Here is a 111,346-nt window from a genome sequence, read left to right as displayed (position 1 = left end):
CGGGTCTCTTCCCAAAAACCAATCGAGGCATTCAGCACGAGCACAATGAGAATGGCGGTCGAGTCGACCCAATCTTGCTGCAGCAGCGTAATCGTCGCGGCCACCAACAGGATCGCGATTAGCGGCGAACGAAACTGTCGCAATGCCACCACGATGGCGGGCGTTGGCTTGCGCACTTCCAACCGATTCGGCCCATACTCGGCGTGCCGTTCGGTGGCCTCGGCGGCGCTCAGTCCCTGCGCGCTCGTCTTCAGACGAACAAACGCCTCAGCAGAATCGAGCGCGTGCCACGGTTCCTCCGACACGCCTGTTGTCATAGCCCCACGCTACAACGGTGGCGTTGGTACGACTAGAGGTGTGCGTGCGAACGTGACACTGCGCTGATGGGCACCGCCCCAAAGACCCTTCCGTCCGCGACGTGCTGTTCGCGCTCTATCCAGACGATGCCATCCGTGCATGCATCGAGGCGCTCAGGTTCCAGAAAGTTGGTCCGAACGTGGGGTTCCGTCGCAGCGTGTTTCCGCCTGGCCTCTTCTGCTCTCCAAGCGGTGAGCCCGAAGAACTGGTCACATCTTTGGCAACCGCCACGGGATGGACTCTCGTCGTTGTGGCTATTGCCGCCGCTTTCATCGTCTCCACGTGGGTTGCGAGAAGGGCTGAGACCCGAGCATCCGTGATCGACTAGTCGCCTGTAGACAACCTCAGGCAACCCTCGCGCCCTGATCCCCGAGCGGCGTTGGCACTGATCGAGTGTGCCCCTGGAGGGATTCGAACCCCCAACCTGCTCCTTAGGACGGAGTTGCTCTTCCGTTGAGCTACAGAGGCTGGCGTTTCGAGTGTAGCCGAGACCCGCGCTGAGTTCCCTCCGCACGAGGCGCTGGCACTAGGAACCCGGCGGTGCCACACCATCGATCGCGGCTGGGAGCGGATACTGCAGCGGCTGGAGGTCGGGCGCTAGCCAGTGCGTGCGACCCTCAGCGATGCGCTCAGGAGAGTAGAAACGTTTGATGTCCACGTCATCTACCAGCACAATGAGGCCGAACCAGGCGCGAGTGAGCGTGACATGAAAAGCATCCGGCTTGCCCACCCGACCATGCTCGTGATGCCGACCACGAGACGTTCGAAGCCGTCGACAGCGCCATACATACGCGGCAGCAACCACGCCACGCGAACGTGACGTTCGTGCGAAAACGCAGCAGGCGCGATGGTGTTGTTTTCGAACGTTGCCATGAGTTCGTCGTCAGTCATGATCGATTACTCCACGGAGTCGTTCTTGCTGGTTTCAGGCTCACCAGCGCACAGTCAAGCCAAACAGCTACTGGCCTGGCGGGTAAAGGAACGACTCGACCTCGCTGGCCGGGATCGTGCGCTGGCCATAAGAGAGGGCCACGTAGTTGTATTCCTCAAGCAAAACTGAGCCATCGGCATTGACCTGCTTCACGTAGGCGACGTGGTTGTCCCAGCCGAACCACGCGACAGAACCGGCAACGGGAGTCGCACTCACGGTCCAACCGTGGGCCTGCCATGCAGACTGCCACTGGTAGGCATCGCCACCGTTTGGCGTGAGGTCAGCCCACGCCCAACGGAAGGGTGCAGCGAATGAACCGACATCGCGGTTCAAACGCCATGCCACAAAGTCAGTGCACTGGCGGTAGTAATAGTTCAATGGCGAAAGAGTGGAACCCGCCGTTGGCCACGGGTAGTCGTCACCCAGTGCTTGAGCGCCCGATGCAGCGTAGAGCGCGTTTGCAGACGCAATCGCGTCCTGCTGCTGAATCACTACCAAGTCTTCGGGCGACGTCGCCTCAAACTGATCGCGCGTGAGCTCGGGTAATTCCAGCTCGGCGCTGACGGTAACTGACTGCACGTTTGCCTGCGCTACATCTGCCACGGCAGAGACGGATGCAAGCGTGCCGTCTTCTGAAATCAGACCGCCTTGGCCGTAGGCCGGCAACCCGGCGACAGCGAAAAGGCCGCCGATGACAGCCATCGACGCTACTGCGCGAAGTGGGCTCTTGCGGACGCGCTTGGCCTTGACCTTGGCAACCTTCGCCGCACGAGGCGGTTCGGCATCCATGGGAACAGCACGATTGATTGGCGCGGCGGAAGCAGCCGTGTAAAGAACCGGCGCTTCCTCAAGAGCCACGGCAGCCGGAGCCACCGGAATATGCGGCGCAACTGCAGCAACTACCGGTGTGCCTGCAAGGGCAGCGTCGCGGGCGGCACGCGCCTCACGACGCGAAAGAAAGACAGGGGCCTCGCTCGAGGGTTCCGCAGAGGGCACACCGGAAACATCCGGGCCATCAGTCGAGATACGGGACAATCGGAAACCTTCACGTGGAGCGCATTCAAGGAAAACTAGGGAAATCCTTGAACACAAGAATAATCACAACAGCATAACAGTTATGCGGCCGGTGCCAAATATTCTTCCCAATCTGGGAGTGCCCTTTCAATCCCCCGCACAAGCCATGCGCTCGTGTGTGGGGGGCGTGGCTTGATGAGCAGTCGCCAATTCATCTCCGCGGGAGTGCGATCACTCTTCTTGTTGTTGCATCGCAAGCAGCACGCCACCAGGTTCTCCCACGAATCTTCACCACCACGCGAGCGAGGCATGATGTGGTCGATAGTGTTCGCTGAAGCCCCGCAATAGCCACAACGGTGACCGTCACGTCGCAGCACTCCACGGCGAGAAACCGGCAACCTGCGCGTCGATGGAATACGCACATAATTTCGCAGGATGATGACCGACGGTCGCTCCCACGATTCACTCGCGCTCCACACCGGATTATCCGGGTCGGCAGCGACAACCGTCGCTTTCTGATTCATCACGAGCACGACGGCTCGTTTGAAGGACACGACCGCGAGCGGCTCATAGCCAGCGTTCAGTACCAAAGTGCGCATTGTCATCCTCTCGAAAGAGCCTGCACGGCTTGCAGGCAATCGACTTCCCTGAAATTCAGCGAAAAGGAGGCAGAAACACAAAAAGGCACCGTCGAAAGACGATGCCTAGTGATTCAGCGCGCAAAAACTGCTGCGCACAGTACTGCTGTGTCGTATGCAAAAGTGGGCACGCGCATCCACGGTTTGGATGCTGCACCTACTCAACATGCGATTCTCCGGTTCATTCGTGAACTCCAAGGGCTATAGGCTAACCCAGTTTTTCGGGCTCCTTGCACGCGGGCGCGCCGAATTGATTGACGAGACGGTTACGCCTCGGTGAACGCCAGATTCGAAAAGTGAATCAGAACGCTACGCCCTCGGCTTCTCCACAAAGATATGCACGGCGACCTCGTTGGGCAGCTCGAGACCTTCGCCAAAACCCTCCACCGTGACCGCAACATACGAGTCTGCAGCGGCGAACGTGGCTGTCTTGCCAGGCATAACGCCAGCGCTAAACAGCTGCTGCAACAGTTCAGGTTCGAATTGCACGGGTTCACCCAGTCGACGGATGAGCCCGGTCACGGGGGTCGTTGTTTCTGCGACGAGGTCGACAATGTTCACCATCCCGTCGCTGAAGGATGCCGCGGCAACTCCACCCAACTCTTCCAAGCCAGGAATCGGGTTGCCATAGGGCGACTCAGTGGGGTGATCAAGGATCTCGATGAGCTTGCGCTCAACTTGCTCGCTCATCACGTGCTCCCACCGGCATGCTTCGTCGTGAACGAGCGCCCAATCGAGACCAATGACATCGGCGAGGAGTCGCTCAGCGAGGCGGTGCTTGCGCATCACATGCGTGGCGCGGCGCCGACCCTCCACCGTAAATTCGAGGTGGCGGTCGCCTTCGACGACGACAAGGCCGTCACGTTCCATGCGGCCGATGGTTTGCGAAACGGTCGGGCCAGAGTGGCCGAGCCGCTCAGAGATGCGGGCCCGCAACGGGACAATGTTCTCTTCTTCGAGATCAAGAATCGTGCGCAGGTACATCTCGGTGGTGTCAACGAGATCGGTCATGAAACCAGACTAGCCCGAACTGGCCAATAGAATTGGACGCATGCCGAGCCTGACGATCCCTACTGACCTCCTTCCCTCCGACGGACGATTCGGAGCTGGCCCTTCCAAAGTGCGCGCCGAACAGATCGAACATCTCGTTTCTGGCGCGCGAAACATTCTCGGCACTTCTCACCGCCAAGCCCCGGTTCGCGACCTCGTTGGCCGCGTACGTGCGGGCCTTGGAGAGCTTTTCCAGATTCCTGAGGGCTACGAAGTAGTACTCGGCAATGGAGGCTCCACCGCATTCTGGGATGCCGCAGCCTTCGCGCTCATCGAACGTCGCAGCGCTCACCTCTCCTTCGGAGAGTTCGGTTCCAAGTTCGCTAAAGCAGCCGCAGCACCTCATCTTGAATCGCCTCATGTCGTCACCGCCCCGGGCGGGTCGCTGGCTGAACTCGACGATATCGATGGCGCTGACGTCTTCGCTTACCCGCAAAACGAAACCTCCACCGGTGTAATGGCGCCGGTGCGTCGCTTCGATGACGAGAACGTGCTCACCGTCGTGGATGCCACCAGCGCAGCAGGCGGCGTGCAGTTCGACGCCAACCAGGCTGACGTCTACTACTTTGCACCGCAGAAGAACTTTGCATCCGATGGCGGCCTGTGGATCGCTCTCTTCTCCCCCGCAGCAATCGAGCGCGTCGAGCGCATCGCAGCATCGGGCCGCTACATCCCCGAGTTCTTGTCGCTCAAGAACGCAATCGACAACTCGCGCCTCAACCAAACGCTCAACACTCCCGCACTCAGCACCCTGCTGCTGCTCGAGAACCAGATCGACTGGATCAATGGCAACGGTGGGCTTGCGTGGGCGGATGCTCGCACCCGCGAATCCTCGTCGGTGCTCTACGACTGGGCTGCCGCCAGCGATGTCGCTACCCCGTTCGTCACCAACCCGGAGCACCGCTCGCAAGTCATCGCCACCATCGACTTCGATGACGCGATTGATGCCGCCGCGATCTCGAAGACGCTCCGTGCCAACGGAATCGTCGACACCGATCCGTACCGCAAACTGGGCCGCAACCAACTGCGCGTTGCCACCTTCGTTGCAATCGAGCCGGATGACATCCGCAAATTGGTGTCATCGATCGAGTACGTGATCACCAACAGCCACTAATCTGAAACCGTGCGTATCTGGCTGAAAGACTCGGAACGCCGGCCCGATCCTGAGCCGGTGCAGACCGACGACCGCAAAGCCATGCTCGTGGGCATGGTGTTGTGGATCATCGGTCTCGCACTGCTGCTGCTTTTTATCGAGCCGCTCAACGCATCCGGAAACCTGTGGTGGCTTTGGACGGCCGTTGCGGGGCTCGTGCTTGGCCTTATCGGCCTGATCTACACGCACGTACGGCGCGGAAAGCGCACTCGCTAGTCTTCTTCGTCCGAATCGTCGTCATCATCGTCATCATCGTCATCATCGTCATCTGAATCGTCGAGATCATCGTCGTCATCGAGTTCAGCGTCGTCTGAATCGTCGTCGTCGTCGTCGTCCTCGTCCTCGTCGTCATCATCGTCCGAGTCGTCGAGGTCATCGATGCTTACGCCCTCGTGGTCGCCGCCACGAAACGCGCCAGTGTCGAAATCATCATCGACATCGTCGTCGTCGTCGTCATCGTCATCCGATGCGTCGATATCGACACCGTCGAGGTCTCCTCCGTGCAATACGGACGAGCCGAATTCGTCGTCGCCCTCATCGTCATCGTCGTCGAGATCGTCGTCGTCGGAGGCTTCTTCTGCAGCGGCCTTTTCGGCATCCGCAGCTTCAGATGCAGCCTGCGCGGCCTTGTACTCGGCGAGACGTTCCGACCACGGCACCCAGTCAGGCGAGAGCAGTGCGCCCTCGGCCGGCATAAGTTCTGCTTCGAGAACCGTGGGTTCTTCGCCTTCAACGTGTGCGACGCTGACGGTCCAATTCCAGCCCGGATAGCCCGGCAGAGCCGAAGAGAAGAGAACCGAAACGGTGCCTTCGCTTTCGATCTGCTCACCGACGAGCGCACCAATCGACGCATCAGTGGTGATCTCGAGGAGTGCCCCTCGAGCAAGCTTTTCGTACTGGCTATTAGGCATCTAGTTCGTCCGCAACTTTACGTAGCATGGAGGCGATCTTGGCGCCGTGGGCTTTATCGGGGTAACGACCGCGCTTGAGACCAGAACCAATGCCGTCCATGAGCTTGACGAGATCTTCAATGATCACGGCCATGTCATCGGCAGGCTTGCGGTTAATCTTGGCCATGCTTGCAGGAGCATCCATGACGCGCACGGAGAGTGCCTGAGCGCCCTTCTTGCCGTCAGCGATGCCGAACTCGAGGCGTGTACCCGCTTTGATCCCAGTCGTGCCCGCTGGCAGCGCTGAGGCGTGCAAGAAGACCTCTTGGCCTTCATCACTCATGATGAAGCCAAAACCCTTCTCGTCGTCGTAAAACTTAACCTTGCCGGTAGGCATGGGCATGCTCCTTTGTATTCGTGACTCAAGCTTAGAACGTAAACGGGCGCGTATCCTTGTCAACGTGACAAATCACTCAACTGAACGTGACCTCCGCATCGAGCGTGTGCTCGCCTACCTGGTCGCCATCTCGATCGCACTCGCTGTGCTTAGCTTTGTCGCCGTAGTCGTTGCTACCGCAGTGGGCCAAACCGTATTCGATTACGGTGTGTGGCCCGCAGTGATCACTATGCCCTACTTTGCTTTGCCTTTGGGCGTCGTTTTCATCATCACCCTTGTCGTGTTGAATGGTCGCCGCCGCCAACGTGAATATAGGAATGGCCACAATTAGCGATGCGGCTCTTTTGCTCGCCGCTCAACTGCGGGCACTAGACGACGATCAACTTCTCGAGTTGTTGCGCTCACGCATTGTGCGCGGCAACTCCGTCAGCGACTTCTTTGATTTGGCGGATGCTCTGCAACAGTCCACTTCTGTTGAACGCGTGTTGCGAGATCTCGACCGCCCCACGCTCGCCACTCTTGCTGTGGTCGCTGACACTGCTTCTCTCACCGCGCAGGAAGTCGCCTCTGCCGTCGGGCCCTTCGGTGACGACGAGGTTGCCGTTCAGCGGCGGCTCGATCGACTCGTGAGTCTGGCGCTGCTCATCCACCGCGGCGGTCGCTACAGCGCCCCAGACGGCGTCACAGACCAGTTGGCCGGCTGGCCGTTCGATGGTTTGCCATCTACCGGCGAATTGCTCGACGCACCAGCGCCATCCACTCTCACGTCGGTCGAACCCTCGGAACGCGACAGCATCGATAGCATCGCCGCCGAGAACGCGTTCGCCACCACCAACGAGGTCACCGAACTCATCAACCAGCTGCGCTCCAGCCCCGTGCGCGATCTGGCTCGCGGTGGAGTCTCGCTCCCCGACTCAAAGCGGCTGGCGGCAGCCATGTCTGTGCCGCTCGACAAAATTGCCGGCCTGGTCGACATCGCCGAACGTGCCGGGCTCATTGCCACAACGAACGCCCAATGGATGCCAACCGCCGACGCCACCGAATGGATGTCGCGTGGTGCGGCCGAACGCTGGGTGCAGCTGGCTGAGGCGTGGCATCAGGGAATTCCTGATGACATCCGCACCATTTTGGCCGACCGCACGCAGAGCTTTTGGGGCAACGGCGTCGAAGACTACATGCGCTGGTTGTACCCCGCGGGGATCGATTCGGTGCTCGAAAAGGTGCGCCGGTATGCCCGGGATGCCAGCTTGCTTGGCGTCACCGCTAATCGTCTGCCGAGTAGCGCTGGCGTTGCACTGCTCACCAGCACCACGACGGAAGCAACAGCCGCCATGGCTGCGGTTTTTCCGAACGAAGTGCATCAGGTGTATGTGCAGCCCGACCTCAGCGTGATTTCGCCCGGCCCGTTGGCGCCGCAATTGGATGCCCGGTTGCGCGTGATCGCTGACGTTGAGACTCGCGCTCTGGCATCCACGTATCGGATCTCTCGATCGAGCCTGCACCATGCTATGACGCTCGGCGAGACCCTCGACGGCATTCGCAGCTTCCTGACCGAAATTTCCTTAACGGGCGTGCCGCAACCGGTCGAATACTTGTTGGCTGAGGCTGCGGCTCGTCATGGGCTTGTGCGGGTTGGCCAGGCTGGCGTGGCCGGTAGCTATGTGATTTCTCCCGACCCCGTTCTCTTGCAGTCGATCGCGGTTGACCCCAACTTTGGAGCATTCGGTTTATGCCTCGAAGGCGACCGTTTGGTCTCGCGTTTCGGTGTTGAGCAGCTCTTTTGGGCGCTCAGCGATGCCCGTTACCCGGTTGCCGCCGAGAACTCGGAGGGCACAATCTTGTCGCTGCGACGCGACCAAATCAGTGCTTCACACGTCGAAGAACCTCACGACGATGGCCCCGAGAAACTGCTGGCGAAGCTTCGCAGCGGTCAGGGCGGCGCTACCGGCGACGAAGATCAGGCGTGGTTGTCGCGACAGATTGAGGTCGCGATTCGCAACAAGCTGTTGCTCTTTGTCACGGTGAAAATGCCGGATGGGCATCTCGTGCAGTACACACTCGAACCTTCGAGCGTCGCCGCTGGGCGCATGCGCGGCCTCGACCGTGCGGCAGATATTGAGCGAACGTTGCCGCTGAAGAGCATCGTCGGGGTGGAAGCCACCAACGAACGCTAAGCATCCGGGCGTAGTCTAGGTCGGATGAACACAGCACCCGACGGACCTCTGATCGTGCAGTCTGACCGCACGGTTCTGCTTGAGGTCGCACACCCTTTGGCCGAAGACGCGCGCCATGATTTGGCCGTGTTTGCGGAGCTGGAGCGGGCTCCTGAGCACATTCACACCTACCGCATCACGCGCTTGGGGCTGTGGAATGCGCGCGCCGCTGGCCATGATGCTGCAGCGATGCTGGAGACACTGGAAAAGTATTCGAAGTTTCCCATCCCTCAAAGCGTCAGCGTCGATATCGCGGAGACAGTGGGCCGCTACGGCCGTCTTGTTATTGATCGCGATGATGACGGCGCCCTCACTCTCACCGCCACCGATCCCGCGGTGTTGCGCGAAATTACGCGCGCCAAGAAGGTCGCGAGCCTGCTGTTCGAGCGTCGCGGCGACCACACTTTTGTGGTTCAGCCGTGGGCCAGAGGGCAACTCAAGCAAGAGCTGCTCAAGCTCGGTTGGCCGGCAGAAGACAACGCCGGCTACACGCCAGGCACACCTCACGAGATTGCTCTGGATGCCTCGGGCTGGGGTTTGCGCGAGTACCAGCAGCACGCCATCGACAACTTCTTCGACCACGGTTCAGGCGTCGTCGTGCTGCCCTGTGGCGCCGGCAAGACCCTCGTGGGACTCGGCGCGATGGCGCAAAGCAACACCACAACCCTCATTTTGGTCACCAACACGGTTTCTGCCCGTCAGTGGCGAGCCGAAATCTTGAAACGAACCACCCTCACGGAAGAAGAAGTGGGTGAGTATTCGGGCCAGGTGAAAGAGATTTTGCCTGTCACGATCGCGACGTACCAAATCCTGACGGCGAAGCGTAAGGGCGAGTATGCCCATCTTGCATTGCTGGATGCTCTCGACTGGGGCCTTGTCATTTATGACGAAGTGCACTTGTTGCCTGCGCCCGTGTTCAAGCTCACCGCTGATCTGCAAGCGCGCCGTCGCCTCGGCCTCACCGCGACGCTTGTTCGCGAAGATGGGCGCGAGGGCGATGTGTTCTCCCTCATCGGCCCCAAGCGTTTCGATGCCCCGTGGAAAGAGATTGAGGCGCAGGGCTTCATCTCCCCCGCCAGTTGCTTCGAAGTGCGCGTTGACCTCCCCGAGAGCGAGCGGCTTGAGTATGCGGCATCCGCTGACGACGAACGTTACAGACTGGCCGCAACAGCACCCGCTAAAACTGACGTGGTGCGCGCGCTCGTGAAAAAGCACGCCGGCGAGCGCATTCTCGTTATCGGGCAATACCTCGACCAGATCGATGATCTGTCTGATCAGCTGAATGCTCCCAAGCTGACGGGTGCCACCTCTGTTCCGGAACGCGAGCGTCTGTATCAAGAGTTCCGCGACGGCATCACGAAGGTGCTCATCGTGTCGAAGGTTGCCAACTTCTCAGTCGACCTGCCCGAGGCAACCGTCGCCATCCAAGTCAGTGGCTCGTTTGGCTCACGCCAAGAAGAAGCTCAGCGACTTGGCCGTCTGCTGCGCCCCAAGGAGAGCGGGCTGCCCGCCAACTTCTACACGCTCGTGGCACGCGACACCGTCGACCAAGACTTCGCACAAAACCGCCAACGGTTCTTGGCCGAACAGGGCTACAGCTACACGATTTTGGATGCCGCAGACCTTACCGCTTAGGGCAGCTCTGGTTGCTCGCCGCCCATCATTACACCGCAGCGCCAGCACGGCGCCGGGAGCTCACCCTCAACGAGAGCACCGCATTGCTCGCAGACGCGCGGCAGCCAGCACGCGGCATCCCCCGCGACGGTGTCGGCTGAGTCATCCATCTCTCCAGTGTGCTCCCGGGTAACCCTGAAGTCGAGATGAACGGATGCGGCACCGCGCTCACCACCGAGAGCCACAACAGCGTCAACCGCACCGGCTACGGTGGAACCCGGCCACGGAACCCTAGGGAGTCCTTTCGATGCCACAGTCGCCATCGTCCACGTCATCGCAGTCGAGCCCATCGTGGCTGAGCTATCGGGAGTCGATCGGTGATCGGTCAGGCCTGTACCGTGCGCTGCTCGAGCATTGGACACCGACATCCGCCCTCAACGTGGGCAGCTATCTCGATCTCTCCCCGTCTTCGAGCATTCCCGCCGTCACCTATGTCGACACCGACCGCCGGGCCGCCGCGTTCTTCGCCGACGCCGAGCGGGTCCGGAGCGAATTGGAAGGCGCCACGTTGCCGGGAGCCGCAGCTGAGATCACTTTCCTCAAGGCCGATTTTCTGAAGCCGCTTGCGCTGCCCGACGCATCCTTCGACCTGATCATCGCCCTGTTCACCGGCCCCGCGTGGGATTCCTGCGCGCGGTATCTAGCGCCGCGCGGACTCTTCCTTGCCAACAGCAGCCACGGGGATGCGAGCCTTGCCGCGCTCGATCCTCGGCTGACTCTGGTGGGCGCGGTCCACCACCGCGACGGGCGCTACAGAATCGACAGTAGCGATCTCGATCGCTATCTGATTCCCACGAAACCAGAGCAGGCCACCGCCGAGCTCATTCATGCCAGCGGCCGAGGCATCGCGTACACCAGGCCTGCGTTCGCGTACCTCTTTCAGCTCACGGGGTAGGCGCGTTGTCTCAGACCGGTTCGCCCTCGAGGCGAGCACGACGCGTGATCATGAAGTCTTTCACCAGGCCGACTATCGAAAGGAGAACGAGAAAGGCGAAGCTCAAGGCCATCAGCCAGAGAGCACCGAATCCGACGCTCAGCGGCCACATTGGGGTGACCCCATTGACGCTCCACCACGTAATATCGTGCGACCGTGCGAGGCTCGAGAGAATCGTGATGGCGGCGAGCACGAGGGCTCCAACGCCAAACGCGATGAGTGTTCCTACGATCAATCTCTTCATCAGTTGATTCCCCTTCGCCTGATCCCGATACGGCCACCCTATGCTTAAAATTAACAAATACTCAATGAACTAATTGGTGAACAGCTTGCCGACACGCCCTGACCTATCAGGTCACGTTCAGGAAACACGCAGATACTGGGCACATGGCTGACGGACCGAAAATTCTCATTGTTGACGACGAACCAAACATTCGCGATCTGCTCACGACGAGCTTGCGCTTCGCGGGATTTGCGGTGCGCGCGGTAGGAAGCGGCGCCCAGACCATCTCGGCTGTTCTTGAAGAAGAACCCGACCTAATCATCCTCGACGTGATGTTGCCCGACATGAACGGTTTCGGAGTGACCAAGCGCCTCCGCGCATCCGGCTACACCTCCCCCATCTTGTTCCTCACGGCAAAAGATGACACTGAGGACAAGATCACCGGCCTCACCGTCGGTGGTGACGACTACGTCACGAAGCCCTTTAGCCTCGATGAGATTGTGGCCCGCATTAAGGCGATTCTTCGCCGCACGATGCAGGATGACGAAGAGACGATCATCCGCGCCGGCGACCTCACGATGGACCAGGACACCCACGAGGTATCTATCGGCAGCGAACAGATCGAACTCAGTCCGACTGAGTTCAAGCTGCTGCGATACCTCATGCTCAACCCCAACCGCGTGCTCTCGAAGGCTCAGATCCTCGATCACGTCTGGGAATACGACTTCAACGGCGACGCCGGCATCGTGGAGAGCTACATTTCCTACCTGCGCCGCAAGCTCGATCAGCACACCGAAGAGCCGATCATTCAGACCAAGCGTGGATTCGGCTACATGCTGAAGGCAGCAAAGCCGTAACCACCCGTGATGGCCAGCCAGACATGTAATTTCTCATGTTTAGCTGGCCATACTCGTTCCCGATTCCCAGCCACGCAAGGTACCGTTCACTATCATGCAGGAGAACATCCCAGATGCCTGGAGCCGCATTTCTTTGCGCACCAAGGTCACCGGAGTCACGGTGCTTCTGCTCACCATGGGCCTCCTCGTTGCGGGTGTTGGCACCGCCGCAGTATTGCGCGACTACTTGATCGAGCAAACTGACGACAAGATCACCGTGGCCGCCGACGGGCTCGATGGCCGCATCCAATACACGGGAACAACTAGCGACCCCCAGTGCAGTGTTTCTCTCCTGCCCAATGACCTCTATTTCGCGGTCCTCAACTACGACGGCAGCATGCGCTGCAATAGCCGAGAAGAGGATGCCTCGCGGCCTGTTCTCGACGGCCTCACCATCGCCGTTGCCAATTCTCAGACCGAGCCGTTCACTCTCCCGAGCACCGCTATTGGAGGGCAATGGCGGGTCATCGCCTACCCCGCGATCAGCACCATTGGCCCTGACTTCGTGACGGTCGTTATCGCTCGCGACCTGAGTGATTCCAACGCCATCGTTGCTCGTTACGCCGCCATCTTCTTGTTCTTTGGTCTCACTGTTGTCATTGTCGGTGGAGCGCTCACCCGCCTTTTGGTCACCTCGACGTTTGCGCCGCTCCGCGAAGTGGAAGCCACTGCAGCCCGCTTTGCCGACGGAGACTTCGACCAGCGGCTGTCTGTTGCTACCCCCAACACGGAAGTGGGGCGCCTCAATCGTTCCCTCAACTCCATGCTTGGTCGAATTGATCGCGCCTTCGCCGACCGTGCGCGCACGATCGACCAGATGCGCCGCTTCGTCGGTGACGCTAGCCACGAACTTCGCACCCCGCTCGTCACCGTGCGCGGTTATGCCGAGCTTTATCGCATGGGCGCCATTACCAAACCGGATGACGTTGCTCAGGCCATGGAGCGCATCGAAAAGGAAGCTATCCGTATGGGTGGTCTCGTTGAAGACCTGCTCGAGTTGGCGCGCATTGATGGCAGCAAGCCGGTGCAGTTCACCGAAGTCGATCTTTTGCCGTTGGCCAATGATGCAGCGATGGATGCCCGTGCCTCTACCGGCCGCGTCGTCACCGTGATCAACACCAACCCCCGCATCGAATCCGACGCCGTCGTCACGACTGAGACTTCAGCTGATGCCGACACAGATACCAAGGCGATCACTCTTCCCGAGAGCTCCCACCCCGATCCGAGCACGCCCTCGCGCGGTGTTGCTGCGCTCGCCACCGGCCCCATTGCCGCTGCCGGTGCCCGGCTTTCACGACTGGCATCCCGCAAGAAGTCGGCCGCCGTTGCCAAAGCAACCGCTCGCCTTACTCAGGCCATTGCGCCCGTGCCGAAAGACCTCAACGCCGTCGTCATGGCCGAAGAGAACAAGATTCGCCAGGTGCTCACCAACCTCGTCACGAACGCGCTGCGCTTCACGACTGATACTCCCGTCGAGATTGGCGTTGGCGTCGACCATGAGCGTCAATTGGCTGTACTCTCGGTCATCGACCACGGCGAGGGCATTCCCGAACAGATTCGCGCCAAGGTCTTCGAACGCTTCTGGCGTGCTGACAGCTCACGCAACCGCGACACCGGTGGCAGCGGTCTGGGGCTAGCAATCGTTGCGGCCATCGTCGCAGCCCACCACGGCACCGTGCAGGCGCTCGAGACGCCCGGAGGCGGCGCAACCTTCCGCGTTGAGCTTCCTCTCCTCCCCAGCGCTCCCAGCCCCTCAGAGGACACCGAAGAGGAATAGTCGCCGCAGCGACCGGATGTCAGAATCTACCGTCGAGGTATGACTCGATACCAAGTAGATAGCGAAGCCGTTCTCAGCGCCACCGGAGCGGTACAGAATTCCATCAGCCGCATCCAAGCCGAAGTTGCTGGCCTCCACGGTCAGCTCACGAACCTGCAGGGTTCGTGGACAGGGCAGGCGGCGACAGCCTTCTCCGCTGTCGTCACCGACTGGAAGGCAACTCAGCAGCGAGTAGAAGAGAACCTCGCTGCCATCAACACCGCGCTCAGCCAAGCAGGGCAGCAGTATGCGGAGATTGAAGCAGCAAATGCTCGCCTCTTCTCCCGCTAGCAGCACGCCTTCGCACGCTGACAGCACGCTCCGGCACGCTCCGGCACGCTCCGGGCAGACCTCGGCACACTGCGGGCGTTAGAGACTCCCCCACCCGCAGAAACTCGCGTTAACGACAGAATGGGCGCCTCCCGAAGGAGACGCCCATTCTGTGTAGTGCAGTGAAGCGGTGTAGAGCGGTGGGACTTAGAAGTCCATGCCACCCGACGGGTCACCCATGGGTGCCGGGTTCTTCTCAGGCTTGTCAGCAACGACGGCTTCGGTCGTCAAGAACAGACCGGCGATCGACGATGCGTTAAGCAGAGCCGAGCGAGTCACCTTTACCGGGTCATTGATTCCTGCAGCGAGCATGTCGACGTATTCGCCGGTAGCTGCGTTGAGGCCATGACCAATCGGGAGGTGACGAACCTTGTCAGCAACGACACCAGGCTCCATGCCTGCGTTGAGTGCGATCTGCTTGAGCGGTGCGTCGATAGCAACACGAACGATGTTCGCTCCGGTTGCTTCGTCGCCGACCAAGTCAGCCATTGCCTGGCTGTCGAAAGCGATCTTGCCAGCCTGAATCAGGGCCACGCCACCACCGGCGACGATTCCTTCTTCAACAGCTGCCTTGGCGTTGCGGACTGCGTCCTCGATGCGGTGCTTGCGCTCCTTGAGTTCAACCTCAGTTGCGGCACCAGCCTTGATGACTGCAACACCACCGGCGAGCTTGGCGAGACGCTCTTGGAGCTTCTCACGGTCGTAGTCGCTGTCAGTGTTGTCGATCTCGGCGCGGATCTGCTTGACGCGACCTGCGATCGCCTCTTCTTCACCAGCACCTTCGATGATCGTGGTCTCGTCCTTGGTGATAACGACCTTACGGGCGCGACCGAGGAGTTCGAGAGTTGCGTTCTCGAGCTTGAGTCCAACTTCTTCGGAGATGACCTGACCACCGGTGAGGATGGCGATGTCAGCGAGCTGAGCCTTGCGACGGTCTCCGAAGCCAGGAGCCTTGACAGCAACCGACTTGAAGATGCCACGGATCTTGTTCACAACGAGAGTTGCGAGGGCTTCTCCGTCAACGTCTTCAGCAATGATGAGCAGCTGCTTGCCACTCTGGATTACCTTGTCGACGATGGGGAGAAGATCCTTGATGTTCGAGATCTTGCCGTTGACGATAAGAACGTAGGGGTCCTCGAAGACCGCTTCTTGGCGCTCTTGGTCAGTGACGAAGTATGCCGACAGGAATCCCTTGTCGAAGCGCATACCCTCGGTGAGCTCAAGCTCGGTGCCGAACGTGTTCGACTCCTCAACGGTGACAACACCTTCCTTGCCGACCTTGTCGATCGCCTCAGCGATAAGTGCACCGATCTCGGGGTCTCCAGCAGAGATGGATGCAGTAGCTGCGATCTCTTCCTTGGTTTCGATCTCCTTGGCGCTCGCAATGAGTGCCTCGATGACCGAGTTGGTTGCCTTTTCGATACCGCGCTTGAGGCTGATGGGGTCTGCACCCGCAGCAACGTTGCGGAGGCCTTCGCGAACGAGAGCCTGAGCAAGAACAACAGAAGTGGTCGTACCGTCTCCGGCTACGTCATCCGTCTTCTTCGCTACCTCTTTGACGAGTTCGGCACCGATCTTTTCGAAAGGATCGTCGAGCTCGATTTCTTTGGCGATGGATACACCGTCGTTCGTGATGGTGGGAGCGCCCCACTTCTTCTCAAGAACAACGTTGCGACCACGTGGGCCGAGCGTGACCTTTACGGCGTCAGCGAGAATGTTCAGGCCGCGCTCAAGGCCGCGACGGGCCTCTTCGTTGAAAGCAATGATCTTTGCCATGTGTGTTTCTCGTCCCTCCCGGACGTCGTACAAGCGAATAAGTTGGCACTCGAACTACGCGAGTGCCAAGGTCAAAATTAGCACTCGACAGGGGTGAGTGCAAGACGGCGCAGCGTGCGGGCTTCCCTTTATTCTGTGGGCTCTTCTGTTGCTTCCACGGCGGGGGCGAGGTAGTCGGTTCCGATGACGACGGTGAGTTCTACGCCGGGGAAAATGTCATCTTCCACTAGGCGGATTTCGCCGCGGCCGATGGCAGCGACGAGGCCCGAGGCTACGTCTTCGTCGTCGGGGTTGCTGTAGTACACGTAGGTGTCTTCGATGTCACGCGAGGAGGCGGGCGCTGCACTGCCGGTGGGCCAGCCTGCTGCAGTGAGTTCGTCGAAGACGGTGGTTTGGAGTCCGCTTTCGGGGGTGCCGTTGAGCACGTCGATGGTTAGTGCGCGTTCGGGGTCGATTGTGGCGGGGTCGGTGACGGGCGCGACGGTTTCCGCGGGTTCGGGGTTGACGGCGGGTTCTTCGGGGGCAGCGAAGAAGGGGATGCCGAGGTCGTCATCGAGGTACTGGCTCAGGGCGAAGAGGCCGCCAAAGACGAGAACGCCGGTGGCGAGTAGCGCCCAGGCGAAGCCGATCCAGCCGCGGCCGCGTCGTTTGGGGCCGCGGTGGGCTCCAATGCGGTCTACGTCCTCGGGTAGTTCGTCGAATCGGTCTTTCGGGTAGCTCGCCATTGCTTAGTCTGTCAATTCTTCGTCGTGGTGGGGGCTGCGCACTGATCGGGTGCGCATCCGGTTGTCTCTGCTGCGGCGCAGTCGCGAGACCAACATGGGGTCATAGCGCACGGCTGCCGGTGAGTCGATTACCGCATTGAGCATTTGATAATAGCGCGCACTTGAGACATGAAACTGGGAGCTGATGGCCTCTTCTTTGGCGCCGACGTGGCGGGTCCATTCGCGCTCGAAGTCGAGGATATCGCTGTCACGTTCGGACAGGCCGGTGGCGGGGCACGACGCGGCTTCGTTTTCTGGCACGGCAATTCCCTCCACTGTGCTGGTAAGCCTAGGGTGTGCGGGCTGTGGCTCCCCCGAACGACTCGGCTTCGTGGACCAATTGGAGACAGTCGAGGTTAGGATTGCCTTAGTACCCGATATTTCTGATTGGTTGTCATGCGCACTCGACTGTTCACTGCTGCGGCGGTGTTGTCTGGCGTTGTGCTTGCAGCGAGCGGATGTTCGGCCGCCACCATTGCCGAAACGCCGGCTGTGACGGTTACAGCCGATTTGGCTTCTCCGCTGTCGGCGCTGACGGTGTTGGACGATGCGAAGGATTACAGCGGGCTGGTGCAGGCGGCTCTTCCCTCATCCGGAATTCTGGCTCCTGAGGAGGCGCCAGTGCAGTCGTTGCCGGTGACGGTCGTTTCGCACGATTTGGCCGGCGATGTGCCCGTCACAGTGTCATCGACGGACCGGGTGATTTCGATGGACATTTCGGGGTCGATCGCGGCGACGGTTGCTGGTCTGGGAATGCTGGATTCGCTGGTGGCGCGCGATATTTCGACGACGTTTGATGAGGCAGCCGATTTGCCGGTGATCACCTCTAACGCTCACACCGTCAACAGTGAGGCCATTTTGGCGTTGCGCCCTGATCTGGTGTTGACGGATGGCTCTATTGGTCCGATCGATGTGGTGTTGCAGTTGCGCGATGCGGGCATTCCGGTGGTGTTTGTGGACACGGATCCTTCTATTGAGGGCATTGCCGAGTTGGCCCGTCAGACGGCGGCCGCGCTGGGAGTTGCTGCCGCCGGTGATGCCTTGGCTGCAGAGCTGAGCGCCACAATTGAGGCGAAGATCGCTGAGATCGCTGACATCGTGCCCTCGGGCGACCGACTGCGCATGATGTTTCTCTACCTGCGGGGCACCTCGGGTATCTATTATTTGTTCGGCCAAGAGTCGGGCTCTGATGTGCTGATCGATGCTCTTGGTGGGGTGGATGTCGCAGCCGAGATCGGGCTCGAAGGTATGCGCCCGATGACCGATGAGGCCATGGTCGCGGCGAATCCTGATCTCATCCTGGTGATGACTGGGGGTCTCGACAGTGTTGGCGGCGTGAGTGGATTGCTCGAAGCTCGCCCCGCGGTCGCCCTCACGGAGGCTGGCAAAAACCAGCGGTTTGTCGAGATGGATGACGGCGAAATTTTGAGTTTCGGCCCGCGCACGGTCACGGTGCTTGATGCCCTCGCTCGGGCAATTTACGCGCCTACGTCAGGGTCGTAGAGCGGGCAGCTACATTGCTTCGGCGCGATTGCGCCGGCGGCGACGTCCAAGAACCAGCACGATGGCAATCGCTACGAGAATGGCGATGATGGCTCCGATGATGATCAGAGCGCTCAGAAGTGCCTGGTTGACATCCTGCGGTTGCGGCATGCAGTCAGGGGTCGCGCTAAAGGTGACGGTGATGGGGTCGAGCTCTTCGCCGGCGGGATAGGTGCCGAAGGCGTCGGAACCCGCTTCGGTGAGAACGACGGGCGCACTCTCGAGCAGCGCGGTGCCAGCGGCTACCGTGATGCTTGACACGTCGATCGTGGCGAACTCAACGTCGGTTTCGTCAACGGGAAGACCTTCTTGCGTCGTTCCGAAGACATCGAAGACGAGATTCGCTGTGGTGCTGCCGTCGAACACAATTTCTAGGCCGGTGAGGGTGGTGTCGAGGATGCCATCGTGGCCGGTGAGGCGCAGGCTTCCGTCGAATGCGAGAGTGCCGCTGCCCGCGTCGAGCTGGCCGGAGCCTGCCGTCCAACCGAAGTCGGGCGTTTCGTAGGTGGCGCCGTCGCTCACCGTCCACTCGCCGTTGGCGATGGTGCCGCTGATGTACGACCGCAGCGACTCTTTGAGGCCCCAGGTGATGGCGGCATCCGTTACGTCACACACAGTGCCGTCGGCGGCGATTATCGTCTCTGAAGTGTTGGTCGCGCCTGGCGAGTCGGTCGCGGCTGCCGTCTGGTCACCATTGACAGACAGCGGCTGCCGTTGCTCTGCGGCTCCGCTCGTCATCGGCGTGAGCGCAATGAGAACCGCGGTGAGAATGAGCGCGGCGGGGCCGAGCACGCAAACGTTGAGGCCGCGCACTAGCGACCTGCGCGGTACATGGACTGATGCATGATGGTGGCCTCTTCATACAGTTCACCAAAGGACTCGAATCCGAATTTGGCGTAGAGCGGCACGATGTAGTCCTGGGCGTGCAACATCATCCCTTCGCCGCCAAAATCTTCGACGATGCGCTTCATGATGATTCGGGCGAGGCCCTCGCCGCGGTGGTCGTCGCGCACGACAACGCGGCCGATGACGCGGTGACCGTCAAGGTATTCGGCGGTCTCGTTGAACAAAACGCGGATATAAGCCACGACATCGTCACCGTCTGCGAGCCAGTAGTGACGGGTGGCATCCTCTTGATCGCGGTCATCAAGTTCGGTTTCGTCGACTTTTTGCTCAACAAAAAATACGTCAGTGCGCAGTTTCATGATCGAGTAGAGCTCGGATGTTGTTAATTCGCCCCAAGACTTGGCGATCACGGAATCAATAGGCACATCCCCGAGTTTAATGTACTGAGCAGAGAAAGCTCACGAATAGAGGAGACCACATGACGTACAAGGTGACTAAGACTGACGAGCAATGGCGCGACGAGCTCGGAATCAAGTACTCAGTGCTGCGTGAAGCCGGCACCGACCGTCCGTGGTCTGGCGCCCTTCTCGATGAGAAGCGTGCGGGAACCTACCGTTGTGGCGCCTGCAGCGCCGAGCTGTTCACGAGCGACACCAAGTTTGACTCCGGTTCGGGATGGCCCAGCTTCTATGAAGCAATCAACCCGGATGCCGTTGAGCTTCGCGAAGATCGCTCACTGGGAATGGTGCGCACCGAGGTTGTCTGTGCAACCTGTGGCTCACACCTCGGGCATCTGTTCGATGATGCCCACCAGACTCCGACCGGTGACCGTTTCTGCTTGAACTCGAGCTCTCTGGAGTTTGACGAGCAGGACTAGTTCGACAGCAGCGTTTTAGGTGGTCGCTTGCCCGAGAGGGAGGCGATCACCACCGCGATGAGGGTGAGTGCCACGCCGATTATGGTGGTTGGTGCCACCCCATCGTTGTCTGTGGGCAAGAGAAGTTCGAGGGCGAGCGCTCCGAGCAACTGCCCCGCGATCGAACCGAGTGCGAAGAACAGCACTCCGGTGATGGGCACGAGCACCGCGGCAACGATGATGAAGATCACACCGATCGCTCCCCCGAGATACAGCGTCAGGTCGGTGGGGAACTCGTGCTGCCAGCCGCCGATGAAGCCAAACACGATTGCCGCGATGGCCAGCACCGAGGTGCCCGCAATGAAGTTGACGTAGGTCGCGGTGAGCGGCGAACGCGTCACATGCCGCACGTGACCGTTGATGGCTTGCTGCCATCCGATCCCGAAGCCTGCAATGAGCGGCAAGAAGACCAGCAGGAATGGCCCATCGAGGCGCAGATCGGACAGCCCCGAGAAAATGACCGCGCCCACAGCGAGGGCGGATGCCGCCACCCGCAGCGGAGTAACGGGGCGCTTCTGCAGACTGCCGATTCCCACCCGGTCGATGACCGCGGAACTGATCGTTTGACTCGCCACCACGGCGACCGTGAACAGCGCTACGCCGAGGGCTGTTGCTGCGAGCCCCTGAGTGAGCACGAAAAACGCGCCAAAGGTTCCGCCGGTGAGATACCACCAGGGCAAGCGTTTGCTTCTGACTTCGGTGCCCAGAGTACGGAATCCAGCGCGTGCGCTCGGCACAAAAGGAACGATCAGAGTAAGAATAACGAGCCCTGATCCGAACGAAATGAGCGCCGCGAGAGTCGAATCGTGAAGTTCTACCGCAAGCTCCCCATTGATGCGACTTTGGCCTGCAACAAGGGCTCCAGCGACGATTGCAGCAATGATTCCAGCGAGCGCGCGACGGCGACTGCGCGGGTTGGTTGGGAGCATAGGTGAAGTCATGTCTAAAATAGGGCGTTGGCCCAAGCCTCCTTAGCTCAGCTGGCTAGAGCACCGCTCTTGTAAAGCGGGGGTCGTCGGTTCGAATCCGACAGGAGGCCCAGCAAAGATGTCGAGGGCAGTCGGGGTTATTTTAACCCTAGCTGTCCTCGACATCGCTGTTTAACCAGCGGCCATCGGCGGGAATGCCGCGCGTCGGCCACGTCGGACCGATCTTCCTCATGCTGAGTAATATCCACACGGCTGATCGCTCCGCTGGTGCGAATAACGCCGATAGCGTGTCTTCGCTTATGTGTTTCATAGGAAGCTCTGGTTGGATAGGTGACATGGATGCTTACTTCAACTACGCCGGAGCCCGATCGCCCCATTCCCGGGCAGTGTCGAATCTCTCGATTCGCCGCTCCGGAGTTGTCGCGTGAGCGCCTCCGTGGGGTCTTCGGCTCCTGTGACTCCGTCACCGATGGAGGTGTCGGCTGAGCTTCGCCGTCGCGCAGTCGCCCACCCGGGCGGGTTTGCCGACCTCGCGACCGCTTCCCCTGTCGACCCGACGCCGCAAGTCTTTGTCGATGCGCTGGCTTCAGCGGGCGGCGCACCTGGCTATCCCTTGACCATTGGGGTCGTCGAGTTGCGTGACGCGATGGTGAACTGGTTCGATCGCATCCGCGGTGTCACTCTCAATCGAGAGGGTGTGCTGCCCACGATCGGCTCTAAAGAGCTGTTGGGTTTACTGCCATTCTTGCTCGGGCTTGGCGCGGACGACGTAGTGGTACGCCCCGCGCTTGCCTATCCCGCCTATGAAGCGGGGGCGCTCGCTGTCGGTGCCAGCGTCGTTGCTGAGGACGATCCGGCCAAGTGGCCTGAGGCGACCAAGCTCATTTGGCTGAACTCCCCTCGCAACCCCGACGGCCAGACCCTGACCGTTGAGGAGTTGCGTCGTGCTGTCGCCCGAGCTCGCGAGCTCGGTGCTGTGATCGTCGGGGACGAGTGCTACGCCGTGTTGAACGAGCGCAACGGGGAGCGGATCCCGTCCATCCTCGACCCGAGAGTGGTCGGCGACGACATGAGCCAGGTTCTCGCCTGCTATTCGGTAAGTAAGCAGTCGAACATGGCTGGATACCGGGGCGGCATGGTGGCCGGAGACGAAGAGCTGATCGGCAAAATTGCATCGAAACGCCGCAGCCTAGGCCTCATGGTTCCTGCGCCCGTGCAGCAGGTACTCAGCGCAGTCCTCTCTGATGACGAGCATGTTGTCGAGCAGCGCGATCTCTACACCGCACGACTTGAGCGACTCCGCACTGCCGTCGAGGCAGCCGGACTCGAGATTCATGGATCGGAAAGCGGCCTATACCTCTGGGCCACGCGGGGCGAAAGCGGAATTGATACCGCGATGGCGCTTGCCGACATCGGCGTGCTTGTCTCGCCCGGCGAGTTCTACGGTCCGAGCGGCACGCAATTCGTGCGCTTTGCCGTGACGGTTCGAGATGAGTACCTCGACCGGGCGATCATCGCCCTTCAGTCGTGGTCCCGCTGACGAGACCACGCTCCGTGGCCCCGCTAGCGAGAATCCAGCTCGGGGCCTAGAAGGCGACCATCACCTTGAGGCTCTCGCGGGAGTCCATGGCGGCGTATCCCAGCGCAACGTCGTCGATACCCACGACGCGATCGAAGACACGACCCGGAACGATCGAGCCGTCGAGCACGTCCTGGAGCGCGGATTCGATGTAGGCGCGCACGGGGGCAGGTCCGCCCGTGAGCGTAATGTTGCGGCTGAACAGAGAACCCCAGCCGATGGGAGCCTCGGAATACTGGGGAACGCCGACCCGTGAGATCGTGCCGCCCACGCGGACGGACCCCAGCGCCTGCTGGTATGCCGGGAAGTGGCCAACCGCCTCGATAACGACGTGACTACCCTCGCCGCGGGTGAGTTCGCGCACGCGGGCGACTCCTTCTTCTCCGCGCTCGGCCACAATCTCGTCAGCCCCGAACTCGACACCGAGATCAGTGCGCGACTGATGCCGCCCCATGAGGATGACCCGCTCGGCCCCGAGCTTCTTTGATGCCAGCACGGCCGACAGTCCGACCGCTCCGTCGCCAATCACCGTCACCGTCTGTCCCGCACCAACCCGCCCCATATGCGCGGCGTGGTAACCGGTGAGGTAGACATCGGACAGAGCGAGAAGCGACGGAATCAGTTCGCTTTTCTCGTCGACGCCCGGCACTGCCACCAGACTGCCGTCTGCCTGCGGCACCCGCGCGTATTCCGCTTGGAAGCCGCCGACTTCGGGTTTGTTGTAAAAGCCGCCGTGGCGGCAGGAGGTCTGGAAACCTTCTTGGCAAAAGACGCAGGTGTTGTCTTGGTACGTAAACGTGGCGACGACGAGGTCTCCTCGTTTCACCGTGGAGACCTCAGAGCCGATTTCCTCAACGATGCCGACCATCTCGTGGCCCATCGGAGCACCAATCGGGCCTGGCTTACGCGTGTGATAGGGGTGCAGGTCTGAGCCGCAGACACAGGCACGAACAACCCGGATGACGGCGTCTGTCGGAAGCTGGATCACCGGGTCCGCTACCGTTTCCACTCGCACGTCGCCCGCGCCGTAGAGAAATGCTGCCTTCATAGAGTTACCTCGCAATATAAGCCTGTGGCTGAGGCCGCTCTCCACTGGGATTCGTGAACGCGCGACCAGCTGACGACACAACAGTACACGGCGCTATCGTCGATACCGGGGAGGGCATCCGCCTCGGCACCGGCTCGTGACACACGGTCTCTCGCCGACGAGCGTGAAGGCCCGAACCTAGCCGCTGATGCCTGCCAGCAGCGCCCGCTTCTGCTCAACGTTCATCCCGTGCCTGACCGCGGCGATCTTGTTGCCCGTGATGTAGACGGCGCTGGCACCGGTGAACTGCTCGGCGAATCCGGCGTCGTAAATGCGCTGCGATCCGACATCGGGGTCCCCAAAGAACCGACTCAAGAACTTCGTGATGATCGCGGGGGCATCCCCGTTTCGCGTCATGTCGGTTCGTCGTGACCCGGGATCGACCGTCACGAAGGTTACGCCAGGCCAAGACTCGGTGATGTTGTTGAGCAGGAGCATCGCGGCCTGCTTGGACTGCATGTAGGTGAGCATCCCGGCTTGTGTGGTGGTGCCCACGAGCGGCCCGACGTTGAGCTTGTTGCGCTGCATGCCACCCGTTCCCGTGTTGATCACCTTCGCGTCGCCCGACTTCAGCAATAACGGCTTAAGGGCTTCGGCGAGAACGACCGGCGCGAGAGTGTTGATTTCGTAGTGCAGCTCGTTGCCTTGCCCGGAGGAGCGCCCCGATGCGGTCAGGATCCCCGCGTTGTTGAACAAGCGGTCGAGCCGCGGCCACGCCGCAGTGATCTCTGCAGCCACCGCTCGCACTTGGCTCTGATCGCTCACGTCGGCGTAGAAGAATTGGATGCCGTCGACGATTTCCGGTGCGAGCTCGGAGAATTGCGCGATCGTTTCTTGCTTGCGTGCCTCGGAGCGAATGATGAGCCCGACGGTGTGGCCGGCGGCGAGCGCCCTCTTAGTGACACCGAGGCCGAGACCGGTGTGGCCTCCCGTAATTAAGACATACATCGTTGTTACTCCTTCTCGGCGGATTTCAGGACCTGGGCGAGTGACATCGGCGCACGCCCCGTGATCTTCTCGACGGCATCGCTCAATCCCGAGAGGGCTCCGGAGGCGATGGCGGTGTAGGTGGATACCCACGACTCCACTTCCCACTCGGGAGCACCGAAGCTCGCGCGCGAGGCATACGCCTCTTCGATCGTCTCGTCGTGGTACGTAATGGTCTTACCGAGGTGGGCGCTTAGAATTTCGGCAATCTCGGTCAGCGAAAGCGCCGCCGGACCGGTCATGTCGTAGTGCACGTTGACGTGATCGGCGGGGTTCTGCAGCACGGTGGCAATCACTCGGGCGATGTCTTCGCGGGCTACAGCGGAGATGCGTCCGTCGCCACCGGGGCCACGAATGACTCCGTCGTCGCCCACGAGGAACTTCATGAAGTCGAGGTAGAAGTTGTCGCGAATGAAGGTGTAGTTGAGGCCGGCATCGATGATGTACTGCTCGGTGACACCGTGATCCCGCCCCAGCGTGAAGGTGGATTCGGGGCTCGGGTCAATGAACGATGTGTAGACGATGTGGCGAACACCCGCATCGCGCACCGCGTCGATGAAGGTGCGGTGCTGATCGAGTCGCTCGTCCCCTTCGGGCGCCGACACCATGAAAACAGTCTCGACACCCTCAAGTGCGGCGATGGTCGCCTCGCGGTCGCTGTAGCTGAAGGGAGAGACGGCAGCGGCAGGCAACTGCGGAGCCTTGGAGGGAGTGCGTACGAGAAGTCGCTGGGCGGTTCCGGCATCCGCAATGTTGCGGGCAACCATTGAACCCAGGTTTCCGGTGGAGCCAGTGACGGCGATGGTAGGCAGAGAAGTCATGAGGATGTCCTTTCGAGACGGTTAACGGGAGGGTGGGCCTGGTCATAGGTTTCACGCGCGGCGAGGACGCCATGCATGTGCCCCTTGACCCACTCTTCGAGAGCTTTCACGGGGGCTATAAGAGAGCGCCCCGCGTCAGTGAGTTCGTACTCAACGCGCGGTGGCATTTCGGGATACGCGGTGCGCGTGACGAGTCCGTCACGCTCGAGGCCCCGCAAGGTTTGCGCCAGCATCTTCTGCGAGATGCCGTCAACGCGCTCAGCGACCCCCGAATGACGCAGGGGCCCCTCAGCGAGCGCACCAACCACAAGGACAGTCCAGCGACCACCGATCTGGTCGAGCATTTTGCGCGAGGGGCACTGCTGATTGAAGGGGTCAAACTCTGGCTTGGCCATACTTTTCACCGCATCCACTTCTTTTACTCCACAACAGGGCTTAACTCTCCAAAAGAGAGCAACTCTCCGATGGAGAGAAAAGCAAGCAAAATTTTTCCCCACCGCCACCCGACACGGAAAAGATGCGGGGCAGCGATGGGGAATATCTAACGACTGCGAGGCTACGTCGGGTCGACCATCACCTTGAGAGCGGTACGCTCATCCATCGCGGTGTAGCCGTCGGGGGTCTGCTCGAGCTTCACTGTCTGATCGAAGACGAGGCCAGGGTTCACGGTCCCGTCGAGTACTCCGGGCAGCAGTTGTTCGATGTAGGCGCGCGCGGGGGCTACACCGCCGATGAGGCCGACGTTCTTGCCGAAGAGGCTCCCGCGTCCGACAGGGGCATCTTCGTACTGGGGAACGCCAACGCGGCTGATCACTCCGCCAGCACGAACAACGCCGAGGGCCTGCTCGTACGCGGGCATGAAGCCGACGGCTTCGAGAACCGCGTGGCTTCCCGTGCCGCCGGTGAGTTCGCGCACTTGGGCGATCCCCTCCTCGCCTCGCTCGGCTACGACATCCGTGGCACCGAACTGGATGCCGAGGTCGGTACGTGCCTTGTGGCGGCCCATGAGAATGATGCGCTCAGCACCCATCTGCTTGGCCGAAAGCACGGCGAGGAGGCCGACAGCGCCATCGCCGATGACGGTAACGGTCTGGCCAGGAGCGACACGAGCTTTGTAGGCGGCGTGCCACCCGGTGGCGTAGACGTCAGAGAGCGTGAGGAGGCCGGCGTACTGCGACTCGTCGACGGTGCCGGGAACCTTCACGAGGGTGCCGTCGGCGTAGGGCACGCGCACGGCTTCGGCCTGGCCACCCGTGATACCGCCGTTTCCCCAGTAGCCGCCGTGGATGCACGAGGTCTGGAGGCCTTCGAGGCAGAACTCGCAGGTTCCGTCGGAGTAGGCGAAGGGAGCGATGACGAAGTCGCCGACCGTGAGCGTGGCAACGTCTTTGCCGAGCGCTTCGACCACGCCGATGAATTCGTGACCGATGGGGCGAGCATCCGCATCCGCTGGCATCGAATGGAAAGGGTGCAAATCGCTGCCACAGACGCACGCGCGGGTGATGCGAACGACCGCGTCAGTGCTCTCTATGAGCTGGGGGTCAGGGGCAGTGATGACGCGGACATCGCCGGCGCCGTAAATGTAAGTAGCTCGCATGGGTCTATTCAACGCCTGATTCGCGCCCAGCAACGAATCAGTCTTTGTTCAGCGAGCAGGAGTATCACCGCGGTCGCCACGCGGCAAAGACACCCTGTAGACAGATATATCTAATTCGATATAATTGCGCTGGAGGTTCTTATGACCGCATCGACCCTGCTCCGCTCGTCCCGCCGCGCAAGCGGTGTCACGCAGGGCGCGCTCGCTGCACGCTCACACATCAGCCAGCCCAACGTTTCCTCAATCGAGAGCGGCAAGCGGATCCCCACTGTTGAAACCTTGGAACGTTTGCTCCGCCAGATGGGACACCGCCTCATTGCCGTCTCTGCTTCTGGCGTAGACGCAACTGAAACGGCCGAACGCATCGCCACAGCGACATCCCACGCCTCAGCACTTCGCGCATTCCTTGACTTCTCTGACAGTCTCGCGCGCGCAACCGACATCGACCGCATTCTTCTCACCGCAAGCGAGCCCCCCACCACCGCAGACCACTTCTGGGATGCCGCACTAGCCGCGCTAGTCGATCACCGACTAAGCGTGGCCTCGTCCCCCAAACCGGCGTGGATCAATTCACCATTACGCACCCTCGCATCCCCGCTGTCATCGCACTTGGGCGACTACGATCTCGCGCCGGATATCGCAAACGTTCCCGAAGAGTTTCTGCGGAGAAATGTGTTGCTTGAGCGCGCGACGCTGGAGAGTGTCTAAGGATGCAGCTAGAACGCGACGATCTCATCGAAGGTCTGCGCGACCTCGTTCGTGCGGTTCAGGAGCGGCAGCTATCGCACGTTTCCATTCGAATCGTTGGCGGAGCAGCGCTTAGACTCGCTCACTTCGACCGAGATACTACCGCCGACATCGACGCACGCATCCACCCGATAGAGCCGTTGTTGCCGATCGTCGCTGAGATCGCAACCGCACGAGGATGGCCTCACGACTGGCTCAACAACAGCGCTGCGATCTTCATCCCGAACCTTGGCCATGCAATCCACTGGGAACCGGTGTTCGACGACGACAGCATTTCGGTCGCCATCGCCCCGGTGGATGCACTCCTCGCAATGAAGCTCGCAGCGGCGCGGCCCGGCCGAGATCCAGACGATATCGCAAAGCTGCTCTCCCTCAACGGCATAGCGACCGTTGCGGCCGCTGAGGAGCTTTACGAGAACTTTTACCCCGGTGATGCGCTCCCCGACCGCACAATTGCGCTACTCGACCGGATTTTCAGTGTCGGTCTACCGCCCGCTCCTCCACGGCCGGAGAAGCCCCACCTCAACTGAGCCAAAGATCACGACCGGTCCACATTTGGTCACCCCTCTGAAAGGCAGTAATCACATGGCCAGTTTCGCCGACAAACCCATCCTCGACGTCACCATCGCCGAGTGGACCACCTACCTCGAGAACGAGCCCTCGCTCGAGGGCGTGCGCCTCAAGCTGCGCAAGAAACTATCGAAGGCTACTGGGATCACCTGGAGCGAAGCGCTCGACGTTGCCCTATGTTTCGGGTGGATCGACGGCCAGATGGCACGCCTCGACGACGACTACACGCTGCAAGCGTTCACCCCGCGCCGCAAGAACAGCCCGTGGTCTCAAGTAAATCGCGACCATGTTGCTCGCCTCATCGAGGAGGGCCAGATGCGGCCCGGCGGCCTCGCCGAAGTTAAACGAGCTAAAGCCGACGGCCGTTGGGATGCGGCCTACAGCCAGAAGAATATGACGACTCCCCCAGACTTGCAGGCCGCCCTCGACGCAAACCCGGCCTCGGCAGAGTTTCACGCCAGCCTCACCCGCAGTGAGCGCTTTCAGATTTATGCGCGGCTCACCGGCATCAAGACGCCAGCGGTGCGCGCCGCCCGCATCCGGGATGTCGTGGAGAAGGGTGCGAACGGCGAACATCACTACGCGCAGCCGACGCCCGCGGCCAAACGGCCCTAGCTGCCCTCACTGCCGAGCAAGCGGAACTCCGCTGGAGCTAGCCGGGCAGTTGCGCAATACGCCGATCGAGGTGCTGCTGCTCGGCGGCATTCGTGGCCAGTTCGCGCGCTTTGGCGAAGGCTTTCGCCGCGGCATCCGCATCGCCCACACGCAACAACAACTCGGCGTGAGTGGCCCAATACAGGTGATAGTTCTCAAGGCCGGTGATCTCGGCGAGCAAGCGCAGACCCGCGTCAGGGCCGTCGGCCATCGACACCGCGACGGCACGATTGAGTGCCACTACGGGCGATCCGCTCGTCATCGCCAGCAGCACGGCGTAGGCGGATGCGATGGCCGGCCAGTCAGTGTCAGCGGCGGTGCGCGCGGTGGCATGGTGGCGCGCGATGACTGCTTGGGTTTGAAACGGCCCCGGCTGCAGGCCTGCGAGCGCACTACGCAGGAGCCCGTTCGCTTGCTCGATGAGCTCGCCATCCCAGCGAGTACGATCCTGGTGCTCGAGAAGAACAAGTTCGTCGCCGCGAAAGCGAATGTCGTGGCGGGCGCGAGCGTAGAGTTCGAGCGCCAGCAGGCCTTCGACTTCGGGGTTGCCCGGCAGCAATTCGCGCGCGGTGATTGTGAGGCGAATCGCTTCCTCCACGAGGTCGATGCGGGCGCCAGCCGCACTCCCCCGTGAGAGATAGCCCTCGTTGAAAATGAGGTACACCACGGTGAGCAGGGCATCGACTCTCGACGTGAGGTCTTCGGGGATGCCGAGCGGGATGCCCGCGTCGCGGATCTTGCGCTTCGCCCGCACGATCCGTTGCGCAAGGGTCTGCTCGGGCAGCAAGAATGCCGCGGCAATCTCCGCCGTCGTAAGGCCGCCGACAAGTCGGAGGGTCAGCGCCACTTGGGTGTCTCGACTCAGTGCCGGGTGACAACAGAGCAGCAGCAACCGCAGGTGTTCGTCGCCCGAATAGTGAGCGTCGTCAATCAATTCGGGCACCTCCTCGCCGTTACCATCGGGGCCATAGCCACCACTGTTGTGCTCGGCGACAGACAGAAGATCAGGGGCTGAGCGCGAGAGACGTCGCGCGGCGGCAGCGTCGCGCCGCACACGGTCGACCGCGCGATTACGCGCCACCGTGTAGAGCCAGGCTGCGGGCCTGTCAGGCACTACGGCCCAGTTCAGAGCCTCGACAAGCGCGTCCTGCACTGCCTCATCAGCAACATCGAGCCCGAAGCGGTGCGTGAGAAGAGCGAGCACGTGCCCACTCTCCTCACGCGCTAGGCGGGTGACCGCCTCTGAGTTATCAGGCACGCTACGAGGGCACCACCGGGCGAACCTCGAGCGAGCCAGCCGGAATCGGAACCTCGGCAGCAAGCGCAAGCGCCTCATCCAGATCTTTGGCTTCCACAATGTAGTAGCCGCCAAAGTGTTCTTTGGTTTCAGCGAAAGGACCGTCGATGATCGTGTCGCCGGCACCGTAAGCGCGACGAATCGTGGTCGCCGTCTCGACGCCCAGCAACTGATCTGCGGCGACATAGTGGCCGCCATCGATGAGCTTCTGGTTGTAGGCCATCCACGGCGCCATCATCTCGTCGAAGCCGGGCTCTCCCGGGTTCGGTCCGTCCATGGGCTCTGAGTGAATCAGGATCATGTACTGCATGGTTTTTCCCTAACCGATCTGTGACGTGTGGCCGAAGAGGCCAATAACAACGGACATGACGATGAGAACTGCGAGCTGATGACCCATATCGATCGCAAACAGCGTCGGGGACTTCTTCTCAAAAAGATACTCGACGGCGTTACGCGACGCGGTAAAACCGAGCCAGGTAATGGATGCCACCGCCAGCGTCACGGTCAGAAACGAGCCACCAAGCTGGTCGTGCGCGATCGCTGCCGCAAGCGCCAGCACTGTTGCCGTTATAGCCGTGGCCACAAGCGCCAACAGATAAGCCCACCCGGGAGTCTTCGCCGCCAGCTCTATCCCGGCTCGCGCCGCCCACGGCTTACCGAGCAGCGCCGGTGAAAACCAGGCCCACCCGACGAGCATCCCCGCGACGGTGGCGATTGCGATCGCCAGCAGATTCAGCATCATCTTGTCCTTTCGGGGCCGGAATTTCCTGCCCTTCACTGACATGACGCAGGGCACGTGCCTAATCGACACGTGCCCTGAAAAAACTTTCAAAGAATTCTTTAGATACCGACCGGCTTCGGCTGGCTGGGGTGCGGCTCGTCTTTGAACGAGGCCTGCGCCTTCCACATTTTGACCTTCATATCTGCTTCGACCTCGGCGTATTCAGCCGTTCCGTAAACGTTGTTGAGCTCGTCGGGGTCGGTTTCGAGGTCGTACATTTCCCACTCGGAAGGGTAAGAGAATGGCCCGGTTCCTGGCACACCCAATCCGTCGTTGTAGAAGAAGATCAGCTTGTAGCGGTCGGTGCGGTAGCCGTAGTGGGCGGGCGCGCGATGGAAGACATCGTCGTTCTCCCAGTAGCGGTAGTACATGCCCTCGGCGGGTTCGACATCCGGAGTTTCAATGAGGTCGGGCCAGAGGCTACGACCCTGCATGCGCGGGTGGTGCTCTACGCCGGCGGCGTCGAGAATCGTCTGCGCAAGGTCAACATTGGTCACGATGCCCTCGTACGACTTGCCCGCCGCCAGCTGAGCTGGATAGCTGAGCACGAACGGCATCCGCAGCGATTCTTCGTACATGAAGCGCTTGTCGAACCAACCGTGGTCACCCAAGAAGAAGCCTTGATCCGAGCTGTACATGAGCAGGGTGTCGTCGAAGTCGCCGCGCGCTTTGAGCCAGTCGGTCACCCGCCCAACGTTGTCGTCGACCGAAGCGACGCACGCAAGGTAGTCCTCCATGAAGCGCTGGTACTTCCACAGGGCGAGCTCGTCGTAGGTGAGCCCCTCGGGTGGTGTCTGCTTGAGGTCGGCTTCATTGAGGTTCTCGGCAATGCGCATCGCGGCCCGACGAGCGGATGACGTGCGCGTTTCGTAGTCGTCGGTGAAGGTGGCAGGCACCGGGATCGGGTCGGAGTACATTCCGGCGTGCTTCTCGTCAGGCTCCCACGGGCGGTGCGGTGCCTTGTGGTAAATCAGAACGCACCAGGGGTCGTCGCCCTCGAGCTCGTCGACCCATTTGAGCGAGAGGTCGGTAATCACGTCGGTGGCGTAGCCGGGAACGGTGCGCAGCCCATCCGGGTTCAAGAATTTCGGGTCGAAGTATTCGCCCTGCTCAATGAGCACATCCCAGTAGTCGAAGTTCTGGGGGTCAGCTTCTCCGCCATCGCCCATATGCCACTTGCCGACTATGGCTGTGCGGTAGCCCGCGTCTTTCAGCTGAGAGACGAAGGTCGGCTGGCTCGCATCGATCGGAGTCACGAGCGTGCTGACACCGTTGATGTGGCTATATGTCCCCGTGAGAATGGATGCCCGGCTCGGCGAACACAGCGAGTTGGTTGCGAAACAGTTGTCGAGCTTCCATCCCAACTGCGCGATCTCGTCGATGCGGGGTGTCTGGTTCACGACCGACCCATACGCACCAATGGCGTGCGAAGCGTGATCATCGGTGAGGATCATCACGATGTTGGGGCGGCGCGTGGCTTTCTCAGTCATTAGTGTTCTTTCGTCGTTCAGCGTGCTGCGTTAGATCGCGGACATGTCGATCGGAACCCAAGTTCCGACCTCCATGGAGCGATAGGCGGCATCAATGATTGCGTTGTCGATGTAGCCATCAACAAAGGTTTGGCGCGGCTCGACGCCGGTGCGATAGCACTCCACAAAGTGGGTGAGTTCTGCGTGGTAGCCGTACACCCAGGGCTCGTCGGGCACGGGGGTGATCCAGCCGGTGGCTGCTCCGGCTTTTTCGACGACATAGTCGGCGGGGTTTCCCGCGAAGGCACGGATGCCCGTCTCGCCGGTTTCATCGGTGCCGATCCAGCCGGCGGTGCCGTGAATCTCGTTGCGCACATCCAGTCCGGCGATGTGGCCCCAGCTCACCTCGACCTGAGCCATACGGTCATCCTCAAAGCGAATGAGCGCCACAGCGGTGTCTTCGGTGTCGACGTCGTCGCGCGAGAGCCGTGCACCCCACGCAAAGACTTCCTTGGGAGCGGTGTCGTAGCCGATGAACCAGCGCCCGATGGCTACACAGTGGCAGCCGAGAGCGCGCAGTGGTCCGCCGCCCGATCGCGAAACATCGCGAGCGTGCTTGTGCGGATGCCCGTGAGATTCCCGCGCTCGAACCGAGGTCACTCGGCCAACGGCGCCAGCATCCACGAGTTCCTTCGCTTTCACGAGGCCCGGAGCGAACACTTCGGTTTCGGCGTAGGCATGCCAGACGCCGGCTTCGCGAACGAGGCGCAGGCATTCGGCAGCTTCGGCTGAATTACGGCCGAGTGGCTTGGTGCAAATGATGCCCTTGCCTGCCGCCGCCGCAGCGGCAACGACCGCAACGTGTTGGTCTTGAGGGAGCGCGACGATGACGACGTCGACATCGTCGCGCTCCACGAGTTCAGCGACAGTGGAAACAACAACCGGAATGCCGAAGCGTTCCGCGAATGCTGCCCCCGACTCCGCCGAGCGTGCCGCAACAACTGTGACGTCATGCCCGCGGATGCTGCCGAGTGCTCGAAGGTAGAAGTCGGCTACGAAGCCGGCGCCCACGATCCCTAAGCGGACCGGAGCACCGGTCCCTAGCCGACCGGTCACTTGAGGTTGTCTTTGGCTGCGGCGAAGAGGTCGACGTTGATGAAGTCCTCTGGTGCTGCAGCTTCGTCCGCCGTCAGGCGACCGACGTCAAGGAACAGCTGCGTAAAGGAACCGAAACGCTCGTACGTTGATCCGTCGGCGTTGTCAGCCAAGATCTGGTCAGACGTCCACCATTCGAGGCCGTCGGCCTGGCTCTGAAGCTGTTCAGCGGGAGCACCCGAGAGAGCAGCAGACAGAGCGACAGTGTCTTCGGTGTCCGAAATGCGGTAGTCGTTCGCTTCGATGAATACCTCGAGGAAGCGGGTAAGCGCTTCACTCTTGTCGGCAATCGCATCGTTCGAGGCAACCCAGGCTCCGAGGAACTCGGTTTCGGGGAAGTCGACGTTGTTAGCAATGACCTGAGCGTCAGGAACCGACTCGAAGATCTGGTCGCTCAAGGGCGAGAAGATTGCTGCGACATCGATCTGGCCAGCAACGAATGCCGAAACGACGCTCGGCGGGTCCAGCGGGATGCGCTCGATGTCAGCTTCGGTGAGGCCAGCTTCTTCGAGGGCAAGCGCGAGAATCATTTCGCCCGATCCGCCATCCGGAACACCAATTTTGAGTCCCTTGAGGTCAGCCATCTCGGTTGCACCCGACTCGGGCGAAGCGATGAGGAAGTCACCAAAGGTGCTCTCGTTGGGCGTGATAACGGTGCCCTGGCCTGAGGCGGGCATCCACATGGCGCCGCCACCGATGTAACCAACGTCAAGCGATCCACTGGCCATGGCCTGAATCTGGGTTGGACCATTGGTGAAGGGAACGAGGTTGACGTCGAGTCCAGCCTTGGTCCAGAGGTCCTGGTCATTAGCGACGGCAATAATGCCGACACCGTTGATGCTGGTGTCGATGTAGCCGACGTTGATGGCGACGAGTTCTTCGCCGCTCTCGTTGCTACCGGCATCTGTCGTGCAACCGGTCAATGCGAGAGCAAATGTTGCGGCGACTGCTGCCGCGCCGAGCATTTTCTTCTTCATGGGGCGTCCTTGCCTGTGATTGGAGATGATTGGTGGAGTCATTCGTGGTGGTGCACTCCGCGCCAGACTCTGGCGCGGATCTCGGCAAACTCGGGAGAGAGCCGAATCTCCTCCCCGCGGGGATACGCGAGGGGAACGTCGATAATTTCGCTGATGCGACCGGGGCGGGGGCTCATAACAACCACGCGGCTGGCGAGGTACACGGCCTCGTCAACGTCGTGGGTGATGAACACGACGGTGCGCTTTTCTTTTTCCCAGGTCTCGAGCAGGTCGTCTTGCATCTGTACCCGGGTGAGGGCGTCGAGGGCACCAAATGGTTCATCCATGAGCAGTACTGATGGATGCACGGCATAGGCCCGTGCGATTGCCGCACGCTGCTTCATGCCGCCCGAAAGCTCCTTGGGCAGCGCGTTGGCAAAGTCTTGGAGACCGACGAGGCTCAAGTAGTGCATGGCGCGTTCGGCCCGCTCCTTCTTGGGTACCTTCTGCAGGCGAAGCCCGAACTCAACGTTTTCTTGAGCGGTAAGCCATGGGAACAGTGCGTACTGCTGGAAGATCACGCCGCGGTCGGGGCCGGGGCCCTTGACGGGTTCGTCGTTCACGAGCACTTGACCCGAGGTCGGCATGAGCAAGCCGCCGACGAGGTTGAGCATCGTGGACTTGCCGCAGCCACTTGGCCCGACGAGAGTGATGAACTCACCCTGCTCGACATCCAGGCTGACATTGTCGAGGCTGACTGTGCGGCCACGCTCCGTGTTGTAGATCTTGGTGACGTTTTTGATGGAGATGAGAGGCATTAGCGAGTCTCCTGCCAGCGAGTAAGTCGCCGTTCGGCGAGAAGAAGCAAACGGTCCATGATGAAGCCGAGCGCACCGATCATGATGATGCCGACGACGATGCGGTCGGTTTGCAAGAATTGGGCGGCTTGCTGCATCATCCGTCCAAGACCCGTCGGGGCTGCGATCAGCTCCGAGGCCACGAGGGTCGCCCACGAGGCACCGAGCGCGACGCGCATTCCGACGAAAATGAACGGGGTGGATGCCGGAATGACAACGCGGGTGAAGATCGTGAAGTCTTTGGCACCCAGCACTCTCGCCGCATTGATGAGGGTGATGTCCACGTTACGCACGCCCTGGAAGGTCGCGAGCACGCAGGAGAGGAAGGCCGCGAGGAAGATCACGAAGATCTTGGCGGTCTCACCGATTCCGAGGATCACGATGACCAGCGGGATGAGCGCGAGCGGCGGGATGGTGCGGAAGAACTGAATCCACGGCTCGAGCAATCCACGCGCGAGCCAGTACCAGCCCATGAGGAAGCCGGCCGGAATGGCCAAAGCCACTCCGAGCAGGAAGCCAGTCGTAACTCGGCTGAGGCTCGTTACGGTGTGGCCCCAGAGGGTTCCGTCGGCGATGAGTTCAGCAAAGCTGGCAACAACGTCAATCGGCGTCGGGATGAGTGCGTTGCGCGAGAGTACCGCGCTCAGCGTCCAAATCCCGATCCCGAGGAAGAACGTGATGACGTACAGCCCTTTGAGAGAACGCTCGCCCTTTTCGGTGTCCTCTGCGACGGCTGTCGGTGTTGCCATGGTCAGGGCCTCTGGTTCGGCCTTTCGAGCTGTCATGTCACGTTCCTGTTCGACGTCATTGTCCGGTCCTCTTGGTGTGATGGAGAAGTTGTGGTCTAGATGTAGAAATAGCGTTCAAGCGCGGCGGTTCCGCCTCCGAGCACTCCCGCGTACATGCCGAGCGACGATGGCTCGATACGAACGAGGGGGCGGATGAGCGGAAACACTTGCTGGCGGGTTTGTTCGGTAAGGCGCTCGAAGAAAGCCTCGGGCACCTCGGCGAGCGCGCCACCCAGCAGAATCACGTCGGGGTTGAGCAGGTTGACGATGGCCGATGTTGCGGTAGCCAACTGGGTGATGATCGAGTCGATGGATGCTCGCGCGGTCTCGTTCGTGTCCGCTGCGGCGTACAGCGCGGTGAGTGCTCCCCCGCCGTTGCTCGAGAGCCCGGCTTCGGCGAGCTGGCGCTGCAAGGCACCTTCGCTCACGATGGTTTCGAGGCATCCGTTGCCGCCGCAGACGCAGTCGATGCCGTTGTCGATAACGTGCAGATGACCGAGTTCAATGGCCCCACGCACGCCGCCAGCGAAGGGCTGCCCCTCAACGACAAGGCCGGCGCCGAGGCCCGTACGCAAGTAGATGAATGCAACGCTGCCGAGGTCTTTGGCGACACCGAAGCGGGCTTCGGCGAGCGCCATTGAGCGAACGTTGTGCTCTACGGTGACGGGGAGTCCGGTGAGCGGTTCGAGGATGTCGGCGACGGGAACATCTCGCCAGTCGAGGTTGATGGGGAGCAGGATGCTTCGGCCCGCGACATCCACGGGACCAGGAACGGCCACGCCAACTCCGATGACCATCGACTGGTCATATTCCGATGCCGCTATAAGTTCACTAATCGCGGTCGCGGCCTCCACCATGACCTCCGTGGCTGGGGTCTCAATGTCATAGCTGAGCGAGCTGGATGCCACGGTCCCACCCAGCAGGTCGATAAGACCGAGCTGAACGAAGCCAACACCCACTTGAACGCCGACGACGACGAACGCGTCGCGGACGATCGAAATCTCGGTGGCAGGCCGACCGAGTTTGGTGGGTGAGATCGAGTTGCCCTCGACGATCACGCCTTCGTCAACGAGTTGGCTGACGGCACGGGTGATGGTGGTGGGGCTGAGGTGAGCGCGGCGGGCGAGTTCAATTCGGGGCAACGGACCGCTGTCACGCAGCATGGTCAAGACCTGCGCACGCACAGAGGTCGCTTCATCGAATCGGCTTACGGCTTCATTGCTCACTTAGAGAAAATAACTCTGTCGAGGGAAGAAAGTCAAGCCTTGAGGTAACGAAAGCGCATCGCCCTCACGACCCTAGAGGCCTGTGTCTACCCTGTGCCGGTGCGCCAGAACCCCTGCAACTACGGGCCTTAACGCACAAACGGGGACCCGCGCCAGGCGCGGATCCCCGAAAGTTTTGCTACAAATTATGCACCGGGGGTGAGGACACCATCAATGAGGTAAACGGTTGCGTTTGCGGTGTGTACGCCACCACAGATGACGTTGGCGCCGTTGACGGTGATGTTGTCGCCGCTACCAGCAACGGTGATGGTCTCGCCGTTGACAGTGGTGAGCTCGCCAGCAATGTCATCCGGAAGGATCTGGCCGGGAACAACGTGGTACGTGAGGATGCTCGTGAGCAGGTCAGCGTTTTCGGTCTGCATGAGCGCCTCTACGGTCTCAGCTGGAAGTGCTGCGAAAGCGTCATCAACCGGAGCGAAGACGGTGAATTCTGAACCGTTGAGAGTGTCAACCAGGTCAACGTCTGCGTTCAGTCCACCCGAAACGGCTGCGGTGAGCGTGGTGAGCAGCGGGTTGTTCGATGCTGCTACTGCTACGGGGTCCTGCGCCATTCCGACGATCGAGCCGCTTCCGTCCGGAACGGTCTCGGCGTAGGCGGCACAGCCTGCGCCGACGAGGTCTGTCGTGTAGTCCATCTCCATCGATGACATGCTCTCCTCAGGAGCGGGTGCTGCAGTGTCTTCTGCTGCTCCAGTGGAACAACCGGCGAGACCGACCATTGCTACAGCAGCGAACGTGAGGGCGGCGAAGGTGTTGCGCTTAATGGATCGCATGTGAATCTCCTTGGTGAAAGTTGGTGGCCCCCGAATGGACCCGGTTTGCCGACTCGCTGCCGGCTTACACAGGACTATTCGGGGCACCCCCGAAAAGGGTTTGGAACTTTTTCAAAGATTTTCCCAACCGCTTTCGCGCATAGGGAGGTAAGGATTGTTCGCACGTAAGCTCAGAACGACTCCAGCAATCCGAAAGCAGTGCGATATGACCCGACGTTCCGCCAAGAAGAGTCGGCGTCGAGCAACGCCCGCCTCCGTTCTGGTAACTCTCGGCGGAGTCCTCATGAGTTGGATGCTGGGGGCCGTCGCCGTGCGGCTCGGGCTCGACTGGTCAGATACCTTCCCCTACTCCCCTGCCTCGGAGTGGCGCTACCTCGGCGTTGCTGTCCTCGCGCTTGCTATTGCGATCGGCGGAAGCATTGCGACGTGGCGCTTCGCTCGCCGCTTTCGCCGGCATCCGCATGCCGATCCCGAGCAGCACCCCTAGAGACGACGCAACCTCAGACCAACCAATTCGGGCAACGGTTCCGAACTGAGTGCAGCCGTCCGGGCTTCCGGGCGTCACACAGTTCTGTGGAGGAACCTCATGCTCAGTCTCGCCCTTATCGGCTTCCTAGGAGGCATCATCACGGGTATATCACCGTGTATCTTGCCGGTCCTTCCGGTCATCTTCTTATCCGGTGGCGCCATGAGTGCCCGCGGCGAGGGGGAAACCAAGAAGCGTCGCTTTGCCCGCCGAACAATGCCCCTGGCATCCGACGCTGCGGCCATCAGCACTACAGCGACGGCAACAGCCGAGAAGAATGCCGCCCCCAAGGTTTCGCCGTGGCGCCCCTACTTCGTGATCGCCGGCCTTGTTGTCGCGTTCAGCGTGTTCACGCTCATCGGTTCGCTCATCTTGGCACTGCTCAACCTCCCCCAGGACTTCCTGCGCTGGGCCGGCATTGTCGTTCTCGTTCTGATCGGCCTCGGCCTCATCATCCCCGCTTTCCAGCACATTCTGGAGAAGCCCTTCTCGTGGATTCCGCAGAAGAACGTCGGAACAGACAAGGGCGGCTTCGTGCTCGGCCTGGCTCTCGGTGCCGTCTACGTGCCGTGCGCTGGACCAGTTCTGGCCGCCATCACGGTTGCCGGCTCGACCGGACGCATCGGGCCCGAGACCATCGTGCTTACGATCACCTTCGCGGTGGGTGCAGCCCTCCCGCTGCTCATCTTCGCTCTCGCCGGCCGTCGTGTCGCCGAGCGCGTCAAGACGTTCCGCAAGCACCAGCAGAAGATTCGCGTCACCGGCGGCGTACTCATGATCGCTCTCGCGATCGGTCTCGTTTTCAACCTTCCTCAGGCACTTCAGCGCCTCGTTCCCGACTACACGAGCGCTTTGCAAGACCAGTTCAGCAACTCAGAACAGATTGCAGAACAGCTCAACCTCGGTGGACTCGTCAACGAGCAGAACAAGGATCTCGACCAGTGCACCAACGGAGGCACCGAGCTTGAGAGCTGCGGTATCGCTCCTGACATTCAGGGCATCCAAGAGTGGTTCAACACCGAGAACAACGAAGAAATCACTCTGGATGAGCTGCGCGGCGAAGTCGTTTTGATCGACTTCTGGGCATACTCCTGCATCAACTGCCAGCGTGCGGTTCCGCACATCAACAGCTGGTACGACGCCTACAAGGATCTCGGCCTGAACGTCATTGGCGTCCACTCCCCCGAGTACGCGTTTGAGAAGGTTCCGGCCAACGTCAAGGCTGGCGCTGAGAATTACGCGATCGAATACCCGGTCGCTCTCGATAACAATCTCAGCACCTGGACCAACTACCGCAACCGTTTCTGGCCGGCGCACTACCTGATCGACGCTGAGGGCGTTGTTCGTCACATCAAGTTCGGTGAAGGTAGCTACCAGACCACCGAGAAGCTGATTCGTGAACTACTCGTGGATGCCAACCCTGACGTTCAGTTGCCGCCGGCAACCGAGGTCAGCGATGACACTCCCGAAGCGGGAACCACCACTCCCGAGACGTACCTCAGCCTCGGCAAGGTAGTGAACTACGGCGGCGACGAGAAGTACTCGTCGGGCACCAACACGTACAGCTTCCCTTCGAAGCTCGCCGACAACAGCTTCGCTCTGAAGGGCGACTGGGAGCTCACGTTCCAGAACGCGACTCCCCGCGACGGGGAAGGCAGCATCAAGCTGAACTACACCGCGAGTGAAGTCCGCATGGTGCTCGGTGGCGAAGGCACGATCACGGTGAAGCGCGATGGCAAGACGGAGACCATCAACGTTTCCGGAACGCCGAACTCCTACTCGATCATCCCTAAGGGAGACACGATCGAGACCGGCACGTTGGAGGTGACGGTGGGCGAGGGCGTCGAGGCGTACTCGTACACGTTCGGCTAACCCGAACTCCTCTGCACAACGACACAGGCCCCCGATCCAGATGGATCGGGGGCCTGTGTCGTTGACTAGCGCGACCTACGGAGCAGGCGTGGGAGTCGGTGTCGGTGTTGAACTTTCGATGAAGTCATCACCAGCAGCCTGAGTAACGAAGGCCTGGAAGCTGACGAGGTCGTCCACTGCGCCCTCGTACTTGATTCCGTTGACGAGAACGGTCGGGGTTCCCGTGACCGCTCCGACGTCAGAGTTGGGGATGGGGTCCGAAAGAGCACGCGCTGTGGAGTTGCTAACCCAGGACTTGAAGCTCTCATCGTTGATGCACTCAGCGATGACCTCCGTGTTTTCTACCCCGGCGATGTCCAAGAGCTCAATGAGGTCGACATCGCTGAGCCCTGAGGTGTTTTCTTCAGGCTGGATTCCGTCTGAGAGAAGCAGCGAGTGGTACGCATAGAAGTCGTTCGGCGAGGTGTCTGCGACGCAGGCAACGGCGTTGACCGCACGCGAGGAATATTCCGAGCCGAGCGAGAGCCGGTCGAGGATGGTGATGGGGTGCACTTCGAGAGTTGCTGCACCGTTGGCGACGAGACTCTCAATATACGCACCGTTGGTCTGCTCAAAAGCACCACAAATGGGGCACAGGTAGTCAACATAGATCTGGATGTCAAGAACGCCTGATTCTTCATCGTGGACGCTCGGGATCGGATCAGCATCCGCTTCGAGCGCAGCCGTCGGCGTAGCGATGAAACCCTGACTGAGTTGAACACCATCGCTAGCAAAGTTCTGCGGTCCCGGGCCTGCAGGCTGGTTCGAATTCACGAGCACGAGAGCAATGACCGCGACGATGGCGACGAGCGCGAGGCCAACGCTGCCTTGAAGAATCCACTTGGTGCGGCGATCTTTCTTCTTCTGCTCGTCACGCTGAACGCGAGCTTTTTCACGCGCCGCTTCGCGACGCTCATTCTTGCTGAGTCGGCCATCGCCGGAGTTGCCGTTGCTCAATCGAACCTCATCTGCCGTGTAAATCGCTGTGGAAGGCGCCCAAAAATTACGACGCACCCGTCGATTTTAGAAGGAATCGCTGGGAATTGCCCAACCGAACCCTAAGTTGGCGACCATTTCGGGGTGGACCACTCTGTCATTCACCCCCCAAAAGAGTGCAATAATGACCCAACGCGGTTTCGACCGCTGTCCATCACTCGGATCGTCCGGCACGTACCTGCCGGTGAAGGAGAAATAAAAGAACAATGGCGTCTGTAACTTTTGACAATGCAACACGTCTCTACCCGGGATCAACGATCCCCGCTGTAGACAAGCTGAATCTTCACGTAGAAGACGGCGAATTCCTCGTACTTGTCGGCCCTTCGGGTTGCGGTAAGTCCACCAGCCTTCGCATGCTCGCCGGCCTTGAAGAGGTCAACGATGGCAGCATCCTCATTGGTGACCGCGACGTCACCGATGTTCCGCCGAAAGACCGCGACATCGCCATGGTCTTCCAGAACTACGCTCTCTACCCGCACATGACGGTTGCCGAGAACATGGGCTTCGCGCTCAAGATCGCCGGCGTCAACAAAGAAGAGCGTGCAGCTCGCGTACTCGAAGCAGCGAAGCTTCTTGACCTCGAGCCTTACTTGAGCCGCAAGCCCAAGGCACTCTCGGGTGGTCAGCGTCAGCGTGTTGCCATGGGTCGCGCTATCGTTCGCCAGCCCCAGGTCTTCCTCATGGATGAGCCGCTGTCGAACTTGGACGCCAAGCTTCGCGTTCAGACTCGTACGCAGATCGCTAGCCTGCAGCGTCGCCTTGGAGTCACCACTGTCTACGTGACTCACGACCAGACCGAAGCGCTCACCATGGGTGACCGCATCGCTGTGCTCAAGGATGGAATCCTGCAGCAGGTTGGAACTCCTCGCGACCTGTACGAAGCACCGCAGAACATCTTCGTTGCTGGCTTCATCGGCAGCCCCGCTATGAACCTCTTCAGCGTTGACATCGTCGACGGTGGCTTGCAGTTCGGCGACGCCGTTGTTGCGGTTGACGCTGAGACGCTCGGTGAAACCGACGCTAAGACGGTCACCATCGGCATCCGTCCCGAAGACGTCATCGTTTCGACGTCGGGCAACGGCCTTCCCGTTGATGTTGACCTGGTTGAAGAACTCGGTGCTGACGGTTACCTCTACGGTCACGCAGAGATCAAGGGCGAGCGTGTTGACATCGTTGCTCGCGTTGATGGCCGGTCGCACCCGAACGCTGGCGAGAAGGTCTTCTTGACCCCTGAGCCTCACCACGTGCACGTGTTCGACACCGAGTCGGGCCTGCGCCTCACCAAGAAGCCTGTAGTCGCAAGCTAACTTCCGCTTTACGATCGAGCCCGTCGACGTCGAACCCAGTTCGGATGTTTGGCGGGCTCGTTCTATTTTCAAGGACACGTGAATGACTGGTTCTGTCAACATCACCGCCGCCACCGTCGATCCGGCCCTGCTAGATCTGCCGTGGGAGTTGCCGCTCGAGCTGTGGCCCGATGATTCCATCGCGATCCTGCCGAAGGGTATTTCGCGACACCTCGTGCGCTTTGCCAATCTCAGCGGCTACGTCGTGGCGATCAAAGAGACCTCAAGCGAGCTCGCTAAGCGTGAGTACGAGATGCTGCGCACCCTGCAGAAGCTCGACGTTCCCTGTGTCGACCCGCTCGCGATCATCACGAACCGCACGGCGGCCGATGGCGAAGAACTGAAGTCGGTTCTTGTGACCCGACACTTGCGCTTCTCACTCCCCTACCGGGCCGTGTACTCCCAGAGCCTTCGTCCAGAGACCGCTCGCCGCCTCGTCGATGCTCTGGCGGTGCTGCTGGTTCGTCTGCACATTGTCGGCTTTTTCTGGGGCGATGTTTCGCTCTCCAACACTCTTTTCCGCCGTGACGCTGGCGCGTTCGCGGCCTACCTCGTGGATGCCGAGACCGGGCAGTTGTATGACCGGCTGTCGAATGGTCAACGCGAGAACGACCTCGAAATCGGTCGCGTCAACATTGCGGGCGAACTGCTCGACCTGCAGGCCGGCGGACGACTCGAACAAGACATTGACCCCGTCGAGATCAGCAATGGCATCGTCGCCCAGTACCGCACGCTGTGGCAGGAGCTCACGGGTTCCGAACGCTTCGACCAGTCCGAACGCTGGCGCATCAACCAGCGCGTTGAGCGTCTCAACGCTCTCGGCTTTGACATCGAAGAACTCGCCATCAAGACGGAAGACTCGGGCACCCGCGTGCGCATTCAGCCGAAGGTTGTGGATGCCGGACACCACTCGCGTCGCCTGCTGCGGTTGACCGGTCTCGATGCTCAAGAAAACCAAGCTCGCCGCTTGCTCAATGACATGGATTCCTACCGCGCCGCGTTCGACAAGCAAGACATGGACGAAGAGATGCTTGCCCACGAGTGGGCCGCGCGCGTCTTCGAACCCGTGATTCGCGCGATCCCGAAAGAGATGCGCGGCAAGCTCGAACCGGCTGAGGCTTTCCACCAGCTGCTCGATCACCGTCGCCAACTCGCGCAGGATTCCGGCCACGACATCCCGCTGGCAGAAGCTGTGGGCAGTTATGTCGAGAATGTGTTGCAGTTCCGTCGTGACGAAGCCACCATGATCAACCCGCCAACGGGCGCGTTCACGATGCCGATCACGATTCAGGGCGAATTAGCCGCCGCGGATGACGGTGGCGACGACGAAGAGGACTGGCGCCTCAAGGTCTAACCAGGCGTCGTTTCGCTACGACAAGAGTTGTTCGAGGCCCCGCCCGGTCACGTGTTCGAAGACCAGATTGGTTTCGGAATGCGCGACAGCCGGATGACTGGCCAAGTACGTGAGCACAAAGTCTCTCAGTTCTGCCGCGCTGTGAGCCGCGACGTGAAGCAAGTAGTCGTCGCCGCCGCCGGTGTGGAAGAAGGCCAGCACGCCAGGCCAGTTCGGGGCAGCACTGCGGAAAGCATCCACGTCTTCGCGCACGTGTTTGACGAGTTTGATGGAGATGAGGGCCTGCACGCTCATGCCGAGTTTGGCGACATCGATGTCAGCGTGGAAACCTCGAAGATAACCTTCGTCGTGCAGGCGACGAAGGCGCTGAGAGACAGTGGATTCGGCAACTCCGGCTGCGGCTGACAGGGCCGACCCCGACATCCGCGCGTTGCTGGCTAGGCTCGCCAAAATGGTTTGATCGATTGAGTCGATGGGCAGACTATTATTCTCTCGCACGGTGGCCTCCTGAGTCGCAGCTTATGCGAAAAACGTCACATTTCGTGAAGATTCTGCAGGAGAGTTGATTAGCGTCGAAGTTTCTGCTGTTATCAAGTCATGCTGCCTCACGACATCCATCTCGAAACCCTTGCTGTTCACGCGGGAATGGAGGGCGTGCAAGAATCTGGTCAGCACGTTCCCTCGATCGACCTCTCCACCACCAATCCGCTGCCGAGCGTCGAAGTGGGTGGCGACTCCTACGAGAACCTCGCCACGGGAAACCCCCTCATCGATGGCCACTCCGCGGTCTACCAACGACTCTGGCAGCCAGGTGTCGCTCGATTCGAAGACAGCCTCGCCGCCCTCGAAGGAGCGGAAGCCGCCGTCGCGTATGCCAGCGGCATGGCAGCGCTCTCCGCGGTGCTGATTTCCATCGCTTCGGCCGGCCGCCCGCACGTCGTGGGCGTTCGCCCGCTTTACGGTGGAACCGACCACGTTCTCGACAACGGACTGCTCGGCACGACCGTGACCTGGGCGGATGCCGACTCGATCGTCAGCGCCATTCAGCCCAACACGGGCCTCATCATCATTGAGTCCCCCGCGAACCCCACCCTCGAACTCGTCGACATCAAGAAGGTCGTCGAGGCCGCCGGTGCCGTGCCCGTTCTCGTGGACAACACCTTCGCGACTCCCGTTCTTCAACGCCCCATCGAATTCGGCGCCGCGATGGTGCTGCACAGTGCCACCAAGTACTTGGGTGGCCACGGGGATGTCATGGGCGGGGTTATCGCCACGAGCGAAGAGCACGCCAAGGCCCTGCGCAACGTCCGCGCTCTCACTGGTGGCGTTCTGCACCCCTTTGCGGCCTACCTGCTTCACCGTGGACTTCGCACGCTTCCCCTGCGCGTACGCGCCCAGCAGGAGACCGCGGGCGAGCTTGCTCGTCGCCTCGACGGTCATCCCGCGCTCGCTCGCGTGCTCTACCCCGGTCTTCCCGGCCAGGACCCGGCTGGACTCATCGGAACCCAATCGGCCGGCGCCGGTTCGCTCATCGCTCTCGACCTTGCCGGCGGCTATGACGCCGCGGCGAAGTTCACCGAGTCGGTAAAGCTCATCACCCACGCGGTATCGCTCGGCGGCATCGACACCCTCGTGCAGCATCCGGCATCGCTCACGCACCGCCCGGTTGCTTCCGAAGCGAAGCCGGGAGCGGGAATTGTGCGTGTCTCGGTCGGGCTCGAGCACGTCGATGACCTCATGAACGACATCACGGCTGCGCTTGACGCGGTCAGCGCAAGCTAGCCGCACTTTCCCTAAACGCAGAGAGCCGCTGTCCCCTCGGGGGCAGCGGCTCTCTGCGTTGCAGCACAGGATCACTCCTGCGGCACGCTACTTCTTTTTGCGAGCTGCTGAGCGCAGCTTCGAGATCTCATAGAGCGTGACACTCGCGGCGATACCGGCGTTGAGCGACTCGGTCGATGCACTGATCGGGATCGACACGATGGCGTCGCAGTTTTCAGTGACGAGACGCGACAAGCCCTTACCTTCGCTACCGACGACGATCAGAACGGGCTCTTTCGCCAGCGGCAAGGAGGGAAGCGACACGTCGCCATCCCCATCGAGTCCGAGCACGAAGACGCCACGCTTCTTGTATTCCTTAATCATCTGCGTGAGGTTATTGGCCATAGCAACGGGTGTGCGTGCGGCAGCACCGGCCGAGGTTTTCCACGCGGATGCCGTCATGCCCACCGAGCGACGCTGCGGAACAATGACACCCTGGCCACCAAACGCGGCAACCGAACGCACGATGGCGCCGAGGTTGCGCGGGTCAGTGATGCCGTCGAGAGCAACAAGCAGCGGAACCTGGCCGCGAGCTTCTACCTTGTCGAGCAATTCCATGGGGTGCGCGTACTCATACGGCGGCACCTTGAGGGCAAAGCCCTGGTGCACAGAGTCGAAACCAGCAAGGCGGTCGAGTTCTGGACGCATCACTTCGAGCACGGCAATGCCGCGCGAGGTCGCGAGCTTGAGGATCTCCTTGACGCGGTCATCGTATTCGATGCGTGCAGCCATGTAGAGAGTGTGGGCGGGGATCTTGGCGCGAAGAGCCTCGAGCACCGAGTTACGGCCAGTGACCATCTCAGACTCGTCGGCAGACTTCGCCACCCGCGACCGGCTGGGCTGGCTCGAACGCTGGCCGCCCTCGGAGGGCTTGCCACCGTTTCGGCGAGTTCCACCGGCTGCTTCATAGCGCTCGGCCGCAGCCTTGCGCTTGCCTGCGGGGTGGTACGGGCGGTCTTCTGCCTTGGGAGTGGGCTTGCGACCTTCGAGAGCCTGACGTCCCTGGCCTCCCGAGCCGACCTGGGGGCCCTTGCGGCCCTTACGTACCGCTCCTGCGCGGGGTGTGTTACCTGGGTTTTTCACGAGTGTTGCTCCTGTCGGAAGCGCCGATCAGTCACGGCAAGCTCCAATGCGATCCGGTCGAGTCATCTTCTAGTGCGATGCCCGCCGCTGATAGTTCATCACGGATTCGGTCTGCGGCAGCAAAATCCTTAGCTGCGCGGGCCGTATTGCGATCCTCAATGAGCTGTTCAACCAGTACTGACAAAGCAGCAACGGCTGGCTCTGAACGCTCAGAACCCCATCGTGGATCAAGTGGGTTGATACCCAAAACCTGTGCCATAGCGATCACGTGTGATCGCGCGGTGGCAACCGCCGCAAGATCTCCGTCGTCGAGGGCAGCGTTGCCCGAACGAATCGTCTCGTGCACGACCGCGAGCGCCTGAGGCACTGCAAGGTCGTCATCCATGGCCTCGCCGAATGCCTCGGGCACCTCTGTGGTGTTCGCGACGTCGAAGCGAGTATCTCGCAGTCGACGCGAGGCACGCTCAATGAACACCTCAAGGCGTTCAAAGGCTGCTTCTGCTTCAGCAAGTGACGTGTCAGTGTAGTCGATTGTGGAGCGGTAATGGGCCGCTCCCAACAAATAGCGCACCACAATCGGGCGGGCGGCATCCAAAAGGTCGCGGGCGAACACCGAATTGCCGAGTGATTTCGACATTTTTTGGCCGTTGACGTTGACCATGCCGTTGTGCACCCAGTGGCGAGCGAACTCATCACCAGCAGCGGTCGACTGGGCAAGTTCGTTCTCGTGATGAGGGAACCGCAAATCAAGGCCACCACCGTGGATGTCGAATGCCCCGCCCAAATATCGGCGAGACATGGCAGAGCACTCGATGTGCCAGCCTGGACGACCGTTGCCCCACGGCGACGACCACGATGCTGACTCGGGTTCAGCGGCCTTGCTCCCCTTCCAGAGGGCGAAGTCTCTCGGGTCGCGCTTGGAGCGCGGGTCGGCATCGGCTGCGGCAACCATGTCGTCGAGCTTCTGCCGGGTGAGTTCACCGTAGGAGGGCCACGACTGAGTGTCGAAGTAGACGTCGCCGGAGTCGTCGCTCGCGGCATAAGCATGGCCGCGCTCGATGAGCTTCGCGATCAGTTCGCGCATCTCACCGATGTTGCCGGTGGCGCGGGGCTCGTAGGTCGGCGGCAGAATGCCGAGCTCGTTGTAGCCCGCGGTGAACTCGAGTTCGACACGGTAGGCCAAGGCCCACCACTGTTCGGTCGAGCCTTCGGCTGCGGCATCCGCTGCTCGGGTCAAAATCTTGTCGTCGATGTCGGTGACGTTGCGCACGAGCGTGACGTCGAGCCCACGGTAGGTGAGCCAGCGGCGCCAGATGTCGTAGACGAGGGCCGAACGCAAGTGGCCGATGTGCGGAGACGACTGCACGGTAGGACCGCAGACGTAGATGCCCACCTTGCCCGGCTCACGGGGATCGAGGTCGAGGAGGCTGGCGCTACGGGTGTCGTACAGGCGAATAGTCACTAAGCAAGTTTAGCGACCGCCGCTGAGGATTACACGGTCGCACACAGAGGCACGGCGAAGGCGAGCTTCGCCGTGCCTCTCAGGCGCTACTTCGTGTAGGTGTAGAAACCTCGACCGGTTGCGATACCGAGGTAGCCCTTGTCGATGTATTCAGTCTTCAGCCACTCGGCGAACCGCTTCGCGTTGTCATCACCGTGGGACATGACGTTGTACGGCGTAGTGAGCCCGATGACGTCGAAGATCTGGAACGGCCCCATAGGAGCACCAGTAGCGATCCGCCACGTGTTGTCTACGTCGGCGGGTTCTGCATAACCATCGGCCGCGAGCTCTGCCGCAGCGTTGAGGAACGGAACGAGCAACGAGTTGAGAACGTAGCCGGCCTTCTCCTTGTGGATCGGAATCGGCACCATACCGATTGCAGAAGCGAACTCCACGACCGAATCGAAGACAGCGGGGTCGGTGTCTGCCGTACCCATGATCTCTGCAGTGTTGAACTTCCAGATTTGGTTGGCAAAGTGCAGTGCGAGGAACTTGTCTGGACGCCCGGTGGAGTCCTTGATGTCGCTGGGCAACAGAGTGGACGAGTTTGTCGCAAAAATCGTGTGGGCGGGAGCGAGCTTTCCGAGCTCCGCGTAGGTGGTCTTCTTGAGGTCAAGAATCTCGGGAATGGCCTCGATAACGAGGTCGGCGTCCTTAACTGCATCCGCAAGATCGGAGGAGAACCGCACGCGACCGAGGGCTTCTTGCGCCTTGCCGTCTGCCGCACCAGCAACGCTGTCGGCAACGTAGGTGCTCGCCAGCCCGTCGAACCGAGTGCGAGCCTTCTCTAGAACTTCATCGTTGATGTCGTATGCCACGACCTCGAAGCCACTGAATGCTGTTTGGTATGCAATCTGGGATCCGAGCACGCCAGTGCCCAGAACCGTTACACGCTGAATGTTTGTCATTGTGCTCTCTTCTCTTCGGTTTATAACCTGATCCGATGCTCTAAATTTACTCCTGATTGGCTGAGCCTTGGCTGTACCTCACGAGTGTGCAGCATGTGCTTCAGCGGGATATAAAGCGCTTGTTTTCTGGGGGCATGTGGGTCACGGACTGGCATCAATCAGGGGTTTTTAGCTAGCAGAACCCTGCAAATCACGCGCACGAGTGTGAAGACCGAAGTAGAATCAGTGCAAATCAGCAACGAAGCATGAGAGAGGAATGGACCGATACCCAGTCCACGCAATCAAGCCATGCTTGTGAAGGCCGCCACTCTCTACTACCTCGAGGGCAAATCACAAGCCGAAGTCGCCCAAGAGATTGGGGTCTCGCGATCGAACGTCTCTCGCGTGCTCGCTGATGCCCGCAAGAACGGCATCGTCGAGATCCGTATCAACGATCCTTTCGGCCGCGCTCAAGACCTCGAAGCTCAACTCGTCGCCCGCTACGGACTCCGCGAGTGCCGCGTCGCGCCCAGCACCGGCGCCGACAACCAACTCACTCGCGTTGGCGCGCTCGGCGCCCAATGGCTCATCGACAATCTGCCCCGCGACGGCGGCATCGCCCTTTCCTGGGGCTCAAGCGTGCAGGCCGTCGTTGATGAGATTCCGGATGACTCCTCCCACGAGAACATCGAAGTGCTTCCCCTCGTCGGCGGGCTTTCCATCGTGGACTCCGCTCGCGACGGCAACGTTCTCGTCCGCCTGCTCGCCACCAAACTGGGAGCGCAACACCGCCGCCTTTACGCGCCCGCGGTCGTCGAATCCCCCGCATCCCGAGAAGCATTCCTGCGCGAACCGTCCATCACCGGCGTATTGAGCGCATCGAAGCGGGCCAAGATCGCGATCGTTGGTGTCGGTAACGTCGGCGTTGGAGCTTCTGGCGCGATCATCGAGTCGATGAACTTGAGCAAGACTGAGCGCGCTGAGTTCGCAGCATCCGGAGCCGTTGGTGACTGCTGCACACGCTTCTTCGACAGTGACGGAAAAATCGTCGAGTCAGTAGTTAATGACCGCGTCATCGCGATCGATCTGGAAGAGCTCGGCAACATTCCGACCGTCGTGGGCGTTGCCGCCGGAGCACAGAAGCTCGAGGGCACCCACGCGGCGCTCACGGGCGGGCTCTTCGATGTGCTCGTCGTCGACTCGGACCTCGCGCTCGCGCTCCTCAACCAGCGTTAACGAGCACCGCCCCGCGGAAGTCACGCTTCAGGTCAGCAGCGAAGCAGCTCCCGGCGGCCCACTACTGAGCGGTTGAAGCCAGCAGGCCGGCGAAAGTTGCGGCGAGTTCTTCCGCAGTCGTGGCTGCGCTCAGCGTTTCGTGCCAGCCATCGAGTTGGAACACGGCGATGAGTTGCGACAGCATCTCCGTTTGCGCGTGCGGCTCGGTGACGAGAATAAGCACCGCGACCCGGGCTGCGACGGTGGAGTCAGCTCCGCCCATTTCGCCGAAGTCGACCGGTTCTGCCAGCATCGCAATTCCTAGGCCCGACTCGATGGCATGTTCGATATCCGCATGAGGAATAGCAACAGGGATGACGGTCGGCAGCCCGGTGGGGTATGCCCGTTCGCGCTCAAGCAGTGCCAGCTCATAGGTGGGGTGCACTGCTCCGACGGCGAGCGCCTGGGCCGCGAAAGCCGTGAGAACTTCGGCACTCGAGCTGGCTTGGAGGCCCACAAAGCTGAGGTCGGCGCGCGGCATTACGGTCGCGGTTGCGCCCTCGTGGTTGGCATCTGCCGCGGCTGCGTTGGTCGTGTCGCTCATGAACCCTCATCCTTCATTGGCGGTGGTTAAGTTTCGTGTCTGTCGGGCACTTGGCGACTGTGTTAGTCAAAACAAGAACCACTTGTACACATTTGTACATCAAACGTGCATAATTGTGTCACACCAGTCATTCGCGAATACATTGGAGTATCGAAATTGGCCTCAAAACGCATCCTCGTCATCTGTGGCACCGGCGTCGCAACATCCACCGTGGTCGCAACAAAGATCAAGGACTTTTGTGCGTCTAAGGGCCTCGACGCCACAATCTCGCAAGGCAAAGTAACCGACACTCTGCGCGGCGACCTCGCTGCAGACTTCATCGTCGCCACTACCCAAGTGCCCGACTCGGTCGGAATCCCCGTTATCGCCGGACTCCCGTTCCTTACCGGAATGGGCCTCGACAAGGTGTATGCCGAAATCGAGAAGCAGTTCGGCTAATTCACCCCGACGCCGTGCACCGCAGTTAACCATTGCGGTGCGTTACCGCGCGCTCTAGCGCACCCACACCACTCACTTCAGACAGAGAATTGGACGTTCAACGTTGAACATCATTGAAGATATTCTGACGAATATCACCAGCTATCTCACGGCTCTCGGAGCCTCCGTAACCCTGCCGATCCTCATCACGATCTTCGGCATGATCCTTGGCCAAAAGTTTAGCCAAGCCCTCCGCGCCGGTGTCCTCATCGGCATCGGCTTCATCGGCATCAACCTCGTGATCGGCCTCATGGCCGGCACGGTTGGTCCCGCCGCTCAGGCTCTCGCCGTGAACCTCGGCGTGAACCTCACCGTTCTTGACGTTGGTTGGCCCGCGAGCGCCGCCATCGCGTTCGGATCAACTATCGGGGCGGTGATTATTCCTGTCGGCATCCTCGTCAACATGTTGCTGCTGTGGTCGGGCCTTACCCGCACGTTCAACATCGACCTGTGGAACTTCTGGCACTTCGCCCTCGTGGGCGCTCTTGTCGGAGCCGTCACCGACAACTTCTGGATCGGTATTGCCGCTGCCGCCGTGCACATGGTGATCGTTCTGGCCCTGGCCGACCTCTCGGCACCGATGATCCAGAAGTACTTCAACTTCCCCGACATCTCGTTCCCCCACGGAACCAGCGCGCCGTACATTCTGTTCGCGATCCCCTTCAACTGGATCTTCGACCGCATCCCCGGCTTCCGCAACCTGAAGGCTGACCCGCAAACCATCGAGAAGCGCTTCGGTGTCTTCGGTGAATCGATGATCTTGGGCCTCGTGCTCGGAATCATCATCGGGCTCGCTGGCTTCGGCTTCGACGACCCACGTGAAGACTCGATTGCGATCCTCGTTCTCGCCATCAGCCTCGCCGCCGTACTGCTGCTCCTGCCGCGCATGGTGTCGATCCTCATGGAAGGCCTCATCCCGGTCTCCGACTCCGCTCGCGAGTTCGTTCAGAAGCGTTTCCCCGGCCGCAAGTTCTACATCGGTCTTGACACCGCTATCGCCGTGGGGCAACCCGCTGTGCTCGCGACGTCGCTCGTGTTGGTTCCGGTTACCGTGTTGATCGCTATTGCGCTCGCTCCGCTCGGCAACCAGGTACTGCCGCTCGTTGACCTTGCGACTCTGCCGTTCATCGTGGCCATGATGGTTCCGATCTTCCGCGGTAACATCGTGCGCTCCGTCATCGGTGGCGCAATCGTTATTGCGATCGGCCTGTTCATCGCCACCGCAACGGCACCGCAGTTCACGGCCATCGCCGAAGCTTCCGGCTTCAGCGACAATCAGGGATCACAGCTCATCTCGTCGCTCGTCGACGGAGCCAACCCTCTGACCGGCCTGTTCTTCGGAGTAGCAAACCTCGGCGGCTGGACCATTGCGGTCCTCGCCGTGCTCTCCCTCGGATTCGCCTACTGGGTGAGCCGCCTCGAGAAGAAGCGCGACATCGTTCGTGCTCAGGTCGAAGCGGATGCCGCAGCAGCATCCGACGAAGAAGCAGCCAAGGCCTAACAGGCCTGGCTTCGCCGCCGAAAGCCCCGCTCCCCCAGGAAGGAGCGGGGCTTTTGTGCGTCCGCTGGACGGCGCTTGACGGCGCTGAAGGGCGCTGAAGGAGGATCGCCGACCGGTGAACGGCGCTTAACGCACAGAAGGCCCGCACCATGCCGGTGTGGGCCTTCTGTGTTAGTTGCTATTCGACGGTGGAGAGCAGTTCTACGAGCTGGTCGAGAACGCTGTCAGCGCCCTCATCGTCGGAGGCAATCGTGACGGTTTCGCCCTGCGAGACACCGAGCGAGATAACGGCGAGGATGCTGGCCGCGTTGACGGCCTTCTCACCCTTAGCGACCGTGATCTTGAAACCGCTCTTGCTGACGGCCTGCGTAAACAGAGCAGCGGGGCGGGCGTGAAGTCCGGACGGTGAAACGATTGTGGCTGTGCGTTCTGACATGGTGTACCTGTTTCGAAACGTGGTGGACAGCGCCCGTACGGAGCGCTGGGGTGGAACCCGCGAGCGGGTTGCGGCTCTAGAGCAAACGCTCCGGGGTCGCGACGAGGTTGGTGATGGTCGCGAGCATTCGTGCGGCATCCGCACCGTCAGCTACACGATGATCGACGGTGAGGCCGATCGTGCAGCTCAGACGAACACCGAAGGATTCGTCGTCAAACACGCGCATGCGCGGCTTGACGGCTCCCGACGACAAAGCTGTCGACTGCGGTGGGGTCAGTAGTGCGTTGAACGATTCCACGCCGAATCCACCCAGATTCGAGAATACGCTTGTTCCGCCGCCGAGGCGTGCGGGCGGCAAGGTTCCTTTGCGCGTCTCATCGACGACGGTCGCAATTTCGGCGACCAGGTCGGCCAGCGTTCCCTTGTGCGAGTTCGTCAGCACCGGCGCGATGAGCCCCGATGGTGAGTCAATCGCGAGCGCAATTCCGATGTGCTCGTTGGCAGCAACTCCCCCATCAGTCCAGGTGCCATTGAGCGCAGCGTTCTCGGCCAGAGCGATTGCTTGAGCCCGCACAAAGAGCGCGGTCCAGCTTGCGCCGCCGAGCGTGGTTTTGCGCACGGCAGCCAAAGCTGACAAATCGAGATCAACGTAGGCAGTGAACTGCGGAACGAGAGCGGATGCCGCCATCACCTTGGCAACTTGCTTGCGGGTGCGCAGGCGGCGAGCTTCTACCGGGTCAACCGCTGTGGCGGGCGCAGCGGCCACAGCCGGAGCCGGAGCTGCTGGTGCTGCGGCCGGAGCCGGAGCGGCGACGGGGGCTGCAGCGGCCGGAACGACCGCAGGAGCAACGGGAGCGGCTGACGCAACCGGTGCCGCAACGAGGGCTGCGGGTGCTGCGGTAGCCGCTTCGACATCCGCGACCCGCACGGTGTTGTCTGGGCCGGTCGGTGTCACGGTCGCAAGGTCGATGCCTGCGGCTTCTGCTGCACTGCGTGCGGCCGGAACGGCAGGAATCCAACCGGTGGCGATCGGCGCAGGCGCAGCAACGGGCGCAACCGCTTCGGCCGCAACCGCAGCCGGAGCTTCAACAACGGGCTCGTCGAAGAGGCCGCCGAGCAGGTCATCCGCTTCGGTTGTGATGAACGCGATCGTGTCGCCTACCGCGTAGACGTCATCGGGCTGCGCAATGATGCGAGCGAGCACACCATCGAATGGCGACTCCACTTCCATGTCGACTTTGTCGGTCGCGACCTCACAGATCGGCTCCCCGGAACGAACCGAGTCACCTTCCTGCTTGAGCCACGCGACCATCGTGCCCTCTTCCATGGTCATGGACATTTTGGGCATTGTCAGTGGCAGCTCAGCCATGTCACCACTTCCGAACGAGATCAGTGGCTGCCGCGACGATGTCTTCAACTTGAGGAACCGAAGCGCGTTCGAGCTTGGGTGCGTACGGGATGGGGATGTCGAGGCCAGCAAGACGCTTGATCGGCGCACGAAGGTAGCCGAAGGCATCCGACTCGGAGATGATCGCAGACACTTCGGACATGAAGCCGAGTGTACGCACAGCCTCTTGCACGAGCAGGACACGACCGGTGGCCTTGACGGTGCGCAGGATGGTGTCGCTGTCGAGAGGCTTGAGCGTGCGCGGGTCAACCACGGTTGCTTCGATACCGTCGGCGGCGAGAATCTCGGCAGCCTCGAGTGCGCGGCTCACCTCGACACCGGTGGCAATAATGGTGAGATCCTTGCCCTCGCGAGGAACAGCGGCGACACCGAGCGGCGTGCGGATGTCTCCCGTGCGCACCTCTCCCGAGGTCTTGTAGAGCAGCTTGTGCTCGATAACCATGACCGGGTTGGGGTCGTCGATCGCCGAGAGCAGCAGGCCCTTGGCGTCATCCGCCGTTGCCGGCATGACAACCTTGAGACCCGGGATGTGCACGAACCACGCTTCGAGGCTCTGCGAGTGCTGCGCGGCAGCACCCGTTCCCGAGCCGCCGGGAGCGCGAATAACCATCGGCACGCTCACGGCGCCACCGAGCATGAAGTGAATCTTCGCTGCCTGGTTGGCGATCTGGTCCATGGCCTGAGCCGTGAAGTCAGAGAACTGGATCTCCACGATCGGGCGCATTCCGGTCATGGCAGCACCGACACCGGCACCCATGATGCCGAGCTCACTGATGGTGGTGTCGCGGATGCGCTCGGGGCCGATCTCGTTGATCAGCTCGCCGGTGACTCCGAAGGCGCCACCGTAGGTTCCGACATCTTCACCCATGATGAAGACGGCGGGGTCCTTAGCCATGGCGATGCGCATTGCGTCGCGAATGGCCTCAGAGTAGGTCATTGTCACTGTCTCGGCCGGTGCGGGGGCCGCTGCGGGCTGGGCCGCGGTCGTCTCAATAGTCATCGTTGTTACCTTGCGTAGACGGCGGAAAGTAGATCGTCAGCGGTGGCGTCCGGCGCAGCGTTGGCGCGCTGAACGGCACTGCGCAGCTCGGTGCGCACGTTGTCGCGCACAGCGTCGATGTCAGCCTGCGTGAGGCCACCGGCGGCGAGAGCCAGAGCTTCGAAGTGAGGAATGGGGTCTTTACCGCGCCACTCATCGATCTCGTCGCGCGTGCGGTACAGGTTCTTGTCTGACTTCGAGTGTCCGCGCCAGCGGTACGTCTTTGCTTCGATGAAGGTCGGGCCGCCGCCAGCACGAGCGCGGTCAACCGCTTCCTTCGTGGCGTCATAGACAGCCTGAACATCGTTACCGTCAACGGTGACTCCGGGGATGCCGTAGCCCTTCGCGCGGTCAGAAAGCTGGTCGAGGTTGAAGGCCTTCTCTGACGACATCGACATGCCATAGAGGTTGTTTTCGCACAGGAACACAACGGGAAGCTGCCACATGGCCGCGAGCACAACGCCCTCGTGCCAGGCGCCTTCACCCATCGCGCCGTCACCGTGGAAGCTCACAGCAACCTGCTTGGTGCCGCGCATCTTCGCCGACAGCGCTGCGCCGGTAGCGATAGGGATTCCACCGGCAACGATGCCGTTCGCACCGAGGTTTCCGGTTTCGGTATCCGCGATGTGCATGGAGCCACCGCGGCCGCGGCAGTAGCCGGTTTCTTTCGCAAGAAGTTCAGCCATCATGCGCTCCATATCGGCGCCCTTGGCGATGCAGTGACCGTGGCCACGGTGCGTCGAGGTGATGTAGTCGTCCTTATTGAGGGCGAGGCATGCTCCCGTTGGCACGGCCTCTTGACCGATCGACAGGTGCATGGTGCCGTGCATGAGTCCACGGCCGTAGAGATCTTCCACTGCTTCTTCAAAGCGGCGGATTTTCCACATGGTGGCGAGGCTGGCTGCCGCGAGTTCGCGGTCCGCAACGATCTGCGTGTTCATAGTGGTCACCTTTCTTAAACGGAGAGCAACGACGCGAGTGCAGGAACCTGCAGCTGGCCATCGGCGAGAAGGGCATCCTGCAGCTTGCGCAAGATCACAATCGTTTTGGTTTCGTCGAGCTGTACGTCGTCGTAGGTCACCGCAGTTCCCTTGGCAACGTCACGGATGAGCGTGCCCGCCGATGCCAGACCGATGGGCAGTTCGCGCCCAGCCTTGGCCTCGGCTGCCGGAACAGCGTCACCGTAGACGTGCTCACCACCGATCCCATCGATTTTCTCGCCAACCTTGAGGTCGCGCTTGGCCATGGCAGAAACATCTGCGTTCCAGGCGATCGGAGCGAGCGACGGCTGGCGGTCGATCATGACCTCGCCAATCGACAGCACTGCCTCGACGCTGGCGAGGTGGTACGGACGGTAGAACGCAAAGTAGGGGCCTTCGCCGAGCTTGAGGTAGCTGAGCTCCTCGTGCACCACGGGGTCAGTTGCCTTCGCAACAACGAACACACCGGGAGCAACCGGGCCAGTGGCGTAGTCAACAACACCGCTGCGGTCAAGGATGCCGCCGTCTTCGATGGGCTTGAAGATGTCCTGCAGGGTCGGCACTGTTGCGGCCGGTCCGTGCATCGAACGCTTCGTGAGCTCAAGGTCTGCCGCGTTAGCGAGGGCAGCCATCTCGATCATCGTCTTAGTTCCGTCGACGAAGCTGCACAGCATCCGCGGGTTCATGCCCTTGGTCTTGGCTTCTTCTTCGAGACTGGAGGGGGTAGCCGACTCGTTGAGCGGGTTGTTCTTGCCCTTACCGGCGAGCACAACGTCAAGACCGATGTCTTCGACGTACTCGACGAGCTTCAGGCACTCAACGGGCTCATCGCCACGGCAGACGGTGTAGATGTTGCCGGTCTGCGCTGCGATGCGAGCCAGGAGGAGACCGACGGTGACGTCTGCCTCAACAGTCATGAGGGCGACATCCTTGCCACCGAGCAGCGAAGCCAGAGCGACTTTGGCGGCGATCTCGGGAACGCCCGAGCACTCGATGACCATGTCGATAGGGAGCTTGGGCAATGCGAGAGCGTCGTTGACGACAACGTGGCCGCCCGCTTCGATTGTGGCGGCAAGCGTCTCGAGGTCTGCTGACTGGTCAACGTCGGTGATGCCGGCGTTGGCGAGAGCGCTTACGGCACGGTCGATCGCAATGTCGGCGACGGCGGTGATGTCGACGCCCTTTTGGCGTGCGATCTGGGCGATGAAGCCGGAGCCCATTTGGCCTGCTCCGACGAGTCCGATGCGGACGGGACGACCGACTTCACGCTGACGCGCAAGCAGTTTGTTTGTGTAACCCATGACTACCCCTTTGAAACCACGTTATATGCACTTATGTGCGTTAGTTAATCAAGTATGTGTATTTAGTATGCCCCGATAGGAACAACGATGCAATGCCGGATGCTGAAGCATCCGAACAGGCACTGTCGCTACTTGCGGGCTGCCGCTGCGACGTTGCGCTTATACGTAACCCAGTACTGCTTGGTCGCGTAGTCCACGGCTGCGGTCATCATCTTTTCCTTCGTGCGAAGCACGGCGGTATCGAGATCACCGATCAGCTCGGGGCGCGGCTTGAAGTGCGCCATGACGGTGCTGCCGACCATGGCCTCGGCGGCCACGATGCGAGATGTTGACGCGTCGACGACGAGGAGAACGATCGCTCCCCGGAGGAAGCTCTTGCCTCGCCCCGAGACGAGGAAGTGGTCTTTGACGCCGAGGAAGCTGGTTCCCAGGCGCTTGGTGGCACGAGAATACGTGCGCTGTTGAAGAAGGCTGAATACAACGCTCAGTACGAGCGCTGCCATCAGCAGTAATGCGAAGCCGGTGTCCATGTCAACTACCTTCGATGAGCTCAATGGTGACGCCCGCGTTGGGCAACGAGAGTGTGCCCTTCGCGTGAATGGCGCCGGGGAGAACTTTCTGGCTGTCTTCTGGGTCGCTGTAGATCACGAAATGACCAAGCGTGCGGAGGTTGTTGCCGGCAATCTCGCCGACCTCCGTAATGGTGACTTCAGAGTCCCCCACCCGCAGCACGTCTCCCGGCTGGGGGTCGCGCTGCGGGTGGTGGTGCGCGACAGTGTGAACCACGCTTACCTCAGCCAGTTCGGCGGGGCAGGGTTCTCCGAAGAAGATCACCACTCCCCCTTCAAACATTTCGGTGGCGTCCGTTCCGATGGACGTGACCTCGCTGCGGTAATAGGTAGTCATTGCTGTCTCGCTTTTCTCTGCTGTTACGTGTGGTGGTTGTGCTGGTTAGATCAGTGCGAAGCTTGCGCCCCACGCGATCAAGACTGCCAGCGGCGATGTGATCAGGCGAGAGAAGAGTACAGCGGGAACACCCACTGCGACCGTCTCCGGCTTGGCTTCTCCCAGGGCAAGACCCACGGGAACGAAGTCACAACCAACCTGACCGTTGATGGCGAACAGCGTCGGCAGTGCATACTGCACGGGCAGCGCGCCAGCGGCGATCTGTGTACCCATGAGTACACCGACGACCTGTGCGATAGCCGCACCCGGTCCGAGGATGGGCGACAGGAACGGTAGTCCCGTGATCACGCCAAGGAGGATGAGGCCGATCGGGTTCGAGGCCAGCGGCGTAACCGCTTGCGCGATCAGATCCGAGAGTCCCGAGTAGGTGACGAAACCGATCAAGAGGCTCACGTACGCCATGAACGGAAGGATCGTCTGCAGCACGAGCTGAACAGTCTGGCGACCAGACGACAGCAGCGTGTTGATGATGTTTCCGATGACCGAACCGAAGCGCGTTGCCACGTTCGAGAAGAAGCCGATGAAGCCCCCACCCGTTGTGGTCTGCGCCGTGAAGTGCGTCACGTTGCTCGTACCGAATGCTCCAGACGGTGCCGGGCTTCCGATTGCTGCTTCGGATGCTGCCGACGCTTCAGCAGCATGAGTCGCGAACGCGGCTGATCCTCCCGCAAGCTCAACGTCTTCGGTTCCCACTGCGGAGACGAAGACATCGTCGGTGATGTACTTAGCGAGGGGGCCCGATGGCTCTCCCGGGAAGACATCCACGGTCATCATGCGCTTCTTGGGGTAGACGCCGATGCGCGCGGTTCCACCACAGTTGATCACGACAGCGACAACGCGCTCTTCGGGGATGCTGTTAGTGAAGCCGTCGACAGCTTCTGCGCCGGTCAGTTCAGCGATACGCGCGGCGACCGGGTGGATTCCGCCACCGGTTACCGAGAGAACGACGTTCTTGGTCTCGCTGGGCTCGAGCAGGAGGCCCTTGCCCCAGCCGCCGTTGCCGGGCTTGACGAATACTTTGTTGTAGGTGTTCTCAGTCATGATCACACCGTCCCTTCAGTGGCAACCGAGGATCCGGTCTTCTTGGTCGACTTTGCCTCGTTGAAGCGTTCACTGGCCAAAGCAAATTCGCGGTCGTACTCGTCAAAGACGGCCGTGAGACCCTGGCGACGGATGAGCAGGTTTGTGATCCACTCGGTGACGACTCCGCGAATGAAGATCACGACGATGCCGGTACCGAAGTACAGCAGCGCGAGCAGCGGGTACTTTTCGGGAGCGATGGAGAGAACTCCAGCCGAGACACCAGCCCAGACGAAGATCTCGCCAGCGTTAGCGTGCGGGAAGAAGGCGGTGACGGGGTGCACGAAAGACACTGCAGAGTCGTAGAACGCCGGCTTCTGTCGTTCGGGTAGATAGATGCCGAAGGAGTACGCCATCGGGTTGGTCAAGACGATGACCGCGATGATGGGCATGAGCGTGTAACGAGTAATGGCCCAGCGAGCTGACCACTGCACCGCACGAGTCATGCGCGCTTCGCCCACCCAGGTGGTGATCGCGTACATGAACGTGAGAAGCACGATCAGTGTCGGCAGGATGCCGGTGGCCAAACCAACAAGAGCTTCACCCGATGCATTGAACAGGCCGATGAAGTGCGTCGCACCCCAGGTGAGGGCCTGAATGAACGGGTTGTCACTGGCCGGCACTGGCGGCGAATCAGCCGCCCAAATTATCGTGTCCAGAACAGATTGCATCTCACACCTTTCTCCAGCCGCAACTTCGTTGTCGGCGCCTGTCAGGGCCGGTGGCGTAGACGTGAGGTGCGTGTCCCCATCGACCCTGGTATTGCATTTGCACATATGTGAGCATTGGACTCACAGTCGTGTAATAACAGGTATAGCAGTCCGACGAGCATTGAACCAAGGTGGAACCGAAAAAAATTAGTACTCAGGTTCGTTTTCAGGCGCGCTTCAGCGCCTCACACCGAGAGATATTTCGCACAAGGGTGCACCCACAGGGGCTGGCTCACAGAGGATCGCTCGACCACACGAGACAACGAGACAGAGGCGACGCGGGAGGTTAGCCCTTGTTGTGTGCTGCTTCGGCCACCGTGCGCACGTGCACGAGCGCTGTAGCGATCGCCGCCATACCTTCGCCACGGCCCGTGAAGCCCAAAGCGTCGGAGGTCGTGCCCGCAATGCTCACCGAGGCACCAAGGATTCCACTGAGGAACTCCTCCGCCTCGACGCGACGACGCGACACCATCGGATGATTTCCAATGAGCTGAACGGAAACGTTGCCCACTTCGAAGCCTGCATCCCGCAACAGGAACAGGGTTTCACGCAGGAACACGTCGCCATGAGCATCTTCAAATTTGGGATCGCTCGTGCCAAAGACACTGCCGAGGTCACCGAGCTTCGCGGCGGAGAGCATGGCATCGCAAATCGCGTGCGCAACGACATCGCCATCACTGTGCCCACGAAGACCGACCTCATCGGGCCAGTGGAGCCCCGCGAGCCATAGCGGCTTCGTTGAGTCGTAGGCGTGCACATCGGTGCCCGTGCCGACCCGGATGCCGGTAGCGGCAGATTCGGTAAACAATTGTTCGGCGCGACGAAGTTCCCACGCCGTGGTGATCTTGAACGCGAGCGGATCGCCAGCGATGATCGAGACGGGATAGCCGGCAGCGGCTACCAGCGCAGAGTCATCGGTGTGCTCTTCTCGCGCGGCAGCGTGAGCGGCGACGAGCTGGTCACGCGGAAAACCCTGCGGGGTCTGCACGGCCATGAGCACCGAACGATCCACGGTCTCAACAACTTGGCTGTTGTCATCCGTGCGCTTGATCGTGTCGGCAACGGGAAGGCCAGGCACAACACCGGCGCCGGAGCTGCGAACCTCAGCAGCAACCGAGTCAAAGACAACGCTCGGGGTCAGCGGACGCGCCGCATCATGCACCAGAACCACATCGACGCTGGGTTCGAGGTAGCCGAGCGCAGCGGCAACAGACTCTTGACGAGTTGCGCCACCGACGATGATGGTGGGTTCGTGATCGCGACCACCCGGTACCGATCGCGCAAGTTGCTTCGCGATCGGAGCGTAGGACTTGGGAACCGTGATGATGACCTGTGTCGGCTCGACCATGGCAAAAACGGATTCAAGAGCACGGCTCAGGGTCGGACGGCCAGCGAGGTGGACGAAAGCTTTTGGCTCGTTTCGACCGAGGCGGGTTCCGTTTCCGGCGCCGAGCAGGATCACTGCAACGCGCGGAGCATTCTGTGGACTCATAGGGGGCGGGTATCTCCAAATCGATGGGCGAGGAAATACTCCTCCGCCAGAAAGACGTAGCGAACCAGCCTATCCATGCTCACCTGTGAATACAGTCAGCAATGCCAGAATTATGAGGCAAGAACCTCGTCGAGAACCAACGATGCTTTGTCTTCGTCAGTCTTCTCTGCAAGAGCGAGCTCTGAGATCAGAATTTGACGTGCCTTAGCAAGCATGCGCTTCTCTCCAGCAGAGAGTCCGCGGTCTTGATCGCGGCGCCAGAGGTCGCGAACAACCTCAGAAACCTTGATGACGTCGCCCGAAGCGAGCTTTTCAAGGTTGGCCTTATAACGGCGCGACCAGTTGGTGGGCTCTTCAGTAAACGGCGCACGAAGCACCTCGAATACCGCGTCAAGACCCTCGCGACCAATAACGTCGCGAACACCCACGAGATCAACATTCTCTGCGGGTACTTCGATGGTGAGATCACCCTGAGTTACATTGAGCTTGAGATAAACTTTCTCTTCACCCTTGATGGTGCGCTTCTTCACCTCGGTGATGGTTGCAGCACCGTGATGGGGATAAACGACTGTCTCGCCGACCTCAAACAACATGAATAGTGGTCCTCTCGAAGAAAACCCAGTTTATCACAGTAAACACATGGTAAGGGTTGCCTAAGTAAACCAGCCAGCCCCACTATCTATTAGTATGGGTACGTGACAGTACGCACTCGCGCAGCACGCGCTGCAGCCTCCGCCCTCATTGCCGGCGCTCTACTAGTGGGCACCGCCGGTTGTTCGTTCATCACGCCCACGGCGACGCTGAACCAGTACGACCCCAGCGACGGCATCGGCGCCGAGGTCGGCGACGTGAAGGTTCGCAACGTTCTTGCGATCAGCAACGACGATGACTCTGCCGTAAGCCTCATGATTACGGTCGTCAACACGACCTCCACGAGCGGCAGCCTGCGACTGCAGTACGAATCCGTTGATGGCGAGCGCATCGACATCTCGAAGCCGATCACGTCCAACACTGTCAAGACCTATGGCACCGAGCTAGACGGCGACACGATCGTCATCACCGATGCGGGCGTCAAGGCTGGCCAGCTGTTCCCCATCTACCTGCAGTTCGGCGACGACAGCGGTCAAGAACTGCTCATTCCGGTGATCTCCGGTAGCGACCCGATCTACAGCGACCTCGCTCCCGCAAGCGCACTCGGCGAATAGCTCGCCATAGCGTCCGCTCGAACTGGGCTGGTGCACACCGGCTCAGCAAGCCAGGCATGCACCCCCGCTAAGCCTTAGTCTTCGAAGCGGTAGCCGAGACCGCGAACCGTCACCAGCATCGTCGGCTGCGACGGCGTCTTCTCGATCTTCGACCGGATGCGCTTGATGTGCACGTCGAGCGTCTTTGTGTCGCCGAAGTAGTCAGCGCCCCAGACTCGATCGATCAGCTGGCCACGCGTGAGTACGCGTCCACCATTGCGCAGCAACAGCTCAAGCAACTCAAATTCTTTGAGCGGCATGGTGACATCTGCACCGTCGACCGACACCGTGTGACGCTCGACATCCATGCGCACTCCCCCGGCTTCGAGAATCGAATCGGTTTCGTCAATATCTTCTGTGCGACGACGCATAACGGCACGGATGCGGGCCAAGAGTTCGCGAGTTGAGTACGGCTTCGTGACGTAGTCATCCGCTCCCAGCTCGAGGCCGACCACGATGTCCACTTCGCTGTCTTTGGCGGTGAGCATGATGATGGGCACGCTCGAGCGCGTGCGAATCTCGCGGCACACTTCGGTGCCAGCGAGGCCAGGGAGCATGAGGTCGAGCAGGATGACGTCGGCACCGTTACGGTCGAACTCAGCGAGTCCCGCGAGACCATCTTCAGCGATGGTCGTCTCGTAGCCTTCGCGCTCGAGCAGGAACGCGAGAGGCTCGCTCAACGACGCCTCATCTTCGACGATCAAAATGCGGGTCATTGTTTTTCTCCTGTTGCGTTGATTACGTCGGGATCGATCTCGGGCAGTCGAATCGTAAAGGTAGAGCCGTGGCCTAGCTGCGACCACACACGGATGTCGCCGCCATGGTTTTGCACGACGTGCTTGGCAATGCTGAGGCCAAGCCCACTGCCGCCCGTGTGGCGGCTGCGGGCGGGGTCACTGCGGTAAAAGCGTTCGAAGACGCGGTCGAGTTCATCTTCGGGAATTCCCACGCCCTGGTCGGTAACGGAGATTTCGACGGCCCCGTCGCGGTGGCGCACCCCGATGCCGACTCGAGTGTTCTCTGGCGAATACTGCACAGCGTTGGAAATGAGGTTGTCGAGAGCAAGAACGAGAAGTGTTTCGTCTCCGAAGGTCTCGAACCCGGTAAGCCCGCCGCTGGCGAGCGTGACCTTATTGAACTCAGCGACTGCCCGGTTTTGGTCGATCGCGATCGATACGACCGTGTCGATATCGACTGGAGCCGCTTCAGCAAGCCCGTCGGCCGACTGCAGTCGAGAGAGCTCGATGATCTCTTGCGTGATGCGAGCGAGGCGGTGGGATTCCTTGGTGAGGCGCTTGGCGAATCGCTTCACCTGATCCGGTTCATCTGAGGCGCTCACGAGCGCTTCGGCCAGCAGACCCACAGCACCGATGGGAGTCTTAAGTTCGTGGCTGATGTTGGCGACGAAGTCACGACGCACCTCATCAAGACGGTACGACTCCGTGCGGTCTTCGGCCAACAACAAAACGTATCGCGTGCCGAGGCGAGCAACACGAACAAAAAGATAAATGTTTGCGTCGCCAAAAGGGCCGCGAGAGAGGTGAACTTCTTGCGCAATGGGCACGCCAGTGCGGCGCACCTGGTCGACGAACTCCACGAGTTCCGGATGCACGAGCGCGTGATTCCAGACGAGGCCGTAGGTCAACGCTGCGTTCGAGGCCTTCATGATGTTGTTCGAGGGATCGAGCACGATACCCGCGGATTCCAGCGCATCGATGACCTGATCTACGCCATCCGGCACGGCAGAAGAGACCACGTGGGCGGCTCGCTGACCGCGTTTAGCTGCGGCGTAGATGATGAAGGACATACCGCCGCCAAGAAATACCCCGAAAGCGAGGGCGGCCGGCACGAGCCACGCAGAGTCCATAGCCACTAGGTTAGTTACATCTGAGGCGTTCGCTTGCCGCGAGTTCGCGACGGGTGCTCACTTCAGATAAAGTTCAGGCCGCCAACACCTGCTGTTAACCTGACGCGGGCAGGGTGGCCTAAGCCGTGCGGGCTTCGTCATGCCCGTATCGAAGGGACGTAGATAGCGTGCGCGAAGTATTTCAACAAGAACTACGCGAGGTGCAAGATCGCCTCGTGGAAATTGCCAGCCTGGTGGCTGTCTCAATAGACAACGCCACAAAAGCATTCAATGAATCAGACGTGTCACTAGCGGAAACAGTGATCGCAGACGATGACCAGATTGATGCGGCGGCAGCCGAACTCGACGAGCTTGCGATCAACATCCTCGCTCGTCAACAACCAGTCGCCCGCGACTTGAGGATTGTAGTGAGCGCCCTGCGCATCAGCGCTTCACTCGAGCGCATGGGTGACATGGCTGAGCACATCGCTCAGCTTGCGCGTTACCGCTTCCCCGACAAGGTTGTACCGAAGTCACTGCGAGGAACCTTCGCAGAGCTCGGTGCACTCGATGTTGCGGTCGCCAACAAGCTGGTAGAGCTGCTCAAGCATGAAGACGTGCGCGTTGCCGAAGAGATTCGCAACGACGACGACAAAATCGACGCGCTGCACTTGAGCGTGTTCGACAAGGTGCTCGGTGAAACCTGGAAGGGTGCTGCGGTCGATACCGTGGATGCCACTCTGGCGTCTCGCTACCACGAGCGCTTCGCAGACCACGCGGTCTCCATCGCCAAGAAGGTTCAGTATCTTGCTACCGGCGACTGGATTCCGGCAGACGACTAAACCCGTCTCATCCTGTGAGTGGTAGCTGCTCACCCGAGTCGCTACCACGCATGAAGCCCCGACGAGATTTCTCTCATCGGGGCTTCTTGCGTGTCAAGTATTGGCTACTTCTTGCCCTGCGAGGCAACAGCGGCGGCACCGGCTGCTGCGGCTTCTGGGTCGAGGTAATAGGCCGGCTTGATCGGCATGAAGTTGTCGTCGAGTTCGTACACCAACGGGATACCGGTCGGGATGTTGAGGCTCGCGATGTCGTCATCGGAGATGCCATCGAGGTGCTTCACGAGCGCGCGCAGCGAGTTGCCGTGGGCGGTCACGAGCACGGTCTTGCCGGCAGCGAGATCCTTGGTGATATCTGATTCCCAGTAGGGCAACATGCGGTCGATGACGAGCTTGAGGCTCTCGGTGCGAGGAATCTCGCCGTCGATGCCTACGTAGCGGCGGTCGTGAACTTGGCTGTACTCCGCGTCGTCGTCGAGCGGGGGCGGCGGCACGTCGAAGCTGCGACGCCACGTCATGAACTTCTCTTCGCCAAACTCTTCGAGAGTCTGAGCTTTGTCCTTGCCCTGCAACGCTCCGTAGTGACGTTCATTGAGTCGCCACGAGCGCTTGACCGGAAGCCAGTCGAGGTCGGCAACCTGCAACGCGATGTTGGCGGTGTGAATCGCACGCTTGAGCAGCGAGGTGTACTGAATGTCCGGCTGCTTCTCGAACGCGGCAATGAGTTCACCTGCGCGATTGGCTTCGGTGCGGCCTTGGTCGGTGAGCCCGACATCCACCCATCCGGTGAAGAGGTTCTTTTGGTTCCATTCGGAGTTGCCGTGGCGCAACAAAATCAGGGTGTGAGTCATACCTCAAGAGTACCGAGAATGACTGGATGCCGTTAGCCGCGAGTGACGGCTCCGAGCCGGGGCAGGCGCGGCACGTTCGCTTCGGCACCCGCGTCGGTGGGAACGATGACTTCTTGCGCGGCGGCAATCTCACCGATGTCGGAGGCAACAGCCAGAGTCTCGGCGCTGTCCACTCCCCGCTTGATCACGGCGAGGGCAATGGGGCCCAGCTCAAAGTGGCGAGCAGACGCAGTGACGCTTCCGACAGTCTTTTCGCCCAGTTTTACCTCGGCGCCAGCTTCGGGCAGTGCACCCTCCGAGCCATCGAGGTGCAGCATGACGAGGCGACGGGGTGGATGCCCGAGGTTGTGCACCTTGGCCACTGTTTCTTGCCCGCGGTAGCAGCCCTTGTTGAGGTGCACGGCGGAGCGCATCCAGTCGAGTTCGTGCGGAATGGTGCGGTCGTCGACTTCGGAGCTGAAGCGTGGACGCCAGGCTGCAATGCGGAGGGCATCGACGGCGAGGGACCCTGCGGCGTCGAACGCGCTGAGGTCGGCATCTGCCGCGACGAGTGATTCGCGGTAATTCCACGTGGCAGCCGGGTGAGCATCTGACTTTGAGTACTGGTGTCCGCCTCGAACAACACTTGCCCAGGGGTCGTTCCAGACCAGCGGGATGTCCTGCGAGACGGCAACGGGCAGCTCGAGCGAGTCACCGAAGCTGCCGATTGTCGCAAAGTCGTCGCTGCGGTCAGCAATTTCTACCCGCAGCATGAAGCGCATGCGGTCGAGCCAGGCGGCGAGAGCCTCTCGTTGCGAACCATCAACAAGCAACCAGAGAGTTTCGCCATCATCGACGAGGCGCATGGCGTGTTCGACGCGACCATTTGGGTTGAGCAATAGTGTTTCGGCGCTCTCCCCCGGCTGGAGGCCCGTGAGCGACTGCGTCGTGAGTGAGTCGAGCCAACTCAGCCGGTCGGGGCCGGTGATCGTGATGACAGCGCGGTCAGCAAGCTCGACTACCGAGCGGCCCTCGACGAGAGCGCGTTGCTCTCCAAAAGGATTGCCGTAGTGCTCGGGAGGGCTGCCGACAGCGCCGGGCCGAGCAGCGAATGAACTATTCGACACGAGCGAGTCGCCCCGATGCGTGCGTGCGGAGGTCTTGGCCAAGAGCAGCGATATCCCACGCCCACAGCAAATGGCCCTCGACGAGCCCATACATGCGAGTAGCGGCGGTGTACTCCTTGGCACTCTCGGTGCGCATCACTGCGTCGGTAGCCAAATCGATGCGTGGCCCCGTGACCTCGCCGATGTAAAACTCATTGATGCCGCCCGGATGCACGATCGAGACTTCGATCTCAAAGCCTCCGTCGGCAGTGCGCAGCGTTTCGACCTCGTCGGCTGTGCCGTAGGGACGTTCTCCGATTGCCGGCAGCAGGCCGGGACCGGGGTCTCCCTCGGTGGCGGGACGGCGAAGACGCCAGTACCCAGTTTCGGTCACGTGCGGAGTCTTATTATCGTCAAGCAACCACGTGTAAGAGTTGTAGTTGAGGTGCGGGAGGCCGTCGTGCGTGAAGCTGATGCGCTGACCAAATTCGAGGCTGCGCGATTCTTCGCCGATCTTGTAGTCGACGATGCCAGTGCCCTCCCACAGTCCAACGAGCCACGAAAGTGGCGCGAGTTCAGCGGGGCCGGAGGTGTCTAGCTCAATCACGATGCGGCGCGGCTAGCGCTGGCCGCGAAAGAGGTTGTAGACAACGACAACCGACACGTAGCCGATTGACAGCGTCGCGAGACCGAGAAGGCCGACGAAGAAGAGCTCAAGTGCGAGAAGCATGTACTAATCCTATCCCTGTGCAGCCGTGCCGCACTAAATCACAGCGAAAATCGCCGTAGCGGCCGCGACGATGGCAAGCGCGCCAACCATGCTGGCGGTGGCTCTCGCCACGAAACCTTCTTTGCGGTGAATTATCAACTGAATAACGAAAGTAAGAATGACGCAGGCCGCCAATACGATCGCCAGCCACGTGACTCGCAGCTCCGGCGTCTCAAAGACCCCGACAATGACGGCACCGATAAGGCTTAACGCCCACACGGGCACGACGCTCCACTTTTGCCAAGTCATATCCCCATCGTAACGATGAATGTGCCGAAGTCGGGCCCCGTCAGCCGGGAGCGCGCACACACGGTAGAATTCCTTTCACGCAGTGGGGAGGCCATATGGCACACATCTTGATGCTTAGCTCTGCGCCCGACGTTGAACCGCTCCCAGCCCTGGAGTTGCTCAGCCATACGGTGGAGGTTGTCGTTGCCGCGCCCGCAACTCTTGTTGCCGCGCCGACCACAGACCTGATCATGGTCGACGCGACCATCAATCTTGCGGCCGCCAAAGGGCTGTGCAGCGTACTCAATTCCAGCGGAATCACGGTTCCGCTGTTCGTGGTCGTCACTGATGGCGGCCTTGCAGCAGTCAATCACCAGTGGCACATCGACGACTTCCTTGTGTCCGGCGCCGGACCAGCCGAAGTCGATGCCCGCATCCGTTTGGCATTGGCGCGCCGCGAGGGTGAGAGTTCCGCTTCGAAGATTCGAGCATCCGGAATCGTCATCGACGAAGCCAGCTACTCGGCAAAGGCGCGTGACCGCTCTCTTGACCTCACCTTCAAGGAGTTCGAGTTGCTGCGCTTCTTGGCCTCGCACCCCTCTCACGTCTTCACTCGCGAACAGCTTTTGAGCGAAGTGTGGGGTTACGACTACTTCGGTGGCACCCGCACCGTCGACGTGCACGTGCGTCGCTTGCGCGCCAAGCTCGGCGATCTCGAGTCGCTTATCGGAACCGTGCGCAACGTCGGCTACTGCTTCAATATTGCTGAAGAGACCGAGAAAGCACCTGTAGCAGATTCGAGCACCGGCTCCACCGCCGACCTCGCGCCGCAAAGTATCGCTGTCTAGCAAAGCGCCATCAACTGCCTCCCAGTGTGGGCGGAGTTAATCAGTTGTTCATCACTCAGTGGCAGGATGAGGGGATGGACAACGAGACCGCAATCGTCGACCCGAGCTCTGCAACGGACTCGCTTGACGAGTACGACAATGACGAGTCGTCGAGTGTTGATGATGGAACGCTGATTTTTGATCGCTACCTTGATCGGGAATTGAGCTGGCTCGCCTTCAACCAGCGCGTACTCGAACTGGCCGAAGACGAGTCCCTTCCGCTGCTGGAACGCGCCAACTTCTTGGCGATCTTTGCGAGCAACCTCGATGAGTTCTTCATGGTGCGCGTTGCGGGGCTCAAGCGCCGCATCGACACTGGGCTTGCTGTTCCGACCAACACTGGGCGGGCACCGGCAGAAGTGCTCGAAGAGTTGAGCGCTGCCGCTCACGCGCTGCAAGAACGTCACGCCGCCGAGTTCCTCAACAGCGTGAAGCCAGCACTGGATTCCGAGGGGATCCACATTGAGACCTGGGCCGACCTCGGCCCGGAAGACCGCGAGCGCGTTCACGACATCTTCTCCAACCAGATTTTCCCGGTGCTGATGCCATTGGCGGTCGACCCCGCGCATCCATTCCCCTATATTTCTGGGCTTTCGCTCAATCTGTCGATTCGAGTGCGTAACCCCAAGACCCAAAAAGAAGAGTTCGCGCGCCTGAAGGTGCCAAGCGTTCTGCCTCGCTTCATCCAATTGCCGGATGACGGCAGCGACCAGCTGCGCTATATTCCGCTCGAAGATTTGATCTCCAACCACCTCGGCGCCCTGTTTCCCGGAATGGAGATTCTGGCGCACCACGAGTTCCGCGTTACCCGCAACGAAGACGTGAACGTTGACGAAGATGAGTCGGAGAACCTCATCAAGTCGCTCGAGAAACAGATCCTTAATCGTCGCTTCGGGCCGCCCATCCGCCTCGAGATCACCGATGATATGGATGACGTCACGCTCGGTCTTCTCGTGCGGGAACTCAAGATCACTGAGCAAGAGGTGTACCGCCTGCCGGCACCGTTGAATCTCAGCGGACTTTTCCAGCTCGCCGGCATCGACCGCCCCCGATTGAAGTACCCACGCCACGTGCCGATCACGAGTCGCAGCCTCATGCCGACCGAAGGCAACGAACGCGCCGATATCTTCCGCGCGATCGCCCGCAAGGACATCCTGCTGCACCACCCCTACGAGTCGTTCTCCACGAGCGTTCAGGCCTTCCTTGAGCAGGCCGCCGCTGACCCGCACGTGCTCGCCATCAAGCAAACCCTGTACCGCACCAGCGGTGACAGCCCTATCGTCGAAGCGCTCATCGATGCTGCTGAAGCAGGAAAAGCAGTGCTGGCGCTCGTTGAGATCAAGGCTCGCTTTGATGAGACCGCGAACATCTCGTGGGCCCGCAAGCTCGAGAAGGCCGGCGTGCACGTCGTCTACGGTCTCGTCGGGCTCAAGACTCACTGCAAGCTTGCGCTCGTGGTGCGTCAAGAAGAGGGCAAGCTGCGTCACTACGCCCACATCGGCACGGGAAACTACAATCCCAAGACCAGCCGCCTGTATGAAGACCTCGGGCTGCTGACCGCCGATGACCAGGTCGGAAAAGACCTCACGAGACTATTCAACGAGCTCTCTGGCTATGCCATCGAGAAAAAGTTCAAGCGACTCCTAGTGGCTCCGCGCCATCTGCGTAAGGGCCTCATCAAGCAGATCGAGAACGAAGCCTCCAACGCTCGTGAAGGCCTGCCATCGGGCATCCGCATCAAATTGAACTCGATGGTGGATGAGGCGATCATCGATGCGCTCTACCGGGCGAGCAATGCTGGCGTGCCTATCGACATCGTTGTGCGAGGAATCTGTTCCCTGCGAGCCGGAGTTCCCGGTCTCAGCGAGAACATTCGCGTGCGCTCTGTTCTTGGCCGGTACCTCGAGCACTCGCGCGTATTTGCCTTCCACAACAGCGGAGACCCGCAGGTGTACATCGGCAGTTCTGACATGATGCACCGCAATCTCGACCGTCGCGTCGAAGCTCTTGTGCGCATTGTCGAACCCGAGCACATCGAAGAACTCGAGTACATGTTCGACCTCGCGGTCGACGAAAACACCTCCTCCTGGTGGCTCGATGAGGAAGGCGATTGGGTGCGCCACGGTACTTCGGAGACCGGTGAACCTCTCAACGACATGCAGAATGTTCTTATGAAGCGAATAACGCAGCGCAAACGAGGCGGGTCTCGCCGGTGAGCGCCGCGAACACTCCGGTCCTTGCCGCAGGCATAGTCTGCTGGCGCGTCGTCGACGGTAAACCGCGAGTGTTGCTCGTGCACCGCACCGTTCACAAGGATGTCTCGCTGCCCAAGGGCAAGCTGGATCCGGGTGAGATGCTGCCAGAGACCGCTGTGCGCGAGATCCTCGAAGAGACCGGATTGAGCGTCGATCTCGGGGTACCGCTCGGTAGCGTGCACTACACGCTCGCCAACGGCCGAGACAAGTACGTGCACTACTGGTCAGCCGAAGTGAACGACCACACCCTCGAGGTCGCCAAGTTCACCCCCAACGGTGAAATCTCCGCGCTCGAATGGTTGCCGCTCGCCAAAGCCCGCAAGAAAGTCAGCTACACGCACGACATCGATATTCTTGACCGCTTCGCCGCCGTCTACGACGCCGGCAATGCTCGCACCTTTGCGATGATCGCCGTTCGCCACGGCAAAGCCGTTCCCGGCGAAACCTGGGACGGACCGGATGCCACTCGCCCGCTCATGCACCGCGGGACAGACCAAGCCGCCACCATCGCCGGCAGCATCGCGGCATTCGCGCCCGACCGCATCCTGAGCAGTACCGCAGCGCGCTGCCTCGCCACAATCACGCCGCTCGCGCAACGCACCGAACTCGAGATCAAAGCGACCGACGATCTCAGCCAAGACTCCTACTCGAGCAACGGCAAAGCGATCACCGCGCTCGTCGCCAAGCGACTCAAGAAGCAGCAAACGGCGGTGCTGTGTAGCCACGGCCCCGTCTTGCCACAGATTGTGAGCGCCCTCGCGGAGGCCAGCCATGCCAAGCCCGACTCGCAGTTACGCGCAGCGGCCCTGCTCAATACCGGTGATTTTTCGGTGCTGCACTTTGCCCGAGACTCCAAGAAGCCTCGCCTCGTTGCGGTAGAAACACACGAGTCCTAAATCGAGCCTGCCCACTCAGTAGCCCATCAAGGTTGCGGTGCGGTGAATTCCATAGGAATTCGCGAGACAATGACGTGCACGTCATTTTCTCGAAGGGACCCCCGTGAAGTTCACCCGCCTCGGCACCGTCAGCATCATCGCGATGACCAGCGCACTCGCGCTCACCGGGTGTGTACCCACCGACCTTAGCGACGCGTCTGGCCCCTCCGGGACCATTATCGGCGCAGGGGCGTCGTCACAGCAGGCCGCGCAAGAGGCCTGGGTGCGGGGCTTCCAGCTCGCCAACGTGGCCGCTACGGTCGAATACGACCCCATCGGCTCCGGAGGAGGACGCGACACCTTCATCGGTGGTGGCGCGGTGTTCGCGGCATCCGACCGTGCATTCACCGTCGAGGAGATCGCCGAAGCCGACTTCGTTTCGTGCGTTCCTGACACCGGCATTCTCGAAATCCCGGCCTATATCTCTCCCATCGCGATCATCTTCAACCTCGACGGCATCGACTCGCTCAACCTCGACGCTGACACGATCGCCAGCATCTTTGCGGGCGAAATCGAGCAGTGGGATGACGCGGCCATCGCCGAGCAGAACCCCGGCGTCGAGCTGCCGAGCCTGAACATCACTGCCGTCCATCGTGCAGACGACTCGGGCACCACCGCCAACTTCACCGACTACCTCACTGGCGCAGCGCCCGACGTGTGGACGGTCGGTTCAATCGAAAAATGGCCGCTCGAGTTCGGCGGAGAAGCCGCACCTCAAACATCCGGCGTTGTGGATGCTGTCACCAACGGAACCGGCACGATCGGCTACGCCGATGCCTCGCGCGCCGGTGACCTCGGCACAGTGGCGGTGAAGGTCGGTGACGAGTATGTCTCCTACTCGCCGGAAGCCGCCGCGGCCATCGTGGATGTCTCGCCCTTCGGGGAAGGTCGCGGAGACACCGACTTCGCGGTTGAGATCGATCGAGCATCCACCGCAAGCGGCGTGTACCCGGTAGTGCTCATCAGCTACCTGATCGCCTGCAACGAATATGTTTCCACCGATCGCCTCGATGTGCTCACCGGCTACCTCGACTACGTCATCAGCCCCGAAGGTCAGCAGGCTGCTGCCGCGTCAGCAGGTTCGGCCCCCATCTCCGACTCGCTCTACGAAAAAGCGTCGGCAGCCGTCGCCGCCATTAAGTAGTTTCGGCACCCTCTGACACCTCATCCCCGAAAAACCGGGGCTCTCCCGTCTCCTGTTGATGGGTCGTTTACCTCCCGTTTACCTAACCGGGCAAAAGTGGCTACCTGCCGTGCCTAAGTTTTCTATTTGGGTCGCACCGACCTGAAACCTGTAATCAACATCCCGAAGGGAAAACTGTGAACTTCAAGCGTCTTGGCACCATCGGTGCCATTGCTATCGCAGGCACCATCCTCCTCTCCTCCTGCGCCACAGCAGCCGAAGACGGCAGCAGCGATGAGAACATGTCCGACCTCACCGGCACCCTCGTTGGCGCCGGCGCTTCGTCGCAGCAGTCAGCCCAGGAGGCCTGGGTTGCTGGATTCCAGACGGCGAACGAGAACGTCACTGTTGAGTACGACCCCATCGGTTCTGGTGGAGGACGCGATACGTTCATCGGTGGCGGAAGCCAATTCGCTGGATCCGACCGCGCATTCAAGAGCGAAGAGATTGACGAAGACAACTTCGTATCCTGCGTACCCGGCACCGGCATCCTCGAGATCCCTGCCTACATCTCCCCCATCGCGATCATCTTCAACATCGACGGCATTGACTCGCTCAACCTCGACGCTGACACGATCGCCGGCATCTTCACGGGTGAAATCACCAACTGGAGTGACGATGCAATCGTCTCCCAGAACGATGGCGTAGACCTCCCCGACCTCGGCATCACCGCAGTTCACCGCGCTGATGACTCGGGAACGACCGCGAACTTCACCGACTACCTGTCGGCTGCAGCTTCCTCGGTATGGACCGTCGGATCGATCGAAACTTGGCCAACCGAGTTCGGTGGCGAGGGTGCTCCTCAGACCTCTGGTCTCGTTGACGCAGTAACCAACGGAACCGGAACCATCGGATACGCCGACGCATCGCGCGCCGGTGACCTCGGAGTCGTAGCCGTCAAGGTCGGCGACGAGTACGTGCCGTACTCGCCCGAAGCTGCAGCAGCCATTGTTGACGCATCGCCCTTCGCAGAAGGCCGAGGCGAGACCGACTTCGCTGTTGAGATCGACCGCGCAACCGAAGAATCGGGTGTCTACCCGGTCGTTCTGATCAGCTACCTCATTGGTTGCAACGAGTACGCGTCAAGCGACAACGTTGATCTGGTCAAGGCCTACATGTCCTACATCATCAGCGACGAAGGCCAGGCAACTGCCGCCGAGTCCGCTGGTTCAGCACCGATCTCCTCGACTCTGTTCGAGAAGGCTCAGGCTGCAGTAGACGCCATCAAGTAACACCTCGAGTCTGCTTCGACCCCGTTGCTACTAGCAGCGGGGTCGGGCAGACTTTGCACTGGGCCCGGCGCACCGCGCAGTCCCCGTGAGCACCACGCAGTACAGATCACGCACTAAGCCAAGCCAGGGATAAGGGATACTCGACACATGACCTCGACTGCGGCCCCCCGTATTCGCGCGAAACAGCGCCCCGGAGACCGCCTCTTCTCAGGTACGGCCCTCACCGCTGGCGCGCTCATCCTCGCGATTCTCGCAGCCGTCGCTGCCTTCCTCGTCATTCAGGGTGTTCCCGGAATCACCGCGGATCCAGAAAAGACGACGCTCCTTGAAGGAACGAACTTCTGGGCGTACGTTGGTCCACTCGTCTTCGGAACGCTCTGGTCGGCCGGCCTCGCCCTCATCATGGCCGTGCCAATCGCCATCGGCATCGCGCTCTTCATCTCGCACTACGCGCCGCGCCCGCTGGCAGCAACCCTCGGCTACATCATCGACTTGCTTGCCGCAGTGCCCTCCGTAGTCTTCGGCCTCTGGGGCGGCAACGTTCTCGCCGTCGGAGTGCAGCCCGCCTACGCCTGGCTGGCCGACAATCTCGGCTGGATCCCCTTCTTCGCCGGCCCAGCCTCGGGCACCGGCCGCACCATCCTCACCGCTTCCATCGTGCTCGCCGTCATGATCCTGCCGATCATCACCGCCATCTGCCGCGAAGTCTTTCTCCAGACCCCGGTGCTGCACGAAGAAGCTGCACTCGCCCTCGGCGCAACGCGCTGGGAAATGATCAAAATCGCGGTGCTTCCCTTCGGTCGCGCCGGCATCGTCTCGGGAGCAATGCTCGGCCTCGGCCGCGCCCTCGGTGAAACCATGGCTGTTGCCATGGTGCTGTCGGCCTCCAACGTCATCACCTTCAACGTGATCAGCTCGACTAACCCGTCGACAATCGCCGCGAACATCGCGCTGAGCTTCCCCGAGGCCTACGGACTCAATGTGAACGTACTGATCGCAACAGGCCTGATCCTGTTCGCGATCACGCTGATCGTCAACACGATCGCGCGCTACATCGTCAACCGCCGCAAGGAATTCTCGGGAGCGAACTGATGACTACCACCACCCCCGCGCGCCCCATCGAGAACGCTTACGCCGCCGGGCAACTGCCCCGCTGGGCTCCCCTGCTCATCCTGATCAGCAGCCTCGCGACCTTCGTGATCATCTTCCTGTTCATTCAGGCAGGCCAGCCAGAAGGCGAGTTCAACGTCGTCGGCGCCGTATTTTTCGGCGTCGTGCTCTACGGCATCGTGCTCGTGACCGTCTCACGACTCGTTGAAGGCCACCGTCGCGCCACAGACCGACTCGTCACGACTCTGGTTACCCTCGCGTTCGTTATCGCTCTCCTGCCGCTCATCTCACTGCTCTACACCGTGGTGATCAACGGTGCAGCCCGCTTCGACCTCGACTTCTTCACCCTCTCGCTGCGCAACGTCGTCGGCGAAGGTGGCGGTGCAGCCCACGCCATCATCGGCACCCTGCAAATGACTCTCGCGGCAACCATCATTTCGGTTCCCATCGGCCTCATGACCTCGATCTACCTCGTCGAATACGGTCGCGGTCGTCTTGCCCAAGCGATCACCTTCTTCGTGGATGTCATGACCGGTATCCCCTCGATCGTCGCCGGCCTCTTCGCCTACTCCCTCATCGTGATTTTCTTCGGCCCCGGCGTTCGGGTCGGAATCGCCGGAGCTGTCGCCCTGTCGGTGCTCATGATTCCCGTGGTCGTGCGCTCGAGCGAAGAAATGCTGCGACTCGTGCCCAACGAACTGCGTGAGGCGGCGTTTGCACTCGGCGTGCCCAAGTGGCTGACCATTCTGAAAGTTGTGCTGCCGACATCCATCGCCGGAATCACGACCGGTGTGATGCTCTCCATCGCCCGCGTCATCGGTGAAACCGCCCCGCTGCTCGTTGCCGCTGGCTTCACCAACAACTTCAACTACTCGCTGTTCAGCGACCGGATGCAGAGCTTGCCCGTATTCGTGTACAGCTCCTACATTTCTCAGGGCACCGACGCCCAGGCCTACATCGATCGGGCGTGGGCTGGAGCACTCACCCTCATCCTGATCGTGATGGCACTGAACCTCCTGGCACGCATCATCGCCAAGATCTTCGCCCCCAAGACCGGTCGATAACCGAAGGAACCCCTATTCGTGTCTAAGCGCATCGAAGTCAATGACCTCAACGTCTACTACAGCAAGTTTCGCGCTGTAGAAGGTGTATCGCTCACCATTGAGCCCCGCACCGTTACCGCCTTCATCGGCCCGTCTGGTTGCGGCAAATCAACGTTCCTGCGAACCCTGAACCGCATGCACGAGGTGATTCCCGGTGCGTACGTTGAGGGTGAAGTGCTCATTGACGGCAACAATCTCTACGCGCCCGGTGTTGACCCCGTCAGCGTTCGCCGCCAGGTGGGCATGGTCTTCCAGCGCCCCAACCCGTTCCCCACGATGTCGATTCGCGACAACGTGATCGCTGGTGTGAAGCTCAACAACTCGCGCATGAGCAAGAGCGACGCCGACGACCTCGTCGAACAATCCCTCATCGGCGCAAACCTGTGGCAAGAGGTAAAGGATCGTCTCGACAAGCCCGGCTCTGGCCTTTCTGGTGGACAGCAGCAGCGACTCTGCATCGCGCGCGCCATCGCTGTAAAGCCCGACGTCGTGTTGATGGATGAGCCGTGCTCGGCCCTCGACCCCATCTCGACTCTGGCCATTGAAGACCTCATCGAGGAACTCAAGCAGGATTACACGATCGTGATCGTGACCCACAACATGCAGCAGGCCGCCCGAGTCTCTGACCGCACCGCTTTCTTCAACATTGCCGGCACCGGTGCTCCTGGCAAGCTCATCGAATACGACGACACCACCACGATCTTCTCGAACCCTAGCGTGCAGGCAACCGAAGACTACGTCTCGGGCAAGTTCGGCTAACGAGCCGCCTGAGCACAACAGAACAGCCCCCGCGCCAGCCGGCCGGGGGCTGTTCTGTTGTCTGCTCGCACTCTCTAGAAGAGGGTTTCTCCGATGTAGCCACCCTGCTGGCAGCCGGGCGGAATAGCGAAGACCGCCGACCCGACGGGTGTGGTCCACGTGTTGAGCAAGTCAAGCGTGTCGAGGGCTTTTTGCACGGGGACAAATTGCTTATCGACATCCGCTTGGAATGCCGCGAAGAGCAGCCCCGAGTTCGAAACGCTCTCGGCACCCGTCAGCACCGTGTCGTCGTAGTTGTAGCCACGACGGAACATCTTGTTAGCTGCCTCGTTCTCTTTCGCCCGACGAACATGGGCGAAGGCGGGAATGACGGGGAAGCCCAGTCTGTCTTTCGCCTCCAAGTCGGGTTCGTCGCCCTCAACGGTGCCGGTGAGGGGCGCACCGGTGTCGAGGGTGCGACCGATGGTCTCCTCCCGGCCGAGGCGGTCGATCTTGTCCCAGCCATCGAGATCCATGGCGATGCGGCGCAAGACGAAGCTCGTGCCACCCTCCATCCACGACGGAACGTCGGTACTCCAGACTGCCTCGCTGAACTCGGTGGTGCCGGGCGAAGGGTTGCCAGTGCCATCGAGCTGACCGAAGAGGTTGCGCATAGTGGCGGCGGGATTCTCAGCTCCTGCAGCGCGACGGAAGCCGCTCTGCGACCACCGCGGCAGAGCGAAACTCCGAGCATCCTTGAGCAGCATGCGCGCGGTGTGAGTGACCGTCAGCGGGTCGTTAGCGCCGATCTGGATCAGGAGATCCCCATCGCAATAGGTCGGATCGAGCTTGTCGATGCCGAACGCCGGAAGCGGGCCGAGCCACGCGGGCGCGGCTTTGCCTGCCAGCTCGACAACGCGCGGCCCGAACCCGAAGGTGACCGTGAGCTGCGCCGGGATGACGGCGAGCTCAGGCTCGGAGTCCGCCAGAGCGGGCTGCCCCGCCGTGAGGCGAGCTGCGTCATCCGTCAAGACGCCCATAAGGCGACGCAACCCAGAAGCGTCGATATCGTCGCGCAGATCGAGCGCGATAAAGACGGCGTTGGACTGGGCTGGCGTTTCGATGCCAGCCTGGTGCACCCCGTAGAACGGCACAGCACCTTCAAAGGCCTCCTGCGGGGTGAAACCCGCAGTCGTGTTATCGCCGGTGCTTGTGGGCGCGACCGAACCCGAAGTGTCGCCAACGATGCTCACTCCGGCTGCTGTTGCCGCGCCGACGCCCGCCGCGGCGGCACCTCCCCAGAGGAGGTGCCGCCGCGAGAGCCGACGCGAAGTGTCGGGCTCTACTGGTTCAGACAATTACTCGTCCATCTCCATGTCATCGTGGTCCATGTCCATCTCGTCGTCGCCCTCGTAGTTCTCGTTGGCGCCGGAGTAGTCCTTGGCCGGAGCCGTGAACTCGAGCGTGATGCCATCATCAAGCGTGAGGGTGACAGTGACGTCATCTCCCGCAAGAATCGGCTCAGTAACGCCCATGATCATGATGTGGTTTCCGCCGGGCTCAAGCATGAGCATTCCGCCCGCCGGAATGGTGAAGCCACCCTCGATCGGCTGCATGACCATGTCGCCCGATTCGTTCTCCAGCGTCTCGTGGAGTTCCGTCATATCTGAGGCACTCGTGGTCGCCGACACGATCGTGATGTCGTGATCGGTGGGGTTCTCAACCATCCCAAACGCGGCCGTCATGCCGCCGTCGATTGCCTTGACCCACGTGTCGGACGTCGTGAGAGTAGTGGCGGTCGACTCCATGCTGTCGTCGCCATCGGTGGATGCTGCGGTCGAGCATCCGGCGAGAGCAAGCGCTCCTGCCGCGAGAACGGCGATGAGGCTAAAGGTGTTTTTGGTGCGGATCATTTCTGTATTACTTCTTTCGTCGAATCCAGAACCATCGCGCTGCGATGACTCCGGCAAAAAGGACGATGCCGCTACCGGCACCGATGAGGCTGGTAACAACGAGCGGACTCATGCCCGTTGTCGAGTTGTCTGTTGCTGAGGCAGCGGTGTCAAGCTGCTCAGGGGCGTCTTCTTCAAGGCCGAAGGTTGCCCCCGGCGTCTCCTGACCAACCGCGAATTCGAAGCTTCCCGAAATCGGGTGGCCGTCGCTCGACACCACACGCCACCGCACCTGATAGCTGCCCTCAGGCATCTCAGGTAGCAGAGGCTGGATGGCGGTGCGATTTGTCACCTGCATGGGTCCACTGACCCAGTCGGTGCCGTCGGCATCCACCACCATGGCGAGCTGAGTGATGTCCATGAGCTCGCCCGTAAATTCGAGAGTGATCTCGCTCGGGGCAATCTCAAGCACTTCGTTCTCATTCGGCGTTTGCCCGATGATTTGATCGTGGGCAAAAGCCGTCTGAGGCATCGCGAATACGAGCAGAGCAGCAAGAGCCACTCCCCCGACTACGCGCGCACAAGTACGCACAAACGTCATTTGAGTTGTCAGCTTTCCGTTGTCATCGCGGAGGCACACACAGCCCATCAGGGGCATGCGCGCAACCGCACAGGGGCGGCACAAAGCCACCACACTGCAGAGAGGGTTAGGAGAAGACCGCACTGACGGTCGGTGGCCCTCTGCGGCTCACAACAGAACGCAACGACTGCAGCGTTGCCATGATCTCGTCACGGCAGACGGCGCTAGCAACAACCGTGCGACGGATGACAACAGGAACAACCTGAGTCGAGAACAACTGACGAAGGTGGCGGCCAGCGCTCGCAGCAATCGAACTGAGTGCGGTGACGCCCTGGCGCAGCGCCGCAATCGTGATGATGCCGGCGACAATGTGGCCTGCGGTCATAGCCCCCGCACCGTGGGCGCCGTGATTAATCGAACCCGCAACAACCGTGAACGCGAGGTCGTGGTGTCCGCTGGACTGCGCCACGACGTTGCCCGGATTGCCAATAACCGCGAAGACGGTGTGGAAGAACGTTTGAGCGATCGTAACCGCCACGGCGACGCGCGGGAGCGACATCCGCTTTCCGACGAGCGGAATGCTGATGAGCGCCGCGAACGTAAGGGCGAGCACGAGAGCAACCCAACTGGGCATGCTGCCGCCACCAAAAACGTGGGCGGCCGCGGCAACAAAAACCGAGAAGGCAGCGACGATCAGCGCCCGGAGAACTTGGGTTCCCCTGCCGATCATGATCGCTCCTCTGAGTGCGTGAATGTGCCGTGGAGGCGAGCGGACTGTTAGCCGCTCGCCACTAGTTTACGCGCTCTCGAAGACCACAATGGGATCGGTAGTTGGCGCATCCGAGCCACCCTTTGGTTCGATCGTCACACCGACAACATCGCCTGCACCCATATCGCCGTCCAAGACGCGCCACGTTGGACCGTCTTCAGCGGCATCCATGAGACCAGCCGGGCGTGCACCGGAGTCATCGATGTACCACAACTCGTAGACCTGATCAGCCGGCAACGCTTCAAGACCATCAACGATGACCGCGGATGCTGCGAGCTCACCCGACCACACGAAAGTAGCTGTAGCTCCTCCCGCAACAGTCGAAACCAGACGCTGCGAATCACTCGCTGCATTGATCGCCGCAAGCTGGTCGGCCTGCTGCGACGCAAAGCTGGACTGCTCAATGCTCGAGCGACCGATGGAATCGGCCACCACACCACCCGCGACAACGAGCGCCACTGCGGCAGCAACCGCGGCGAGCGCCGTTGCCGGACGCGTAAACCAGCGGGCCTGAGCCTTGGTCTGAGCGGGAGTCGCCGGGGCAGCAGCCGAGGTGCTTGACTGCTCAGCCGAGCCGTCAGCCGCGAGCGAAACCGAGGCCGCCAGGGGCGTGACGTTGGAGAGTGGCGCGGATGCGGCATCCTCACCGTCTGAAGCATCGTCCGCCACCACTGCGGTGTCTGTTTCGCGCGGCAACTGCGGCGTCTGCGCAATCATCGCCATGAGGTTGGTTTTGAGGGCAGGAGGCGGAGTGACCGGGTCAATGGCCATTCCGAGCGCCACTGCCGTGTCTGACAGTTCGGTGGTTTCGGTGCGGGTCTCGTCGGAAGCAGCCAGGTGCTTCTCGAACGCTTCGCGCTCTTCTGGGCTCAACGCGTTGAGAGCGTAGGCGCCAGACTGTGCTGCGAGGTCGTCGTTGCGGTCGTTCATGATGCCACCCCCATTTCGTCGCGTAAGCGGATCATTCCATCACGTAGTCGGGTTTTGACAGTGCCGACAGGAACCTTAAGCATGGTCGCCACCTCACTGTGGCTATAGCCGCCGTAATACGCAAGGGAAACAGCTTGGCGCTGGAGTTCAGTCAGTCGGGACATGGCCTTCTCTACCCTTTCGTGTTCGAGTCGGACTTCAATGGTTTCTGAGACGTGATCGTAGTCCGGGTTGTGATCACGGATGCCGATACGAACGTCGCGGTCGCGGGACGACTGCGATGCACGCACACGGTCAACGGTGCGGCGGTGAGCCATGGTGAGAATCCAGCTGACCGCAGCGCCCCGGTTTGAATCGAAACGGGTAGCGGTTTGCCAGATCTCTAAGAAGATTTCCTGAGTCACTTCTTCGGACTGCGAATGGTCGCGCAGAAGCCTCTTAACGAGCCCAAAAACTCGGGGCGCCATCTGGTCGTACAGCTCGCTAAATGCGGCCTGATCACCAGTGGCGACACGCTCAAGTAGGTCTTGTGGACTCGCAGCAGGCGCACCCGGTTCTTCGGGCGTTGTGCCGACATCAGCTTCACGAGACATAAGGGCAAGCATGACAGGTTCCTGTGCTCCTTCATCGCAGTTCGAGTGGTTCAGCAGCGAATTTTCAGTCAGTGGATGCGGGGCCAACGATGGTTTTCATCGGTTGCTTTCACTGGTGGGTAATTCGGCGCCCTCGCGCAAAGGGTTTGGTCGGTATTCAGAAACCGTGGTGCCCTTAGCAGCACATCGCCGGGGCAGAAGAAAAGCCGAGCCACAGAGAACGCCTCACGACGCAGGGCCGCTCTAAGCGGCTAATTTTGGAGCCCGGGGTTACTGTGGCCCGGCGAAGAAAAGTGTAGCAAAGGGCTTCCTGTGCGCTCGCTCCGAACTCGCGCCTGTGAGTGGACGCCCTTTGTTTCCAGTTTGTGCGGATTTCGTGACAAATATATTGCAATGCCGATGTTTTCGACATTTTTTAGTGAATTTGCTGCTGATATGTGCAAATATCAGTCAGCCCTACAACGCAGCGGGGCGTCCGGTGCACGTCACGAATGCTAGGAGAACTTGTCATGAAGTCCAAGCCTTTACCTGCTGATCCAATCATCCGCGAACTGGTCCGCAAAGCCCAGAGCGCCACCATGAATCGACGTGCGTTGCTCACTGGCGCCGCTGCGGGTGCGACAGGGCTCGCGCTCGCCGCTTGCTCGACCGGCCCCGATGAATTAACCGCTGCTCCCGACACCAGCGCCACCGACAAGCTCATCCGTTGGGACAACTGGGCGCTCTATGTCGATGTCGATGACGCGGGCAACTACCCCACCATCGACGCCTTCGAAGCTCAGACCGGCATCACGGTCGAATACACCGAAGCCGTTGACGACAACAACACCTACTACGCCAAGGTCAAAGACCAGCTCTCCCTCGGCAAAGACATCGGAGCAGACGTGGTCTGCCTTACCGACTGGATGGCCACTCGCCTCATCCGCTTTGGCTACGCCCAGAAGCTCGATCGCAGCAAGATGCCGAACGTCGACAACCTGTTGCCCTCGCTGCAAAATGTCGACTTTGATCCGGGTCGCGAGTTGAGCATCCCGTGGCAGGGCGGCTTCGCAGGCATTTGCTGGAACAAGGAACTACTGCCCGGCGGAATCGAATCCGTTCAGGACCTCTGGAAGGCCGACCTCAAGGGCCGCGTCGGAGTGCTCTCGGAGATGCGCGACACCATGGGCCTGATCATGCTCGCCCAGGGCGTCGATATCGCTGGAGACTGGGGCGACGACGAGTTCAACGCAGCGATCGACGAGTTCTCGAAGCAAGTCGCCGATGGCCAGATTCGAAACATCAAGGGCAACTCGTACAAAGAGGACCTCGTCAACGGCGACACCGTGGCTGCAATTGTGTGGTCGGGCGACATCGTGCAGCTGAATGCCGAAAACGGAAACAAGTGGGAGTTCATCGTTCCCGACGATGGCGGAACTCTGTGGAACGACAACTTCATGGTGCCGATTGGCAGTGGCGCGAAGTCGAACGTGGAAGAAATGATCAACTATTACTACGACCCCGAGGTCGCTGCCGAGGTAGCCGCCTACGTGAACTACATCACGCCCGTGGTCGGCGCGAAAGAAGCGATGATGGCTATCGATCCTGAACTCGCCGAGAACAAGCTGATTTTCCCCGACGACGAGATGCTGTCGAAAGCGTTCGTGTTCCGTGAGCTCGACAGTTCTGAAGAGCAGAAGTACAACACCGCTTTCCAGAGCGTCGTGCTCGGGGCAGCTTAATGACGACAGACACCTTTGCGGAGAGTGGCGCAGACCTTGAGTTGGTGGGAATCCATAAACGTTTCCCCGGCTTCACCGCGATTGAAGAACTCAATCTCACCATCCCCGCAGGGTCATTCTTTGCACTGCTCGGACCGTCTGGCTGCGGCAAGACAACGACGCTGCGACTCGTCGCTGGCCTCGAGGCTCCCACCGCCGGACGGATCTTGGTCGGTGGCACCGATGTGACCAACCAGAAGTCGTTCCAGCGACCCGTTAACACGGTGTTTCAGAGCTACGCGCTATTCCCGCACATGACCGTGCTCGAGAATGTCGCTTTTGGGTTGCGCCGCCGCAAGATGACCGACCCTCTGGGCAAAGCGCACGAAGTGCTGCGGCTGGTGGAACTCGATCACCTCGCTAGTCGGCGACCTCAGCAACTCTCCGGAGGGCAGCAGCAGCGTGTTGCGCTGGCACGTGCCATCGTCAATCGGCCGGCACTGCTTCTGCTCGATGAACCGCTGGGTGCGCTCGACCTCAAGTTGCGTCGCCAAATGCAGCTTGAGCTCAAAACCATCCAAGAGGATGTCGGCCTTACATTCCTGCACGTGACCCACGATCAAGAGGAGGCCATGACTATGGCCGACACGATCGCCGTGATGAACAAGGGCCGCATAGAGCAGATGGGCGCCCCTCAAGAGCTCTATGAATTGCCCAGGACAGCATTTGTGGCGAACTTCCTCGGGCAGTCCAATCTGTTCACCGGCCCCGTTGTGAGCACGACAAGCGCGGGTGTGGCGGTGGATGTCGCGGGTCACAAGATTGTGGTCCCTGCCGCCCGAGCCCACCGCACAACCGGCGAAATCACGATCGGCGTGCGCCCCGAGAAGTTGACCTTGCACTCCGCAAAGCCCCTCCATGACGCTGATGTCAACGTGATGGGCCCCGGTCGCGTCACGGATGTCTCGTTCAGCGGTGTGAGCACTCAGTATTTGGTTGAGGTCCCCGGCGCAGGCACGCTCATCGTGTTCGCGCAAAACATGACCTTCGGCTCTGACGTCAAGTTCGGAGATGAAGTGTGGGTCAGCTGGGGCGTTGGCCACGGTTTTGGCCTTGACGACGATCCTGCGGATGCTCCGCGGTTCGAGGCTGACTTCGACACTCGCTCGATTGCCGCGCAGCGCCACCTCGAGGGTGCGTAGCGATGGCTTTCGCGGCTTTCTCTACGACAGCTGCTCCGTCTTCTTCTGACAGCATCAAGAAGAAGAGCCCGGTGGCGCTCCTGTTACTCCTGCCCGGCATCCTGTACCTCGTTCTCTTCTTTCTCGCTCCTCTGGTGTCGCTGCTGCTGACGTCGTTCAAAGTGCCGGCAGAGTTCGGAGACATTGGAGAGTTCAGTTACGCATTCCGTTGGGAAAACTACACCGACGTCATCAGCGCGTACTGGCCCCACATTCTTCGTTCATTCGGCTACGCGATCACGGCGACATTCTTTGCCCTGATCATTAGCTACCCACTGGCGTATTTCATCGGGGTCAAAGCGCGTCGTTGGCCACTGCTGCAGAGCCTCGCCCTAGTGATGGTCGTCGCGCCATTCTTCATCAGCTTTCTGCTACGCACGCTGGCGTGGAAGCAGATCTTCTCGGATGAATCGTTCTTGGTGACCTCGCTCAAAGCAATGTCGCTGCTTGCCCCGGATGCCCACGTCACGGGAACCGCCTTCTCGGTGATCTTCGGCCTCACCTACAACTTCATCCCGTTCATGACGTTGCCGTTGTACACGACTCTGGAACGGCTCGACGTGCGCTACCTCGAAGCGGGCAGCGACCTTTATGCGAGCCCGTTCCATGTGTTCCGCAAGGTAACCATCCCGCTGTCCATGCCAGGCATTGTGGCAGGCACCCTGCTCACGTTCATTCCGGCCGCGGGTGACTACATCAATGCGAGCCGAGAGTTTCTCGGTGGCACGGGAACCCAAATGATGGGCAACGTGATCGAAGCGAACTTTCTGGTGCTGCAAAACTTTCCGGCGGGAGCAGCACTCTCCATCATTCTGATGTCAGCGATTCTCGTGATGGTGAGTTTCTATGTGAAGAAGTCTGGAACGGAGGACCTGCTGTGAAACACTCCATCAGCAAATGGGTATTGCCCGCCTACAGCGCCCTCGCGCTGCTCATTCTCATGATTCCGATCGGCTACACCTTCGTCTACAGCTTCAACGATTCGCTCAAGTCAAACATCACGTGGCGCGGCTTCACTCTCGACAAGTGGCTCAACGTCTGCAACGTGCAAAACGGCGCAGTGTGCGAGGCCTTCGGCAACAGCATCTTCATCGGTGTCGTAGCAACGGTGCTGGCGACCACCCTCGGGACCATGATCGCAATAGCGATGGTGCGCTATCGGTTCAAGTTCCGCTCGCAATTGAGCCTGTTCCTGTTCTTGCCGATGGCCACCCCGGAAGTTGTATTGGGTGCCGGACTTGCTGCCCAGTTCCTGTCGATCGGTGTTCCGAAGGACATGCTGACCATCATTTTGGCCCACACAATGTTCTGCATCAGCTTTGTTGTTGTCGCGGTGAAGGCTCGTGTTGCCAGCTTGGATCCCGCGCTCGAAGAGGCGGGGCGCGACCTCTACGGCTCAGCGCTGCAGGTGTTCCTGCGCATCACGTTCCCGCTGCTGCTTCCCGGAATCCTCGCCGCCGCCCTGTTGTCTTTCGCGCTGTCGTTCGACGACTTCATCATCACGAACTTCAACTCCGGCGCCGTATCTACCTTCCCCAAGTACATCTGGGTATCGGCGGCGCGAGGAATCCCTGCTGAGGCGAATGTTCTCGCTTCGGCAGTGTTCATCCTCGCGTTGATCGTCGTCGTCACCGTGCAGGTATCAGGCGCGGCCCGCGCAAAACGGCTCGAGAAGCTCCACCACGCCGGCGTGAACTAGTCGAGGGAGCCTGAGCGGAATAACTTCGCGCAGGCCGTGAATTCTTGCGCGGTGAGCGAGTAGCGAGCGGCTCGAGTGGTGAGCTCACTGGCACGTTCGGGATTCAAGAGTTCTTGATCATCCGCAACGCTCGTCGCTCCTGACGCCAAGATGCGACTGAAGGATGCTGCACGATCGAGGGCGACCCCAAAGTCGCCGTGGAAGAGCCCACGCAGAATCTGGTCTGCAAGCTCCTTGATCTCGTGAGGCCCAGTCGGATTCACGGCACCAGTAACGGCGGCATCGATAGTGGGAAGAGTCTCGATACCGCGCTGGAAGAGAAGGCTCGTGCCTACCGCATCCTGTTGGATGACGGCACGCAGCAAATAGATGCGCCAGAGTGCGCCAGGAAGGCTGCTGGCGCTCGATCGCGACCAGAGCTCGGCGAGCGCATCAATGCCGTGCTTGTCGGTGTACGCGACGATTCGGTCGACTACGGCAGGATCATCCGAATTGCGAGCACCATCGATGAGTGCATGGGCCGTGTCATGGGCCGCGCGCATTATTTGGGCTGGATCTTGACCGCCTTCGAATGTGTCAAACTTATCTCCAGAGTATTGAGTGGGCTTATGGAAGTTATCTGCCATAAGTTCACGGTACGCTTAACGTGTAGGGCTTGTAGCTCAGTTGGTAGAGCATCGGACTTTTAATCCGCGGGTCCCGGGTTCGAGTCCCGGCGGGCCCACATTTTTCTCCGCCTTAGGGGTAGCTGATTGCGGTTGCTCTCCGGCTTGCGGTTGTTTTCCGCATTCAGGAGCGTGCCGCGATTAGGCTCCTCATCATGGAGTTATGGGACGCTGGCGGAACGAACTATCTCAGCATCGAGCCCATGGCTTACCAGTTTGAGGATGTGCGCGTTGATTCGTACGACGCCAACTGGCTGCTGATCGATGGGCGCGCCCGTTGCGGCTCCGAAGAGTGGAACTTTCTTGAGCCATGCTTGCTCGTGGATGAGGCCCGCAGCCTCGGCACGTGGCTGACGCGTGCCGCCCGCGGGCTCGTTGAGCCGATGGAGCTGAGCGGGGCCGGCGCGCTGCAGCCCACCATTTCTCACGTCGAACCGAATCTCGGTTTTGGCCTCGTGAGCTTCGCTCCCGCCGCCGTTGTGCTCCGTGTGTTCCTCTGGCTTGAGTCACAGCCGCCGAGCGTGACGAGCGACAGGGAATTCTTCATGGACCTCACGATCTCGCCGCGTGACCTCAAGCAGGCGGTCGCGGCGTGGGAGACGGAACTCGCCGAGTTCCCCCTGCGCGGCTAGGACGCTCACCGCGAGTGCTGCCGAGGCACTGCTAACGTCGCGCTCAACGCGCCCCTATGTGGGGACAGCGCGGTAGCATCCAGCCCCGTAGCATTTCATTGTGAGGTTCACTCACCCCGTGTTCGCGTCCCGGTGAGGAACCACATGACATCCAGCGACCCCCGCACTCTGCTCGCAGATTCTTTGGCGGAATTGGATGTTGTGCTGCGTCACGACATTCTCGACTACGTCTTCGACGGCAGCAATCAGGATTATCCGTCGCGGCTCAGCAAGAACGACCGTGCCGCGTTTTGCAGCATCGACACCCTTACCCGCACGGACTTCTACCTTCAGCTGGAGTCCATTGAGCGAGCCGACGATGAGACTCTCGTGCGGTGGGGTCGTTTTCTCTCGGCGGCACGAGTCGAGCCCCTCAGCACTCCTGGCGCGATGCCCAACTCTGTGTGGGCGCTCGTCATGGATGCCTTGTCTGCTTTCAGCCGCAACGGACGGCGGAGGTTTGCCGACATTCCGTTCACGTCGATAACGACTGAAAGAATCGCCGCGCTCATGCGACTTGAGCAGGTGAACGAGAATGATCTCCCCCGAACGTTGATCGCCGAACTAATCGGCACTGCAGACGATTACGCTCGCTATCGAGCCACCGGACTTCGAGCGATTCCCGGCATGGCTGAGTTTCTCGTCACGAACGCCGACGCGCTTGAAGACTTGCTCCCCAAATTCACGTACGGAGCGCTCTTCGAGTTAGTCAGAATCGCCGCGAGCCATCCCCCGCTTGCAGAGATGCATGGGGAGCTCATCGCAGCCCTCGCCATTCACGGCGATAAGAAATTGCGGATGCCTGCACTGGCCGTTCTACGCGGAATCGCCCCTGCCCGCCAACTCGCCGTTCTCGAAACTCTTCTCGAAACGGGGTCTGCAGCCCATCGCGAAAGGGTCATCTACGCACTGGAGAACGTGCCAGATATCCCGGCTGCCATCGGTGTACTTGAGCGCGCGCTTGCACGAGGCACGAAGGGCACGGTAGAGATCGATCGGGCGATTCAACGCCTCGCTATTTACGAGCTGTATGGAGCCCCGGAGCACATTGCGGTACCCGCGATGGTGCCACTCGCCGAGAATGTGCTCGACGACGCCGCTGTCGAATCGATACGCACGGCTGTCACGGACTACCGCGCACGACAGAGCCGCCTGGTCGAATCGGCAAAGAAAGAACGAGAGGATTTTCTCAAGAAATACCCGGGCAACGCCACAGGCAACTTAGTTGAGTCCTATGAGCAGCACGTCGTTGAGGCAGACGCGACGCTGAAAGCGCTACCCCAAATCGTCAACTACCTCTCCTACGGAGGCGAGGCACTCGAGCGCACTCTGTTATACCCGCTGAATCACGTAAGCCATCGCCTCGTGGGCTTCGCCCCTGTCAACTGGGTACGGCAATCAGGAACCTCCTACTGGGGACGTGGAGCCAGCGATAGCGATCGGGAGATCGACGCTCGTTCGATCGCACACGCGCTCATCCAATCGGGGTCGACGGTCAGCAACGCCAACATCCATATCTTCGGTTCAGCGCTCACCGACTATTTCAGCGGACCATCGCTGTTGCCCGCCCAACTTGTGGGCTTCATGGCGGAGAACCCCCACCTATTTGATGTGGTTCTGGGTCTTGAATTCGGTGAGATCGAAGGCCACTGGTCCGGCAACGATTTGCGCGCCGATGTGCTTCCGATTCTGGAAGCATCTCCCCGTCTCGCTGCGCGCTACTTACCCCTTGTTACTGACCTCGCAATCGGCACTGCAAAGTCGAATCGCGCAGCGGCTCAGCGGGTGCTGGAGAAGCACGGCCTGGCGGAGCGCATCGCCGAGGAGTCTCTCCGCGTCGGCAACACCGAAATTCGCACCGCAGCAGTGGTCTGGGTGGGATCGCTCGGCGGCGACTGGGCGGTTGATGCACTCGCTCAGCAACTCGAACAAGAAACAGTCCCGACAGTTCGCGCAACGATCATCGCCGCGCTTGAGCGACTAGGGCGAAACATCGGTGTTTATCTGCAGCCATCTGCTCTTGCGTCCGAGGCAGCCAAGGGACTCGCTAAGGGCCTGCCCAAGGAGATGGAGTGGTTTCCCTTCGCCGACCTGCCGACGGCCGCCTACGCGGACGGCGTTGAGGTGCCCTCCGACGTTCTGCGCTGGTGGACCGTTCTCGGCTTCACGCTGAAAGACCCTGCCGGTGCGGGTCTGCTGCCGCTATACCTGCGTACGCTCACTGCGGCGAGCGCCAGTGCACTCGGCCGCTTCGTGCTGACGACGTGGATCGCACGCGACGCGACGAAAGACGACGCCGTCTCCATGGAGAAAGCGTTCACAGCTGCTATCCGCTATTCAGGCATCGTGAAGGCACTCGCTCTAGATGATCCGGAAATTACGCGCGAAACTCTGCTGTTCTTCGACATCGTGGATGCAGATTTGCCACCGGAGTTTTCTCTCGCGAACTCAAGAGAGTTGGACTATTTCGAACGGGAACGTTTGCGGGAATATGGCAAGGTGCCAACCGCGACAGCACACCGTGGCATCCTCTCCCTCTGCAGCCACGTTCCAGGCGCCGAGCTTGCCGAAATCGTGCGGCAGTACATGAGACGTAAGCATTTGAAGCGGGCGCAGATCGACGCACTCCTCGTGGTCTTGTCGCTCTCGGGCGATCCAGAACCGACACAGCTCCTCGTCGCGACGGCACGGCGGTATCGCACCGCCGGCATCCAAAAGCGGGCTGGCGAGCTTGTCGATGCGATCGCCGAGGCCCGCGGGTGGTCGACAGACGAACTTGCCGATCGGATGATCCCGACCGCCGGTCTCGACAGTTCACGCACGTTCGCGCTCGACTATGGGCCGCGCTCGTTTGTGGCGCGCTTCGGCACCTCTCTCAAACTCAGTCTCGAAACTGCTGAGGGCGAACTGATCAAGGCACTCCCCGCCCCGCGCAAGGCTGACGAATCTGCTGCGGCAGCGAAAACCCACTTGGCCACCAACAAGAAGGAGCTCACCGCGGTCGTCACAATCCAACGCCGACGGCTTTACGACGCGATGTGCGTACGACGGGAGTGGACTGGCGCTGAGTGGCGCGAACGGCTGCTCGAGCATACGATCATGGGCGTTCTCGTTGCGGCGTTGGTCTGGCACATCGATGGCATCACAGTTCGCCCTGATCTCGACGGCACCCTACGAACCGTTGATGGCTCGCCTGTCGAAGTGACCCCGGATGCCCGCGTGAGCGTTGCGCACCCGACAACGCTCGACACCTCCGTGATTGAGGCCTGGCGCGCGAGTGCAGCCCCCTTGGGGCTCGGCTTTGACCAATTTGGCGCAACCCCGATTGCCACCACAGGAACGGAATCACGGCGCGACAACCTCGACGGGACGGAGAGTGAATCGTTCCGACTCCGCTCGCGAGCGAAAGCGAGGGAATGGAACCGTGGGGAGACGGGCGACGACGTGAGCTTCTTCGAATACGTGAAGCGGTTCGATACCGTCGGGTTGGAAGGCGTGCTGTCGTTTTCGGGAAGCAGCTTGCCGGAAACGAACATCCCTATCGAGCTCGGGGCGCTCACCATTCGCCGGATCACTCCGCGCGGCAGCGGTGGCGCAGCACAATTCTCGGAGCTGCCACCCGCACTGCTGGCCGAGCTCGTTGCGGACTACGAGTTTTTTGGCGCGGCCTAGGCGCGTCAGCATGCACAGAGCTAGCATTGCTCCCGGTCATCTAAAACGATTCACTATCGTGCCAAGCAAAGGAGCTAGCCATGACATTCACTCCCCTTCGTATCGCCGTCACCGGTGGAAACGGCAAGCTCGGGCGGGCGGCTGTCGCAGGCTTGCGTGCGGCTGGTCACACGGTGATTGTGCTCGATATGGCTGGCCCCGACCGCACCCAGTTCACCTACGTTGACCTCACCGACTATGGCCAGGTCGTCGATGCTCTCGCCGGCGTGAACGGCCGCCACGACGGCGTGGATGCTGTCGCTCACCTCGGTGCGATCCCTGCGCCAGGGCTCTGGTCCGATGTGGCCACTTTTCAGAACAACATGAATGCCACGTTCAATGTGTTTCAGGCGTGCAAGCGACTCGGCATCAAGACAATCGCGTATGCCTCGAGCGAGACGGTGCTCGGGCTGCCGTTCGAGACTCCCCCGCCCTACATTCCGCTCGATGAGGAATACGAGACGCGCCCCGAGTCGACCTACTCAATGGTGAAGCATCTTGAGGAAGAGATGGCGCAAAAGTTTGTGCGCTGGGATCCCACGCTGACCATCACCGCGCTGCGTTTCTCCAACGTGATGGACCCTGCCGACTACGCCGAATTCCCGAGCTTCGATGCGGATGCCCGACAGCGGTCGTGGAACCTCTGGGGTTACATCGATGCCCGCGACGGAGCCAACGCCATCCGTCTGGCACTGGAAACCTCCCGCCCCGGCTATGACGTTTTCAACATCTTCGCCGCCGACACCGTCATGTCACGCCCGAATGCAGAGCTCGTGGCTGAGGTGTTCCCCGGCGTAGAGGTTCGCGGCGAGCTTGGCGTCAATGCGTCGCTGACGTCGATTGCCAAGGCCGAGCGGTTGCTCGGCTGGGTGCCGCAGCACAGCTGGCGGGACTAGCGCTCAGCTGGCGAAAACCCGCTGGTGGGCGTGCTGCAATCCCCGTGGTTTTACAGTGCGCCGACGGCGGCGATCATCGCCGCCGATATCGCGGGCAGAAGGTAGGTGATCGCGACAAAGCCGGCTGAGATCGCCGCAGCGATGGCCCACGTCATACGCACGACATACGCCTGGTTGTTTTCGCGATCCAGCGCCGTGAACCGTGCACGGTAGGTGGGGTCGATGGTGAGATCCGCCGTTGAGTGCCAAGTTCGTACCTCAACTGCGGCCGCGAGGATTCGCGAAAGCGCGTCGGCGTCGAGTGCAGTCGTGCGGCGCTTCAGCCACCGAGGTAGAGCCCGCGCATCCATGACGCTTACATCTTTGGGGTGCTGCTTGAACGTGAAGGATGCTGGCTCGACAATGGCCAACACCGGATGCACATCAACAGCAATCCCGGTGGCCTGCGTCAGCAACTTCGCTGCCCGTTTGGCCTCATGACGAGAGTTACGAAGGTGATCCGTCTTCTGCCCGGAGACCATGAGCATTGTGTCGCCGACCCATATTTTCTTGCCCCGATGACGCTTCGTGTTGATCGTGAAAACTCCGCCCGGGCCGATGACCACGTGATCAATATCGCTCGCGCCCTTACCCACCGGGACCGCATGCAACACAGTCCACTCCGGCCCAAGTCGCGAAAGAAGCTCACCGACCTTAAGTTCACCGATCGCCCCAGCGAACCAGCTCTGCGCATCCACGTGAACGGGTCGGGCACCGAAAACCCGCCGAAGCGTGCTGCGCGGCTCCATCGTCGCCTGAACGCGGAACAGTTCTTCAATAACTGAGTACGCTGCCGGTCGATCAATCAAGTCACCCACAGCGTCTAGCGGCGAAGCTACCGGCACAGCGTGAACGTTTTCAGTCATTCTTCCCCCAAAGCGCGCTCCCCCGAGCGCACTAGTCGAGAGTATCTCGCCTGCCACGATCGACGCTTCCCCCAACAAGGGCTAAGAGAGCAGCAGCATCCGCCGTAGCCGCCTCGAAACGGCGTACCGCAACGCCCGCTGAGACCCCCAAACCGGGCCACAAACCGCGGCGCGACCCGCCTAAACCCTTGTACCGCGCTGCAACTTGCCGCAGTATGTTCACCTCGCATCCATGTTGAAGTGTTGGACTACCTCTATGACCGGCTACGCGTCGCAGTATCCACGGCCCGACCATTTCGTTTTGCATCTGAGTGACACTCACTTCTTGGCAAACGGAGGGAAGCTCTACGACTCCCTCGATAGCGAGGTCAAGCTACGGCAATTGTTTGCCGAACTCGAGGCATCCAACTCCCGCCCGGAAGCAATTGTCTTCACCGGCGACATCGCCGACAAGGGCGACCCGGTGGCCTACCGCGCTATTCGCGAAATCGTCGAACCTGCAGCAGAACGCCTCGGCGCTCGTGTGGTGTGGGTCATGGGCAACCACGACAACCGCTCTGCGTTCAATGCGCACCTGCTCGACGAGGCCGCCTCCGAAGACCCCATCGACCGAGTTATCGACATCAATGGGCTTCGCATCATCTCGCTTGACTCCACCGTTCTCGACCACCACTACGGCCACGTCACGGATGCCCAGCTGCTGTGGTTGCAGAATGTGCTTGCCACCCCGGCACCCCACGGCACCATTCTCGCCATGCACCACCCGCCGGTACCCGCCGTGCTTGACCTTGCGGTGACCGTCGAATTGCGTGGCCAGAAAGAGTTGGCGGCTGTCATTCGTGGCAGCGACATCCGCAGCATCATCGCAGGCCACCTGCACTACTCCACGGCGGCAACCTTCGCCGGCATCCCCGTGTCTGTCGCCTCGGCGACCTGTTACACGCAAGACCTCAACGTGGCCGTAGGCGGCAGCCGTGGCCGCGATGGCGCCCAGTCGTTCAACCTGGTGCACGTGTATGACGACACCGTCTTGCACTCGGTGGTACCACTCGGCGACTACGGCAGTCTCGCCTATGTGACGCCAGAAGAGACCGCTGCGATTCTGGTCAAGGAGGGCATCACGATCGCCCCCGCAGTGAACCCGCACGTGACGGCCAGCAGCCCCGCCGACAGCACCACTGACGCAGCGCCCAGCAACGTCACCGATGACGCTCAGGATGACGCCGCCACACACACGGTCTCAGCAATCACCATCGCAGCGTAGAGCACTACGCTGCGACCGCTAGCGGCTAGCCGCTAGCCGCTACTCGGGCTCTGGCAACTCCCACGGGGCCGCCACCGGGTAGTACTCATCAAGGAATGAGCCGACTGCGGCTGCACGATCCTCGACCGAGATCTCCGGGAAGCTGCCGTCATTGAGACAGAAGAAGTCGCTCGTGCGCTTGCGCAGCAGCGAGCGCATCTTGCGCAACCCCTCAAGCGACGTCGTGTCGACGTACTTGACTTTGGCATCCGCCTGAATCATTGCCTTGCCGCTCAGCAGGGCGTAGTAGTGGTACAACGAGTTCGTGACAGACACATCCGTGGCCTGGCGGAAGGCGCTCGCGCTCGTGCGCTTGAAATCTTCCGGGAAAGTCTGCTCGAGTTCCTTCATCACCGAAATGCGCAGCGGGGTCGCCGCGTGCTCGAGGTGGCGAGTGATCGTCGCGCCGAACTTCTCCTGAAGTAGTCGACGATTCACGCGCGCCGCGTTTTCGAATCCAGAGCGCTCAATGCTGCTCTCGCCCAAACCGATGCGGGTGCGTGCCTCGATGAACTTCGAGATGCCGCCCGGGGTGAAGAACGCCGAGGGGCTTACCGAGCGACCGAAGAACATGTCGTCGTTGGAATACAAGAAATGTTCGCTGAGGCCCGGGATGTTGTGCAGCTGGCTCTCGACCGCGTGCGAGTTGTGCGTGGGCAGGTCGTCGTGGTTCGCGAAGAAGTCTTCGCTGCGCATCAACGTGACCCGCGGATGATCGGCCAACCAGGCCGGGCGCGGAGAATCAGTAGCGATGTAAATGTTTCGAATCCACGGCGCGAACAAGTGCACTGACCGAAGCGCGTACTTGAGCTCATCCAGTTGTCGGTAGCGCGCCTCAGAGTCGTCGCCCTCGCCCACAATAAAGTTCGCCATGCGGGCCGCGCGGGCCTTTTGCCACTCGACCGCGGCACCATCAACCCACGAGAACACAATGTCGATGTCGAACTGGATGTCGCTAGCCAGCGGCTCGAACATGCCCTTGAGCGTCGGCCACGACTGCCCATAGAACTCAACGGTGTCGTCGATGGCTTCACTGCGCGGCACCCAGCGGCGCATGAGGGCGTTCGGGTTCGGCGCGACAACCTCGTTGCGCACGTGCTCCCACAGCTCAAGGCGCACACCGAATGGCGCATCGAAACGCAGGCGACCCGCGGGCTCAACTCGAGGCCGAAACAGCATCATCGCTTTTGCCTTGATCGACGAGACCAGCACACCATCGGCGACCAGCACGGGGCTATCGCGCTCATCCGAAGCAACGGGCTTGCCGTTCTCCTTGATGCGCGCCGGCTTCACATAGAAGGGCTCGTTCTGGCAGGCCGTGACCAAAGCGTTCTTCAGCGCCTTGCGATCCTTCCAATCGACGGCAACAACCGGGGTCTCCCCGTCGCCGCGCACGAGCAGAAACGGGATCTCAGCGTCATCAAGAATGCCGCGAATAAACAGCAGATCGTCCCGCACTGCTTCGCGCGGCGTCAGGGTGTCATTGCTGAGCGCGAGGAGTCCATCGTGCAGTACAACATCGTCGCGGTTCATTACCGCAGGAGAAGAAACATGGTCAATCATGGGGGCCCCGTCGTTATAGCGTGAGTGAGCTGCCAAGCGACCGAAAATCGGCGTGCCTTTAGCTTCTCTGAGAGTAGCCTGACCCGCTGAGAATCCGTCGGATTGCGCCCGGCGACGCCGAACTACATGCTGCCGACCCTACGCTCATCCCTCGCTTGATTAATGAGCGATGCTCGCTACAGTTGACGTACCCGCTCCACGCGGTCGAACAGCCTATCGGGAGGCTTTCATGTCTGAAGTTATCTTGTGGAACGTGATCGGCATTCTGGCGATCATCGCTTACGTAGCTCTGATCGCCGTGGCGTTGCTGCAGATTTACCGCTCGACCATGCCCACGAATACCAAACTCCTGTGGCTCATCGTGATCCTGGTCGCACCATTCCTCGGGCCACTGATCTGGTTTGCGATTGGCCGAAATAGCACCCTGCTCTAGATCACGACTCCGCTGAATCCCGCGTTTCCTCCCACGAGGTCGCGGGTCAACACCACCTGAGCGAATTCGTCATGCAGGTTCACTCCGGTAATGCGCGAGAGCTCATCGGCGGTGACTTCTTCGCCAAACGGCCCCTCGCGATCGAACGTGTGGGTGGCATCCAGCACAAAAGTAACGTCGTAGCCGAGATTGCCACCGACCCGCGCGGTCGTTTCGCAGCAGTGATTGGTGGTGATGCCGCACACCACAATCGAATCAATAACGGATGCTTTCAGCCACTCGTCGAGGTTGGGGCTGCCATGAAAACTCGAGTTCACGCTCTTGGTCACCAGCAGATCGGGGGTGCCCGAGAGTAACTCTTTGAAGGCGTTGCCTGGCGAGCTTGGATGCAACGGCGACGTGTCGTCGTTGGAATCGTGCCGTACATAGACGATCGGCCAGCCTTCGCGGCGCCAGTGCCCGATCAGCACCCCGATATTGGATTCGCAGTCGGCATTATTGCGCGGCCCCCAGTAGGCGACATCGTCAAACCCTTGCTGTACATCGACAACGATGAGTGCTGCAGCCATTGCGACCTCCGGGTTTTAGCCGAGACTTACCCCGAATAGTAGCCCTAGAAGATACGTTGCGGTAGCGGCTCCGTAGCCAATCGCGAGTTGGCGCAGTGCCCGCTTGAGGGGCGAGGCTCCGGAAAGCAGGCCGACGATGGAGCCGGTGACGAGCAGCGCGATACCGACCAGCAGCGACGCGATCACGACGGCGGCGAACCCTTCTGCCCCGAACAAATACGGCAGTACTGGAATAACCGCGCCTGACGCAAAGAAGCAGAAGCTGGATGCCGCAGCCCCCAGCGCCGAACCGATCGGGTTGTGCTCTGCGGGCGTTGCCGCGGCATCCGTTTGGCGACCGGCGAGCACTTCGGCGGCGTGCAGCTCGGCCTCCTGGGCGGACATGCCGCGTGCCCGGTAGACGAGGGCGAGTTCGTTTTCGTCGACGTCGAGGTGGGTGACGGAGTCGGTGGCGACCGGTCCGTGCGCTGCCGCTTGTTCGAGTTCGAGTTGGGAACGCACTGACACGTATTCACCGGCAGCCATCGAAAGCGCTCCGGCGAGGAGACCGGCGACGCCCGAGAGCAGCACAACGGCGGTCGGAAGCCCGGCAGCACTCATGCCGAGTACGAGGGCGAGGTTGGAGACGAGGCCATCGTTTGCTCCGAACACAGCGGCGCGGAACGTTCCCGAGAGTCGTTGGCGCCCACGGGTAGCGAGAGCACGAACCACTTCCTCATGCACGGCTTCGTCGGCGGCCATCGTGTCTGTGGCGTCAGCGTCATCCAGATACGGCGAACGTGATTCGGCCCGCTGGGCGAGGGCAAGCACGAAGACGGAACCAAAGCGGCGGGCCAAGAAGCCGAGCATCCGCGTGCGGGGGTCAGTCGGGCGTGGCCGGCCGGCGTGCTCCCCCAGCAGGATCAGCCAGTGGTCTTCGTGGCGTTTTTCGGCAGCGGCGAGCGCAAGAAGAATCTCGCGCTCTTCGCCAGTGCGACGGGATGCCAGATCCCGATAAACGGCAGCTTCGGCGCGTTCGGCAGCAAGATAGCGTCGCCACCGTCGCACTTCGCGGGCGCTGGGGGTCGAGCTCGGTTCTGTCACGGTCATGCCCAGAACTCGACACCCCAGCTCGCCGCGAACTCAGAGCCGGGCTCCAACCACAGCAGTCCGCGGCCAGTGTTAAACGCGTTGGGCGCGGCCGTCATGGGCTCGATGGCGACAACTTGGCCGACACCGGTGAGGGTCGGGAAGTTGCGGGGCGTGAACAGCTGTACGAAGTCGAACTTGTCATCAACGGTGACGCGAATTTCGCGACCGTCTGGCGCGGTGAGGCGTGCGGCAACACCGTCGACAACCTCAATACCGCCGAACGCCGTGTCGAGATCGAGCTCTCCGACGAGGCGACCACCGCTGAGATCGAACCCGGTGCCGGACACTGCGACCTCATTGGTCGGGATGTTGCGCTCATTCGACTCGAAGCGAGTGGCTGCGGTCATCGTGAGAGTCAGCTCCGCGATGGGAGTGTCACCGATCTTGAAGAAGGGGTGCGTTCCGAGCGCGTACGGGGCTGCGGCATCCGACAGGTTAGTGGCGGTGTGGCTGACGCGCAGACCACCCTCGACGAGTTCGTAGCGCACCGTGGTGTGCAGGTGAAACGGGTAGCCATGCTGCGGGAAAACTGTTGCCTCGAGTGTGACCGAGCTTTCGGTGCGCTCGATGAGGGAGTAGCCCGTGTTGCGAAGCAAACCGTGGATCGCGTTGTTGCGATCGCGTTCGGTGATGTCGAGGTGTTGTGGTTCGCCTTCGAGCATCCACGTGCCGTCTTCGATGCGGTTGGGCCACGGCACCAACACGATGCCGTCGGCAAAGGGTGGCATCGCAGTCTCGGCGTAGGATTCCACGAGATCAACACCGCCAATGCTGAACTCCCGCAGTGACGCAGCAAGTTCCGTGATCGTCGCTCGCGCCTCGCCCTGCTCAGAGTCGCGAGAAATGATGTACTGGGTTCCGGTAGGCGTGCTCACCGCAACAGCTTATCGGCGCAGACGCAACAACGAAGGAAGCAGCCATGTCAGATATTCGCGATGACGTTCTTTATGACTTCGAGGCCGTGTTCGGGCGCCCCGCCGCTGGCGTCTGGTCTGCCCCCGGCCGCCTCACGCTGCTCGGCACTCCCGATAGCCCTGAGACGGATGCCGAACTCGCCATCGCGATCAACCGCCGCACCGTGCTCGCCGCCGGCCCCAGTCCTGACCGCACCGTGCGCATCGCGAGTGCCCTCGTTGACGAAATGGTCACGGTGGAACTCGACGAGCTAGCGACGACCGCGGTAGAAGGCTGGAGCCGCAGTGCGCTGGCTATTGTGCAGGAAGTGATGGCGTCATCCGCTGATTCGAGCGCCCTGAGTGGTGTCGATGTATTCATCGACACGACCATTCCCGTGGGTGCGGGCATGGGGTCGTCGTCGGCGCTGGAGGCCGCGCTTGCGCTCGCGCTCACCGATTTGTGGAGTCTGGGCGAACACATCGCTCACCTGCCCGAGCACCCCGACGTTGCCGCGAGCGTCTTTGCGCTCGACGACCACGCCCTCGTACGGCTCGAGGGTGAAACCCGCCCCGAGCCGCTCCCCCTCGATTGGAAAACCGCGGGCCTTGAACTGCTGGTGATCGACACCGATGCGCCGACCGCCGACGAACTCGACGCCGCAATCGCGGATGACGAAGTGCGTCGCACCCTGCACACCATTACCGAAAACCAGCGGGTCCGCGACGCGGCTCTCGCCATCCGCGACGAAACGCCGCGGCTCTTGGGCGCGCTACTCGACGCGTCGCAGGCGAGCCTGCGCGACGACTACGGAATCTCCACCACCGAAATTGACCTCGCCGTAGAAACCGCTCTGGCATCCGGAGCATTGGGTGCACGGATGCTCGGCCGCCCGTTTAGCGGAGTCGCCGTTGCCCTCGTCGACACCGACACCGCATCGCGGGTGCGCGTTGCTCTCGATGGTGCCTTCGCCGAGCATGCCCTGGGCCAGCCGACCGTCACCGAGGTGCTGCCCTCGCTCGGAGCACTACGCGACCGCTAGCGGGAACCGCAGAGCTACTCTTCGCTAAGCGCTCTGTGCCAGCGGCTATTCGCTAGGCCCTATTCGCTCACGATCTTGAGCACGAGCGCGACGGCGAAGCCGATCGCCACAATCGTGCCGGTCCAGACCCAGACCTGAGCCCACGGAAAGCGACGCTTGCGCGGAGTGCGCTTGGCGGCGCCACCCTCGGGCGGCGCCGACCTCTTCGCTGCCACCGTCAGAGCCGTTCGGCCGCGTCGACGACGTTCTTCACGAGCATCGCGCGAGTCATCGGGCCAACGCCACCGGGCATGGGCGAGAGGTAGCCAGCGACTTCCGCAACGCCAGGGTCAACATCTCCGACGAGGCGGCCTTTGCCGGTTTCTTCGTCGATCACGCGGGTGATTCCGACGTCGAGAACGGCTGCTCCGGGCTTGATCCACTCGGGACGAATAAGGCCAGCAGAGCCGACGGCGGCAACCACGATGTCCGCCTGGCGAACGTGAGTCTCCAGCTGGGTCGTGCGGGAATGGGTGAGAGTGACGGTAGCATCCAGTCCCTTGCGGGTGAGGAGCAGGCCAATGGGGCGACCGACCGTGAGGCCACGGCCGACAACAACAACGTGCTTGCCCGCGATGGGCACGTTGTAGCGCTCCAGCATTTCGACGATTCCGGCCGGGGTGCAGGGCAGCGGCGAATCGAGCTTCGTGCCCACGCCAAGCACGAGACGACCCAGGTTGGTGGGGTGCAGGCCATCCGCATCCTTGGCGGGGTCCATGAGTTCGAGCATCGCGTTCTCATCGAGACCGGCGGGCAGCGGCAACTGAATGATGTAGCCGGTGACGGCAGGGTTCTCGTTCAACGCCACAATGGCATCCCGAACTTCGTCAGCGGATGCCGTGGCCGGCAGATCGACGCGAATAGATTCGATGCCCACTTCGGCACAGTCGCGGTGCTTGCCTGCGACATAGGAACGGCTTCCGGGGTCGTCACCCACGAGAAGGGTGCCGAGGCCCGGAGTGATGCCGCGAGCCTTGAGCGCGTCAACGCGAATGCGCAGTTCATTCTTCACTGCGGTTGCTGTGGCAACACCATCAAGCTTTACTGCGGTCATCGTCTTCCGTTCGAATCGGGCCCATACGCTGATCGGCCACCTACAACTGCCCTGTCCATTAAACGCTAAAGAGCCCGCCTCCGTGTTCACACGGAAGCGGGCTCTCTGACGGTGGTCGTTTTCGACCCCGACTATGGCTGCTTAGGCCCAGCTACCGGGGCTCTCGAGTCCTTCGTAGAGCGGGAAGGCATCGGCGAGCGCGCGGGCACGAAGCTGCAACGCGGTGATGTCGGCACCGGGCTTGAGAGTTTCGGCGATGATGTCGGCAACCTCCGTGAATTCGGCGTCACCGAATCCGCGGGTTGCTAATGCCGGCGTTCCGATGCGGAGACCCGAGGTCACCATCGGCGGGCGCGGGTCGGCAGGAACAGCGTTGCGGTTGACGGTGATGTCAACCGAGTGCAGCAGGTCTTCGGCTTCTTGACCATTGAGTTCTGACTTGCGCAGGTCGACGAGCACGAGGTGCACGTCGGTGCCTCCCGTGAGCACATCAATGCCGAGCTCAGTCATGTCGTCTTGAACGAGACGCTCAGCAAGAAGCTTGGCGCCACGAAGGGTGCGCTCCTGGCGATCCTTGAAATCATCGGATGCTGCCAGCATGAAGGCGGTCGCCTTGGCGGCGATCACATGCATGAGCGGTCCGCCCTGCTGGCCGGGGAACACGTTGGAGTTGATCTTCTTGGCGATATCAACGTTGTTCGTGAGGATGAAGCCCGAGCGCGGTCCACCAATGGTCTTGTGAACAGTCGAGGACACTACATCCGCAAAAGGAACGGGGTTCGGGTGCAGACCAGCGGCAACGAGTCCAGCGAAGTGCGCCATATCAACCCAGAGCACTGCTCCAACTTCATCGGCGATCGAACGGAACTCAGCAAAGTCGAGCTGACGCGAGTAAGCCGACCACCCAGCGATGATGACCTGCGGCTGAACCTCAATGGCCTTGGCACGAACATCCGCCATATCAAGAACGCCGGTCTCTTCGTTCACGCCGTAAGCGTGAGCTTCGTAAAGCTTGCCGGAGAAGTTCAAACGCATACCGTGCGTGAGGTGCCCACCGTGATCGAGCGAAAGGCCGAGGATGCGGTCGCCGGGCTTAGCGATAGCCGACAGAACGGCGGCGTTTGCCGACGCACCCGAGTGGGGCTGAACGTTAGCGAACGCGGAACCGAAGAGGCTCTTGGCGCGATCGATGGCGAGCTTCTCAGCAATATCCACAAATTCGCAGCCGCCGTAGTAGCGACGCCCCGGGTAACCCTCGGCGTACTTGTTGGTGAGAACCGAACCCTGTGCCTCAAGAACGGCGCGCGGAACGAAGTTCTCACTCGCGATCATCTCGAGAGTGTTGCGCTGACGGTCGAGCTCTTGAGCGAGCACCGCAGCGATCTCAGGGTCTACCTCAGAGAGAGGCGAGAGGAACGTTGACACAGATGATCTCCTTGCGACGGGGTGGATACTTCCAAGATACCGGGTGAACGCTCAACGCAAGCAGTCAGTGTGTGCCATCTTTCCGCGCGGTAGGAAAGAAGTCTGTCCTTCAAGTGGTCTAACTGAGCCTTGAAATACCCCCTATTTCTGTCAGACTTTGGACTACATCGACGCCGCTCAGGAACCGCGCCAGAGCGCTCTCACTCCCCCGAATGGACCCCATGTTTACCCGCATCATCCACTCCGCAACGCTCGTGAGCGACGGTGTGCAGCGCGATAACGCGTGGGTAGGGTTCACGGGCGACAGCATTGGCGCAACGGGCACCGGTGACTCCTGGCGTGAGCAAGCGGATGCCGCCACCCTCGTCACCGACGCCAACGGCGATTTTCTTACTCCCGGCTTTATCGACATCCACTGTCACGGCGCCGACGGTGTCTCGTTCGATGACGGAATAGACGCCATCACGACGGCGCTTGCCGCCCACCGCAGCCACGGAACCACCCGCTCTGTTCTTTCGCTCATTAGCGATGGCCACGAACGTCTTGTCGAGCGGCTGGGCGAGGTTGCTGAGCTCACCCACCGGGATCCCCTCGTATTGGGCAGCCACCTCGAAGGTCCGTTTATCGATCAGGGGTTCCGTGGTGCACACAATCCGGCCGCGCTTCGCACTCCTACGGCGACCGAGATCGAGCAGCTGCTGACCGCCGCCGATGGAACGCTTCGCCAGATCACGTTGGCCCCAGAACTCCCCGGCGGCGCTGAGGCTGTCGCCCAATTCGTCGCCGCCGATGTACGCGTAGCGATTGGCCACACTGCCGCCACCTACGCCGAGACCCGATCCGCGTTTGAGGCTGGCGCGAGCATCTTGACCCACGCGTTCAATGCCATGCGTGAGATCCACCACCGAGCTCCCGGCCCGGTGGCTGCAGCCTTTCACTCTCCGGGCGTCACGCTCGAGGTCATCAACGACGGCGTGCACGTGCATCCTGATGTCGTAAAAATGTTGTTCGCTTCGGCCCCCGGCCGCATCGCGCTGGTTACTGATGCGATGGCGGCAACCTGCGCCGGCGACGGACATTATCTACTCGGCTCGCTCGATGTCACGGTGACCGACGGCGTTGCCCGCTTGAGCGATAACGGCGCTATTGCCGGTTCCACTCTCACCATGGATGCCGCGGTACGTCGCGCGGTGACCGATGTGAGCTTGAGCCTGCCGCAGGCTGTTGCCGCGGCCACCGCTATTCCTGCCCGGGCAATAGGGCGCGAAGGCGACCTCGGGTCGCTTGCTCCCGGATTTGCCGCCGACGCCGTGCTACTCGATGCCGACCTTAGGGTGCGGGCGGTGTGGGCTGCTGGTCGCGAATTGCCGCAGCCTTCGCGCCTCGCCGTCTGAGTAGCTCGCCACCGATGATCGCAAAGACCACCGCAACGCCCAGAATGCCGGCGTCAACGTAGGGCAACGAGATAACCCCGTGGTTGTCGAGCAGGATGCCGCCCACGAGCGCTCCACCGCCGATACCGATGTTGAACGAGGTCGTGAGGTAGGCCGAGCCGACATCGCGCATGCGCGGTGAGGCCAGCTGCAAGAGTCGTGTTTGCATCATGGCGGGAACACCGCCGAAGGCCGTTCCCCAGACAATGATGACGGTGAACATGATGGCGGGCTCGGCGGGGAATAGGCCGAGCAGCGCGGCGCAGATCGCGACGAGGGCAACCGTGACGGGGATGATGCTGCGCGGGAAGCGGTCGACCAAGAGACCGGCAAGCGCGAGACCGAGGGCGCCGGCGGCACCGAAGAGCAGGAGAACCCCAGCGACGGCGCCGGTGTCGATTCCGGCCGGGCCAATCAGGTACGGAACGATGTAGGTATAGAAGAGGTTGTGGCCGAGCATCACGAGCGCCACCAAGATGCAGACGTAGATGACGCCGGGAACCGACCGGTCTTTGCGTAGCGGGATCGAGATTTCGCCCGTGGCGAGGGGCTGCTGGTGATCGACGGGCGGCAAAATGCGCACAACCATAATCGTGAGCGCCGCGATGATGATCGCAATCACGACGAAGGCCAAGCGCCAGCCGAGGGCGTGACCGAGAGCGGTACCGACGGGCACTCCGAGCACGAAGGCGGCGGTCGCACCCGCGCTCGTGACGGCAACGGCGCGGCCAACCTGGTGCGGCGGAACGAGGTGCGCCGAGTAGGCGCCGACCACGGCCCAGAACAGTCCGTGCGACAGCCCACCGATAATGCGGGCGATCACGAGCACCGCATAGTTGGGTGCCACAGCGGCGAGCAAGTTACCAATCACAAAGACAATCAGCACGATGATGACGAGCTTCTTGCGGGGCTGGTTGCGCGTGAGAGCGGCGAGCGGAGCCGTGGAGATCACAACAGTCGCGGCGAAGATCGTGATGAGCAAGCCCACCTGCGACTCCGAGACAGAGAGCTCGGCGGCGATTTCGGGCAGCAATCCGGTGGGTAACCATTCGCTCGTGACCGAAGTGAAGATCAGTGCAGAGAGAGTGAAGAGGCCTGCCCACGGAAATGCCTGAGAGGAGGCGGGCGAAGAAGTGCGTGACGTGCTCATGTTTGACTAACTCTACCGCCAGCACCGGTACGCTAAATCAGTGACTACCTCAACGCATTGGATCGTAACCCTCACTTGTGATGACAAGCCCGGCATCGTTCACGCCATCAGTGGCGCCATTGTTGAGGCCGGCGGCAACATCACCGAATCGCAGCAGTTCTCCAGCGGAGACACCGGGCGCTTCTTTATGCGCTTGCAGGTGCAGTCGGATGCTCCGCGCGAGGTTTTCGAGAAAGCCCTCGCCCCCGTGACCGAGCGGTACGCGATGGAATGGCAACTCGACGTGGTGGGGCGCCCGCTGCGCACGCTCGTACTCGCATCCAAGGCCGGACACTGCGTCAACGACCTTCTCTACCGCCAGCGCGCTGGCCAGCTGCCGATCGACCTGCCGCTGATCATGAGTAACCACCCCGATTTGGGCTCGCTCGCCGAGTTCTATGAGGTGCCGTTCGAGTCGCACGCTGTCACGACGCCCGGCCAGAAGCTGGCCTTCGAAGAACGCATCCTCGAGGTTGTCGAAGAGCACGACATCGAACTTGTGGTGCTGGCCCGCTACATGCAGATCCTCTCCCCCGAACTGTGCGAGCAGTTGAGCGGCAAGATCATCAACATCCACCACTCTTTCTTGCCCGGCTTCAAGGGCGCGAACCCCTACAAGCAGGCGCACGCTCGCGGTGTGAAGCTCATCGGCGCCACCGCTCATTTTGTGACGAGCGACCTCGACGAGGGCCCAATCATCGAGCAAAACGTGGTGCGCGTCGACCACGCCAGCACGTCAAGCGAACTCAGATCGATCGGTCAAGACGAAGAAAGCCGCACGCTCACGCAAGCCGTGAAGTGGTTCGCCGAAGACCGTGTGCTGCTCGACGGGGCGCGCACGATCATCTTCCGCTAGTCCCCGTCGAGCAAGTCGCGCAGCTTCAGCGTCGTGCGCCAATTGCGCACCGTCATCCGCTTCGAGAGGCGATTAGCGCGCAGGCGGTCGATGCGCGATCTCGCCGAGTCGACGACGGTGCGTGAGAAGTAGAGCGCGTCTGGGCCTGCTGAGACAGAGTCAACCTGTTCGTTGAGTTCGGGCACGAGGGTGAGTGCTTCCGCTGCGGTGAGAGGACGTTTGAGAAAGAGCACATCGCTCAGCAGCTCCGCGGAACCGTGATCGCTCGGGGCCGCCGCAACGGTGGCCGCGAATTCGTCGCCGGAGCGCACGACAGCGAGGACGTCTGCGCCGAAGCGCTCGCGCAGCATCCGCTCAATTTCGACTTCAAGCTCGGCGCTGCCCGACGCGTCTGAGGCGAACACGACGTTGCCGCTCTGAATGTAGGTGCGGACGTCACCGAAACCGGCATCGGCGAAGCACTCCTTCAGCGCCGCCATGCTGATCACATTCGAGCCGCCCACGTTGATTCCGCGAAGCAGCGCCACATAGTTCGTCATGAGCTAACGATGGCACGGAGTACCGACACGAGGCATCGCCGCTGGCGAAGCCGGGAGCTTTAGCGCAGCCGTTCCCAGTCGAGGCGGTTCTCCCAGGAGTAGCGGTAGTAGTCGGCGTACTTCAGCTCGGATGCCGCAGCCTCGTCCACAATCACCGTGACGGTGGCGTGCAACTGAATCGCCGATCCCGGCAGGCTCGCGGTCACCGGCCCCTCGACCGCCCCCGCGAGCGCCGCGGCCTTTGCTTCGCCAAACGCGAGCAAGACGAGGTGCCCCGCACGCTGGATGGTGCCGAGCCCCTGCGTGATGCAGTGCTTGGGCACATCGTCGGGTGAATCGAAGAAGCGCGCATTGTCGAGTCGCGTCTGCTGAGTGAGGGTCTTGACGCGGGTGAGTGAGGCGAACGAGGATCCGGGTTCGTTGAAGCCGATGTGGCCCGTCGAACCAATTCCGAGAATTTGCAGGTCGACGCCACCCGCCGCGACGATCGCGCGCTCGTAGTCGTCACCCGCGGTCTCGATGGGGCCACTCTCGGCAGGCACCTGCACGAGCTCCGGTGTTAATCCGAGCGGTTCAACCACTTCGCGCGTGATCACCGAGCGGTAGCTCTCGGGATGCCCCGCAGGCAATCCGACATACTCATCGAGCGCAAAACCCCGCACAGCGGAAAGATCGAGGGCGCGAGCCGCGAGCGCAGCCCACGTTGTTAAGGGCGTCGACCCGGTTGCTAGGCCGAGGACGGCATCCGGGGTGCGGCGCACGAGTGCCTCGATGAGGTCTGCAGCGACTTCGCCCGCCGCGTGTTTGTCATCAACGATTACTACCTCAGCCATGCCATCGACCTTAGAGCTACCCGATGCGATCGCGGGAGGATTGTCGAAGTGGTCTCTGCGAATGAGCGCAGCACTCGCGTCGTCACCTTCATCACCCGTCCAGATATTCGTCCGGTAGAATGTTCGAGACGAAGACACCGACCATCTCGCCACTCTGCTGCAACGCCACTCGCCCCGGCTGTACTGCAGCACTCGATCACCAGATCGAGCACTCTAAGGGAGAACTGCACTGAATCCGCACGGTTCCAGCCCCAGCTCGAAGCGGAGAGCCCCGTGATAGTGCTGCTCGGTGCGTTCGCGCTCGTTTCCCTGGTGATCCCTGCGCTCACCCGCCGAGTTGGTGTTCGTGTTTTCTTCATCACGGCCATCATTCCCGCAGCGGCATTTATCTACACTCTGCTGCAGACTCCCGCCGTTCTCGCGGATACTCCGCCAACGGAGACCATTCCATGGATCTCCCAGCTGCACCTCGATCTCAGCTTTCGGGTCGACACCCTCTCGTGGCTGCTTGCCCTCGTCGTCACCGGCGTCGGCACGCTCGTGATGCTCTACTGCATCAAGTATTTCGCGGCCACCGAAGAAGGGCTCGGTCGTTTCGCGGCCGTCTTCCTCGCCTTCACCGGCACCATGTACGGGCTCGTGATCGCCGACAACGTCTACTTGCTCTTCATCCTGTGGGAAGCCACGACGGTGTTCTCCTTCCTCCTTATTGGCCATAACACCGGTCGGCTCGCGAGCCGCATCGCTGCGATGCAGGCCCTCATCGTCACAACCGCCGGTGGGCTCGTGATGTTGGTCGGGCTCGTCATGCTGGCCGAACGCACCGGCACTGCCAGCCTGGCGCGGCTCGTCGACCTTGCCCCCGAGGGAACCGCGGTCACCATCGCGATCATGCTGATTCTCGTGGGCGCGCTCAGCAAGTCAGCAATCGTTCCGTTCCAGTTTTGGCTGCCCTCGGCGATGGCCGCGCCCACTCCGGTGAGCGCCTATCTGCACGCGGCCGCGATGGTGCAGGCCGGCATCTATCTCATCGCTCGCCTGGCACCTGGGTTCGCTGAAACCCCGGGGTGGCAGCCGCTGCTCCTCGGCTTGGGAGTCTTCACGATGTTGGTGGGCGGATGGCGCGCGCTCACCCAGGTCGACCTCAAACTTTTGCTTG

119 protein-coding genes and 3 tRNA genes (2 of these 122 only partly in view) are annotated in these 111,346 nt (G+C 61.0%); 49 read left to right on the top strand and 73 right to left on the bottom strand.

Annotated features, from left to right (window positions below; translation table 11 throughout):
- On the bottom strand, positions 1-317 hold the 5' end (the start) of the coding sequence (locus I6E74_RS14560; RefSeq protein WP_197123477.1) for an HAD-IC family P-type ATPase. The gene continues 2,341 nt to the left of window position 1, outside the view; 317 of the gene's 2,658 nt are visible here — the first part of the coding sequence; the start codon lies at positions 315-317; its stop codon lies off the left edge, out of view.
- A gap of 101 nt (positions 318-418) precedes the next feature.
- Between I6E74_RS14560 and I6E74_RS04935 the strand changes: the two genes are divergently transcribed.
- Positions 419-685 carry a hypothetical protein gene (locus I6E74_RS04935; RefSeq protein ID WP_197123475.1) on the top strand — a complete coding sequence of 89 codons (267 nt, stop codon included), beginning with the start codon at positions 419-421 and terminating at the stop codon, positions 683-685.
- A 68-nt stretch (positions 686-753) separates the two neighbouring features.
- Here I6E74_RS04935 and I6E74_RS04930 read toward each other — a convergent pair.
- The 6 genes from I6E74_RS04930 to I6E74_RS04910 all read right to left on the bottom strand — a co-directional run bounded on the left by I6E74_RS04930 (position 754) and on the right by I6E74_RS04910 (position 3,951).
- Positions 754-825 (bottom strand) — tRNA-Arg (locus I6E74_RS04930).
- Between the two features lie 58 nt (positions 826-883).
- Positions 884-1,015, bottom strand: coding sequence for a hypothetical protein (locus I6E74_RS14550; RefSeq protein ID WP_255529114.1), 132 nt, complete (start codon positions 1,013-1,015; stop codon positions 884-886).
- 5 nt (positions 1,016-1,020) lie between these two features.
- Positions 1,021-1,248, bottom strand: a complete 228-nt coding sequence (locus I6E74_RS04925; RefSeq protein WP_197123474.1) for a hypothetical protein — start codon at positions 1,246-1,248, stop codon at positions 1,021-1,023.
- Positions 1,249-1,315: 67 nt separating this feature from the next.
- Positions 1,316-2,323: a CHAP domain-containing protein gene (locus tag I6E74_RS04920; protein ID WP_197123472.1), complete on the bottom strand. Its 1,008-nt coding sequence runs from the start codon at positions 2,321-2,323 to the stop codon at positions 1,316-1,318.
- Between the two features lie 80 nt (positions 2,324-2,403).
- Positions 2,404-2,901: an HNH endonuclease gene (locus tag I6E74_RS04915; protein ID WP_197123471.1), complete on the bottom strand. Its 498-nt coding sequence runs from the start codon at positions 2,899-2,901 to the stop codon at positions 2,404-2,406.
- Between the two features lie 348 nt (positions 2,902-3,249).
- Positions 3,250-3,951, bottom strand: coding sequence for a metal-dependent transcriptional regulator (locus I6E74_RS04910; protein ID WP_197123468.1), 702 nt, complete (start codon positions 3,949-3,951; stop codon positions 3,250-3,252).
- 40 nt (positions 3,952-3,991) lie between these two features.
- Here I6E74_RS04910 and serC point away from each other — a divergent pair, with 40 nt between their 5' ends.
- Together serC and I6E74_RS04900 are read left to right on the top strand one after the other, a co-directional pair.
- On the top strand, positions 3,992-5,104 hold the full coding sequence (gene serC, locus I6E74_RS04905; protein ID WP_197123466.1) for a phosphoserine transaminase: 1,113 nt from the start codon (positions 3,992-3,994) through the stop codon (positions 5,102-5,104).
- A 9-nt stretch (positions 5,105-5,113) separates the two neighbouring features.
- Entirely contained in the window at positions 5,114-5,359 is a 246-nt protein-coding gene (locus tag I6E74_RS04900) for a DUF2530 domain-containing protein (protein ID WP_197123464.1), read from the top strand.
- On the opposite strand, the gene I6E74_RS04895 is transcribed toward I6E74_RS04900, so the two are convergent.
- Entirely contained in the window at positions 5,356-6,054 is a 699-nt protein-coding gene (locus tag I6E74_RS04895; RefSeq protein ID WP_197123462.1) for a DUF3027 domain-containing protein, read from the bottom strand. The two genes, I6E74_RS04900 and I6E74_RS04895, sit on opposite strands and share 4 nt — an antisense overlap.
- The gene (locus I6E74_RS04890) at positions 6,047-6,430 is read right to left on the bottom strand and encodes a cold-shock protein (RefSeq protein ID WP_197123460.1); all 384 of its coding nucleotides are present in this window, start codon (positions 6,428-6,430) and stop codon (positions 6,047-6,049) included. The genes I6E74_RS04895 and I6E74_RS04890 overlap by 8 nt, the downstream gene beginning before the upstream one ends.
- A gap of 64 nt (positions 6,431-6,494) precedes the next feature.
- Here I6E74_RS04890 and I6E74_RS04885 point away from each other — a divergent pair, with 64 nt between their 5' ends.
- Genes I6E74_RS04885 through I6E74_RS04875 form a run of 3 tightly spaced genes read left to right on the top strand, consistent with a single transcriptional unit; the run spans position 6,495 to position 10,278 of the window.
- Positions 6,495-6,761, top strand: coding sequence for a hypothetical protein (locus I6E74_RS04885; RefSeq protein WP_307784382.1), 267 nt, complete (start codon positions 6,495-6,497; stop codon positions 6,759-6,761).
- Complete coding sequence (locus I6E74_RS04880) at positions 6,748-8,604, top strand: helicase-associated domain-containing protein (protein ID WP_197123456.1); 1,857 nt, start codon at positions 6,748-6,750, stop codon at positions 8,602-8,604. Before I6E74_RS04885 ends, I6E74_RS04880 begins: the two co-directional genes overlap by 14 nt.
- A 24-nt stretch (positions 8,605-8,628) precedes the next feature.
- Positions 8,629-10,278 (top strand): DNA repair helicase XPB, encoded by a 1,650-nt coding sequence (locus I6E74_RS04875; RefSeq protein WP_197123454.1) that lies wholly within the window; start codon positions 8,629-8,631, stop codon positions 10,276-10,278.
- Here I6E74_RS04875 and I6E74_RS04870 read toward each other — a convergent pair.
- Positions 10,275-10,571, bottom strand: a complete 297-nt coding sequence (locus I6E74_RS04870; RefSeq protein WP_197123452.1) for a hypothetical protein — start codon at positions 10,569-10,571, stop codon at positions 10,275-10,277. The genes I6E74_RS04875 and I6E74_RS04870 overlap by 4 nt on opposite strands.
- Here I6E74_RS04870 and I6E74_RS04865 point away from each other — a divergent pair.
- Positions 10,565-11,212: a hypothetical protein gene (locus tag I6E74_RS04865; protein WP_197123450.1), complete on the top strand. Its 648-nt coding sequence runs from the start codon at positions 10,565-10,567 to the stop codon at positions 11,210-11,212. The two genes, I6E74_RS04870 and I6E74_RS04865, sit on opposite strands and share 7 nt — an antisense overlap.
- A gap of 10 nt (positions 11,213-11,222) precedes the next feature.
- Here I6E74_RS04865 and I6E74_RS04860 read toward each other — a convergent pair whose 3' ends face one another.
- Complete coding sequence (locus tag I6E74_RS04860; protein WP_197123448.1) at positions 11,223-11,495, bottom strand: hypothetical protein; 273 nt, start codon at positions 11,493-11,495, stop codon at positions 11,223-11,225.
- 143 nt (positions 11,496-11,638) lie between these two features.
- On the opposite strand from I6E74_RS04860, the gene I6E74_RS04855 reads away from it, so the two are divergent.
- The 3 genes from I6E74_RS04855 to I6E74_RS04845 all read left to right on the top strand — a co-directional run bounded on the left by I6E74_RS04855 (position 11,639) and on the right by I6E74_RS04845 (position 14,477).
- Positions 11,639-12,331, top strand: a complete 693-nt coding sequence (locus I6E74_RS04855) for a response regulator transcription factor (protein ID WP_197109572.1) — start codon at positions 11,639-11,641, stop codon at positions 12,329-12,331.
- Positions 12,332-12,425: 94 nt separating this feature from the next.
- Entirely contained in the window at positions 12,426-14,147 is a 1,722-nt protein-coding gene (locus tag I6E74_RS04850) for a HAMP domain-containing sensor histidine kinase (protein WP_197123446.1), read from the top strand.
- A 39-nt stretch (positions 14,148-14,186) separates the two neighbouring features.
- Complete coding sequence (locus tag I6E74_RS04845) at positions 14,187-14,477, top strand: WXG100 family type VII secretion target (protein WP_197123444.1); 291 nt, start codon at positions 14,187-14,189, stop codon at positions 14,475-14,477.
- 186 nt (positions 14,478-14,663) lie between these two features.
- Here I6E74_RS04845 and groL read toward each other — a convergent pair whose 3' ends face one another.
- From groL to I6E74_RS04830, 3 genes are all read right to left on the bottom strand, one after another.
- Positions 14,664-16,292, bottom strand: a complete 1,629-nt coding sequence (gene groL, locus I6E74_RS04840) for a chaperonin GroEL (protein ID WP_197123442.1) — start codon at positions 16,290-16,292, stop codon at positions 14,664-14,666.
- 128 nt (positions 16,293-16,420) lie between these two features.
- Complete coding sequence (locus tag I6E74_RS04835) at positions 16,421-17,017, bottom strand: LytR C-terminal domain-containing protein (RefSeq protein WP_197123440.1); 597 nt, start codon at positions 17,015-17,017, stop codon at positions 16,421-16,423.
- A 3-nt stretch (positions 17,018-17,020) separates the two neighbouring features.
- Positions 17,021-17,317, bottom strand: a complete 297-nt coding sequence (locus tag I6E74_RS04830) for a DUF3263 domain-containing protein (protein ID WP_197123438.1) — start codon at positions 17,315-17,317, stop codon at positions 17,021-17,023.
- Positions 17,318-17,452: 135 nt separating this feature from the next.
- Between I6E74_RS04830 and I6E74_RS04825 the strand changes: the two genes are divergently transcribed.
- Positions 17,453-18,559 carry a hemin ABC transporter substrate-binding protein gene (locus I6E74_RS04825; RefSeq protein ID WP_197123436.1) on the top strand — a complete coding sequence of 369 codons (1,107 nt, stop codon included), beginning with the start codon at positions 17,453-17,455 and terminating at the stop codon, positions 18,557-18,559.
- Positions 18,560-18,568: 9 nt separating this feature from the next.
- Here I6E74_RS04825 and I6E74_RS04820 read toward each other — a convergent pair whose 3' ends face one another.
- Positions 18,569-19,411: an HtaA domain-containing protein gene (locus I6E74_RS04820; RefSeq protein ID WP_197123434.1), complete on the bottom strand. Its 843-nt coding sequence runs from the start codon at positions 19,409-19,411 to the stop codon at positions 18,569-18,571.
- A complete protein-coding gene (locus I6E74_RS04815; RefSeq protein ID WP_307784380.1) occupies positions 19,411-19,869 on the bottom strand; it encodes a GNAT family N-acetyltransferase in 459 nt (152 codons plus the stop codon). The genes I6E74_RS04820 and I6E74_RS04815 overlap by 1 nt, the downstream gene beginning before the upstream one ends.
- 53 nt (positions 19,870-19,922) lie before the next feature.
- On the opposite strand from I6E74_RS04815, the gene msrB reads away from it, so the two are divergent.
- Positions 19,923-20,321 carry a peptide-methionine (R)-S-oxide reductase MsrB gene (gene msrB, locus I6E74_RS04810; RefSeq protein WP_197123432.1) on the top strand — a complete coding sequence of 133 codons (399 nt, stop codon included), beginning with the start codon at positions 19,923-19,925 and terminating at the stop codon, positions 20,319-20,321.
- Here msrB and I6E74_RS04805 read toward each other — a convergent pair.
- On the bottom strand, positions 20,318-21,289 hold the full coding sequence (locus I6E74_RS04805) for a DMT family transporter (protein WP_197123430.1): 972 nt from the start codon (positions 21,287-21,289) through the stop codon (positions 20,318-20,320). The two genes, msrB and I6E74_RS04805, sit on opposite strands and share 4 nt — an antisense overlap.
- Positions 21,290-21,325: 36 nt before the next feature.
- Between I6E74_RS04805 and I6E74_RS04800 the strand changes: the two genes are divergently transcribed.
- Positions 21,326-21,399, top strand: a tRNA-Thr gene (locus I6E74_RS04800).
- Positions 21,400-21,713: 314 nt separating this feature from the next.
- Positions 21,714-22,829, top strand: coding sequence for a succinyldiaminopimelate transaminase (gene dapC, locus I6E74_RS04795; protein WP_307784379.1), 1,116 nt, complete (start codon positions 21,714-21,716; stop codon positions 22,827-22,829).
- 46 nt (positions 22,830-22,875) lie between these two features.
- Here the strand turns inward: dapC and I6E74_RS04790 are convergent, their stop codons facing one another.
- From I6E74_RS04790 to I6E74_RS04770, 5 genes are all read right to left on the bottom strand, one after another.
- On the bottom strand, positions 22,876-23,916 hold the full coding sequence (locus I6E74_RS04790; protein ID WP_197123428.1) for a zinc-binding dehydrogenase: 1,041 nt from the start codon (positions 23,914-23,916) through the stop codon (positions 22,876-22,878).
- Positions 23,917-24,093: 177 nt separating this feature from the next.
- Positions 24,094-24,903: an SDR family NAD(P)-dependent oxidoreductase gene (locus tag I6E74_RS04785; protein WP_197123426.1), complete on the bottom strand. Its 810-nt coding sequence runs from the start codon at positions 24,901-24,903 to the stop codon at positions 24,094-24,096.
- Between the two features lie 5 nt (positions 24,904-24,908).
- Entirely contained in the window at positions 24,909-25,763 is an 855-nt protein-coding gene (locus I6E74_RS04780; RefSeq protein WP_197123424.1) for an SDR family oxidoreductase, read from the bottom strand.
- Positions 25,760-26,158 carry a helix-turn-helix domain-containing protein gene (locus I6E74_RS04775; RefSeq protein ID WP_197123422.1) on the bottom strand — a complete coding sequence of 133 codons (399 nt, stop codon included), beginning with the start codon at positions 26,156-26,158 and terminating at the stop codon, positions 25,760-25,762. The genes I6E74_RS04780 and I6E74_RS04775 overlap by 4 nt, the downstream gene beginning before the upstream one ends.
- Positions 26,159-26,319: 161 nt before the next feature.
- Positions 26,320-27,360: an alcohol dehydrogenase catalytic domain-containing protein gene (locus I6E74_RS04770; RefSeq protein ID WP_197123420.1), complete on the bottom strand. Its 1,041-nt coding sequence runs from the start codon at positions 27,358-27,360 to the stop codon at positions 26,320-26,322.
- A 141-nt stretch (positions 27,361-27,501) separates the two neighbouring features.
- On the opposite strand from I6E74_RS04770, the gene I6E74_RS04765 reads away from it, so the two are divergent.
- The 3 genes from I6E74_RS04765 to I6E74_RS04755 are packed head-to-tail and all read left to right on the top strand — an operon-like array spanning position 27,502 to position 29,292.
- On the top strand, positions 27,502-28,068 hold the full coding sequence (locus I6E74_RS04765; protein ID WP_197123418.1) for a helix-turn-helix domain-containing protein: 567 nt from the start codon (positions 27,502-27,504) through the stop codon (positions 28,066-28,068).
- Between the two features lie 2 nt (positions 28,069-28,070).
- Positions 28,071-28,637: a hypothetical protein gene (locus I6E74_RS04760; protein ID WP_197123416.1), complete on the top strand. Its 567-nt coding sequence runs from the start codon at positions 28,071-28,073 to the stop codon at positions 28,635-28,637.
- Between the two features lie 55 nt (positions 28,638-28,692).
- Complete coding sequence (locus I6E74_RS04755; RefSeq protein ID WP_197123414.1) at positions 28,693-29,292, top strand: YdeI family protein; 600 nt, start codon at positions 28,693-28,695, stop codon at positions 29,290-29,292.
- Between the two features lie 37 nt (positions 29,293-29,329).
- Here I6E74_RS04755 and I6E74_RS04750 read toward each other — a convergent pair whose 3' ends face one another.
- From I6E74_RS04750 to I6E74_RS04705, 10 genes are all read right to left on the bottom strand, one after another.
- Positions 29,330-30,535, bottom strand: a complete 1,206-nt coding sequence (locus I6E74_RS04750) for a DUF6596 domain-containing protein (protein ID WP_307784378.1) — start codon at positions 30,533-30,535, stop codon at positions 29,330-29,332.
- A gap of 55 nt (positions 30,536-30,590) precedes the next feature.
- Complete coding sequence (locus I6E74_RS04745; RefSeq protein ID WP_231604469.1) at positions 30,591-30,929, bottom strand: YciI family protein; 339 nt, start codon at positions 30,927-30,929, stop codon at positions 30,591-30,593.
- Positions 30,930-30,947: 18 nt separating this feature from the next.
- Entirely contained in the window at positions 30,948-31,370 is a 423-nt protein-coding gene (locus tag I6E74_RS04740) for a DUF1761 domain-containing protein (protein ID WP_197123408.1), read from the bottom strand.
- A gap of 98 nt (positions 31,371-31,468) precedes the next feature.
- Positions 31,469-32,899 carry a sulfatase gene (locus I6E74_RS04735; protein ID WP_197123406.1) on the bottom strand — a complete coding sequence of 477 codons (1,431 nt, stop codon included), beginning with the start codon at positions 32,897-32,899 and terminating at the stop codon, positions 31,469-31,471.
- 30 nt (positions 32,900-32,929) lie between these two features.
- Positions 32,930-33,994, bottom strand: a complete 1,065-nt coding sequence (locus tag I6E74_RS04730; RefSeq protein ID WP_197123404.1) for a Gfo/Idh/MocA family protein — start codon at positions 33,992-33,994, stop codon at positions 32,930-32,932.
- Positions 33,991-35,010, bottom strand: a complete 1,020-nt coding sequence (locus tag I6E74_RS04725) for an ABC transporter substrate-binding protein (protein ID WP_197123402.1) — start codon at positions 35,008-35,010, stop codon at positions 33,991-33,993. Before I6E74_RS04725 ends, I6E74_RS04730 begins: the two co-directional genes overlap by 4 nt.
- A gap of 38 nt (positions 35,011-35,048) precedes the next feature.
- Positions 35,049-35,807, bottom strand: a complete 759-nt coding sequence (locus I6E74_RS04720; protein ID WP_197123400.1) for an ABC transporter ATP-binding protein — start codon at positions 35,805-35,807, stop codon at positions 35,049-35,051.
- Positions 35,807-36,631, bottom strand: a complete 825-nt coding sequence (locus tag I6E74_RS04715; RefSeq protein WP_231604468.1) for an ABC transporter permease — start codon at positions 36,629-36,631, stop codon at positions 35,807-35,809. Before I6E74_RS04715 ends, I6E74_RS04720 begins: the two co-directional genes overlap by 1 nt.
- A gap of 59 nt (positions 36,632-36,690) precedes the next feature.
- A complete protein-coding gene (locus I6E74_RS04710; RefSeq protein WP_197123398.1) occupies positions 36,691-37,860 on the bottom strand; it encodes an ROK family transcriptional regulator in 1,170 nt (389 codons plus the stop codon).
- Between the two features lie 185 nt (positions 37,861-38,045).
- A complete protein-coding gene (locus I6E74_RS04705; protein ID WP_197123396.1) occupies positions 38,046-38,693 on the bottom strand; it encodes a fasciclin domain-containing protein in 648 nt (215 codons plus the stop codon).
- Positions 38,694-38,898: 205 nt separating this feature from the next.
- Between I6E74_RS04705 and I6E74_RS04700 the strand changes: the two genes are divergently transcribed.
- Positions 38,899-39,180, top strand: a complete 282-nt coding sequence (locus tag I6E74_RS04700; RefSeq protein ID WP_197123394.1) for a hypothetical protein — start codon at positions 38,899-38,901, stop codon at positions 39,178-39,180.
- 99 nt (positions 39,181-39,279) lie between these two features.
- The gene (locus I6E74_RS04695; protein ID WP_197123392.1) at positions 39,280-41,091 is read left to right on the top strand and encodes a cytochrome c biogenesis protein DipZ; all 1,812 of its coding nucleotides are present in this window, start codon (positions 39,280-39,282) and stop codon (positions 41,089-41,091) included.
- Between the two features lie 75 nt (positions 41,092-41,166).
- Here I6E74_RS04695 and I6E74_RS04690 read toward each other — a convergent pair whose 3' ends face one another.
- Entirely contained in the window at positions 41,167-42,144 is a 978-nt protein-coding gene (locus tag I6E74_RS04690; RefSeq protein ID WP_197123390.1) for a thioredoxin domain-containing protein, read from the bottom strand.
- 188 nt (positions 42,145-42,332) lie between these two features.
- Between I6E74_RS04690 and I6E74_RS04685 the strand changes: the two genes are divergently transcribed.
- Together I6E74_RS04685 and I6E74_RS04680 are read left to right on the top strand one after the other, a co-directional pair.
- Complete coding sequence (locus I6E74_RS04685) at positions 42,333-43,433, top strand: ABC transporter ATP-binding protein (RefSeq protein ID WP_197123388.1); 1,101 nt, start codon at positions 42,333-42,335, stop codon at positions 43,431-43,433.
- A gap of 82 nt (positions 43,434-43,515) precedes the next feature.
- Positions 43,516-44,826: a DUF4032 domain-containing protein gene (locus I6E74_RS04680; RefSeq protein ID WP_197123386.1), complete on the top strand. Its 1,311-nt coding sequence runs from the start codon at positions 43,516-43,518 to the stop codon at positions 44,824-44,826.
- A gap of 15 nt (positions 44,827-44,841) precedes the next feature.
- Here the strand turns inward: I6E74_RS04680 and I6E74_RS04675 are convergent, their stop codons facing one another.
- Entirely contained in the window at positions 44,842-45,324 is a 483-nt protein-coding gene (locus tag I6E74_RS04675) for an Lrp/AsnC family transcriptional regulator (protein WP_197123384.1), read from the bottom strand.
- A 99-nt stretch (positions 45,325-45,423) separates the two neighbouring features.
- On the opposite strand from I6E74_RS04675, the gene I6E74_RS04670 reads away from it, so the two are divergent.
- Positions 45,424-46,608 (top strand): PLP-dependent aspartate aminotransferase family protein, encoded by a 1,185-nt coding sequence (locus I6E74_RS04670; RefSeq protein ID WP_197123382.1) that lies wholly within the window; start codon positions 45,424-45,426, stop codon positions 46,606-46,608.
- A gap of 87 nt (positions 46,609-46,695) precedes the next feature.
- On the opposite strand, the gene rlmB is transcribed toward I6E74_RS04670, so the two are convergent.
- The 3 genes from rlmB to I6E74_RS04655 all read right to left on the bottom strand — a co-directional run bounded on the left by rlmB (position 46,696) and on the right by I6E74_RS04655 (position 50,139).
- Positions 46,696-47,730, bottom strand: a complete 1,035-nt coding sequence (rlmB, locus tag I6E74_RS04665; protein ID WP_197123380.1) for a 23S rRNA (guanosine(2251)-2'-O)-methyltransferase RlmB — start codon at positions 47,728-47,730, stop codon at positions 46,696-46,698.
- A 31-nt stretch (positions 47,731-47,761) separates the two neighbouring features.
- Positions 47,762-49,192, bottom strand: a complete 1,431-nt coding sequence (cysS, locus tag I6E74_RS04660) for a cysteine--tRNA ligase (RefSeq protein WP_197123378.1) — start codon at positions 49,190-49,192, stop codon at positions 47,762-47,764.
- A gap of 86 nt (positions 49,193-49,278) precedes the next feature.
- Positions 49,279-50,139 (bottom strand): 3-hydroxyacyl-CoA dehydrogenase, encoded by an 861-nt coding sequence (locus I6E74_RS04655; RefSeq protein WP_197123376.1) that lies wholly within the window; start codon positions 50,137-50,139, stop codon positions 49,279-49,281.
- A 288-nt stretch (positions 50,140-50,427) separates the two neighbouring features.
- Here I6E74_RS04655 and I6E74_RS04650 point away from each other — a divergent pair, with 288 nt between their 5' ends.
- Positions 50,428-51,354 (top strand): sugar-binding transcriptional regulator, encoded by a 927-nt coding sequence (locus I6E74_RS04650; protein WP_197123663.1) that lies wholly within the window; start codon positions 50,428-50,430, stop codon positions 51,352-51,354.
- Positions 51,355-51,415: 61 nt separating this feature from the next.
- Here I6E74_RS04650 and I6E74_RS04645 read toward each other — a convergent pair whose 3' ends face one another.
- Positions 51,416-51,937, bottom strand: a complete 522-nt coding sequence (locus I6E74_RS04645) for a PTS sugar transporter subunit IIA (protein ID WP_231604467.1) — start codon at positions 51,935-51,937, stop codon at positions 51,416-51,418.
- Between the two features lie 156 nt (positions 51,938-52,093).
- Here I6E74_RS04645 and I6E74_RS04640 point away from each other — a divergent pair, with 156 nt between their 5' ends.
- Positions 52,094-52,375, top strand: a complete 282-nt coding sequence (locus I6E74_RS04640) for a PTS sugar transporter subunit IIB (RefSeq protein ID WP_197123374.1) — start codon at positions 52,094-52,096, stop codon at positions 52,373-52,375.
- Positions 52,376-52,478: 103 nt separating this feature from the next.
- A complete protein-coding gene (locus I6E74_RS04635) occupies positions 52,479-53,915 on the top strand; it encodes a PTS galactitol transporter subunit IIC (protein ID WP_197123372.1) in 1,437 nt (478 codons plus the stop codon).
- A 178-nt stretch (positions 53,916-54,093) separates the two neighbouring features.
- Here I6E74_RS04635 and I6E74_RS04630 read toward each other — a convergent pair whose 3' ends face one another.
- The 11 genes from I6E74_RS04630 to I6E74_RS04580 form a co-directional block, all read right to left on the bottom strand.
- Positions 54,094-54,351: an HPr family phosphocarrier protein gene (locus tag I6E74_RS04630; RefSeq protein ID WP_197123370.1), complete on the bottom strand. Its 258-nt coding sequence runs from the start codon at positions 54,349-54,351 to the stop codon at positions 54,094-54,096.
- A gap of 76 nt (positions 54,352-54,427) precedes the next feature.
- Entirely contained in the window at positions 54,428-55,720 is a 1,293-nt protein-coding gene (locus I6E74_RS04625) for a dihydrolipoamide acetyltransferase family protein (RefSeq protein ID WP_197123368.1), read from the bottom strand.
- A 1-nt stretch (position 55,721) separates the two neighbouring features.
- The gene (locus I6E74_RS04620) at positions 55,722-56,759 is read right to left on the bottom strand and encodes an alpha-ketoacid dehydrogenase subunit beta (RefSeq protein WP_231601123.1); all 1,038 of its coding nucleotides are present in this window, start codon (positions 56,757-56,759) and stop codon (positions 55,722-55,724) included.
- Positions 56,760-56,764: 5 nt separating this feature from the next.
- On the bottom strand, positions 56,765-57,739 hold the full coding sequence (locus I6E74_RS04615) for a thiamine pyrophosphate-dependent dehydrogenase E1 component subunit alpha (protein ID WP_197106304.1): 975 nt from the start codon (positions 57,737-57,739) through the stop codon (positions 56,765-56,767).
- A gap of 14 nt (positions 57,740-57,753) precedes the next feature.
- A complete protein-coding gene (locus I6E74_RS04610) occupies positions 57,754-59,079 on the bottom strand; it encodes an NAD(P)H-dependent oxidoreductase (protein ID WP_197123366.1) in 1,326 nt (441 codons plus the stop codon).
- Between the two features lie 128 nt (positions 59,080-59,207).
- Positions 59,208-59,609 carry a transcriptional regulator GutM gene (locus tag I6E74_RS04605; RefSeq protein ID WP_197123364.1) on the bottom strand — a complete coding sequence of 134 codons (402 nt, stop codon included), beginning with the start codon at positions 59,607-59,609 and terminating at the stop codon, positions 59,208-59,210.
- Position 59,610: 1 nt separating this feature from the next.
- A complete protein-coding gene (locus I6E74_RS04600) occupies positions 59,611-59,985 on the bottom strand; it encodes a PTS glucitol/sorbitol transporter subunit IIA (protein ID WP_197123362.1) in 375 nt (124 codons plus the stop codon).
- 45 nt (positions 59,986-60,030) lie between these two features.
- Positions 60,031-61,086, bottom strand: coding sequence for a PTS glucitol/sorbitol transporter subunit IIB (locus tag I6E74_RS04595; RefSeq protein ID WP_197123360.1), 1,056 nt, complete (start codon positions 61,084-61,086; stop codon positions 60,031-60,033).
- Between the two features lie 2 nt (positions 61,087-61,088).
- Positions 61,089-61,796, bottom strand: coding sequence for a PTS glucitol/sorbitol transporter subunit IIC (locus I6E74_RS04590; RefSeq protein ID WP_197123358.1), 708 nt, complete (start codon positions 61,794-61,796; stop codon positions 61,089-61,091).
- A 325-nt stretch (positions 61,797-62,121) separates the two neighbouring features.
- Positions 62,122-63,327: a 2-C-methyl-D-erythritol 4-phosphate cytidylyltransferase gene (ispD, locus tag I6E74_RS04585; RefSeq protein ID WP_197123356.1), complete on the bottom strand. Its 1,206-nt coding sequence runs from the start codon at positions 63,325-63,327 to the stop codon at positions 62,122-62,124.
- A 110-nt stretch (positions 63,328-63,437) separates the two neighbouring features.
- On the bottom strand, positions 63,438-63,920 hold the full coding sequence (locus tag I6E74_RS04580) for a CarD family transcriptional regulator (protein WP_129072070.1): 483 nt from the start codon (positions 63,918-63,920) through the stop codon (positions 63,438-63,440).
- Between the two features lie 102 nt (positions 63,921-64,022).
- Here I6E74_RS04580 and I6E74_RS04575 point away from each other — a divergent pair, with 102 nt between their 5' ends.
- On the top strand, positions 64,023-64,532 hold the full coding sequence (locus tag I6E74_RS04575; RefSeq protein ID WP_197123354.1) for a hypothetical protein: 510 nt from the start codon (positions 64,023-64,025) through the stop codon (positions 64,530-64,532).
- Between the two features lie 74 nt (positions 64,533-64,606).
- Here I6E74_RS04575 and I6E74_RS04570 read toward each other — a convergent pair whose 3' ends face one another.
- Positions 64,607-65,287: a response regulator transcription factor gene (locus I6E74_RS04570; protein WP_197123352.1), complete on the bottom strand. Its 681-nt coding sequence runs from the start codon at positions 65,285-65,287 to the stop codon at positions 64,607-64,609.
- Complete coding sequence (locus tag I6E74_RS04565) at positions 65,284-66,438, bottom strand: cell wall metabolism sensor histidine kinase WalK (protein ID WP_197123350.1); 1,155 nt, start codon at positions 66,436-66,438, stop codon at positions 65,284-65,286. Before I6E74_RS04565 ends, I6E74_RS04570 begins: the two co-directional genes overlap by 4 nt.
- Before the next feature lie 167 nt (positions 66,439-66,605).
- Between I6E74_RS04565 and phoU the strand changes: the two genes are divergently transcribed.
- Positions 66,606-67,259: a phosphate signaling complex protein PhoU gene (gene phoU / locus I6E74_RS04560; RefSeq protein ID WP_197123348.1), complete on the top strand. Its 654-nt coding sequence runs from the start codon at positions 66,606-66,608 to the stop codon at positions 67,257-67,259.
- A gap of 104 nt (positions 67,260-67,363) precedes the next feature.
- Here the strand turns inward: phoU and I6E74_RS04555 are convergent, their stop codons facing one another.
- The 4 genes from I6E74_RS04555 to I6E74_RS04540 all read right to left on the bottom strand — a co-directional run bounded on the left by I6E74_RS04555 (position 67,364) and on the right by I6E74_RS04540 (position 70,210).
- Positions 67,364-68,107, bottom strand: coding sequence for a phosphoglyceromutase (locus I6E74_RS04555; RefSeq protein ID WP_197123346.1), 744 nt, complete (start codon positions 68,105-68,107; stop codon positions 67,364-67,366).
- Between the two features lie 32 nt (positions 68,108-68,139).
- The gene (locus I6E74_RS04550; RefSeq protein ID WP_307784376.1) at positions 68,140-69,213 is read right to left on the bottom strand and encodes a folate-binding protein; all 1,074 of its coding nucleotides are present in this window, start codon (positions 69,211-69,213) and stop codon (positions 68,140-68,142) included.
- Positions 69,203-69,799 carry an FABP family protein gene (locus tag I6E74_RS04545; protein ID WP_197123342.1) on the bottom strand — a complete coding sequence of 199 codons (597 nt, stop codon included), beginning with the start codon at positions 69,797-69,799 and terminating at the stop codon, positions 69,203-69,205. The genes I6E74_RS04550 and I6E74_RS04545 overlap by 11 nt, the downstream gene beginning before the upstream one ends.
- Before the next feature lie 156 nt (positions 69,800-69,955).
- Entirely contained in the window at positions 69,956-70,210 is a 255-nt protein-coding gene (locus I6E74_RS04540; protein WP_197123340.1) for a hypothetical protein, read from the bottom strand.
- A 95-nt stretch (positions 70,211-70,305) separates the two neighbouring features.
- Here I6E74_RS04540 and I6E74_RS04535 point away from each other — a divergent pair, with 95 nt between their 5' ends.
- The 8 genes from I6E74_RS04535 (at position 70,306) to pstB (ending at position 79,653) form a co-directional block, all read left to right on the top strand.
- Entirely contained in the window at positions 70,306-71,037 is a 732-nt protein-coding gene (locus tag I6E74_RS04535) for a response regulator transcription factor (RefSeq protein ID WP_197123338.1), read from the top strand.
- Positions 71,038-71,111: 74 nt separating this feature from the next.
- The gene (locus tag I6E74_RS04530; RefSeq protein WP_197123337.1) at positions 71,112-73,292 is read left to right on the top strand and encodes an RNA degradosome polyphosphate kinase; all 2,181 of its coding nucleotides are present in this window, start codon (positions 71,112-71,114) and stop codon (positions 73,290-73,292) included.
- Positions 73,289-74,227 carry an NUDIX domain-containing protein gene (locus I6E74_RS14695; protein WP_197123336.1) on the top strand — a complete coding sequence of 313 codons (939 nt, stop codon included), beginning with the start codon at positions 73,289-73,291 and terminating at the stop codon, positions 74,225-74,227. Before I6E74_RS04530 ends, I6E74_RS14695 begins: the two co-directional genes overlap by 4 nt.
- 103 nt (positions 74,228-74,330) lie before the next feature.
- Positions 74,331-75,410, top strand: a complete 1,080-nt coding sequence (locus I6E74_RS04520) for a phosphate ABC transporter substrate-binding protein PstS (RefSeq protein WP_197123335.1) — start codon at positions 74,331-74,333, stop codon at positions 75,408-75,410.
- 176 nt (positions 75,411-75,586) lie between these two features.
- Positions 75,587-76,681 carry a phosphate ABC transporter substrate-binding protein PstS gene (locus I6E74_RS04515; protein WP_197123334.1) on the top strand — a complete coding sequence of 365 codons (1,095 nt, stop codon included), beginning with the start codon at positions 75,587-75,589 and terminating at the stop codon, positions 76,679-76,681.
- A gap of 147 nt (positions 76,682-76,828) precedes the next feature.
- Positions 76,829-77,773, top strand: coding sequence for a phosphate ABC transporter permease subunit PstC (pstC, locus tag I6E74_RS04510; RefSeq protein WP_197123333.1), 945 nt, complete (start codon positions 76,829-76,831; stop codon positions 77,771-77,773).
- Positions 77,773-78,855, top strand: coding sequence for a phosphate ABC transporter permease PstA (gene pstA, locus I6E74_RS04505; protein ID WP_197123332.1), 1,083 nt, complete (start codon positions 77,773-77,775; stop codon positions 78,853-78,855). Before pstC ends, pstA begins: the two co-directional genes overlap by 1 nt.
- A gap of 18 nt (positions 78,856-78,873) precedes the next feature.
- Positions 78,874-79,653, top strand: a complete 780-nt coding sequence (pstB, locus tag I6E74_RS04500) for a phosphate ABC transporter ATP-binding protein PstB (RefSeq protein ID WP_197123331.1) — start codon at positions 78,874-78,876, stop codon at positions 79,651-79,653.
- Positions 79,654-79,727: 74 nt separating this feature from the next.
- Here pstB and I6E74_RS04495 read toward each other — a convergent pair whose 3' ends face one another.
- The 6 genes from I6E74_RS04495 to I6E74_RS04470 form a co-directional block, all read right to left on the bottom strand.
- Positions 79,728-80,990, bottom strand: coding sequence for a Dyp-type peroxidase (locus I6E74_RS04495; RefSeq protein WP_197123329.1), 1,263 nt, complete (start codon positions 80,988-80,990; stop codon positions 79,728-79,730).
- The gene (locus I6E74_RS04490) at positions 80,991-81,545 is read right to left on the bottom strand and encodes a copper chaperone PCu(A)C (protein WP_197123327.1); all 555 of its coding nucleotides are present in this window, start codon (positions 81,543-81,545) and stop codon (positions 80,991-80,993) included.
- Positions 81,546-81,552: 7 nt separating this feature from the next.
- Positions 81,553-82,086, bottom strand: a complete 534-nt coding sequence (locus I6E74_RS04485) for a copper resistance CopC family protein (protein WP_197123325.1) — start codon at positions 82,084-82,086, stop codon at positions 81,553-81,555.
- Between the two features lie 145 nt (positions 82,087-82,231).
- Positions 82,232-82,834, bottom strand: a complete 603-nt coding sequence (locus I6E74_RS04480; protein WP_197123323.1) for a hypothetical protein — start codon at positions 82,832-82,834, stop codon at positions 82,232-82,234.
- A 66-nt stretch (positions 82,835-82,900) separates the two neighbouring features.
- The gene (locus tag I6E74_RS04475) at positions 82,901-83,803 is read right to left on the bottom strand and encodes an anti-sigma factor domain-containing protein (RefSeq protein WP_197123321.1); all 903 of its coding nucleotides are present in this window, start codon (positions 83,801-83,803) and stop codon (positions 82,901-82,903) included.
- Positions 83,800-84,408 carry a sigma-70 family RNA polymerase sigma factor gene (locus tag I6E74_RS04470; RefSeq protein WP_197123319.1) on the bottom strand — a complete coding sequence of 203 codons (609 nt, stop codon included), beginning with the start codon at positions 84,406-84,408 and terminating at the stop codon, positions 83,800-83,802. Before I6E74_RS04470 ends, I6E74_RS04475 begins: the two co-directional genes overlap by 4 nt.
- A 497-nt stretch (positions 84,409-84,905) precedes the next feature.
- Here I6E74_RS04470 and I6E74_RS04465 point away from each other — a divergent pair, with 497 nt between their 5' ends.
- Genes I6E74_RS04465 through I6E74_RS04450 form a run of 4 tightly spaced genes read left to right on the top strand, consistent with a single transcriptional unit; the run spans position 84,906 to position 89,036 of the window.
- Positions 84,906-86,117: a PotD/PotF family extracellular solute-binding protein gene (locus I6E74_RS04465; RefSeq protein WP_197123317.1), complete on the top strand. Its 1,212-nt coding sequence runs from the start codon at positions 84,906-84,908 to the stop codon at positions 86,115-86,117.
- A complete protein-coding gene (locus tag I6E74_RS04460; protein WP_197123315.1) occupies positions 86,117-87,298 on the top strand; it encodes an ABC transporter ATP-binding protein in 1,182 nt (393 codons plus the stop codon). Before I6E74_RS04465 ends, I6E74_RS04460 begins: the two co-directional genes overlap by 1 nt.
- A 2-nt stretch (positions 87,299-87,300) precedes the next feature.
- The gene (locus tag I6E74_RS04455) at positions 87,301-88,218 is read left to right on the top strand and encodes an ABC transporter permease (protein WP_197123313.1); all 918 of its coding nucleotides are present in this window, start codon (positions 87,301-87,303) and stop codon (positions 88,216-88,218) included.
- Positions 88,215-89,036 carry an ABC transporter permease gene (locus I6E74_RS04450; RefSeq protein WP_197123311.1) on the top strand — a complete coding sequence of 274 codons (822 nt, stop codon included), beginning with the start codon at positions 88,215-88,217 and terminating at the stop codon, positions 89,034-89,036. Before I6E74_RS04455 ends, I6E74_RS04450 begins: the two co-directional genes overlap by 4 nt.
- Here the strand turns inward: I6E74_RS04450 and I6E74_RS04445 are convergent.
- Entirely contained in the window at positions 89,033-89,662 is a 630-nt protein-coding gene (locus tag I6E74_RS04445; protein ID WP_197123309.1) for a DNA-directed RNA polymerase subunit beta, read from the bottom strand. The genes I6E74_RS04450 and I6E74_RS04445 overlap by 4 nt on opposite strands.
- Before the next feature lie 25 nt (positions 89,663-89,687).
- On the opposite strand from I6E74_RS04445, the gene I6E74_RS04440 reads away from it, so the two are divergent.
- The 4 genes from I6E74_RS04440 (at position 89,688) to I6E74_RS04425 (ending at position 94,979) form a co-directional block, all read left to right on the top strand.
- A tRNA-Lys gene (locus I6E74_RS04440) sits at positions 89,688-89,760 on the top strand.
- A 96-nt stretch (positions 89,761-89,856) separates the two neighbouring features.
- Entirely contained in the window at positions 89,857-90,333 is a 477-nt protein-coding gene (locus I6E74_RS04435; protein WP_197123308.1) for a hypothetical protein, read from the top strand.
- A 144-nt stretch (positions 90,334-90,477) separates the two neighbouring features.
- A complete protein-coding gene (locus I6E74_RS04430; RefSeq protein ID WP_197123306.1) occupies positions 90,478-94,044 on the top strand; it encodes a DUF4132 domain-containing protein in 3,567 nt (1,188 codons plus the stop codon).
- A gap of 80 nt (positions 94,045-94,124) precedes the next feature.
- Positions 94,125-94,979 (top strand): NAD(P)-dependent oxidoreductase, encoded by an 855-nt coding sequence (locus I6E74_RS04425; protein ID WP_197123304.1) that lies wholly within the window; start codon positions 94,125-94,127, stop codon positions 94,977-94,979.
- A 50-nt stretch (positions 94,980-95,029) separates the two neighbouring features.
- Here I6E74_RS04425 and I6E74_RS04420 read toward each other — a convergent pair whose 3' ends face one another.
- Positions 95,030-95,884: a nuclease-related domain-containing protein gene (locus I6E74_RS04420; RefSeq protein WP_197123302.1), complete on the bottom strand. Its 855-nt coding sequence runs from the start codon at positions 95,882-95,884 to the stop codon at positions 95,030-95,032.
- Positions 95,885-96,140: 256 nt separating this feature from the next.
- Between I6E74_RS04420 and I6E74_RS04415 the strand changes: the two genes are divergently transcribed.
- Positions 96,141-97,148 (top strand): phosphodiesterase, encoded by a 1,008-nt coding sequence (locus I6E74_RS04415; protein ID WP_197123300.1) that lies wholly within the window; start codon positions 96,141-96,143, stop codon positions 97,146-97,148.
- 39 nt (positions 97,149-97,187) lie between these two features.
- Here I6E74_RS04415 and I6E74_RS04410 read toward each other — a convergent pair whose 3' ends face one another.
- Complete coding sequence (locus I6E74_RS04410; protein ID WP_197123298.1) at positions 97,188-98,750, bottom strand: stealth family protein; 1,563 nt, start codon at positions 98,748-98,750, stop codon at positions 97,188-97,190.
- 229 nt (positions 98,751-98,979) lie between these two features.
- Here I6E74_RS04410 and I6E74_RS04405 point away from each other — a divergent pair, with 229 nt between their 5' ends.
- A complete protein-coding gene (locus I6E74_RS04405; RefSeq protein ID WP_197123296.1) occupies positions 98,980-99,183 on the top strand; it encodes a PLDc N-terminal domain-containing protein in 204 nt (67 codons plus the stop codon).
- On the opposite strand, the gene I6E74_RS04400 is transcribed toward I6E74_RS04405, so the two are convergent.
- Genes I6E74_RS04400 through I6E74_RS04390 form a run of 3 tightly spaced genes read right to left on the bottom strand, consistent with a single transcriptional unit; the run spans position 99,180 to position 101,758 of the window.
- Positions 99,180-99,752 (bottom strand): cysteine hydrolase family protein, encoded by a 573-nt coding sequence (locus tag I6E74_RS04400; protein ID WP_197123294.1) that lies wholly within the window; start codon positions 99,750-99,752, stop codon positions 99,180-99,182. The two genes, I6E74_RS04405 and I6E74_RS04400, sit on opposite strands and share 4 nt — an antisense overlap.
- A 15-nt stretch (positions 99,753-99,767) precedes the next feature.
- Entirely contained in the window at positions 99,768-100,841 is a 1,074-nt protein-coding gene (locus I6E74_RS04395; protein WP_197123292.1) for a VIT1/CCC1 family protein, read from the bottom strand.
- Entirely contained in the window at positions 100,838-101,758 is a 921-nt protein-coding gene (locus I6E74_RS04390) for an aldose 1-epimerase family protein (RefSeq protein ID WP_197123290.1), read from the bottom strand. Before I6E74_RS04390 ends, I6E74_RS04395 begins: the two co-directional genes overlap by 4 nt.
- Positions 101,759-101,802: 44 nt before the next feature.
- Here I6E74_RS04390 and I6E74_RS04385 point away from each other — a divergent pair, with 44 nt between their 5' ends.
- Complete coding sequence (locus I6E74_RS04385) at positions 101,803-102,819, top strand: galactokinase family protein (protein WP_197123288.1); 1,017 nt, start codon at positions 101,803-101,805, stop codon at positions 102,817-102,819.
- 59 nt (positions 102,820-102,878) lie between these two features.
- Here the strand turns inward: I6E74_RS04385 and I6E74_RS04380 are convergent, their stop codons facing one another.
- From I6E74_RS04380 to glyA, 3 genes are all read right to left on the bottom strand, one after another.
- Positions 102,879-103,034, bottom strand: a complete 156-nt coding sequence (locus I6E74_RS04380) for a hypothetical protein (protein WP_197123286.1) — start codon at positions 103,032-103,034, stop codon at positions 102,879-102,881.
- Positions 103,035-103,036: 2 nt separating this feature from the next.
- Positions 103,037-103,912: a bifunctional methylenetetrahydrofolate dehydrogenase/methenyltetrahydrofolate cyclohydrolase gene (locus tag I6E74_RS04375; RefSeq protein ID WP_197123284.1), complete on the bottom strand. Its 876-nt coding sequence runs from the start codon at positions 103,910-103,912 to the stop codon at positions 103,037-103,039.
- Between the two features lie 141 nt (positions 103,913-104,053).
- Positions 104,054-105,337 carry a serine hydroxymethyltransferase gene (gene glyA, locus I6E74_RS04370; protein ID WP_197123282.1) on the bottom strand — a complete coding sequence of 428 codons (1,284 nt, stop codon included), beginning with the start codon at positions 105,335-105,337 and terminating at the stop codon, positions 104,054-104,056.
- A gap of 221 nt (positions 105,338-105,558) precedes the next feature.
- Here glyA and nagA point away from each other — a divergent pair, with 221 nt between their 5' ends.
- Positions 105,559-106,731 (top strand): N-acetylglucosamine-6-phosphate deacetylase, encoded by a 1,173-nt coding sequence (gene nagA, locus I6E74_RS04365; RefSeq protein WP_197123657.1) that lies wholly within the window; start codon positions 105,559-105,561, stop codon positions 106,729-106,731.
- Here nagA and I6E74_RS04360 read toward each other — a convergent pair.
- Positions 106,667-107,920: an MFS transporter gene (locus I6E74_RS04360; RefSeq protein ID WP_197123280.1), complete on the bottom strand. Its 1,254-nt coding sequence runs from the start codon at positions 107,918-107,920 to the stop codon at positions 106,667-106,669. The two genes, nagA and I6E74_RS04360, sit on opposite strands and share 65 nt — an antisense overlap.
- Before the next feature lie 40 nt (positions 107,921-107,960).
- Between I6E74_RS04360 and purU the strand changes: the two genes are divergently transcribed.
- A complete protein-coding gene (gene purU, locus I6E74_RS04355; RefSeq protein WP_197123278.1) occupies positions 107,961-108,815 on the top strand; it encodes a formyltetrahydrofolate deformylase in 855 nt (284 codons plus the stop codon).
- Here purU and I6E74_RS04350 read toward each other — a convergent pair.
- Both I6E74_RS04350 and I6E74_RS04345 read right to left on the bottom strand, forming a co-directional pair.
- Complete coding sequence (locus tag I6E74_RS04350; protein ID WP_197123276.1) at positions 108,812-109,354, bottom strand: DUF1697 domain-containing protein; 543 nt, start codon at positions 109,352-109,354, stop codon at positions 108,812-108,814. The genes purU and I6E74_RS04350 overlap by 4 nt on opposite strands.
- Before the next feature lie 59 nt (positions 109,355-109,413).
- Positions 109,414-110,187: a glucosamine-6-phosphate deaminase gene (locus I6E74_RS04345; RefSeq protein WP_197123274.1), complete on the bottom strand. Its 774-nt coding sequence runs from the start codon at positions 110,185-110,187 to the stop codon at positions 109,414-109,416.
- 273 nt (positions 110,188-110,460) lie between these two features.
- On the opposite strand from I6E74_RS04345, the gene I6E74_RS04340 reads away from it, so the two are divergent.
- A protein-coding gene (locus tag I6E74_RS04340) for a Na+/H+ antiporter subunit A (RefSeq protein ID WP_197123271.1) crosses the window boundary here: on the top strand, positions 110,461-111,346 show its 5' portion. It continues 2,027 nt past the right edge of the window; the window shows 886 of its 2,913 coding nt (coding positions 1-886); the start codon lies at positions 110,461-110,463; the stop codon falls past the right edge of the window.

The organism is Salinibacterium sp. SWN139, from assembly GCF_015864625.1.
Lineage (GTDB): Bacteria > Actinomycetota > Actinomycetes > Actinomycetales > Microbacteriaceae > Rhodoglobus.
Note: the sequence above shows the minus strand (reverse complement) of the source record. Positions and strands in the feature narration are given on the sequence as shown.

Excerpts from the sequence above, each read along its gene's own strand:
- I6E74_RS04610 (WP_197123366.1), bottom strand. The coding sequence starts at position 59,079 with ATGGGTTACACAAACAAACTGCTTGCGCGTCAGCGTGAAGTCGGTCGT.
- I6E74_RS04700 (WP_197123394.1), top strand. The coding sequence starts at position 38,899 with ATGACCCGACGTTCCGCCAAGAAGAGTCGGCGTCGAGCAACGCCCGCC.
- I6E74_RS04770 (WP_197123420.1), bottom strand. The coding sequence starts at position 27,360 with ATGCGAGCTACTTACATTTACGGCGCCGGCGATGTCCGCGTCATCACT.
- I6E74_RS04715 (WP_231604468.1), bottom strand. The coding sequence starts at position 36,631 with ATGACAGCTCGAAAGGCCGAACCAGAGGCCCTGACCATGGCAACACCG.
- I6E74_RS04420 (WP_197123302.1), bottom strand. The coding sequence starts at position 95,884 with ATGACTGAAAACGTTCACGCTGTGCCGGTAGCTTCGCCGCTAGACGCT.
- I6E74_RS04630 (WP_197123370.1), bottom strand. The coding sequence starts at position 54,351 with ATGTCAGAACGCACAGCCACAATCGTTTCACCGTCCGGACTTCACGCC.
- I6E74_RS04570 (WP_197123352.1), bottom strand. The coding sequence starts at position 65,287 with ATGACCCGCATTTTGATCGTCGAAGATGAGGCGTCGTTGAGCGAGCCT.
- I6E74_RS04480 (WP_197123323.1), bottom strand. The coding sequence starts at position 82,834 with ATGATCGGCAGGGGAACCCAAGTTCTCCGGGCGCTGATCGTCGCTGCC.
- I6E74_RS04765 (WP_197123418.1), top strand. The coding sequence starts at position 27,502 with ATGACCGCATCGACCCTGCTCCGCTCGTCCCGCCGCGCAAGCGGTGTC.
- I6E74_RS04530 (WP_197123337.1), top strand. The coding sequence starts at position 71,112 with ATGGACAACGAGACCGCAATCGTCGACCCGAGCTCTGCAACGGACTCG.
- I6E74_RS04720 (WP_197123400.1), bottom strand. The coding sequence starts at position 35,807 with ATGCCTCTCATCTCCATCAAAAACGTCACCAAGATCTACAACACGGAG.
- I6E74_RS04465 (WP_197123317.1), top strand. The coding sequence starts at position 84,906 with ATGAAGTCCAAGCCTTTACCTGCTGATCCAATCATCCGCGAACTGGTC.
- I6E74_RS04780 (WP_197123424.1), bottom strand. The coding sequence starts at position 25,763 with ATGACTTCTCTGCCTACCATCGCCGTCACTGGCTCCACCGGAAACCTG.
- I6E74_RS04735 (WP_197123406.1), bottom strand. The coding sequence starts at position 32,899 with ATGACTGAGAAAGCCACGCGCCGCCCCAACATCGTGATGATCCTCACC.
- I6E74_RS04895 (WP_197123462.1), bottom strand. The coding sequence starts at position 6,054 with ATGCCTAATAGCCAGTACGAAAAGCTTGCTCGAGGGGCACTCCTCGAG.
- I6E74_RS04910 (WP_197123468.1), bottom strand. The coding sequence starts at position 3,951 with ATGACCGATCTCGTTGACACCACCGAGATGTACCTGCGCACGATTCTT.
- I6E74_RS04670 (WP_197123382.1), top strand. The coding sequence starts at position 45,424 with ATGCTGCCTCACGACATCCATCTCGAAACCCTTGCTGTTCACGCGGGA.
- I6E74_RS04705 (WP_197123396.1), bottom strand. The coding sequence starts at position 38,693 with ATGCGATCCATTAAGCGCAACACCTTCGCCGCCCTCACGTTCGCTGCT.
- I6E74_RS04430 (WP_197123306.1), top strand. The coding sequence starts at position 90,478 with ATGACATCCAGCGACCCCCGCACTCTGCTCGCAGATTCTTTGGCGGAA.
- I6E74_RS04855 (WP_197109572.1), top strand. The coding sequence starts at position 11,639 with ATGGCTGACGGACCGAAAATTCTCATTGTTGACGACGAACCAAACATT.
- pstA (WP_197123332.1), top strand. The coding sequence starts at position 77,773 with ATGACTACCACCACCCCCGCGCGCCCCATCGAGAACGCTTACGCCGCC.
- I6E74_RS04595 (WP_197123360.1), bottom strand. The coding sequence starts at position 61,086 with ATGACTGAGAACACCTACAACAAAGTATTCGTCAAGCCCGGCAACGGC.
- I6E74_RS04785 (WP_197123426.1), bottom strand. The coding sequence starts at position 24,903 with ATGTATGTCTTAATTACGGGAGGCCACACCGGTCTCGGCCTCGGTGTC.
- I6E74_RS04490 (WP_197123327.1), bottom strand. The coding sequence starts at position 81,545 with ATGATCCGCACCAAAAACACCTTTAGCCTCATCGCCGTTCTCGCGGCA.
- I6E74_RS04350 (WP_197123276.1), bottom strand. The coding sequence starts at position 109,354 with ATGACGAACTATGTGGCGCTGCTTCGCGGAATCAACGTGGGCGGCTCG.
- I6E74_RS04395 (WP_197123292.1), bottom strand. The coding sequence starts at position 100,841 with ATGACCGTGACAGAACCGAGCTCGACCCCCAGCGCCCGCGAAGTGCGA.
- I6E74_RS04425 (WP_197123304.1), top strand. The coding sequence starts at position 94,125 with ATGACATTCACTCCCCTTCGTATCGCCGTCACCGGTGGAAACGGCAAG.
- I6E74_RS04650 (WP_197123663.1), top strand. The coding sequence starts at position 50,428 with ATGCTTGTGAAGGCCGCCACTCTCTACTACCTCGAGGGCAAATCACAA.
- I6E74_RS04760 (WP_197123416.1), top strand. The coding sequence starts at position 28,071 with ATGCAGCTAGAACGCGACGATCTCATCGAAGGTCTGCGCGACCTCGTT.
- I6E74_RS04725 (WP_197123402.1), bottom strand. The coding sequence starts at position 35,010 with ATGAAGAAGAAAATGCTCGGCGCGGCAGCAGTCGCCGCAACATTTGCT.
- I6E74_RS04605 (WP_197123364.1), bottom strand. The coding sequence starts at position 59,609 with ATGGACACCGGCTTCGCATTACTGCTGATGGCAGCGCTCGTACTGAGC.
- I6E74_RS04625 (WP_197123368.1), bottom strand. The coding sequence starts at position 55,720 with ATGGCTGAGCTGCCACTGACAATGCCCAAAATGTCCATGACCATGGAA.
- I6E74_RS04880 (WP_197123456.1), top strand. The coding sequence starts at position 6,748 with ATGGCCACAATTAGCGATGCGGCTCTTTTGCTCGCCGCTCAACTGCGG.
- I6E74_RS04345 (WP_197123274.1), bottom strand. The coding sequence starts at position 110,187 with ATGGCTGAGGTAGTAATCGTTGATGACAAACACGCGGCGGGCGAAGTC.
- I6E74_RS04475 (WP_197123321.1), bottom strand. The coding sequence starts at position 83,803 with ATGAACGACCGCAACGACGACCTCGCAGCACAGTCTGGCGCCTACGCT.
- I6E74_RS04835 (WP_197123440.1), bottom strand. The coding sequence starts at position 17,017 with ATGGCGAGCTACCCGAAAGACCGATTCGACGAACTACCCGAGGACGTA.
- I6E74_RS04825 (WP_197123436.1), top strand. The coding sequence starts at position 17,453 with ATGCGCACTCGACTGTTCACTGCTGCGGCGGTGTTGTCTGGCGTTGTG.
- I6E74_RS04890 (WP_197123460.1), bottom strand. The coding sequence starts at position 6,430 with ATGCCTACCGGCAAGGTTAAGTTTTACGACGACGAGAAGGGTTTTGGC.
- I6E74_RS04590 (WP_197123358.1), bottom strand. The coding sequence starts at position 61,796 with ATGCAATCTGTTCTGGACACGATAATTTGGGCGGCTGATTCGCCGCCA.
- I6E74_RS04375 (WP_197123284.1), bottom strand. The coding sequence starts at position 103,912 with ATGACCGCAGTAAAGCTTGATGGTGTTGCCACAGCAACCGCAGTGAAG.
- I6E74_RS04845 (WP_197123444.1), top strand. The coding sequence starts at position 14,187 with ATGACTCGATACCAAGTAGATAGCGAAGCCGTTCTCAGCGCCACCGGA.
- nagA (WP_197123657.1), top strand. The coding sequence starts at position 105,559 with ATGTTTACCCGCATCATCCACTCCGCAACGCTCGTGAGCGACGGTGTG.
- I6E74_RS04645 (WP_231604467.1), bottom strand. The coding sequence starts at position 51,937 with ATGAGCGACACGACCAACGCAGCCGCGGCAGATGCCAACCACGAGGGC.
- I6E74_RS04850 (WP_197123446.1), top strand. The coding sequence starts at position 12,426 with ATGCAGGAGAACATCCCAGATGCCTGGAGCCGCATTTCTTTGCGCACC.
- I6E74_RS04600 (WP_197123362.1), bottom strand. The coding sequence starts at position 59,985 with ATGACTACCTATTACCGCAGCGAGGTCACGTCCATCGGAACGGACGCC.
- I6E74_RS04615 (WP_197106304.1), bottom strand. The coding sequence starts at position 57,739 with ATGAACACGCAGATCGTTGCGGACCGCGAACTCGCGGCAGCCAGCCTC.
- I6E74_RS04805 (WP_197123430.1), bottom strand. The coding sequence starts at position 21,289 with ATGCTCCCAACCAACCCGCGCAGTCGCCGTCGCGCGCTCGCTGGAATC.
- I6E74_RS04655 (WP_197123376.1), bottom strand. The coding sequence starts at position 50,139 with ATGACAAACATTCAGCGTGTAACGGTTCTGGGCACTGGCGTGCTCGGA.
- I6E74_RS04860 (WP_197123448.1), bottom strand. The coding sequence starts at position 11,495 with ATGAAGAGATTGATCGTAGGAACACTCATCGCGTTTGGCGTTGGAGCC.
- I6E74_RS04925 (WP_197123474.1), bottom strand. The coding sequence starts at position 1,248 with ATGACTGACGACGAACTCATGGCAACGTTCGAAAACAACACCATCGCG.
- I6E74_RS04680 (WP_197123386.1), top strand. The coding sequence starts at position 43,516 with ATGACTGGTTCTGTCAACATCACCGCCGCCACCGTCGATCCGGCCCTG.
- I6E74_RS04445 (WP_197123309.1), bottom strand. The coding sequence starts at position 89,662 with ATGGCAGATAACTTCCATAAGCCCACTCAATACTCTGGAGATAAGTTT.
- I6E74_RS04405 (WP_197123296.1), top strand. The coding sequence starts at position 98,980 with ATGTCTGAAGTTATCTTGTGGAACGTGATCGGCATTCTGGCGATCATC.
- I6E74_RS04740 (WP_197123408.1), bottom strand. The coding sequence starts at position 31,370 with ATGATGCTGAATCTGCTGGCGATCGCAATCGCCACCGTCGCGGGGATG.
- I6E74_RS04385 (WP_197123288.1), top strand. The coding sequence starts at position 101,803 with ATGTCAGATATTCGCGATGACGTTCTTTATGACTTCGAGGCCGTGTTC.
- I6E74_RS04460 (WP_197123315.1), top strand. The coding sequence starts at position 86,117 with ATGACGACAGACACCTTTGCGGAGAGTGGCGCAGACCTTGAGTTGGTG.
- I6E74_RS04695 (WP_197123392.1), top strand. The coding sequence starts at position 39,280 with ATGCTCAGTCTCGCCCTTATCGGCTTCCTAGGAGGCATCATCACGGGT.
- serC (WP_197123466.1), top strand. The coding sequence starts at position 3,992 with ATGCCGAGCCTGACGATCCCTACTGACCTCCTTCCCTCCGACGGACGA.
- I6E74_RS04745 (WP_231604469.1), bottom strand. The coding sequence starts at position 30,929 with ATGATCCTGATTCACTCAGAGCCCATGGACGGACCGAACCCGGGAGAG.
- I6E74_RS04470 (WP_197123319.1), bottom strand. The coding sequence starts at position 84,408 with ATGCTTGCCCTTATGTCTCGTGAAGCTGATGTCGGCACAACGCCCGAA.
- I6E74_RS04875 (WP_197123454.1), top strand. The coding sequence starts at position 8,629 with ATGAACACAGCACCCGACGGACCTCTGATCGTGCAGTCTGACCGCACG.
- I6E74_RS04415 (WP_197123300.1), top strand. The coding sequence starts at position 96,141 with ATGACCGGCTACGCGTCGCAGTATCCACGGCCCGACCATTTCGTTTTG.
- I6E74_RS04565 (WP_197123350.1), bottom strand. The coding sequence starts at position 66,438 with ATGGACTCTGCGTGGCTCGTGCCGGCCGCCCTCGCTTTCGGGGTATTT.
- groL (WP_197123442.1), bottom strand. The coding sequence starts at position 16,292 with ATGGCAAAGATCATTGCTTTCAACGAAGAGGCCCGTCGCGGCCTTGAG.
- ispD (WP_197123356.1), bottom strand. The coding sequence starts at position 63,327 with ATGAGTCCACAGAATGCTCCGCGCGTTGCAGTGATCCTGCTCGGCGCC.
- I6E74_RS04580 (WP_129072070.1), bottom strand. The coding sequence starts at position 63,920 with ATGTTGTTTGAGGTCGGCGAGACAGTCGTTTATCCCCATCACGGTGCT.
- I6E74_RS04540 (WP_197123340.1), bottom strand. The coding sequence starts at position 70,210 with ATGACTTGGCAAAAGTGGAGCGTCGTGCCCGTGTGGGCGTTAAGCCTT.
- I6E74_RS04455 (WP_197123313.1), top strand. The coding sequence starts at position 87,301 with ATGGCTTTCGCGGCTTTCTCTACGACAGCTGCTCCGTCTTCTTCTGAC.
- I6E74_RS04400 (WP_197123294.1), bottom strand. The coding sequence starts at position 99,752 with ATGGCTGCAGCACTCATCGTTGTCGATGTACAGCAAGGGTTTGACGAT.
- I6E74_RS04865 (WP_197123450.1), top strand. The coding sequence starts at position 10,565 with ATGCCACAGTCGCCATCGTCCACGTCATCGCAGTCGAGCCCATCGTGG.
- I6E74_RS04790 (WP_197123428.1), bottom strand. The coding sequence starts at position 23,916 with ATGAAGGCAGCATTTCTCTACGGCGCGGGCGACGTGCGAGTGGAAACG.
- I6E74_RS04535 (WP_197123338.1), top strand. The coding sequence starts at position 70,306 with ATGGCACACATCTTGATGCTTAGCTCTGCGCCCGACGTTGAACCGCTC.
- I6E74_RS04360 (WP_197123280.1), bottom strand. The coding sequence starts at position 107,920 with ATGAGCACGTCACGCACTTCTTCGCCCGCCTCCTCTCAGGCATTTCCG.
- pstC (WP_197123333.1), top strand. The coding sequence starts at position 76,829 with ATGACCTCGACTGCGGCCCCCCGTATTCGCGCGAAACAGCGCCCCGGA.
- msrB (WP_197123432.1), top strand. The coding sequence starts at position 19,923 with ATGACGTACAAGGTGACTAAGACTGACGAGCAATGGCGCGACGAGCTC.
- I6E74_RS04555 (WP_197123346.1), bottom strand. The coding sequence starts at position 68,107 with ATGACTCACACCCTGATTTTGTTGCGCCACGGCAACTCCGAATGGAAC.
- I6E74_RS04435 (WP_197123308.1), top strand. The coding sequence starts at position 89,857 with ATGGAGTTATGGGACGCTGGCGGAACGAACTATCTCAGCATCGAGCCC.
- I6E74_RS04755 (WP_197123414.1), top strand. The coding sequence starts at position 28,693 with ATGGCCAGTTTCGCCGACAAACCCATCCTCGACGTCACCATCGCCGAG.
- I6E74_RS04410 (WP_197123298.1), bottom strand. The coding sequence starts at position 98,750 with ATGATTGACCATGTTTCTTCTCCTGCGGTAATGAACCGCGACGATGTT.
- I6E74_RS04915 (WP_197123471.1), bottom strand. The coding sequence starts at position 2,901 with ATGCGCACTTTGGTACTGAACGCTGGCTATGAGCCGCTCGCGGTCGTG.
- I6E74_RS04775 (WP_197123422.1), bottom strand. The coding sequence starts at position 26,158 with ATGGCCAAGCCAGAGTTTGACCCCTTCAATCAGCAGTGCCCCTCGCGC.
- I6E74_RS04620 (WP_231601123.1), bottom strand. The coding sequence starts at position 56,759 with ATGACTATTGAGACGACCGCGGCCCAGCCCGCAGCGGCCCCCGCACCG.
- I6E74_RS04685 (WP_197123388.1), top strand. The coding sequence starts at position 42,333 with ATGGCGTCTGTAACTTTTGACAATGCAACACGTCTCTACCCGGGATCA.